Origin of the sequence: Xanthomonas arboricola pv. juglandis, from assembly GCF_905367715.1 — a bacterium.
In the GTDB taxonomy this organism is placed as follows: Bacteria; Pseudomonadota; Gammaproteobacteria; order Xanthomonadales; family Xanthomonadaceae; genus Xanthomonas; species Xanthomonas arboricola.
In genome coordinates this window covers 2,230,744-2,346,086 of sequence record NZ_HG999362.1, presented here as the reverse complement: position 1 = coordinate 2,346,086, position 115,343 = coordinate 2,230,744, and the positions used below count along the sequence as shown (strand labels likewise).

The following is a 115,343-nucleotide window of genomic DNA, read 5'->3' as shown; positions in this document are numbered from 1 at the left end:
ACGCCCCGATCCTGTCGGGGCGTTTTGCCATGCGGCAGCGACTCACACACGCACCAGACCACCCCTGCGATCGCCAGGCAATGCTGCCGTTGGTCGAAAGGTGATCAAGCACAAGCTTCGGCGGCCGATACCAGGAGCACTGAGGGCTGCCTGGCCCGCGCCACGTCCAAGGAAGTCCGCATGCCTACCGTCAACTCACCACGCTCTGCCCGCCACATGCTGGGCTCGGTGTTCGCCGTCGCGCTGCTGGTTGCCAGCGTCTCGTTGCCGCCGTCCTTCGCAGCACCGGCCGCGCCGGTCTCGGTCCTGCTGGACAACGTGCCGGTGAACGCGCTGCAGTCGCTTGCCATCGACCTGGTGCAGTTGCGCGACGACCAGCGGGCGCAGCTTGCCGCAGCGCACGACCCTGCCCGCATCGAGGCCTATGACGAGCGCCTGGGCAACCTGCGTCAACGCATTGCACGGCATGCGGGCTACTTCCAGGCCAGCGCGCCGCAGGGCGAACAGGCGCGCCAGTTCGCGCTGGTGCAGCAGCAGTTGGGCCAGTACCTGGCGCAACATCGGCAGGCCAATCGCGCCCTGCACGATGGCGACCTGCAGTCTGCGCAGGCCCTGTCGCTGGGCCATGCCGGCGACACGCGCCACCTGCTGTGGACCGAACTGCAGACCCTGCAGCAGTCGGTGGCCAGCGTGGGCAACACGCAACGCAACTGAGCACTGCCCGCCCTGCGAGCCCGGTAGCCGCAGCGGCGTTGCAGCATTCCCGGTTAGCCAGCCCGGCGCTGCGCCAAACCACGCGGCCTGCCGTGCAGGTGCGCGTGCATCCTGCCCTGCCCCGGCTGATCCCGGTGCCGCCTGCCCTGCCCGCGCGGGTGCGCGCAATCGCCGCACGGCCCCGGCAATCGGATGACATGCCCGGCGTACAGCTACCGCCACCTCAAAAACCGCTGAAAAGCCGCCGTCGGACCGGCTGTCGCGCAGTGCTCAACATTTTGGGGATCAGGTCGCTATTCGACTTATCCCGGTCACATTCCTTTGCTGGATACCTGCCATGACCTTCAAGACCACGATTGCAAACACGCTGGCCAACGTTCCGCTCAAGCGCAAGTTCCTGGCGCAGACCGCGCTGGTGGCGCTGGGCATCATCGCGCTGGCGGTGATCGCCGCCCGCATGCAATACGTGGATCTCACCGATACGCGCCGCGATGGGCTCAAGAGCCAGATCGAGATGGCGATTGCGGTGGTCAACGGCTACGCCGAGCGCGCCGAGAAGGGCGAGATGGACGTGGACAGTGCCAAGAAAGCCGCGCTGCATACCTTGTCCACCATGCGCGCACGCGGCGGCGTGGATTACATCTACGTCACCGACCAGACGCCGGTGATGCTGATGCACCCCATCCGCCCGGATCTCAACGGCAAGCCGCTCAACGACGTGCTGAGCCCGGACGGCAAGCGCATTTTCCCGGCCTTCGTCACTGCGGCGCAGGCCGGCGGCGGCTACGTCGATTACGCCTGGGCCAAACCCGGCGAAAAGGAGCCGGTGCAGAAGACCTCGTACGCCGCGCTGTACAAGCCGTGGGGCTGGGTGATCGGCACCGGCGTGTATCTGGACGACACCCAGTCGCAGGCGCTGGCCTTCACCGGCGTCGTCACCCTGGCCGGCGGCGTGCTGGTGCTGCTCAACCTGCTGGTGGGCTGGCTGATCGGCAATTCGATCCTGGAGCCGGTGTCGCGTGCGCTCGCCGCCATCAAGGGCGTGGCGCGTGGCGACCTGAGCGTGCGCACCGCACAGCACGGCAGCGATGAAATCGGCCAGATGCTCAAGGCCACCGACGACATGGTGCACACGCTGGAGCGCTTCTCCGCGCAGACCAAGGTGATGGTGCACATGCACGCCGGCGAAGACGTCGGCCACCGCATGCCCACCGATTTCCCCGGTGTCTACGGCGAGCTGGCCGGCGGCATCAATACGATGATCTTCGAACACCTGGACGCCATCATCGATGCGATCGGCATCCTCAACGAATACGCGCAAGGCGACCTGTCGCGCGACGCCGCGCGCCTGCCGGGCACGCGCGCGGTGCTGCACGAAGCGATGGATGCGGCCAAGGCCAGCCTGCTGGCGATCAACACCGAGATCAAGCGCCTGGCCCAGGCCGCAGCCAATGGCGACTTCAGCCAGCGCGGCGATGCCACGCGCTTCAAGCACGACTCGGCGCGCATGATCAACGACCTCAACGCGATGATGGAAGTCAGCGACCGCAACCTGGGCAAGCTGTCCGAGCTGCTGGCCGCGTTGGCCGAGGGCGACCTGACCGCGCGCATGGACGGTCAGTTCCACGGCGTGTTCGCACGCATGCGCGACGACGCCAACACCACGGCCACGCAACTGGCCGGCATCGTCGGGCGCATCCAGCAGGCCGCCGGTGCCATCACCGGGTCGGCCAGCGAGATCGCCGCCGGCAACAACGACCTGTCGCAGCGTACCGAGCAGCAGGCCGCCAACCTGGAAGAAACCGCCGCCTCGATGGAGGAGCTCACCGCCACCGTCAAGCAGAATGCCGAGCACGCACGCCAGGCCAACCAGCTGGCGATCGGTGCCGCTTCGGTGGCCTCGCAGGGCGGCCAGGTGGTCAGCCAGGTGGTGGACACCATGTCCGGCATCCAGACCTCGTCCAGAAAGATCGCCGAGATCATCTCGGTCATCGACGGCATCGCCTTCCAGACCAACATCCTGGCCTTGAACGCGGCGGTGGAAGCGGCGCGTGCCGGCGAACAGGGCCGTGGGTTTGCGGTGGTCGCCTCGGAGGTACGCACGCTGGCGCAGCGGTCGGCCGGCGCCGCCAAGGAGATCAAGCACCTGATCGACGACTCAGTCGGCAAGGTCGCGCAGGGTTCGGCGCTGGTGGATCAGGCCGGCAAGACCATGGCCGACATCGTGTCCTCGGTGCAGCGCGTGACCGACATCATGAGCGAGATCTCCGCCGCCTCGCAGGAACAGTCGGCCGGCATCGAGCAGGTCAACCTCACCGTCACCCAGATGGACGAGAGCACCCAGCAGAACGCCGCGCTGGTGGAAGAAGCCACCGCCGCCGCCAACGCCATGCAGCAGCAGGCGCAGCAGCTTGATGAAGCGGTGTCCAGCTTCCGCGTGAGCGTTGCCTCACCCGCACAGCGCGGCAGCCGCAGTGCCGCGCGCGCGGAGGCCTTGCGCGTCGCCAGCTGATGACCGCCAGATCGCTCCCGCACCACCTCCCTCACTTCGAAGCCACGCCCATGCCCTCGTCCCCCACGCAATCCCGCTCCGGCGGCAGTCTGGCGTACCGCCTGATGCTCGGCACCGCCGTTGCTGCATTGCTGTGCTTCGGCCTCACTGCGGCGATCAGCTACTGGCAAAGCAGCCGCGCACTGATCGCCTCGGCACAGACCACAATGCAGAACGCCGCGCGCTATCAGGCCGAGCAGATCGGCAGCGAGCTGGGGCAGGCGTTCACCACCGGCCAGTCGGTCGCCAGCGCCTTGCTGGCGCAGCGTGCGCACGGCGGGGTGAGCCGCGAGGCGGCGTCGGCGATCGTGCACGACCAGTTGCAGAACCATCCCGAATGGGTGGGCATGGGCACGTTGTGGGAGCCGCAGGCCTTCGACGGCAAGGATGGCGACTATGTCGATGCCGAGGGTCACGACAACACCGGCCGTTTCATGACCTACTGGGCCTACAACGGCCAGTCGCTGATCCGCGAACCCCTGGTCGGTTACGAAAAACCCGGCGACGGCGACTGGAACCTCAAACCGCGCGAGCTGGGCCGGCAGATCGTGGCCGGCCCCTACGATTACCAGATCGGCGGCAAGCCGGTGCTGATGACCACCTTGTCCACGCCCATCATGGATCAGGGCAAATACGTGGGCGTGGTGTCGGTGGATTTCGCTCTGGCCGCGTTGCAGAAGCGCCTGAGCGGCTTGCGTCCGATGGACGACGGCTACGTCGAGCTGATCTCGCCCGCCGGGGTCATTCTGGCCTCGCGCGACGCTGCGCGGATCGGCAAGCCGGCCGACGGCGCCGACTATCGCACGATGCTGGCGGCCACCAGGGCCGGCAAGGACTATCTGGACTTCACGCCGGATGCCGCCGGTACCGTCAGCGCCTATGTGCCGTTGCAGATCGGCCAGGCGCAGGAGCGTTTTGCGCTGGGCGTGGTGGTGCCGTATGCGGCAATCATGCAGCAGGCACATCGGCTGTTGTGGACCATTCTGGCGGTCGGCCTGGGCTCGGCGCTGGTGCTCAGCCTGGCGCTGTTCGTACTGTTGCGGCGTCAGGTGGTGGGTCCGCTGGATGCCGCTGCCAAAGTGGCCGATGCGATTGCCTCCGGCAAGCTGGACAACCAGATTGCCGCGCAGCGCCAGGACGAAGTGGGCCGCCTGATGGGCGCCATGCAGCGCATGCAGACCGACCTGCGCCAGCGCATCGAACGCGATGCGCAGATCGCCAACGAAAACCTGCGCATCCGCACAGCGCTGGAACATTCGGAAATGGAAGTGCTGCTGGCCGACGAGCAGCACACTGCCGTGTTTATCACCGAGGCACTGCACACCTCGTTCAAATGCGGCGAAGCGGCGTTTCATGCCAAGGGCCAGCAGGGCTTCAGCGCCGATGCGGTGGTCGGCAAACCGCTGGACTACGTGTTCGGCAGCGATGCCGACGGCAAGGCGCGGTTGCAGCGCTTGCAGCAACTGCAGTCCACCACGCTGGAGCGCTACACCTTCGGCCCGGTGACGCTGGACCTGACCATGACCCCGCTCTACGCCGCCGATGGCCATCGCAGCGGCAGCATGCTGCTGTGGCGCAATGTCAGCGCCGAAGTCAGCACCCAGGCAGAGGTCGCCGCGCTGGTGCAGTCGGCGCTGATGGGCGACTTTGGCCAGCGTCTGGCGCTGGACGACAAGCACGGCTTCTATCTGGAATTCGGCCGTCAGCTCAACGGCTTGCTGGAAACCACCTCGCAAGGCCTGGAGCGTATCTCCGGCCTGCTCAGCGCGCTGGCCGAGGGTGACCTCACCGTGCGCATGGACGGGCAGTTCCAGGGCGTGTTCGCGCGCATGCGCGACGATGCCAACGCCACCGTGGCGCAACTCACCGGCATCGTCTCGGGCATCCAGACTTCGGCCACGCAGATCAACGCGGCCGCCAGCGAGATTGCCGCCGGCAACAGCGACCTGTCGCAACGCACCGAACAACAGGCCGCCAACCTGGAAGAAACCGCCGCCTCGATGGAAGAACTCACCTCCACCGTCAAGCAGAACGCCGAGCACGCACGCCAGGCCAACCAGCTGGCGATCGGCGCGGCCGATGTCGCCTCGCATGGCGGCGCGGTGGTGGCGCAGGTGGTCACCACCATGTCCGGCATCGAGGTCTCGTCCAAGAAGATCGCCGAGATCATCTCGGTCATCGACGGCATCGCCTTCCAGACCAATATCCTGGCCCTGAACGCGGCAGTGGAAGCGGCGCGTGCCGGCGAACAGGGCCGCGGTTTCGCCGTGGTCGCCAGCGAAGTGCGCACCCTGGCGCAGCGCTCGGCCGGCGCGGCCAAGGAGATCAAGCACCTGATCGACGATTCGGTTGGCAAGGTGGCGCAGGGCTCGTCGCTGGTACAGCAGGCTGGCACCACCATGGCCGAGATCGTCGCCAGCGTGCAGCGCGTCACCGACATCATGGGCGAGATCTCCGCCGCCTCGCAGGAGCAGTCCAGCGGCATCGAGCAGGTCAACCTGACCGTGACCCAGATGGACGAGGCCACCCAGCAGAACGCGGCATTGGTGGAAGAAGCCACTGCCGCTGCACGCGCGATGGAAGAACAGGCCGGCCAGCTGACCGATGCGGTGGCGGTGTTCAAGCTCAGCCACGCCGGCAGGCCGGCGGCGATTGCGCCTGCCGCCAGACCCATGGTCAGCGCGGTTGCGCCATCCACCCGGGCGCCGACCGACAAGAAGCGTGCGGCAGTACCGCCGCGTTCCCCCACCCGCAAGTCGCCCGGCAGTGTCGCCGGCAACGACAGCCAGTGGCAGGATTTCTGAGTGCAGCGTCTGCAGCTGCGCACGCGCGCAGCTGCGACGCAGGATGAAGCACATCCACTAGCGGCATTTCGCTGACCTGACACCCGACCCCGCTGCCCTGCCCGGCTCCGGCCATCGGCCACGCTTAAAGATTCAGCCGCCGTTGCCGCTAGCGAGGAGGACATCGGCGGCCTGCGTCCCAGCGCAGCAGCCGGTCCAGCAGCGCATCTGCCTGGTCGCCAGACCTGCACATGCGCCCGGAGATTCGCGCGTTCCAGGGGTCGCCATGAAGCCATGCCTTGTTGCCAGCTGTGTTGTGCTGTGTTGCGTCGTCGGCCATGCCCGCGCCGAAGATCCGATCGCCACCGACCGTCCTGATTTCGTCGAGTCCAGCCTCACCGTCGGCGACCGCCGGTTGCAGGTGGAAACCAGCGTCGCCTGGGAGCGCGATGCCTCGGTCGACGGATATTCCACGCCCACGCTGTTTCGCTACGGCCTCGGCCAAAGCTGGGAACTGCGGCTGGAAACCGACGGTTGGCAGCGCATCGACGCACCCGGCGAGGCCAAGGTGAGCGGCATGTCCGATGTGGCGCTCGGGGTCAAGCACCATCTTGTCGGGTCCGACGACGGCAAGGCCTCGCTGGCCTGGCTGCTGCATGTGGACCTGCCCAGCGGCGCCCGCGCCCTGCGTGGGCACGGTGCACGGCCATCGTTGCGGCTGGTGGCCGAATGGGAGCTCAGCGACAGCCTCTCGGCCGGGCTGATGCCCGGCGTGGTGTGGGACGACGATGGGCAAGGCAACCGCTACACCGCCGGTATCTTCGGCGCGGTACTGGGCAAGGCCTGGAACGAGCGCGTGCGCTCCTTCTTGGAAGTGGCATTGCCGCAGGTCGCCAACAGCGAGGACGGCGGCACCGTGGCATTGCTCGATGTCGGCTCGGCCTGGCTGCTGAGCAACGATGTGCAACTGGATGCGGTGTACAGCCGCGGCCTCAACGATCGCTCACCGGATCACGCGCTCGGCGTGGGTCTGTCTTTCCGCTTCTGAAACAGGCCACACAATGAAGATCATGCACATGCTGGGGATCCTGGTGCTGGTGGCAGCGTTGGCGCTGCTCGCGCTGGGCGGTGTCGGCTACAACGGTCAGCGCGGCCTGCTCGACGCGATCGCCGCACAGGTCATCTCCTCCGATGCGCTGCGCAACCACATGCAGGCCGACATGATGCACGACGCCCTGCGTGGCGACGTCACTGCCGCCCTGCTGGCCGCCTCGCGGCAGGACGCCGCCGCGATCGCGGAAGCACGCAGCGCGCTCGGCGAACACGCCACGGAATTTCGTCAGGCGCTGCAGGCCAACCGCAAACTGCCGCTGGACCCGGCATTGCGCAGCGATCTGGACGCGGCGGCACCGGCAGTGCAGGCCTATATCGGCGCGGCCGACCAGGTCATGACCCTGGCCGAGACGCAGGCCGACAGCGGCGCGGCCTACGCCGACTTCACCGCCAAGTTCGCCCAGCTGGAAACCCGCATGGGCGCGATCAGCGAGCGCATCCTGGCCTTGAACAAGGCAAATCGGCTCAAGGCCGAGCAGGACAGCCACCGGGTGATGTGGCAGCAAGGCGGCGCGGTGGTGCTCGCCTTCGTCTGCCTGGCACTGGCCGCCGGCTGGATCCTGCGCTCGGTGTTCGGCCTGCTCGGCGGCGAGCCGCAGCTGGCCATGAGCGCTGCGCAGCACATCGCCGAAGGTCGCCTGGACCAGCCCATTCCGGTGGCCGCACACCACACGCGCAGCCTGATGGCCGCATTGGCGCGCATGCAGCGCGACCTGCGCGAACGCCTGGAGCGCGAGCGCAGCATCGCTGCGGAAAACCTGCGCATCCGCACCGCGCTCGACAACGCCTCCACCGGCATGTACATCGCCGACCCGGACCTGACCATCATCTACGCCAACACCGCGCTGCGGACCTTGCTGCAGACCTATGCCGACGACATCCACGCCTGCGCGCCGGCGTTCGACCGCTCCAGCAGCCTGATCGGCCAATCGGTGTCCATGCTGGAAGTGGGCAATGCGCAGGATGCGGAGATCTATCAACGTCTGGATCGCCAGGATTCGGCGCAACGCCAGGTGCAGTACCGCGCGGCATGCATCACCCAGGATGTCTCGGCGATCCGCGACCCGGCCGGTGCGCATCTGGGCTTTGTCTGCGAATGGCGCGACCGCACCGCCGAGGCACGCGTGGAAATCGACGTCGCCGATGTGGTGCGCAGCGCCGCGGCCGGCGACCTGTCCAGGCGCATCGACAGCGCCGGCAAGCAAGGCTTCTTCCTGCAGTTGGCGCAGCAGCTCAATGCGCTGCTCGATGCCAACGCGGTCAGCATCGCCGAGGTCTCGCGCCTGCTCAGCGCACTGGCCGACGGCGACCTGAGCGCGCGCATGCAGGGCGATTTCCACGGCGTGTTTGCCCGCATGCGCGACGATGCCAACACCACCGCCGAGCAACTGGCGCTGGTGATCGGGCGCATCCAGCAGGCCGCCGGCAGCATCCACACCGCTTCCAGCGAGATCGCCGCCGGCAACAGCGACCTGTCGCAACGCACCGAACAACAGGCGGCCAATCTAGAAGAAACCGCCGCCTCGATGGAGGAGCTGACCTCCACCGTCAAGCAGAATGCCGAAAGCGCGCGCCAGGCCAACCAGCTGGTGATCGGTGCGGCCGGCGTCGCCTCGCAAGGCGGTGCGGTGGTGGCCAAGGTGGTCACCACCATGTCCGGCATCGAGGTCTCGTCGAAGAAGATCGCCGAGATCATCAGCGTCATCGACGGCATCGCCTTCCAGACCAATATCCTGGCCTTGAACGCGGCGGTGGAAGCGGCGCGTGCCGGCGAACAGGGGCGCGGGTTCGCCGTGGTCGCCTCGGAAGTACGCACGCTGGCGCAACGCTCGGCCGGCGCGGCCAAGGAGATCAAGCACCTGATCGACGACTCGGTGAGCAAGGTCGCCGAAGGCTCGGTACTGGTGCAGCAGGCCGGCACCACCATGGCCGAAATCGTCGCCAGCGTGCAGCGTGTCACCGACATCATGGGCGAGATCGCGGCAGCCTCGCAGGAGCAGTCGGCCGGCATCGAGCAGGTCAACCTCACCATCACCCAGATGGACGAGGCCACCCAGCAGAATGCTGCGCTGGTGGAAGAAGCCACCGCCGCCGCGCGCACCATGGAAGACCAGGCCGGCCAGCTGGCGCAGGCGGTGTCGCGCTTCACCCTCGCCGATGCGCCGGCGCCGATGGCGTCAGCGCCAGCGCCCGCAGCGGCAGTGGCTACGCTCAAGCGTGGCCCCGGCGCAGCGGCTGCACGCAAGCCGGCAACCACGCCGGTGGTCGCCACTAGCAACGACGGGCAGTGGCAGGACTTCTGAGCTGCGTGTGCAGGCGGCCCAAGCCTGGGCCGCACCCGCGTAGCGGCCGCGCCACCGGCGTGCCCGCCCTGCCCGCCGCGGCGGCACCGTTCATCCTTCAAAGATAAAGAATCATGCCGGGCAGCCGCTAGCGTGCTGGAGAGCGTTCCTGCGCAATGCCCCGGAGTTACTGATGAACAAGTTCAACGATTGGCCGATCCGCCGCAAACTGATGTTTGCCTTTTGCCTGAGTGCCGTGCTGACCGCCCTGCTCGGCGGGCTCGGTTTTTCGCGCATGCAGCAGATGCAGCAGCAGACCACCCTGATCAACCAGGACGTGGTGCCGGTGCTGAGCCGTCTGTCCGAGCTGCGTGGCTTTGCCGGCGAATTCCGTGTCTATGAAGTGGGCCAGTTCGTCAATCTGGACGATCCGGAACGCTATGCGATGTTCTTCAAGCGCATGGACGAGATCCAGGCCAAGTACGTCGAAACGCAAAAGCTGCTGGACGCCAAGATCGGCGCCGGCTCGCCGCTGCAGGCCGAATACGCCAAGCTGAGCGATGCCAGCACGCGCTACTTCGCCGCCAACCAGCAGCTGCGCAAGCTCTATGCAGAACCCGACCGCGCTGCGGCGATGGAATTTTCGCGCAAGCAGTCCGGCGAGATCCGCAAGGAACTGTTCGCCTCGGTCGACAAGCTGTATGCCCAGCAATCCAAGGCCCTGAGCGACATGGTCGCGGCCAGCGACGCCTCGTTCAAGCTGACCAGCGCGGTGCTGCTGATCGGCACGCTGCTGATGGCCGCGCTGTCGGTGACCTTTGGCTGGCTGATCGCACGCAGCATCACCAATCCGCTGTCCAAGGCGCTGGGCGCCATCAAGGCGGTCTCGCGCGGCGATCTGAGTGTGCAGGTCAACAAGACCAGCAACGATGAAATCGGCCAGATGCTCGACGCCACCGGCGGCATGACGCAGATGCTGCGCCGCTTCAGCGACGAAACCGCGCGCATGTCGCACCTGCATGCGGCCGAAGACATCACCCACCGCATGCCGGAGGATTTCCCCGGCGTGTATGGCACCCTGGCCGGCGGCATCAACACGATGATCTTCGAGCATCTGGATGCCATCACCGACGCGGTGCGCATCCTCAACCAGTACGCACAGGGCGACCTGACCCAGGACGCACGCCGTCTGCCGGCCAGCCGCGCCATCCTGCATGAGGCGATGGATGCGGCCAAGGCCAGCCTGTTGTCGATCAACACCGAGATCAAGCAGCTGGCGCAAGCCGCAGCGGCCGGCGACTTCAGCGCACGCGGCGACGCGGCGCGCTTCAAGTACGACTTCGCGGTGATGGTGGCGGACCTGAACTCGATGATGGAGGTCAGCGACCGAAATCTGGGCAAGCTGTCGCAGCTGCTCGGCGCCGTGGCCGAAGGTGATCTGACCGCACGCATGGATGGCGACTTCCACGGCGTGTTCGCGCGCCTGCGCGACGATGCCAATGCCACCACCCAGCGCCTGACCGACATCGTCGGGCGCATCAAGCACTCCACCCTGGCCATCAACACCGCCGCTGGCGAAATCGCCGCCGGCAACCAGGACCTGTCGCAGCGCACCGAACAGCAGGCCGCCAACCTGGAAGAAACCGCCGCCTCGATGGAAGAGCTCACCTCCACCGTCAAGCAGAACGCCGAACACGCACGCCAGGCCAACCAGCTGGCGATCGGTGCCGCCGATGTCGCCTCGCACGGCGGAAGCGTGGTCGGCCAGGTGGTCACCACCATGTCCGGTATCCAGACCTCGTCCAAGAAGATCGCCGAGATCATCTCGGTGATCGACGGTATCGCCTTCCAGACCAACATCCTGGCCCTGAACGCGGCGGTGGAAGCGGCGCGTGCCGGTGAACAGGGCCGCGGCTTTGCGGTGGTCGCCTCGGAAGTGCGCACGCTGGCGCAGCGCTCGGCCGGCGCCGCCAAGGAAATCAAGAGCCTGATCGACGACTCGGTCAGCAAGGTGGCCGAAGGCTCGGCGCTGGTGAACCAGGCCGGCACCACCATGAGCGAGATCGTCTCCTCGGTGCAGCGCGTCACCGACATCATGAGCGAGATCTCCGCCGCCTCGCAGGAACAGTCGGCCGGCATCGAGCAGGTCAACCAGACCGTCACCCACATGGACGAAGCTACCCAGCAGAACGCCGCGCTGGTGGAAGAAGCCACCGCCGCCGCGCGTTCGATGGAAGAACAGGCGCAGCAGCTCACCGAAGCGGTGGCCTTGTTCCGCTTGTCGGCCGAACTGGAAGCGGTGACGCGTGCCACGCCGGTGGTGCGCCAGATCGCTGCCAAGCGGCCTGCCCCCGCCAGCGCAACGGCGACCAAGCCGCCGGTCGCCAGGCCCGCTGCACGCGCCGCAGTGGCGCTGGCACCGTCCAACGAGTCGGATTGGGCCGAGTTCTAGGAAACGCCGCAGCGGCCGCGCACTGGCCGCTGTGAAACACAAGCCGCGCTCCCGGGAGCGCGGCTTTTTTATTGCCGCATCGTTTTTTAAAAGACATATCAACCCGATAGGCAATAAAACAACTTTAAAATAACCTTTTACTTATGTAGCAATATGCCTATTGTCGAGTTCGGCATTATCTCCGCCGGTAGCGATTACAAAACCCGATTAACTCCACCCCTTGCGACTTATATTTTTCACAAGCCTGACCGAGTTATATATTTTTTTGATATCGAGGTATTCAGCGATGCGGTCGCGCGCCGTTACTGCGCATAGCGACATGTCACGCAGACACTGGTTGGCGTTGCCTGGTCGCTCCCATCCATCGCCTAAAGCCTTCCAGGATCTGTCATGACTGCACTTCTCCAACGCTACAACGTCGGCCCTCGACTAGCGGCGGCTTTTGCTGTCCTGATCGTACTATCCGGCATCATTGCGTTTATCGGTTATCGCGGCCTCACCTCTGCACGTGCGCTGGTGGACCATCTGGTGCACCAGAACATGGAGAAGATCCGCCTCTCCCACGACATGATGAATGCCAATTACATCATTGCGATGCAGATCCGCAACGTGGTCCTGCCGACGTCCAATGAAGATAATCTCAAGTTCATCGAGATCATCAAGACCGCGCGCGCCGATTACCTCAAGGCACGCGAAACCCTGTATGCAATTCCGCCTTCCGAAGAAGGCAAGGCCATCCGGGCGGAAATCGATCGCCGCCGTGCGGTCGCCAAGGTCCTGAACGACAAGGTCATCGACCTGGTCATGACCGGCCGCAGCGACGAGGCGCTGCCCTTGCTGCTGACCCAGGCCGCGCCGGCGATGCAGCAATGGCAGGACAAGATCGCCGAGAACATCGCCCTGCAGGACAAGCTGGCTGGTGAGGCCTCTGCGGTCGCACTGCAATCCATGGACGACTCGCGCAAGCTGCTGGTCGGCGGCTCGCTGCTAGTGGTGCTGCTGAGCGGCGTGCTGGGCCTGCTGATCACCCGCAGCCTCACCCAGCCGCTGAGCCGCGCCACCCGCGCAGCCGAATCGATTGCCGGCGGCAAACTGGATAACGACGTCGACACCCAATTCAACGACGAAAGCGGCCGCCTGCTCAAGGCGATGAGCAAGATGCAGCTGCAGCTGCGCAACCTGCTTGCCGCGCAGACCGACATGGCCAAGCGCCACGACGACGGCCAGATCAGCTTCCGCATCGATGCCGCTGCCTTCCCCGGCGAGTACGGCCGCATGGCGCACGACACCAACATGTTGGTGGGCTCGCATATCGCGGTGAAGATGCGCCTGGCGCAGATCATGGGCCGCTACGCGATCGGCGACCTGTCCGAGGACATGGAAAAACTGCCCGGCGAAAAGGCCGTGCTCAGCGAGACCATGGCGCAGGTCAAGGTCAATCTCGGTGCGATGAATACCGAGATCAAGCACCTGGCCGTGTCGGCGGCCAACGGCGACTTCAGTGCCCGCGGCGATGCCGAGCGCTTCCAGTACGACTTCCGCCTGATGGTGGAAAGCCTCAACAACCTGATGTCCACCGCCGACGGCAACCTGCAGTCGCTCTCCACGCTGCTGCAGTCCATCGCCGCCGGCGACCTCACCGCACGCATGAGCGGCGACTTCCGCGGCGTGTTCGCGCAGATGCGTGACGACGCCAATGCCACCGCCACGCAGCTGGCCGAGATCGTCAGCGGCATCAAGGCCTCGGCGGTGTCGATCAAGGGCGCTGCCAGCGAGATCGCCGCCGGCAACCAGGATCTGTCGCAGCGCACCGAGCAGCAGGCCGCCAACCTGGAAGAAACCGCCGCCTCGATGGAGGAGCTCACCTCCACCGTCAAGCAGAACGCCGAGAGCGCACGGCAGGCCAACCAGCTCGCCATCGGCGCGGCGGGCGTGGCCTCGCAGGGCGGCGAGATCGTCAGCAAGGTGGTCGAGACCATGAGCGGCATCGAAGCCTCGTCCAAGAAGATCGCCGACATCATCTCGGTCATCGACGGCATCTCGTTCCAGACCAACATCCTGGCCTTGAACGCGGCGGTGGAAGCCGCCCGCGCCGGCGAGCAGGGCCGCGGCTTTGCCGTGGTCGCCTCGGAAGTGCGCACGCTGGCGCAGCGCTCGTCCGCGGCCGCCAGGGAGATCAAGGGGCTGATCGACGACTCGGTGCAGCGTGTCTCCGAAGGGTCGGTGCTGGTGCACAGCGCCGGCAAGACCATGGGCGAGATCGTGTCCAGCGTGCAGCGGGTCACCGACATCATGGGCGAGATCTCCGCTGCCTCGCAGGAGCAATCCTCCGGCATCGAGCAGGTCAACCAGACCGTCACCCAGATGGACGAGACCACCCAGCAGAACGCCGCGCTGGTGGAAGAAGCCACCGCCGCCGCACGTGCGCTGGAAGACCAGGCCACCCAGCTCACCGACGCGGTGGCGGTGTTCAAGACCGATGCCGGCTATGCCCTGGCGCCGGTGCGCACCGCCGCGCCGCGGCCGGTGGTGACTCCCGCGCTGAAGGCCAAGGTGGTCGCGGCCGGACGCACCGCCGCGTCCAAGCCGCGCCCCGTGGTCACCGCGCCGATCAACGACGCCAGCTGGCAGGAGTTCTGAGCCAAGCGAGCACAACAGTCTGAATGGAGCCGGTCGGCATCGATGCCGACCGGCTCAAGGCATAACTGTTATCGGCCGATAGGCTGCGTACGCCTATGAGAACCCTCCATGACCACGTCGCCCGCGCTGTCGCCGCAGACCGCCCCACCCTCTCCGCAGCGCTGGAGCAGCCGCTGGGATGATCTGGCGATCGCCAAGAAGCTCGGCATGATCGGCATCCTGGCGCTGGCTGGCCTGGTCATTCCGGTACTGCTGTACAGCGGCAAGCTCAACGAAAGTGTGGCCATCAGCAGCAACGAGTTGCGCAGCTACGCGCCGCTCGGACAGATGCTGGGCCTGATCACCGATCTGCATGCCGCCCACGTCGACAGCGGCAACGCCGCCCGCGCCGCGGCCACGCGCGCCGATCGCGATCTGCAACAACTGCTGGCCACCACCGCCACGATGCCGGGCTTCGAACGCAGCCAGAAGGCCTTGCTTGGCCTGCAGCAGCGTCACGTTGCCAGTGCCGCTGCAGACGGCTACGCCGCGGTCAGCGAGCAGGCGTTTGCTGCGCTCGACGCCTTGCGCGACGACAGCCAGCTGGTCTACACCCCCTATATCGAGAGCTACCACCTGGTGGTGGCCACGCTGATCTATAGCCCCGATGCCACCGAGTCGCTGACCCGCCTGGATGCGGCCAGCGACCCGTCGCAAGCCGCCGACAGCCGCGCCATGCTGCGCGAACAACTCGGCCAGCTGGCCCGCAGCCATGCGCGCTTCCGGCATGAGCTGGACAAGGCGATGGGCCTGCTGGAACAACCCGACCCCGCCCTGGCCAATGCCGCCAGGACCGAAACCACGCGTGCAACCGCGGCGCTGGCCGCGCTCGGCACCGCGCTGGACGGCAGCGACGCCAACGCCGACACCCAGTGGAACGCTGCGCTCGACGATCTCGGCCAAGCCATGCAGGCGCTCAGCAGCGTCTCGCTGCAGGCCCTGCAGCGCCAGTCCGAACGCCACCTGGCCGATGCCCGCAACGCGATGTGGCAGGCCATCGCCGGGCTGTCGCTGCTGGCGGTGCTGATCACGGCGCTGGGCTGGTACACCTTGTCCCGGCTGACCCGCAACGTGCGCCGCGCCGCTGCGGTGGCGGCCAATATCGCCCAAGGCCAGCTCGGCGAGCGCATCGTCGCGCCCAGCCGCGATGAAACCGGCCAGCTGCTCGACAACATGCGCCGGATGCAGGAGCAGCTGCAGCGCGTGCTGGCCGCCCAGAGCGAGATGGCCCAGCGCCACGACGCCGGCCAGATCAGTTATCGCATGGACGCGGAGACCTTCCCGGGTGCGTACGCCACCATGGTGCGCGACACCAATGCCCTGGTCGGCACGCATATCGCAGTGAAGATGAAACTCGCCCAGATCATGTCGCGCTATGCCATCGGCGACCTGAGCCAGGACATGGACCGCCTGCCCGGCGAAAAAGCCGTGTTCAGCGACACCATGGACGCGGTCAAGCGCAACCTGTTTGCGATGAACAGCGAGATCAAGTTGCTGGCCCAGGCTGCGGCCAACGGCGATTTCAGCGTGCGGGGCGATACGCAGCGCTTCCAGCACGACTTCCTGGCCATGGTGGAAAGCCTCAACCAGCTGATGGCCACCGCCGATGGCAATCTGGGCGCGCTATCCAGCGTGCTGCGCGCCATTGCCGCCGGCGACCTCACCACCCGCATGCACGGCGACTTCCACGGCGTGTTCGCGCAGATGCGCGACGATGCCAATGCCACCGTGGCGCAGCTGGCCGATATCGTCGGACGCATCCAGCAGTCCACCGACGCCATCAACGATGCCGCCAGCGAGATTGCCGCCGGCAACCAGGACCTGTCGCAACGCACCGAGCAGCAGGCCGCCAACCTGGAAGAAACCGCCTCCTCGATGGAAGAACTCACTTCCACCGTGCGCAACAACGCCGAGCATGCGCGGCGCGCCAACCAGCTGGTGGTCGGCACCGCCGCGGTGGCCTCGCAAGGTGGCACGGTGGTCGGCGAAGTGGTCGGCACCATGGTCGGCATCCAGGCCGCCTCGCGCAAGATCGCCGACATCATCTCGGTCATCGATGGCATCGCGTTCCAGACCAATATCCTGGCCCTGAATGCGGCCGTGGAAGCGGCACGCGCCGGCGAACAGGGGCGCGGTTTTGCGGTGGTCGCCTCCGAGGTGCGTACCCTGGCGCAGCGCTCGGCCGGCGCGGCCAAGGAGATCAAGCAGCTGATCGACGATTCGGTGAGCCGGGTCGAGCAAGGCAATGTGCTGGTCAGCCAGGCCGGCCGCACCATGCAGGACATCGTCGATTCGGTGCACAGCGTCACCGAGATCATGCACGAGATCAGCGAAGCCTCGCAGCAGCAGTCGCAGGGTATCGAACAGGTCGGCCAGACCATCGCGCAGATGGACCAGGCCACCCAGCAGAACGCCGCGCTGGTGGAAGAAGCCACCGCCGCCGCACGTTCGATGGAAGCACAGGCGCAGCAGCTGCGCGATGCGGTGTCGGTGTTCCAGCTGCAGGCCGCTGCCAGGCCGGCCAGGCTGGTGCGTGCCGCGTAAGGCGGTTACGCGCGCAGCTGCATGCGCGCCAAGTCGCACACATGTGGGCCAGCGCACAGAGCCATCGTGCAACAGGGTCGCCGGCGCCGGTGTGCTGACCGATCGTGGCCGCGCAACACCGCCTGGGCCGCGCAATCAAGCGCTGCCGCCAGACTGGAACCAACGCAGCGGCATGACGTCTCCGCTGCGGACCCCACGTCAATCTGCCCGGCAGCCGTTTGATGTCTGGCGCAGGCAATGCCCTGCTCTCGCACGCCGCTGCGACAACGTCGCATAGCCGGCCCCATCACTGCATCGGCCAGGGATTTCCACCCGGCCATCTCGCAACGGCAACGTCGTACCACGCCCAAAAGGGTGAGACAGATGTGAATCCGCCGATGGATGCATCGGTGTTGATAGCGCTCCCATCGACGTTTCCGGTCCATTTGTGCACATGCGCGTCACTTCAGTGACGGCCACCCATACGCAGCGGTGGGCACGCGTTCAGTCGTCCAGGCACCGGCCGTTACCTACCACGCACGCATACCTGCCTTGCAATTGCCGGGGTCACCACGCGGTGGCCCGGGTGATGGATCGGTTGGATGCCTGCCCCGCTGCACCCGTGTACCGCCCACGCGTTCTCCCCGACGCGTCTTGTTCTTCCTTGCCAACTGCCTCGAGACCCCCAAAATGATCGCTCTTCTTCAACGGTACAACGTCGGCAAGCGCCTGAGCTTCGCCTTTGGCACGCTGATCCTGTTGTCGTGCGCGCTGGTCGCCGCCGGCCTCTACACGCTGGCGCAGGCCCGCGAACGCATGGACACGGTGGTCAACCGCAACATCACGATCATGCAGTACGCACAGGACATGACCAACGCCACCTCGGTCATCGCCGTGCAGCTGCGCAACATCGTGTTGCCGACCTCGCAAGAAGACAATCTGCGCTTCTACGCCATCATCAAGGACCAGCTGAAGCGCTACGAAGACACCCACCGCAAGTTGTACGAATTTTCTGCATCGCCCCAGGCTACCCAGATCCGCGAACGGATCGACCTTGCCAGCGACCAGGCCCGCAAGACCAACGAAGCGGTCGCGCAGCTGGGCCTGACCGGCAAGGCTGATGAGGCACTCAAGCTACTGCTGGAAAAGGCCGCACCGGGCACGCAGCAATGGCAGGATGCGTTGACGGAGTATTCCGATCTGCAGCGTCAGCGCACCCGGGAAGCCTATGTGGCCACGACGGCAGAAATGGCCCGCGGCCGCGCGATGTTGATCGGCGGCGGCCTGGCGGTGGTGCTGTTCAGTACCCTGCTCGGCTTCCTGATCACCCGCAGCCTGGTGCGCCCGTTGACCCAGGCCACCCGCGCTGCCGAAGCGATCGCCAACGGCAATCTCGACAACGACGTGCGCACGCAGTCCAACGACGAAACCGGCCGCCTGTTGCAGGCCATGGATCGCATGCAGGGCCAGGTGCGCAACCTCATCACCGCACAGCTGGACATGGCCAAGCGCCACGATGACGGCCAGATCAGCTTCCGCATGGATGCCGGCGCCTTCCCGGGCGACTTCGGCCGCATGGCCAAGGACACCAACGAGCTGGTCGCCGCGCACATCAAGGTCAAGATGCAGACCATCCATCTGGTGGAGCGCTATGCGATCGGTGACCTGAGCGAAGACATGCCGCAGCTGCCGGGCGAAAAAGCCGCCATCACCACGGCAATGAATCAGGTCAAATTGAACCTGTCGACGATGAACGCCGAGATCAAGCAGCTGGCACAGGCCGCCGCCAACGGCGACTTCACCGCGCGTGGCAATGCCGAGCAGTTCCAGTTCGACTTCCGCATTATGGTGGAAAGCCTCAACACCTTGATGGCCACCGCCGACGGCAACCTGCAGTCGCTGTCCGGCCTGCTGCAGTCGATCGCCGCCGGCGATCTCACCGCACGCATGAGTGGCCAGTACCAGGGCGTGTTTGCACAGATGCGCGACGACGCCAACGCCACCGCCGAACAGCTGGCTGGCATCGTGGGCCGCATCCAAACCGCTGCCGACGCGATCGGCCTGGCCTCGGGCGAAATCGCCTCGGGCAACCAGGATCTGTCGCAGCGCACCGAGCAGCAGGCCGCCAACCTGGAAGAAACCGCTGCCTCGATGGAAGAGCTCACCTCCACCGTCAAGCAGAATGCCGAACACGCCAGCCAGGCCAACCAGCTCGCCATCGGCGCGGCAGCAGTGGCCTCGCAAGGCGGCGATGTGGTGGCCAAGGTGGTCACCACCATGTCCGACATCCAGAGCTCGTCGAAGAAGATCGCCGAGATCATCAGCGTCATCGATGGCATCGCCTTCCAGACCAACATCCTCGCCCTGAATGCAGCAGTGGAAGCAGCGCGTGCCGGCGAACAGGGTCGCGGCTTTGCAGTGGTCGCCAGCGAAGTACGCACACTGGCGCAGCGCTCGGCCGGTGCGGCCAAGGAGATCAAGCACCTGATCGACGACTCGGTCGACAAGGTCACCCAGGGTGCCACCCTGGTCGACCAGGCCGGCACCACCATGGCCGAAATCGTCGCCAGCGTGCAGCGCGTCACCAACATCATGGGCGAGATTTCCTCTGCGTCGCAGGAGCAGTATTCCGGCATCGAGCAGGTCAACCAGACCGTGACCCAGATGGACGAAACCACCCAGCAGAATGCCGCGCTGGTGGAAGAAGCCACCGCCGCCGCACGGGCGATGGAAGAACAGGCCCAGCAGCTCACCGAAGCGGTGGCCGTGTTCAAGGTTGCCGAACACGCACCGGTGGCGCGCCAGTTGTCGGCCATTGCCAACGCGCCCGCCAATGCCCGCAGCACACCGCGTCCGATCGCCCGCACCAGCACTCCCGCGCGCCGCAGCACCGCTGCTGCGTCGGCAACGGCAAACGACGTGGGCGACTGGCAGGAGTTCTAAACCGCCAGCAAGCACTGTCAGCACATCGACAGCAGTGCACGCCAGTTGCTGCAACCGGCGTGCACGGTGCGCGGGATACACATGCTCGGCACCACGCTCAAGCACCCGGCCGTGCACTCCGCATCCGCAACAAGTTCACCACGGCACCGCACACGCGGTGCCGTTTTGCGTTGTGCGCACCGTGCCAACTGTCCGCAAGCCCGCATGCACCGCGGACAGCGTGAAATCGCACTTCACATCGTTCAAGCCGGACTCTATCGCGTTGCCTCCAAAACCACGTTCAACGCGTGTTTTCTAGGGGAATTCCCGACACACCCCCACCAATTCCCTACCCCTTGTACACATGGCAGTCACGTGCCTGAGACCCGGCTTTACCGGCCAGCCCGGCTTGCCTCAATACAGCAGTTCTAACGCCGTTATCTGACCGACGCATCACACAAGGCATGACGTGCGACGCACTGCTCCAGCACTGCATCGCATGCCAGTCCACCTAACGGCACATTCGCTCAGGTCACTCCATGAATTCCTTTCTGCACCGCTTCAACGTCGGCAAGCGCCTCTCCCTGGCCTTCGGCGTCTTGATCCTTCTGTCCTGCGCGCTGGTGGCCGCCGGCCTGTACACGCTCAGCCAGGCGCGTGAGCGCCTGGATACCATCGTCAACCGCAACATGGCGATGATCCAGTACGCCACCGACATGCTGGACGCCAATGCCACCATCTCGTTGAATCTGCGCAACATCGTGCTGCCGACCACTGCCGAGCAGAATCGCCAGTTCGGCGAAGTGATCGACGCCCAGCGCATCCGCTACAAGGAACTGCGCGAGAAGCTCTACGCGTTTCCCGCCGACGCGCACGACCAGCAATTGCGCAACGCGCTGGATCTGACCCGCGAGCAGGCGCTGGCGCATAACCAGCAGGTGCGCGAACTGGGCACGGCCGGCAAGGTCGACCAGGCCATGCCGATCCTGCTCGAACGCGCCGCACCGGCCACCCAGCGCTGGCAGGATGCGATCCGCACCTACTCGGACGCGCAGCGCAAGAGCAGCCAGCTGGCCTACGACCAGGCCAATGCCTCGATGGCGCGTGGCCGCGCCATGCTGATCGGCGGCGGCCTGGCCGTGGTGCTGCTGAGCGCCCTGCTGGCCTGGACGATCACCCACAGCCTCACCGGCCCGTTGAACCGCGCCACGCGCGCCGCCGAGGCGATCGCCGACGGCCGGCTCGACAACCAAGTGCACAGCGAGGCCAGCGACGAAACCGGCCGCCTGCTGCAGGCAATGGACAAGATGCAGTCGCAGGTGCGCAACCTGATCACCGCGCAGCTGGACATGGCCAAGCGCCACGACAACGGCCAGATCAGCTTCCGCATGGATGCCGACGCGTTCCCGGGCGACTACGGCCGCATGGCCGGCGATACCAACGCCCTGGTCGACAGCCACGTCCAGGTCACGCTGCGTCTTGCGCAGATCATGGGCCGCTACGCCATCGGCGACCTCAGCGAGGACATGGACGCGCTGCCCGGCGAAAAGGCCAGGCTGACCGACACCATGGCGCAGGTGAAAACCAACCTGGCCTCGATGAATCAGCAGATCAAGCAGCTGGCCCAGTCCGCTGCCGACGGCGACTTCGGCGCACGCGGCGATGCGGCGCAGTTCCAGTTCGATTTCCGCGTCATGGTCGAGAGCCTCAACCAGTTGATGGCCACCGCCGATGGCAGCCTGCAGTCGTTGTCGGGCATCCTGCGTGCGATTGCGGCGGGCGACCTGACTGCGCGCATGGACGGCGAGTTCAAGGGTGTGTTCGCACAGATGCGCGACGACGCCAACGCAACGGCGACCCAGTTGTCCGGCATCGTCGGGCATATCCAGCACTCGGCCACCTCGATCAATGCCGCCGCCAGCGAGATCGCTGCCGGCAATCAGGACCTGTCGCAGCGCACCGAGCAGCAGGCCGCCAACCTCGAGGAAACCGCTGCCTCGATGGAAGAACTCACCTCCACCGTGCGCCAGAATGCCGAAAGCGCACGCCAGGCCAACCAACTCGCCATCGGCGCCGCCAGTGTGGCCTCGCAGGGTGGCGAGGTGGTCAGCAAGGTGGTCGACACCATGAGCGGCATCGAGGCCTCGTCCAAGCGCATTGCCGACATCATCAGCGTCATCGACGGCATCTCGTTCCAGACCAACATCCTGGCCCTGAATGCCGCCGTGGAAGCGGCGCGTGCCGGCGACCAGGGCCGCGGCTTTGCGGTGGTCGCCTCCGAGGTGCGTACCCTGGCACAGCGTTCGTCGGCAGCGGCCAAGGAGATCAAGAGCCTGATCGACGACTCCGTGCAGCGGGTGGCCGACGGTTCGCAGCTGGTGGACCAAGCCGGCAAGACCATGGCCGAGATCGTCGCCAGCGTGCAGCGTGTCACCAACATCATGGGCGAGATCTCCGCCGCCTCGCAGGAACAGTCGGCCGGCATCGAACAGGTCAACCAGACCGTCACCCACATGGACGAAGCCACCCAGCAGAACGCCGCGCTGGTGGAAGAAGCCACCGCCGCTGCCCGCGCGATGGAAGAACAGGCCCAGCAGCTCACCGAGGCGGTGGCCGTGTTCAAGATCGTCGAGCAGGGCCCGGCCGCACGTCAGCCCGCGTCGATGGTCGCTGCGCCGGTCAATGCACGCTTTGCCGCCCGCCCGGCCGCACGTGCCGGCAGCAACGCAGCGCCACGCCGCAGCACCGCGGGCACGGCCACAGCGGCAGCCACGGCAGGTCCCAGCGACTGGCAGGAGTTCTGAGCCCCACCGCAACGCGTCACACCCGCAATCTCCAGAAACACCATTCGAGCGTAGTTTGATTCGGTTACGAATCTTGAGGGCCGCTTCCTAGCGAGGGAAGCGGCCCTTTTTTTGTTTTGGGCATCGGTCGACATCCGCCGGCGGGAGTCAGACGGAGCGTCATATTTCATCAAAAACTAACAATCACCACAGTGCGGCAACCGCCCAATCCGGCAAGCGAACTGGAAAATTGTGCGGATTTCGACACAAACCATCAATTAATTGCATAAACGGCCGCTATCGACTTCACGCATCCGTAACGCCCTCCCCCGGGCAAGGTCGATCCCTCATGCACTCCTTCAACCGCCTGTCCGTCGGCACCCGGCTGTCCGCGCTGCTGACGTTGGTGATTGCGCTCTCCCTCGGCCTGCTGGCCCTGACCATCTACCGCCAGTCCGCCGACGACATCGAATCCCAGGTCAAGGCCGAGCTGCGCTCCAGCACCCGGTTGATGCAGCAGTCGGTGGCGATGTACGACGTCACCCTGACCGAGGGCACCCAGCGCCTGGGCAGCGTATTCGAGACCATGCTCCCCAGCGGCGAGCGCACTCTCGACACCGCCAGCACCGTCGCCATCGGCGCGCAGCAGACGCCGTCGCTGCGGGCCGGCAAGCAGGCATTGAATCTCAACTTCGACGCGGTGGATCGCTTTGCGCAGACCGCCGGCGGGGTCGCCACGATCTTCGCGCGCACCGGTGACGACTTCGTGCGCATCACCACCTCGCTGCGCAACAAGCAGAATGAGCGCGTGATAGGCACCCTGCTCGACCGCAAGGGCAAGGCCTACGCTGCGCTGTCGCAAGGCAAGGCCTTCACCGGCCAGGCGCAGCTGTTCGGCGAGCAGTACATGACCCATTACCAGCCGCTGCGCAATGCCGCCGGCGAGGTGATCGGCGCACTGTTCGTCGGGCGCAACTACACCCAGGGCCTAGCCGCGCTGAAGGCGCAGGTCAGCACCACCAAGCTGGGCCAGGACGGTTATTTCCTCATCGTCGACATGGCGCCGGGCGAGCACCAGGGCCAGGTCATCGCCGCACCGCCGGGCACACCGGCCACGCTGGCGGCGCTGGTGCCGGGCAAGCAGCAATCGCTGCTGCAGTCGGTGCTGGACGGCAAGCAGCCCAGCGCCAACCTGCAGTTGCGCGATGCCCAGGGCAACGCCCAGGCCTTCGAAGTCACCGCCCAGCGCTACGCGCCGTGGCAGTGGGCGGTGATCGGCACCCAGCCGCGCAGCGCCATCGACGGCCCGCTGGACGAGCTGATGGGCAGCATGCTGCTGTTCTCGCTGGTGGTGCTGGGCCTGTGCATTGCAGTGGTCTTCATCGCCGCGCGCAAGATGGTCACCCGCCCGCTGCTGGCGGTGGAACGCGTACTCGGCGATGTGGCTGCCGGGCGCCTGGACAACCCGATCGAGATCGACCGCCACGACGAACTCGGTCGCCTGCTGCTCAATGCACGCGCCATGCGCGACGACCTGCGCGCGCGGCTGCAACGCGATCAGCTGATCGCCAGCGAAGCGCTGCGCGTGCGCACCGCGCTGGACGATGTCAGCACCAACGTGATGATCGCCGATGCCGATCGCCGCATCATCTACGTCAACCGCCCGCTGCAACGCATGCTCAAGAGCGTGCAGGACGAACTGCGCCGCGACCTGCCCAACTTCGATGCCGATGCGCTGATCGATGCCAGCATCGACCAGTTCCATCGCAAGCCCGAACACCAGGCACGCATGCTCGACCAGCTCACCGGCACGCACACCGCGCAGATCCATGTCGGTGGCCGCACCATGCGGCTGGTGGTCAACCCGGTGCTGGGCGCGGCCGGCGAGCGCATGGGCTTTGTGGTCGAGTGGGCCGACCGCACCCAGGAAGTCCAGGTGGAACAGGAGGTCGCACGCATCGTGCAGGCCGCCGCTGCCGGCGACCTGAGCGAGCGCGTCGGCCTGGAAGGCAAGCAAGGCTTCCTGCTGCTGCTCGCCCAGCAACTCAACGCGCTGCTGGACAACAATGCGGACGGGCTGTCGCGCGTGTCCGCCCTGCTCTCTGCGTTGTCGCAGGGCGATCTGACCGCGCGCATGGACGGCGACCTGCAAGGCGTGTTCGCCACCATCCGCGATGATGCCAATGCCACTGCCGACCAGCTGGCCGGCATCGTGCGCCGGATCAAGGACTCCTCGCTGGCGATCAACTCGGCCGCCACCGAGATCGCCACCGGCAATGGCGACCTGTCGCGTCGCACCGAACAGCAGGCCGCGGCCCTGGAAGAAACCGCCGCCTCGATGGAGGAGCTCACCGCCACCGTCAAGCAGAATGCCGACAACGCCGACCAGGCCAATCGGCTGGTGCTGGACGCCGCCGGCGTGGCGGCCCAGGGCGGCGATGTGGTCGGCCGCGTGGTCACCACCATGGCCGACATCGATACCTCGTCCAAGAAGATCGCCGAGATCATCGGCGTCATCGACGGCATCGCCTTCCAGACCAATATCCTGGCCTTGAACGCGGCAGTGGAAGCCGCGCGCGCCGGCGAACAGGGACGCGGCTTCGCCGTGGTCGCCTCGGAAGTACGTACGCTCGCACAGCGTTCCGCCGGCGCAGCCAAGGAGATCAAGCACCTGATCCAGGACTCGGTCACCCGCATCGGCAACGGCGCCGCACTGGCGTCCGAAGCCGGCAGCACCATGCAGCAGGTGGTCAGCTCGGTGCAGCGCGTCACCGACATCATGAGCGAGATCACCAGCGCCTCGCGCGAGCAGGCCGCCGGCATCACCCAGGTCAACCAGACCGTCACCCAGATGGACGAAACCACCCAGCAGAACGCCGCGCTGGTGGAAGAAGCCACCGCGGCTGCACGCGCGATGGAAGACCAGGCTGCGCAACTGGTGGATGCAGTGGCTGTGTTCCGCCTGGAACAGCAGGACCAACTGAACACCTTGCTGGCCAACGCACGCCACGCCTACACCTGATGCGACAGACGACGACGCGCCCATCGAATATGTAAGTCGAGGGCGCGATGCCCTCGCCGCTTGAGGGACAGGCCGTTAATCCGTCAGTCGAGACTGCGTCGCGTCGTTTAGACGCGATCCGCTGATTGAATCAAAAGCTCAGTGAGTCGAGTGCGCGGTGCCCTCACCGTTCGCGGGACACGCCGTGGATCCGTCCATGGAGGCTCCTTGGCGGCATCCATGCCGCCAAGGGTCCCGCAACCGGCAAGTACACCGCACCAGACAGTTGGTCGGCTGCTTTCTTGAAAGCTTATTGCTCGGCTTGCGATGGGAAGATTTTCGGACGCACGAGGATCCGAACAACGCGCATCAAGCACAGCTCTTGCCGTGCACAGCGACCATCTCCACTGGTCCTTGCCCGCCCACCGTCGCGGGACCTTACGCGGCAGGGATGCCGCGTAAGAGCCTACAAGGACGTACTTGCGGCGTGTCCTGCGATGGTGGGCGGGCAAGGGCCCTGCAGCAAAGTCGCAGATCACCCGCTCTGCGACTTATATATCTGCACTACCCAAGTCCATCGAAACAAAGCAACTAAAAAAGAGGCCTGGAACCGCGCAAACCGACCATTTCCACTGGTCCTTGCCCGCCCACCGTCGCGGGACCTTACGCGGCATGGATGCCGCGTAAGAGCCTACACGGACGTACTTGCGGCGTGTCCCGCGATGGTGGGCGGGCAAGGACCCTGCAGCCAAGCGGCAGGACCACGCGCTCTACACTTGATCCATGTGCACTATCCAGCCACTGGGAACAGAACACCCAAAGCAACCAACGCTTCATGCAATAGTTTTTGTCAGCTGCTCTTAAAGATTTCGTTTTGCCGCCGATATCAAGGCGACGCCGGGACAACCGTTCCGGCGCCTTCCCGCATCCACAGTGCCTGTGCCCATGTCCCAAGGCGATACCTCAGAGCTGGACCACGATGCCGACCACCTTGCCGAAGGTGACGAGCGCTATCTGCTGCGCAACAAACGGCAGATCCGTGGCCTGCTGCGCCAGTTGCTCGACCAGCGCGCCATCGTGACCATGCATGTGGCCGGGCGCGACATGGCCGTGCCCACCGCCGTGCTCGAGGTGGACGAAGACGACGACTGCGTGATTCTGGACGGCAGCCACAACGAAGCCTCCAACCGCGCCATCCAGGACGCCAAGTACCTGCTGTGCTATGCGCAGCTGGAACGGGTCAATATCCGCTTCCGCCTGGAAACGCCCGAGCGGCTGGAGCGCGACATCCACGTTGCCTTCCGCGCCGAGCTGCCCGAGGCGATGTATCACCTGCAGCGTCGCGAGTCATACCGGCTGGAAACGCCGATCACCGACTCGCCCGTCTGCATCATTCGCCAGGATGAAGCACAGGGCGGCAATCTCAACCTGCAGCTGCGCGTGATCGATATCAGCAGCGGTGGCCTGGCGGTCTCGCTCACCGATGGCATGCCCCTGCTCGAACCGCAGCGCACCTACCGCAACTGCACGCTGCAGTTGCCCGACACCGCGCCGATCACCCTGCCGCTAACGGTGTGCAGCCAATACAAGCAAACCCTGCCCAACGGCAGCGAAGGTTTCCGCGTCGGCATGCAGTTCAGCGACCTGCCACGCGGCGCCGACGAGACCATCCAGCGCTATATCTTCCGGGTCGACCGCCAGCGCAATGCGCGCAAGAGCGGCGTGTTCTGAACCCACCCGCACCAGCCACGGCGCGCGGCTAAAGTTGCCCTGCGCTGCGCCGATGTTGCTAGGGCAATCCTCATCCGCATGCTTTTCCTATAGCTGCAATCCGACACTCAGCCGCAACGCCCGGAGTTTCCATGAACGACAAAAGCACGACCACCGGCACCGGTGGTGAATTCCTCAGCTTCGCCTTGGGCGAAGAACACTACGGCGTGGACATCCTGAAGGTGCAGGAAATCCGTGGCTACGATTCGGTCACCCGCCTGCCCGACGCACCGGACTACATCAAGGGTGTGATCAACCTGCGCGGCACCATCGTGCCGGTGATCGACCTGCGCCTGAAGCTGCGCCTGAAAGAAGCGCGCTACGACGCCTTCACCGTGATGATCGTGCTCAACGTCGAAGACCGCGTGGTCGGCATCGTGGTGGACAGCGTCTCGGACGTGATTCCGCTCAACGACGACCAGATCCGCCCCACCCCCGAATTTGGCGCCTCGGTCGACACCCGCTTCATCTCGGGCATCGGCACCCAGGACGATCGCATGCTGATCCTGCTGGATATCGAGACCCTGCTGGACAGCACCGAGCTCGGTCAGCAGCAGCTGGCCGAAGAAGCGGCCTGATTCAGACCATCTGGTGTCGGGAGCTTCCCGACACGAGACGCACAACGAAGTTGAAGTGAGATAGAAATCACGTTTTTCGGATTCAAGTTGAACGGCGGCTAGCCGATAGCTGAATAGAAGCCCGCGTACACAAACGGGTCACCGTTCGACTTTTGATTCTGGAGAATCCCAATGAAGTTCCTGCTCTCGCTCCTCCCCGTCGCTGCTCTCGTGATCGTTGCTCCCACGCTGTCGGCTCAGTCGCAGGAAATGATTCCGCCGGAAATGGCGACCCGTTTCGTCGGCAAGGACGGCATGGTGTGCGGCAAGGTCGAAAAGGCCAAGTACGCCCAGAGCTCGGAAGGTGAACCCACCTTCCTGTACATGGGCGGCATGTTCCCGCGTCACACCTTCTCGGCCCGCATCGACGGCGCCAACCGCGGCAAGTTCAGCTTTGCCCCGGAAAGCCTGGAAGGCAAGGACGTCTGTGTGCTCGGCAAGATCCAGCGCGACAGCTCGCGTGCCGAAATCGAAGTCAGCTCGCCGGCCAGCCTGAAGCTGGCCACCATCAAGTAATCGCCCACAGATCGCCACGCCCTCGCGCGTGGCGATCTGCTGTTTGCGGTTATGCGCACTGACTTCTATCGGGGAATCGTGTCAATGCAATGGATCAACAATCTGAAATTGATGCCCAAGCTGATGCTGGCGTTCGGCATCGTGCTGCTGATCATGCTGGTGCAGGGCATCATCGCCTATGCCGGCCTGGCGTCGCTCAATAACGTCACCCGCGATCTGGCCGGCAATACCATGTCCAGCGTGCGCGAAGCAGGCGACCTGCGCGGCATGCTCGGCGAATATCGAAATGCGTCTTATCAGAATCTGGTGCGCGCCAGCGACTCGGTCAAGCAGGAAGCCAAGGTCCGCGCCAAGCGGCTCCATGGCGAAATCGAAGCCACGATCAAGGGCTACCCCCGCCTGATCGAGAGCCCGCAGCAGAAGAAGTTGTTCGACGTGTTCGTGGCGGACTGGAAGAAGGCAGCGGCCTCCTACGCCAGCGTCGACGAAATGGTCGAGCTCAATCTGCCCGACGATGCCGTCGACACCTTTGTCGGCGAGACCCGCACCCTGCACAACAAGGCCAAGGATTCGCTGGCCGCGTTGATCGTCGAAGACAACAAGTTGGCGCAGGCTGCCAAGAGCAAGGCCGAAAAAGTCCATGCCACCTCGGTCTCGCTGACCGTGATGGTGCTGTTGATCGGCATCGCCGGCGGCCTGGGCCTGGCATTCCTGTTCGCACGTTCCATCGTCAAGAGCATGCGCGGCGCCGTTTCCACCGCCACCGAAATCGCCAGCGGCAAGCTGGATGGCCAGATCAATGTGCAGGGCCAGGACGAAGTGGGCGAACTGATGCGCTCCATGCACCGCATGCAGCGCGACCTGAAGGAACGCATCGAACGCGATCAGAAGATTGCCGACGAAAACCTGCGCATCCGTACCGCGCTGGACAAATCGTCCACCAGCACCTTCATCACCAACGCCGATCGGGTCATGATCTACGCCAACGAGGCGTTCATGAAGCTGGTCACGCATTACGAAGGCAGCATTCGTCTGTCCTCGCCCGATTTTGAAGCCGGCAAGATCATCGGCCAGCACATCAGCTACCTCGGCCTGCCCGAAACGACCGTGCGCAAGGCCATCGCAGCACTGGAACGCGACGGCATCACCAGCTTCGAAGAGCGCTACGGCGAGTTTGTGATGATGCAGACCGTCACCGTCATCAAGAACGAGCAGGGCGAAAGCACCGGCGATGTCTGCGAATGGCGCGACCGCACCATCGAAGTCCAGGTTGAAGAGGAAGTCGCCCGCATCGTGCGTGCCGCCGCCAGCGGCGACATGAGCGGCCGGGTGGAAACCGACGGCAAGCAGGGCTTCTTCCTGCAGCTGGCCCAGCAGCTCAACGGCCTGCTGGATGCCAACGCTGGCAGCCTGGAGCAGATCTCCGCACTGCTGTCGGCGCTATCGCGCGGCGACCTGACCGTGCGCATGCATGGCGAATTCAGCGGCGTGTTCGCCCAGATGCGCGACGATGCCAATGCCACCGCCGAGCAGCTGGCCGACATCGTCGGGCGCATCAAGGTCTCGTCCACCGCGATCAACTCGGCGGCCGGCGAGATTGCCTCCGGCAACAGCGACCTGTCGCATCGTACCGAGCAGCAGGCCGCCAACCTGGAAGAAACCGCTGCCTCGATGGAGGAGCTCACCTCCACCGTCCGGCAGAACGCCGAAAGCGCCCGTCAGGCCAACCAGCTGGCCATCGGCGCCACCGGCGTGGCCTCGCAGGGCGGCGACGTGGTCTCGCAGGTGGTCACCACCATGTCGGGCATCGAAGCCTCGTCCAAGAAGATTGCCGACATCATCTCGGTGATCGACGGCATCGCGTTCCAGACCAACATCCTGGCCTTGAACGCAGCGGTGGAAGCCGCCCGTGCCGGCGAACAGGGTCGCGGCTTTGCCGTGGTCGCCTCGGAAGTACGCACGCTGGCACAGCGTTCGGCCGGTGCGGCCAAGGAGATCAAGGGCTTGATCGACGACTCCGTGCACAAGGTGGCCGAGGGTTCGGCACTGGTGCGCAAGGCCGGTGCGACCATGGCCGAGATCGTGGCCAGCGTGCAGCGCGTGACCGACATCATGGGCGAGATCTCCGCCGCCTCGCAGGAACAGTCGGCCGGCATCGAGCAGGTCAACCAGACCATCACCCAGATGGACGAAACCACCCAGCAGAACGCCGCCCTGGTGGAAGAAGCCACTGCGGCCGCACGCTCGATGGAAGAGCAGGCCGGCCACCTGGCAGAAGCGGTGTCGGTGTTCAAGCTGGACGAGCCGGCCGCCCAGGCCTCCCCGGCCGCGCGCGTGCGCGCGGTCGCCTCGCGCCCGGTGGCGGTGAAGTCCGCAGCCAAGCCGGCGGCGCGCGCAGCGGCCACCTCGTCACGGCCGGCCAAGCCGCAGGCCGCGTTGGCCGACGGTAACTGGCAAGAGTTCTGATCCACCGTTGTCCCCCACAAAGCCCCGGCACTGCCGGGGCTTTGTGTATCTGCGCTCGGCGCAGCGCGCACTGCCCCGCCGCCGGGTGCGATCGCACCGCCCACACCGCGCCGGGCACCGTCAGCAGACCCGACTGTCTGCAATACGTGATTGGTGCTTCAGTTGCATGACCACGTGGCCGATATCCAGTCATAGCTAACGACGCGCATGGATATGACGACCACCTCGACTTCCGCTTCAGACACACGCGAATTTGATTTTGGCGACCGCGATTTCAAGCGCGTCTGCGACCTGATCTATCAGCGTGTCGGCATCGCCCTGGCTCCGGCCAAGCGCGACATGGTGTATGGCCGGTTGTCGCGTCGTCTTCGCGTGCTCGGCCTGCGCTCCTTCCGTGACTACCTGGACCAGCTGGAAGCAGGCAACGACGAAGAGGAATGGCAGGCGTTCACCAACGCGCTGACCACCAATCTGACCTCGTTCTTCCGCGAGCCGCACCACTTCGACAAGCTGCGCGAAGAACTGCAAAAGCGCGCCTCGCAGGCGCCGTTGAAGATCTGGTCGTGCGCGGCCTCGACCGGCGAGGAGCCCTACTCCATCGCCATCACCGCCTGCGAAGCCTTCGGCACCTTGACCCCGCCGGTCAGCATCGTCGCCACCGACGTCGACACCCAGGTGCTGGAAACCGCCTCGCGCGGCGTCTACGCCATCGACCGCGTCGCCTCGCTGGACGCATCGATCAAGCGCAAGTACTTCCAGCGCGGCAGCGGTCCCAACGAAGGCAAGTGCCGGGTCATCCCGGCGTTGCGCCAACTCATCGAATACCGCCAGCTGAACCTGCTGGCACCGCGTTACGATGTCGGCGGCCCGTACGCGGCGCTGTTCTGCCGCAACGTGATGATCTATTTCGACAAGCCGACCCAGCGCGGCATCCTGTCGCGGCTGGTCAGCCATATGGGCGACGATGGTCTGCTCTACACCGGGCATTCGGAGAACTACCTGCACGCGGCCGATCTGATCCAGCCGTGCGGGCGCACGCTGTATCGGCGCAGCCCGCGCGCGGGAGCGTCTGCATGAGTACCGCCGTGCAGGTCGACGATGTCATGCGCTACCGCGATTCGCGGTTCCAGACCATCACCGCCAAGCTGCTGCCCACCCAGTACCTGGTGGTCGACGACGACACCGCGTTGACGACCACCTTGGGATCGTGCGTTGCCGCCTGCCTGCGCGACCCGGTCCTGAAGATCGGCGGCATGAATCACTTCCTGTTGCCGGAGGGCCAGGTCGGCGATGGCGCACCCGCGCGTTACGGCAGTTATGCGATGGAGTTGCTGATCAACGACATGCTCAAGCGCGGCGCGCATCGCAAACGCATCGAAGCCAAGGTCTTCGGTGGCGCCAACGTGCTCAAGGGCTTCACCAGCAACCCGGTCGGCACCCGCAACGCCGAGTTCGTGCGCCAGTATCTGCAGGCCGAACACATTCCCATCATTGCCGAAGATCTGTGCGGCATCCATCCGCGCAAGGTGTGGTTCTTCCCGACGACCGGACGCGTGGTCGTGCAGCGTTTGCCGCATGCACACGAAGCCGAAGTCGCCGCCGCCGAATCGGCCGTGCGCGCCCGTCTGTCCAAAGCACCGGTTACCGGTGGAGTGGAGTTGTTCGAATGACGCTGGAAACTCCTGTGCGTGTATTGATCGTCGACGACTCGGCGGTCGTACGCCAGATGCTGACCGAAATCCTCTCGCGCGATGCCGGCATCGAGGTGATCGGCTCGGCCGCCGACCCGATCCTGGCGCGCGAAAAGATCAAACGCCTCAATCCGGACGTGATCACGCTGGATGTGGAAATGCCGCGCATGGACGGCCTGGTGTTTCTGGAAAACCTGATGCGCCTGCGCCCCACCCCGGTGGTGATGATTTCGTCGCTGACCGAGCGTGGCGCCGACACCACCTTGCAGGCCCTGTCGCTGGGTGCGGTGGATTTCGTCTCCAAGCCCAAGATCGACGTCGCACGCGGGCTGGAAGGCTACGCGGAAGAGATCGTCAGCAAGGTCAAGATGGCCTCCAAGGCCAAGGTCAGCGCGCTCAATCGTCCCAGCGCGCCCAAGGTCACCCTGGACATGCAGTCCGCCCCGGTACCCGGCAGCGCGCTGCGCTTCCGCACCACCGACCGCCTGATCGCCATCGGCGCCTCCGCCGGCGGCACCGAAGCCCTGCGCGTGGTGCTCGAACACATGCCTGCCGATGCCCCGGCGGTGGTGATGACCCAGCATCTGCCGGCTAGCTTCAGCACCGCCTTCGCCGAGCGCCTCAATCGCCACTCGGCGATGTCGGTGCGCGAGGCCAGCGATGGCGAGGCGATCCTGCCGGGCCACGCCTACCTGCCGCCGGGCGGCCAGCACTTGCGCATCATCCGCGACGGTGCGCGCTGGCGCTGCCGCATCGACGACGGCCCGCCGGTCAATCGCCACAAGCCGGCGGTGGACGTGCTGTTCCGCTCCGTCGCCGCCAACGCCGGCCCGAATGCGGTCGGCGCCATCCTCACCGGCATGGGTGACGACGGTGCACGCGGCCTGCTGGAAATGCTGCAGGCCGGCGCGCCCACGCTGGTGCAGGACGAAGCCAGCAGCGTGGTGTGGGGCATGCCCGGCGCCGCCTACAAGCTCGGTGCCGCGCAGGAAGTGGTGCCGCTGAACCGCGTTGCCGAGCGCCTGATCGCGCTGTCGGCACAGGCACGCTGATCCGGCATGATGGCCCGTCCCCCGCATCCGACCCAACAGGCGGCGGCTCCCGGCATTACGGGAACCGCCTCGCTGGCGACGGCGGATGCGCCGGCAGATCACGCGCCCGCCCCCGGGATGATCAAGCCCGGCCCGCTCACCGCGGGCATAACCAGGCCCGACGAACATCCCGACGTCACGCGCTCACGCCTGCTGGCCGAAGCGCTGGACGGCAGCAGCAGTGCGATCCTGATCTGCGATCTGCAATCGCGCCTGCTCTACGCAAATGAGGGCTTCCAGCGCATGTTCGGCTACACCGAAGCCGAACTGGTGGGCAAGCGTCCGTCGGACGTGCTCACCCGCGCGCAAAGCGGCCAGGAAGAAGTGGCGCGCATCCGCGACCGCGCCGACGCGTTGCAGCAGACCCAGGCCGACCTGCTGGTGTACCGCAAGGACGGCACGCCGCTGTGGATCTCGCTCAACTTCAATCCGATCTACGACGCCCGGCATCTGCCATCGCATTACGTGGCGGTGCTGACCGACATCACCGACACCAAGATGCATGAGGTGCTGCAGCACCGCGTGCTCGAGGCCCTGGTCCAGGAGCGGCCGCTGATCGAGGTGATGACGCTGATCTGCACCGAGGTCGAGCGCATCGCACCGGACGTGCTGGCCACGGTCATGAGCGCGGACAATCAGGGCTGCCTGCATTCGCTGGCCGCACCGAGCCTGCCGCCGGAATACGCCGATGCGGTCAACGGCTTGAAGATCGCGCCGGGTGCAGGCGCCTGCGGCACGGCCGCCTGGCGCGGCCGCCCGGTGATGGTGGAAGACATCGCCACCGACCCGCTGTTTGCGCAATTCCGCGAACTCTTGCTACCGATGGGCTTGCGCGCGTGCTGGAGCACGCCGATCCGCTCCAACAGCGCACGCGTGCTCGGTACCTTCGCGCTGTACTACCGCAAGGCGCAGCGTGCCGATGCCTGGCACGTGCGCCTCACCGATCTGTGCCAGCAGCTGTGCACGCTGGCGCTGGAACGCGAACAGATCCGCCAACGCGTGCATCAACTCGCGTTCTACGATGCGCTGACCGGCCTGCCCAACCGCATCATGTTCAGCGCACGCGCCGAGCAAGCCCTGACGCAAGCCGAATACGCCGGCGAACCGGCCACGTTGATGTTCATCAACATCGACCGCTTCAAGTTGATCAACGACAGCCAGGGCCATGCCGCCGGCGACGGCCTGTTGCGCGACATCGCCTTGCGCATCGGCGAACAGCTGACCGCCACCGCCATGCTGGCGCGCCTGGCTGGCGACGAATTCGCACTCGCGCTGCCGCAATGCAGCGCCGAGCAGGCCAGTGCCGCCGCAGAACGCGTGCTGGGCACCATTGCCAGGCCGCTGCCGGTTGGGCACATGACCGTGCATCCCTCGGCCAGTATCGGCGTGGCGATGTTTCCCGAGGATGGGCGCGACATCAACATCCTGCTGCGGCATGCCGATCTGGCCATGAATCGCGCCAAGCAGGAAGGCGGTGGGCGGTTCCGCTTCTTCAGTTCCGACATGAACCGCATGGCGCAGGAGCGCGTGGCGCTGGAAGCGGAGCTGCGCCAGGCGATCGGCCGCGATCAGCTGCAACTGCACTATCAACCGCAGTTGCACAGCGCTGCACCGCACGCGCTGTACGGCGTGGAAGCGCTGTTGCGCTGGAATCATCCGCAAATGGGCGCCATTTCGCCGGCGCGGTTTCTGCCCGTGGCCGAAGAACAAGGCATGATGCCGCAGCTCAACGACTGGGTGCTGCGCAGCGCCTGCCGGCAGATCGCCGATTGGCGCAAGCGTGGCGTGCCGGTGTCGCGCGTGTCGGTGAACCTGTCGGCGAGCAGCTTCGAAAGCCCGCGCATGCTCAGCGACCTGTTGCGCCTGATCGCCGACATGGGCGCGCAGCCCTCCGACCTCACGCTGGAAATGACCGAGAGCGTGATGCTCTCCGGGCAACCCGGCGTCCTGGAAAACCTGCACGCCATCCGCGAAGCCGGCATCTCGTTGTCGCTGGACGACTTCGGCACCGGCTACTCCAGCCTGAGCCACCTGCATCGCCTGCCGATCGACGAGCTCAAGCTGGACATGAGCTTCGTGCGCGACATCGAACACAGCGAAGACGCCCGCGCCCTCACCACCTCGGTGCTGCGCATCGGCGAGCATCTGCGCAAGCACGTGGTTGCCGAAGGCGTGGAAAACGAAGCCCAACGCCTGTTCCTCGCCGACCTCGGCTGCGAAGTGCTGCAGGGCTATCTATTTTCGCGGCCGTTGCCGGCAGCGGCACTGGAAGCCTGGCTGGGCGCGCAGCCTTAGAGCGGCTCACGACACTACGTCGTGGTTTGGCAGGCTATTCTCATAGCGTTTTTACGCACGCATCAGCAGGTCGAGGCAACCTGCCAGACGGCAAAGCACCTGATCTGGTGCTTCGGTGCAGGGTCCTTGCCCGCCCACCCTCGCGGGACACGCCGCAAGTACGTCCTTGTAGGCTCTTACGCGGCATCCATGCCGCGTAAGGTCCCGCGACGGTGAGCGGGCAAAGACCAAGTGAGGTGGTCGGTGCTCATGGTTGCAAGCAGCGCCAAGTGGGGTGGCCGGTGCTTATGGTTGCAAGCAACGCACGATGTCGTTCTGATCGCCAGATCAGCAGCACATCATGAGAGCGGTGCCTGTGCCTGAGCGCTGCCTTCAAGCGCGCGTCTTTCCATCCGCGTCGAATCCGATGCCACGGTGCGCTTCAACCAACCCAGCAACTGCGCGGTGACGAACGCCGGATTCTCCAGCGATGCGATATGTCCGGCATCGGGAATCAGCTCGTAGTCGCAACCGATCACCTCGGCCATCAACCACAATTCTTCCGGCGGCCGCGGAATATCGTCTGCGCCACCGAGCAGGAAGGTGCTGGCCGGATTCAGCGCGGACATTGCCTCCAGGCGATCCGCGCGCCCGAAGATCAGCCGGCCCAGCGGCACGATGGATGTACGCAACTGCTCGGCCGACATCGCCGCCAGACGCTGCGCAAACGCAGCCGGCAGCGCGGACTTCAGATCGATGCCGGGGCGGAAAAAGATCGGCACGATCGCCTCGATCAACGCAGGCGTCACCTGCCCGGCCGCTTCGATCGCATCGAGCAGACCGAAATAACGCGTTTGCGTGGCCTGCGGCTCGGCACCCAGGAAGGTATCCATCAGCACCAGGCTGCGCACGCGCTGCGGTGCCAGCAATGCCAGCTCGGCGCCCCACATGCCGCCGACCGACAGGCCGACCACCGCGCATTGCGGCAGTTCCAGCGCATCCAGCAACAGCAGCATCTGCTTGGCAAGATCGCCAACCGTCTGTGTGCCCGCTGGCAGTGCTGCTGATTGCCCGTGCCCCCACAACTCGGGAACGATGACCCGATAGTGCTGCGAAAGCGCCTGGATCTGCGGCTCCCACATGGCCGCGTCCCAGAGATAACTGTGGCCAAGCAACACCGGAAACCCTTGACCGTATTGTGCGTAGTGCAGCGTTTGACCAGCGATCGTGCAAGTGGGCATTGGAGATCAATCAGAGCGATGGGAGCGGCGCCACTCTAGACCCGCCGACTTCAGATTTTTGTTGCAATGCGATAGCCGAGTTAACTGCGATTGCCTTAACTCCCGACATCACGCAGCTAAAACGAAGTCATCGCCCGAATAACGAAAAACGCCCGGCATTGCCGGGCGTCTTCGAACAGGTGATCAAGCAGCTGGATCAGGCAGCGACGGTGTCGGCCACGTCCTGATATTCCTGGATCTGATCGAAGTTCATGTAGCGGTAGATCTGATCGCCACTGGTCTTGATCACGCCCACATCGGCCATGTACTCGTCCTTGGTCGGGATGCGGCCCAGACGCGAGCAGATCGCAGCCAGTTCCGCCGAACCCAGGTACACGTTGGTGTTGCGGCCCAGACGATTCGGGAAGTTACGCGTGGAGGTGGAGAACACCGTGGCGCCCTCGCGTGCCTGCGCCTGGTTGCCCATGCACAGCGAGCAGCCCGGCATTTCCATACGCGCGCCGGCAGCGCCGAAGGTGCCGTAATGGCCTTCCTTGGTCAGCTCGGAGGCGTCCATCTTGGTCGGCGGTGCAACCCACAGACGGGTCGGGATATCGCGCTTGCCTTCCAGCAACTTGGCAGCGGCACGGAAGTGACCGATGTTGGTCATGCACGAACCGATGAACACCTCGTCGATCGCCGCACCGGCCACGTCGGACAGCGTCTTGACGTCGTCCGGGTCGTTCGGGCACGCCACGATCGGCTCGTGGATGTCGGCCAGGTCGATCTCGATGACGGCGGCATATTCGGCGTCGGCATCGGGCTGCAGCAGCTGCGGATCGGCCAGCCACTCTTCCATCTTCTTGATGCGGCGGCCCAGCGTGCGCGCATCGGCATAGCCTTCGGCAATCATCCAGCGCAGCAGGGTGATGTTGCTGGTCAGGTATTCGATGATTGGCGCCTTGTCCAGGTGCACGGTGCAACCGGCCGCCGAACGCTCGGCCGAGGCATCGGACAGCTCGAACGCCTGTTCCACCTTCAGGTTCGGCAGGCCTTCGATTTCCAGGATGCGGCCGGAGAAGATGTTCTTCTTGCCCTGCTTGGCCACGGTCAGCAGACCGTCCTTGATCGCGTACAGCGGGATCGCGTTGACCAGGTCACGCAAGGTCACACCCGGCTGCATCTCACCCTTGAAGCGCACCAGCACGCTCTCGGGCATGTCCAGCGGCATCACGCCGGTGGCGGCGGCGAAGGCCACCAGGCCGGAGCCGGCCGGGAACGAAATGCCGATCGGGAAACGCGTGTGCGAGTCGCCACCGGTACCGACGGTGTCGGGCAGCAGCATGCGATTGAGCCAGCTGTGGATCACGCCGTCGCCCGGACGCAGCGACACGCCGCCTCGGGTGGAGATGAACTCCGGCAAGGTGTGGTGGGTCTTGACGTCGACCGGCTTCGGATAAGCGGCGGTGTGGCAGAACGACTGCATCACCAGGTCGGCCGAGAAGCCCAGGCAAGCCAGGTCCTTGAGCTCATCGCGGGTCATCGGGCCGGTGGTGTCCTGCGAGCCCACCGAGGTCATCTTCGGTTCGCAATAGGTGCCCGGGCGCATGCCCTGGCCTTCCGGCAAGCCGCAGGCGCGGCCGACCATCTTCTGCGCCAGCGAGAAGCCCTTGCCGGTGTCCGGCGGGTCCATCGGCAGGCGGAACAGGTCCGAGGCCGGCAGGCCCAGGAACTCGCGCGCCTTGGCGGTCAGGCCGCGGCCAACGATCAGAGGAATGCGGCCACCGGCGCGCACTTCGTCGAACAGCACATCCGACTTCATCGCGAACTCGGCGATCACCTGCCCGTTCTTCAGCGCCTTGCCGTCATACGGACGCAGCTCGACCACATCGCCGTGCTCCATCTGCGACACGTCCAGCTCGATCGGCAACGCGCCGGCGTCTTCCATCGTGTTGTAGAAGATCGGGGCGATCTTGCTGCCCAGGCACACGCCGCCGAAGCGCTTGTTCGGAATGAACGGGATGTCCTCGCCGGTCCACCACAGCACCGAGTTGGTCGCCGACTTGCGCGAGGAACCGGTACCGACCACATCGCCCACGTAGGCGACCAGATGACCCTTGTCCTTGAGATCGGCGATGGCCTGGATCGGGCCGCGCTTGCCGTCTTCTTCCGGCTCGAAGGCCGCGCCGTCGCGCTTGTTCTTCAGCATCGCCAGCGCGTGCAGCGGGATGTCCGGGCGCGTGGTGGCATCCGGGGCCGGCGACAGGTCGTCGGTGTTGGTCTCGCCCGGCACCTTGAACACGGTGACGGTCATGCTCTGCGGCACTTCCGGCTTGCTGGTGAACCACTCGGCATCGGCCCAGCTCTGCAGCACCGCCTTCGCATGCGCATTACCGGCTTCGGCCTTTTCCTGCACGTCGTGGAAGGCGTCGAACACCAGCAAGGTGTGCTTGAGCGCTTCGGCGGCGGTGGCGCCCAGCTCGGCGTTGTCGAGCAGGTCGATCAGCGGCTGGATGTTGTAGCCACCCAGCATGGTGCCGAGCAGCTCGGTTGCACACGTGGGGCTGATCAGCGCGGTTTTCTCGGTGCCGAAGGCCACCGCAGCCAGGTACGAAGCCTTGACCTTGGCGGCATCGTCGACGCCGGCCGGCACGCGCTGGCTGAGCAGCTCGACCAGGAATTCTTCTTCGCCCGCCGGCGGAGCCTTCAGCAGCTCGATGACCTCGGCGGTCTGCTGCGCGGTCAGCGGCAGCGGCGGGATACCGAGCGCGGCGCGCTCTGCAACGTGGTGGCGGTAGGCTTCCAACATGCGGATTCTCCGAAAGACAGCAGTGAATGTGTAGACGCGAAACGTGGATCAGCTTGCGGGTTTGGGAACAACGATCTTCAAACCCTTGAAGTAGTCGCGGAAAAAGCCCTCGTCGCGGGTGATCAACCCGTCGCACTGGAGCATCGCGTGGGCGCCGATCAGGAAATCGGCCACCACCCGCTCGCGCTTGCCGCCGCGCGCGCGGAAGCGCTTGTTCATATGGCCGGCGCGTACCGCCGCCGCTTCCTGGGTGGCTTCGTAACGCACCCCGATCGAGGCCAGGGTTTCCATCAGGTCGACCTGGGTATCGAGCATGGCCAGCACCTCGGCCACCACCGCATCGCAGACCACCACTTCGTCGCGCGCCAGCGCATCGCCGATGCAGATCTCCGACACCTCGCCGTAGACCGCATCGCCGACCAGGATGTCGAGCAGCACCGAGGAATCCAGGGCAATCATGGGTCGAACGGATCCCCGGGGGCGCGGCCGCGGATGGCGCGCATCGCCTCGTCGGTGCTGGTCAGCCCGTCGACCAGCTTGAACTTGCCGCGCACCTTGCGCAGCGCCTGGCTGACGTCCTTGCGCAGGATGATGCGCCCGCCGTCGAGCTCGATCTTGAGCGTGGTGCCCTTGGTCAGGCCCAGGGCATCGCGCACGGCCTTGGGCAGCGTGATCTGCCCGCGTTCGGCAACTGTGGCTTCCATGGAGGTGGCCCCGGCAGAAAGTATGCGCCGATTTTACATACTTGACTTGTCGTACTCAAGGCCACATACCCTGTCCTGCAACCGAACGTACACACTGAATTGGTCACACTGTTCCAAACAGACCTACAGCCTGCAGCCATAGGAGTGATGCATGAGCGATTCCTTTTCCACCCGCACCTCGCTTGAGGTCCACGGCAAGCGCTACGAGTACTACAGCCTGCCGAAGCTGGGCGAGCGCTTCGATATCGGCCACCTGCCCTATTCGATGAAGATCCTGCTGGAGAACCTGCTCCGGCACGAGGACGGCGGTGTCACCGTCGGCAAGGACCATATCGAAGCGGTCGCCAAGTGGGACCCCAAGGCCGAGCCCGATATCGAAATCGCCTTCATGCCCGCCCGCGTGGTGCTGCAGGACTTCACCGGCGTGCCATGCGTGGTCGACCTGGCCGCGATGCGCGATGCCGTGGTCAAGCTCGGCGGCAACGCCGACCAGATCAACCCGCAGATCCCCTCCGAGCTGGTCATCGACCACTCGGTGCAGGTGGACGTATTCGGCTCGGCCGATGCGCTCGACCTCAACGGCAAGATCGAGTTCCAGCGCAACCAGGAACGCTACGGCTTCCTGCGCTGGGGCCAGAAGGCGTTCGAAAACTTCAAGGTGGTGCCGCCCAACACCGGCATCGTCCACCAGGTGAACCTGGAAAATCTGGCGCGCGTGGTGATGAGCGAGGACAAGGACGGAACACAGATCGCCTACCCGGACACCGTGTTCGGCACCGACAGCCACACCACCATGATCAACGGCATCGGCGTGTTGGGCTGGGGCGTGGGCGGCATCGAGGCCGAAGCCGCAATGCTGGGGCAGCCCTCGTCCATGCTGATTCCGCAGGTGGTCGGCTTCAAGCTCAGCGGCAAGCTGCCCGAAGGCGCCACCGCCACCGATCTGGTGCTCACCGTCACCCAGATGCTGCGCAAGGCCGGTGTGGTCGGCAAGTTCGTCGAGTTCTACGGCGAAGGCCTGCAGCATCTGCCGCTGGCCGACCGCGCCACCATCGGCAACATGGCACCGGAATACGGCGCCACCTGTGGCATCTTCCCGGTCGACGACGAATCGCTGACCTATCTGCGCCTGTCCGGCCGCAGCGAGGAGCAGATCGCGCTGGTCGAGGCCTATGCCAAGGCGCAGGGCCTGTGGCACGACGCCAACACCCCGCCGGCGCAGTACAGCGCCACACTGGAGCTGGACATGGGCGAGGTCAAGCCGTCGCTGGCCGGCCCCAAGCGCCCGCAGGACCGCGTGCTGCTGGAAGACATGCAGTCCAACTTCCGCGAGAGCCTCAAGCCGTTCGTGGATGCGCGCAGCAAGCGCCTGACCGATATCAAGCAGGAAGACCGCCTGAAGAACGAAGGCGGCGGCGGCACCGCGGTCGGCGCCAAGGCAGCGCAAGCCGAGAGTTCCACCGACAGCGGTGCCGGCTGGCAGCTGCGCGACGGCTCGGTGGTGATCGCCGCGATCACCTCCTGCACCAACACCTCCAACCCGGCAGTGATGCTGGGCGCCGGCCTGCTCGCGCGTAACGCGGCTGCCAAGGGGCTGAAGGCGCAGCCGTGGGTGAAGACCTCGCTCGGGCCGGGCTCGCGCGTAGTCACCGATTACCTGAGCAAGGCCGGCGTGCTCGCCGATCTTGAAACGCTCGGTTTCTACGTGGTCGGCTATGGCTGCACCACCTGCATCGGCAACTCCGGCCCACTGCCGGACGATGTGTCTGCGGCGATCGCCAAGGACGACCTGGTGGTGTCTTCGGTGTTGTCGGGCAACCGCAACTTCGAAGGCCGCGTGCATCCCGAAGTGAAGATGAACTACCTCGCCTCGCCGCCGCTGGTGGTGGCGTACGCGATCGCCGGCACCACCGACATCAACCTCACCACCGATCCGCTGGGCACCGGTAGCGACGGGCAGCCGGTGTATCTGCGCGATATCTGGCCGAGCAACAAGGAAATCGGCGACACCATCGCCGCCACCGTCGGCCCGGAAATGTTCAAGCAGAACTACGCCGACGTGTTCAAGGGCGACAGCCGCTGGAACACCATCGCCTCCCCGGATGGTGCGCTGTACGAATGGGACGCAGCCTCGACCTACATCAAGAACCCGCCCTACTTCGACGGCATGACCATGCAGGTCGGCCACGTCGAGGACGTGCACGGTGCGCGCATCATGGGCCTGTTCGGCGACTCGATCACCACCGACCACATCTCGCCGGCCGGCAACATAAAGAAGGATTCGCCGGCGGGCCGCTTCCTGCAGGAACGCGGCGTGCAACCGGCCGACTTCAACAGCTACGGCAGCCGCCGCGGCAATGACGACGTGATGGTGCGCGGTACCTTCGCCAACATCCGCATCAAGAACCTGATGTTCGGTGGCGAAGAAGGCGGCAACACGCTGTACTACGGAAAGGACGGCGCGGCGCCGGAAAAACTGGCGATCTACGATGCGGCAGTGAAGTACAAGGCCGACGGCGTGCCGCTGGTGGTGTTGGCCGGCAAGGAATACGGCACCGGCTCCTCGCGCGACTGGGCGGCCAAGGGCACCAACCTGCTCGGCGTCAAGGCGGTGATCGCCGAGAGCTTCGAGCGTATCCACCGCTCCAACCTGGTCGGCATGGGCGTGCTGCCGCTGCAGTTCCTGGAGAACGAAAACGCGCAGACGCTGGGCCTGGATGGTTCGGAAGTGCTGGACATCACCGGCCTGCAGGACGGCGCCAGCCGCCGTGCCACCGTGGATGCCAGAAAGTCCGACGGCAGCGTCAAGCAGTTCCAGGTCAAGGTGCTACTGCTAACGCCCAAGGAAGTGGAGTACTTCAAGCACGGCGGCCTGCTGCAGTACGTGCTGCGCCAACTGGCCGCACGCAAGGCGGCCTGATCGCAAGGCGCGCTGCGCCATCAGCTCGACGACACTCCCGCCGCCTGGCGGGAGTGTCGTTTTGGGTGGCCAGAACTTGCCGACGCTGGACGAGCGAAGCATCGTCGGAGGCAGCAAGACGCTGCACACAAACGCAGCGCGATGGAGAGATACCTTGCCACCAGACACCGGCCGCGCTCGCCTGGCGAGACGCACACCGGAGTCGCCGTGCTCAGCGCCCCGCGGGCTCCCATTGCACGTGGGTCAGCTGCCAGTCGCCGTCCTGCAGGCGCCAGCCGGTGGTCACCTGATAGGTCTGTGCCTGCTCGGGCAACCAGCGTCCGCTGCCACCGGTCAGCAGCGCGGTGAAGCGCACGCGCGCGGTGTCGTCGCGCACTTGCACATCCACCGGCTCCAGGGTCACGCCGATGCGGCGGTTGCCCAGCATCTGCAGCTGCATCAATCGCCGCAGGCCGGCTGCGTCCAGCCCTTGTTCGCCGACAAAGTCATCGGCCACCGGCGCCATCGCCTCGCCAATCTCGCGCGCCTCGATCGCCTGATGCATCGCTTCGAGTGTGCGCGCAGCCGTTGCTCCGGTGCGGCACGCGTGCAACCGCTCAGGGCCACGACCAAAATCGCGACCAACCCGACCCGCCACCGCGCTTGAATGCTGCTCTGCATCACGCTTCGCCTTTTCCATCCATGACGGTATGCTGCCTGCTGTTGTAGTGCCGTGGAACACACCGCGTCACGTACCGAATACCCTGGAGGGGGGCAGATGAATCAGGCACGTCCTTGGTTGCAAAGTTATCCGGCCGGCGTTGCCGCCGAGATCGATCTGGAGCAGTTCCGTACCGTGGCCGAGGTGTTCGCCACCTCGGTCAAGCGGTTTGCCGACCGCCCCGCGTATCACAGCTTCGGCAAGACCATTACCTATCGCGAAGCTGATCAACTGGTCGAACAGTTCGCCGCCTATCTGCTTGGCGAACTGCAGTTGAAGAAAGGCGACCGCGTCGCCCTGATGATGCCCAACTGCCTGCAGTATCCGGTCGCCACCTTCGGCATCCTGCGTGCCGGCCTGACCGTGGTCAACGTCAATCCGCTCTACACCCCGCGTGAGCTGAAGCATCAGCTGATCGACTCCGGCGCCAGCGTGCTGGTGGTGATCGACAACTTCGGCACCACCGTGCAGCAGGTCATCGCCGACACCCCGGTCAAGCAGGTGATCACCACCGGGCTGGGCGATATGCTCGGCTTCCCGAAAGCGGCGCTGGTCAACTTCGTCGTCAAGTACGTCAAGAAGCTGGTGCCCGATTACCGCCTCAACGGCGCAATCCGTTTCCGCGACGCACTGGCGCTGGGCCGCAAGCACAGCATGCCGACCTTGCAGATCGAGCCCGACGACATCGCCTTCCTGCAGTACACCGGCGGCACCACCGGCGTGGCCAAGGGCGCGATGCTCACCCACCGCAATCTGGTGGCCAACATGCAGCAGGCCCATCAGTGGCTTGCCGGCACCGGCAAGCTGGAAGAAGGCGCCGAGGTGGTGATCACCGCGCTGCCGCTGTACCACATCTTTGCATTGACGGCCAACGGCCTGGTCTTCATGAAGATCGGCGGCTGCAATCACCTGATCAGCAATCCGCGCGACATGCCCGGCTTCGTCAAGGAACTGAAGAAGACCCGCTTCACCGCCTTCACCGGGGTCAACACGCTGTTCAACGGCCTGCTCAATACCCCCGGCTTCGATCAGGTGAATTTCTCGTCGCTCAAGATGACCCTGGGCGGTGGCATGGCGGTGCAACGTTCGGTCGCCGAACGCTGGAAAAAGGTCACCGGCCTGACCCTGGTCGAGGCCTACGGCCTGACCGAAACCTCGCCGGCCGCCTGCATCAACCCGATGGACCTGAAGGACTACAACGGCTCGATCGGCCTGCCGATTCCGTCCACCGATGCCTGCATCAAGGACGACGCCGGTGCGGCGCTGCCACTGGGCGAGATCGGCGAGCTGTGCATCAAGGGCCCGCAGGTGATGAAGGGCTACTGGAAGAAGCCCGAAGAAACCGCCAAGGTCATGGATGCCGACGGCTGGCTGCATACCGGCGATATCGCGCGGATGGACGAACAGGGCTTTGTCTACATCGTCGACCGCAAGAAGGATATGATCCTGGTGTCCGGCTTCAACGTATATCCGAACGAGATCGAGGACGTGATTGCCGAGATGCCCGGCGTACTGGAAGTGGCCGCCGTCGGCGTACCGGACGAAAAGTCCGGCGAGATCGTCAAGGCCGTCATCGTGAAGAAAGACCCTACCCTGACCGCCGACGCCGTCAAGGCGCACTGCCGCGCCAACCTGACCGGCTACAAGCAGCCGCGAGTGATCGAATTCCGCAAGGAATTGCCGAAAACCAATGTCGGCAAGATCCTGCGCCGCGAATTGCGGGACGCGCCCAAGGCGTAATCCACCGGCGTAAGCGCAGATCGACAGCCACCCGGCTGTCATCCAACGCCCGCACTGCCGCCAGGCTTGCGGGCGTTTTGTTTTTGAAGGCTTCGGACGGAACGTTCGTTTCGGACGGCCAGCGTGCGACGACGCGCGCGCCGGAATAAGGGCCGATTTGCACTTGGTTATCTGCGCCGTTCTGATGCGTGGAAATACCATCATGCTTTTTCAGAGTTCATGACGGCCACCCAGGGAGTACTTCGGCGGCCCCGGAACGCAGAATCACGGAACACATAATTTCAAGAATGTGCAATTCACAATAAACTACTTTTGCTTGCGGAAATTCACTGAAAGATTCAGGTCATAGGGCTCACCGGATAGAAAGGAAGCCCTCTGCGTTCATGGAGATAGTGCCGGTGTAGCATCGATTCGGAGTGGATCGCACGCGCCCGCCGGCGTTCACTCTCCCACTGCGGGCTTTTCCAGGATCACGCCCATGAACACGATTGAAAAGATTTCCCTCGGTCGTCCCCACTCCACCATTCGGGTCGATTCTTCGGCTGCTGACGGCACCCACTGGTTGTTCATGCATGCCGATGCGCCTTTCGGCATACGTCCCTGCTGCAGTCCTGAGTTACTGGACGACATCTGGGATGTCATGGGCTCCATCACCCGCGCTCCGCATGAGCGACGCAGCGGGGAACTGCGCCATTTCGTACTCGCCTCCGACGCGGACGCCTTCAATCTCGGTGGCGATCTGGACCTGTTCGCACGCTTGATCCGCGAACAGAATCGCGAGCAACTCATGCGGTATGCGATTCGCTGCGTGGAAGGCGTCCATCACCTGCATACCGGCTTCGGTGGGGACGTGCGCAGCATCGCGCTGCTGCAGGGCGATGCATTGGGAGGCGGGCTGGAGATGGCCCTGGCCTGCCACACCATCGTGGCCGAAGAAGGCATCGGCATGGGACTGCCCGAGGTCCTGTTCGGCCTGTTTCCGGGCATGGGCGCGTATTCCTTCCTGTGCCGTCGCGTTTCGCCCCATCTGGCGGAAAAAATCATTCTCGATGGACGCATTTACAGCAGCGAAGAAATGCATGCGATGGGGATCGTGGACGTACTCGTACCGAAGGGCCAAGGCGTGGTTGCCACCGAAACGCTGATTCGCCAGCAAAAGCGCATCTCCCACTCCTATCTGGCGATGAACGCCGCACGCAACCTCGCGCAGGCGGTGCCTTACGAGGAATTGCTGCGCATCACCGAAGTCTGGGTAGACACGGCCCTGGCACTCAGTGAGAAATCACTGCGCACGATGGACCGTTTGGTCAAAGCACAGAACCGCCGCGCAGGCGCGGGTGTCGCCTGATTTTGGTGGATCCAATACTGGGGGAATCAGGCCCGGCCTATTGCCGGGCTTCGCTTACCCACGGTCGCCATTCCCGCTGACGCCTCCGTCGGACTTATTTTGAGCACGCTGGGCGAGCGCTTCGCGCCCAAGCTTCAAACCAGTCTTCAGCTGCTCCAGTCTTTGACTCCATTCTGCTCGCAGCTGCGCTTCCGGCAGGCGCATTAACTCACCGCCCTGTTCGGCCAACATCACCAGCCCGAGATTGCTGGAAACACCTTTGACCGCGTGAGCATGCTCGCGTAGACGTGCCCAGTCTCCGTCCGCCGCCGCCTTACCGAGCTGGACAACACATGCCGCAGCATCGCTGAGACATTGTTGAATGAACTCGCGTTCGAACTCATTTCCCATTCCCAGTTCCGCCAGCTCGTCGAGCACGGCAGGATCGAGGACTGCGCCGCTTGGGGCCGCGCTACGGGTACCAATGCTCAGATCGGTCTGACGCAGCTTCTGGTTGACCGCGATTTCGGCCAGCGTATCCAGCAACTTGATCGCCGCCACCGGCTTGGCCAGGAATGCATAGGCGCCCGCTTGTTCGCAGCTGCGAATCGACTCGGGGGTGACATCAGCGCTCAATACCACGATCGGGGTTCCCGGCTTACCACCGGCCTGCATGACCCTCAGCTGCTTCAACATGTCCAGACCGCTGACTCCGGGCATGTGCAGGTCAACGATGGCCGCGTCGTAGTCGGCTTCGGCCAACGCATCCAGAACGGCTTCGCCGCCATCAACACAGGTGACGCGATGCCCTGCTTTTTGCAGCAGCCGCTGCAGCACGAGGCGATTTGCCAGATGGTCGTCTGCCACCAGGATCTGCATGCTACGCACGCGGGCACGGTGACGTAGGAACGGATCGGCAAACGCAATCACGTTGCCCGGTATGGTGGTGGACTCCGTCTCATGCAGCACAGGCGACGGAGTTGCTGCAGGCTTGGCGGTCGCCAGGCCGAACGGCAGTTCAAACCAGAACAAGCTGCCGCCTTCGGGATTTTCCTCAAACCCGATCGCGCCACCCATCGACTGCACCAGCCCCCTGGCGATCGTCGTTCCAAGGCCGCTGCCTTCGAAGCGGCGCGCCAGTCCGGTGTCCGCCTGTTCGAACGCCTCGAACAAACGCGGACGCATATCGACCGGCACACCGATCCCGGTATCGAGCACTTCAAAACGGAGCAGCACACCAGCGCGGCCGCTGGCGTCGGTGGCCGCCACCTTCAACTGTACACTGCCGTGGTCGGTGAACTTGACCGCATTGCCGACCAGGTTGAGCAGGATCTGCTGCAGATGTCCCGCATCCCCGTGCACGCGGGGAGGGACATCTGCGGCGATAGTTGCCTGATAACGCAAGCCCTTGGCCTTGGCCTGCGGCTCCAGGATCAGACCGATTGCCTGCAAGGTGTCATGCACTGCAAAGTCGGACGCGTTGATCCGCAGCTTGCCGGCTTCGATGGCCGAGATGTCCAACACCTCCTCCACCAGCGCCAGCAGACTGCGTGTGGAGGCTTGAATGGTTTTCAGACATTCGCGCTGCTCATCGTCCAGACGCGTCGTTGCCAATACCTCGGTCATGCCGGACAGACCGTTCAGCGGTGTCCGGAACTCGTGACTCATGTTGGCCAGAAAGCGGCTCTTGGCCTCGCTGGCGCGGCGCGCCTCTGCGGTTGCACGGGTCAACTGCCGCAGCAGACTGGAGAAATACAGCGGAACGGCGGCCAGACCAACCGCAAGCCCGACCCCAAGGCGCTGGTTGTGTTGCCAGTATTCGGTCATCGACAGCGTCGTGGAAAAACTCACCACCGCCATTGCCACCGCAAGATACAGATAGCGGTTGCCGTAGCGCAGGCCATTACCGACGGTGACCCACATCACCACGACATAGACCCAGGCCAGCGGCTCGCCCATCTGGATCATGCCGGCGGCCATCAACCCGTAGTCGGCCAGCATGCCCAGGATGCGACGCGCATCCGAGCGGTCGGGTCGCCACAGCAGCCATCCGAACAAGGCCAGGCCAAGCCCGAGGCCTGTCAGCACGATGACCAAGACACCGGTGTGCTGGTGCAGCGGCAAACTGTGCCGGACACTCGGCACGAGGACATACGACAGGATCAGGCTGATCAGAACGATGCGGACGATCGCCTGGCCATGTTCGCTGTCAGGTCGATTCATCAACCGCTGCCGGATCCTTCCGAACGGATTCATAGCCTTACACCCCGGGTCGTGCCGATGCGGTCGAGAATTCGCCGCAGATCTGGTCCAGCTGCGCGCGGCCGCGCAGCAGCGCATCCACACAGCGTGGGTCGAACAGGCGACCGCGTTGTGCGTAGAGATAAGCCAGCGCGGCGTCCATGGTCCAGGCCTCCTTGTACGGGCGCGGCGACAGCAGTGCGTCGAAGACGTCGGCCACCGCCACGATGCGCGCTTCCAGCGGAATCGCCTCGCCCACCAGTCCATCCGGATAGCCGGTGCCGTCGTAGCGCTCGTGGTGACGCAGCGCGATCAGGGCGCCGACCTGGATGAAGCGGTTCTGGCTGCCGCTGAGCAGCTCGTAGCCGATCCGCGGATGCCGCTTCATGATGCTCATCTCGTCGTCGGTGAGCTTGCCCGGCTTGAGCAGCACCGCATCGGGAATGGCGATCTTGCCCATGTCGTGCAGCGGTGCGGCCATCTCGATGATGCGCACTTCTTCTTCCGACAGGCCGAGCTGCTCGGCGATCAGGCCAGCCACGTGCGACATGCGCTCCAGGAAGGCGCTGGTGCCCGAGTCGCGGTACTCGATGGCGCGCGCCAGCCGCGACAACGTCTCGCGTTCGCGCTCCTCGACCTCGTTCATGCTGGCCAGCAGACGCTGCTCCAGCGACAGTGCGCGTTGCTTGACGCTTTCGCTCTGCTGACGCAGCTGCAGCAAATTGGCGCAGCGCGCACGCAGTTCGCGCGGGCGGATCGGCTTGACCAGGAAATCGATCACGCCCGCTTCCAGCGCCGCCTGGCGGATCGGCTCGTCACCGACGATGGTGATCAGGATGATCGGAATATCGCGATGGCTGGGCAGCCGGCGCAGACGCCGGGCGAACTCCAGCCCATCCATGCCGGGCATGCGGTAGTCGAGCAGCAACAGATCCACCCGTCCGGCCTCGCACCACGCCAGCGCGTCGAGCGGGTCACCGAAATCGTGGACTTTCAACTCCGGTGCGATGTCCTCGATGACGTGGCGCAGCATCGTCCGCGCAGACATCTGGTCATCGACAATGACGATGTTCAATCCCAGATCCGCCTTTTCCGACCAGCTTCCCGATGGATCCGCCGACGATACGCCGGCAAGATTACCCAAAACATCCTGCATAGCCGTTGCTCCTCTATCCCGAGAACGGAAAAGCGATGACGCCGGCCGCTGTGCCGACTCCCCCGACGATACGCCATTCGGGGCTCCGCTCTAGCATATGCAGTATCTGTGCCGTCGGCACGCCGACGGCACAAAAAAGATCAGGCTTCCGGACGCATGTACGGGAACAGCAGCACATCGCGGATCGAGGTGCTGCCGGTCAGCAGCATCACCAGCCGGTCGATGCCGATGCCCAGGCCGCCGGTCGGCGCCATGCCGTACTCCAACGCACGGATGTAATCGGCGTCGTAATGCATCGCTTCGTCGTCGCCACCGTCCTTGGCCTGCACCTGCGCCTGGAAGCGTGCGGCCTGGTCTTCCGGGTCGTTGAGCTCGGAGAAGCCGTTGGCGAGCTCCTTGCCGTTGATGAACAGCTCGAAGCGGTCGGTGTACCCCGGCTCGGTGTCGCTGGAACGCGCCAGCGGCGACACCTCGACCGGGTGGTCGGTGATGAAGGTCGGCTGCACCAGGGTGTGTTCCACGGTGGCCTCGAAGATTTCCAGCAGCAGCTTGCCCCAGCCGTAGGACGGCTTGACCTTGATCTTCAGCCGCTCGCAATGGCGCAGCAGCGCATCGCGATCGGTGCAATCGGCCGCGCTGATCTCCGGATTGTGGTGACGAACGGCCTCATCCATGCGCCAGCGCCGGAAAGCCGGCGCCAGATCGATGGCGGCGCCGTCCCAGTTCACCTGGGTGGTGCCCAGCACCGACTGCGCGGTGTCGCGGATCACCTGCTCGGTCAGGTCCATGATCTCGTGGTACGTGGCATAGGCCTCGTAGAGCTCGAGCATGGTGAACTCGGGGTTGTGCCGGGTCGACACGCCCTCGTTGCGGAAGTTGCGGTTGATCTCGTAGACCCGCTCCAGCCCACCGACCACCAGCCGCTTGAGGTACAGCTCCGGCGCCACGCGCAGGTACAGGTCCAGATCCAGCGCGTTGTGGTGGGTGGTGAACGGCTTGGCGGTGGCGCCACCGGGGATGTAATGCATCATCGGCGTTTCCACTTCCAGGAAGCGGCGCGTATCCAGCCAGGCGCGGATCGCGCGGATGATCCTGGAGCGCTTGATGAAGACCTCGCGCGCTTCCGGGGTGACGATCAGATCGACGTAGCGCTGGCGATAGCGCTGCTCCACGTCCGACAGGCCGTGCCACTTGTCCGGCAACGGACGCAGCGACTTGGTCAGCAGGCGCAGCGCGCTGGCCTTGACCGACAGCTCGCCGGTCTTGGTGCGGGTCAGCCCGCCCTCCACCGCCACGATGTCGCCAACATCCCAGCCCTTGAACGCGGCATAGGCATCGCCCAGCACATTGCCCTGCAGGAACAGCTGCACGCGCCCGGACTCATCCTGGATCTGCGCAAAGCTGGCCTTGCCCATCACCCGCTTGGCCATCAGGCGGCCGGCCATTCTGACCGTGCGCCCGCTCGCTTCCAGCGCCTCGGAGGTCCAGGTGTCGGCATCTGCGAACTCGGCCTGCAGATCGCCGGCGAAGTGTTCGCGCACGAAATCGTTGGGATAGGCGATGCCCTGGCCGCGCAACGCGCCCAGTTTCGCGCGACGCTCGGCGATGAGGCTGTTCTCGTCGGCGGGGATCTGCGGCGCGGGGGTCTGTTCGGTCATGGCGGGAATCGGTCTGCGATAGGTCGGGCGCGTGCCCGGTGGAGAATGCGGAACCGGGCTGGCCGGTTGCTGCGTTTTACGGTGTATCGGTGACAACTGCACGGCGCGACGGAATTGCGTGGCGATGTACAGGCAGCGCGGCGCTGCACATGTCGCAGCATCCGCGAAAAAAAGACGTCGCTGCGCGGCGGGCGCGGCGACGTCTTGCTGCGGTCAGGCATCCAGGCGTTTGGAGCCTGCCGCCAGACCGGCCTTGAGGCTGGCCTCGACGAATTCGTCCAGGTCGCCGTCCAGCACTTTCTGCGTGTCGCTGCGTTCGATGCCGGTGCGCAGATCCTTGATGCGGCTCTGGTCGAGCACGTAGTTGCGGATCTGGCTGCCCCAGCCGATGTCGGACTTGGTGGCTTCCAGCGCATCGCGCTCAACGTTGCGCTTCTGCACTTCCAGCTCGTACAACTTGGCGGCCAGCATCTTCATCGCGTTGTCGCGGTTCTGGTGCTGGCTGCGGCCGGTCTGGCAGGCGACCACGGTATTGGTCGGAATATGCGTGATGCGCACCGCCGATTCGGTCTTGTTGACGTGCTGACCACCGGCGCCGGAGGAGCGATACACGTCGGTGCGCAGATCGGCCGGGTTGATGTCGATCTCAATGTTGTCGTCCACTTCCGGCGACACGAACACCGAGGTGAAGCTGGTATGCCGGCGGTTGTCCGAATCGAACGGCGACTTGCGCACCAGCCGGTGCACGCCGATCTCGGTCTTCAGCCAGCCATAGGCGTACTCGCCCTCGATGCGGATCGTGGCCGACTTGATGCCCGCCACTTCGCCGCCGGACACTTCCATCAACTCGGTCTTCCAGCCGCGCGACTCGGCCCAGCGCAGGTACATGCGCAACAGGATTTCGGCCCAGTCCTGCGCCTCGGTGCCGCCGGCGCCGGCCTGGATATCGACGAACGCGTTGGCGCCGTCCATCTGGCCGGAAAACATGCGTTGGAATTCCAGCTTTTCGACATGGGCCTGGTACTTGTCCAGATCGGCGATCACCGCCACCGCGGTGTCTTCGTCCTGCTCGCTTTCGGCCAGTTCCAGCAGATCGCCGGCATCGCTCAGGCCGGTCAGCACATCGGCGATGCCGATGACGGTCTTTTCCAGCATCGAGCGCTCGCGGCCCAGGGCCTGCGCGCGCTCGGCGTCGTTCCACACATCGGGGCTCTCAAGCTCCCGGCTGACTTCTTCTAGACGCTCTTTCTTGACGTCGTAGTCAAAGATACCCCCTGAGCGAGAGCACGCGATCATTGAGATCGGTGATGCGCTGGCGGATCGGATTGGTTTCGATCATGACGGACTTCCGGCAAACAAGCTGGCTAGTTTAGCAAGCGGGCGACGGTGGCGGAACGCGGTGGCGATCGTGACGGGCCGCAGTTTCGTGCCGGCCGTGGACGTCATGGCGAGCACTGCAAGCTCAGACCGGAACAAGGCAGCCAGGAGGCGGCTCAGACGACGAGCGCCTGGGCTCATCTGCCACCGCGAAGCCCTCGGCACGATCGTAGGGTTGACAGCCCGGACAACCGGTCAGCCCTGTGCGGCCTCGACACGCTGCGGTGTAGGCGCCTGCCCTGCCACCGCCCGTAACGCGGCCAGGTAACGGCGACTGCACGGCAGCACGGTGGCGTCGGCCAGGTGCACGCGGGCGTCGCCGGATTCCAGCGGCTCGATCGCCTGTATGCGTGCCAGCTGCACCAGGTAGCTGCGGTGGATGCGCACAAACACGGCCGGATCGAGCCTGGCCTCGATCGCGGCCATCGTGCTGCGCAGTGGGTAATCATGGCCGCGCACATGCAGGTTGACGTAGTTGCCCGACGCCTGGATCCATTCAATGTCGGCGGTGGCGACCAGGAAATCGCGCCCCAGCTTGCGCACCAGAAAGCGTTCCGGACGGTCCAGCGGTTCGACCGGCGGGCCTTCGTCCGGGGCGGCCAGCAGATGCGCCTCGCCCTGCCGACGCCGGCCATACCATGCCAGCGCATGTCGTAACGCCACCAGCAGGGCAAAGGTGCGCAGATCCTTGGAGAGTTCATACAGCCACTGCAACCGCAAGGCACCGAAATCGTAGTGCGCACCGACCGCCAGATAGACCAGCTTGCGCAGCAGCACCATGCCGCTCACGTGCAGCAGCCACCAGACAAGTGCGGCCGCAATATAAAGAGGAACGCGCCGCCGCCAGACATCGGCATGCAATGGCCAACGCGTGCAGAGCCAGATCAGCGGCGGCAAGAGCAGCAGCGAGACAGTCGCGCTGCTCAGCTCCCAGGTCAGCACCTGCCACAGCAGCAGCGGCTGACCGTCGCGCCGTGCCGCCAGCCATATGCTCGCGGTGTTGCCCAGCGCGCTGCCATAGAAAACCAGCAGCCAGATCAACGCTACCCAGCGCCTGCCCGCGCTGGCATCGCTGTCGGTCTCGTGTGCGATAGCCCCGGACACAGGTGAATTCATCCGCGCATTCTATGCAAACCGCCCGTTTGCCGTCCCCGGTTCGTCCCTGTGGGACCGCAACTGGTCACTCGGGGACGGCATTGCCGCCCTTGGCGCAGCTGTTTGGGGCCTGCGTTGCCGAGGATGCGGGCATGCCTCCTGCCGACACCACCATGACCGAACGCCGTCACGATATCGATGCCTTGCGCGTCTTCGCCTTCGCACTGCTGATCCTCTATCACGTGGGCATGGCCTATGTGGCCGACTGGGATTTCCACCTCAAGAGCGTGCACACCGCGCAGTGGCTGCAATGGCCGATGATCGTGCTCAACCGCTGGCGGATGCCCCTGCTGTTCATGATCTCCGGCATCGCGATCGGGCTGGCGCGGCCGCAGGCCAGGCCCTGGCGCTTTGCCTTGCAGCGCTGCGGGCGATTGCTGCCGCCGCTGTTGTTCGGCATGTTCGTGGTGGTCGCGGTGCAGGCCTATTGCCAGGGCGTGAGCAACGGCAAGGTCAGCCCGGGCTTCGGCAGCTTCCTGCTGCGCTACTGGCAGGTGCGGCCATGGCCGGCCGGCAGTTTCGATGGCTGGGAGCACGGCATCACCTGGAACCATCTGTGGTATCTGGCCTATTTGCTGCCCTACACCATTGCCTTGATGGCGCTGGTGTCGCTGGCCCGACCGCTGCGGTTGGCCGCGTGGCCGCGCTTGCCCGCTGCGCTGGTGGTGCCGGCACTGCTGCTGTTGCCGATCCTGTGGGAAGCGTTCTGCGTGCTGTGGGTAATGCCGCGGCATCCGCCCACCCACGCGCTGTTTGGCGACTGGTTCGTGCACGCCGAATCGTTTCCGCTGTTCGTCCTGGGGTATCTGTTGGCACGCCGCGAACGCTTCTGGCAGCTGGCCGTACAACTGCGCTGGCTCACCTTGGTCGCCGCGCTGGTGGCGATCGGCACCGAACTGGGCATTCGCTATGCCAGCATCCAGGGGCAGACTGCGCAACTGGGTGCACCGCTGGCCGCACTGCCGTGGGAGGCGATCGAACACAGCGCACGGGCCGCCTACACCTGGCTGGCGCTGCTGACGATTCTTGGCTGGGCCAGGCTTCGATTGAATCGCCCGTTCCGCTGGCTGCCGTACTGCACGGAGGCGGTGTTCCCGTGGTACATCCTGCACCAGAGCCTGATCATCGTGACGCTGTACTGGCTGATGCCCCTGCATCTGAATGCCTGGCTGGAGCCGGCGCTGGTGATCGCCGCCACCGTGATCGGCTGCCTGGCGTTGCATGAGTTTGCGATCCGCCGGATGCGCTGGCTGCGTCCCTTGTTCGGATTGCGTGCGCGCAGGCCGCGCATGGCGAGCAAGACCGACAGCGCGCCGGTGCCGTCATGAAATGTTGCGCAGGCGTGTCCCGCTTCGGCATGCGACGCACTGGACGGCCCGTCGGCAGCAACGCAAGATGCGCGCCGGATACGCTCTTTCGAAGACACCATGCGCCCTACCCTGCTTGCCGCCGCCTTGTTGCTCGCACCCGTCGCCGCCCTTGCCGATGCGCCGGTCGGCATCGCCTTCGATCACCAGGACTGGACCATCGCCTGCGACAACACCCGCACCTGCCGCGCCGCTGGCTATCAGCCGGATGACGACGGCAGCACGCCGGTATCGGTCTTGCTGACGCGCAAGGCCGGCGCCGGGCAAGCGGTCACCGCAGAGTTGGTGCTGGGCCAGTACGACGAGGTCAAGATGCCGGCATCGCTCACCTTGCGCATCGACCAGCGCGACCTGGGCAAGCTGGCACTTAATCGCGACAGCGGCACTGCACCGCTAACCAGTGCGCAGGTGACCGCGCTGCTGGCCGCACTGACCCGCAGCAGCAAGATCGTGGCGGTCGGCAACGATGGTCGCCGCTGGCAGCTGTCCGATCGCGGCGCCGCGGCGGTGCTGCTGAAGATGGACGAGTTCCAGGGCCGGCTGGGCACGCGCGGCGCACTGGTGCGCAAGGGCGATCGCGACGACGCTGCGGTGCTGCCGGCCGTGCCGGCACCGCAGGTGCGTGCGGTCAAACTCGCAGCAACGCAAGCAGCCGATGCGCGCCTGGGCACGCTGCCGGCGCTCTATCAAGCACTGCGCGCCAGCTTGCCGGCCGATGAGGAATGCAAGGGGCTGCAGGCCGGCGATGCAGCCGAGCCGCTGACGGTTACCCGGCTCAGCAGCGACAAACTGCTGATCTCGACCGATTGCTGGATGGGCGCCTACAACGTCGGCACCGGTTTCTGGGTCATCAATGCACGCGCGCCGTTCGCGCCGACGTTGGTGACCACGCACGCCAGCGATATCGACGGTTCCACCATCATTGAATCGCAGAAGGGCCGCGGCCTGGGCGACTGCTACAGCGAGGCCAGCTGGACCTGGGACGGCCGCCGTTTTGTGCCGACCTCCAAATCCACCTCCGGCCTGTGTCGGCTGGTGGCCGCTGGCGGGGCGTGGGAATTGCCGACCTTGGTGACCGAAGTCAAGAAGGCGCCCTGACCGGGGCGAGGACGGTGCGAGCGTGCGCTTGCACTGTCTTGCAAGACGCCTTGAGCGGCGAACGAAACCATCTTGCCGCCATCAGGCATGCGCTACTTGCGGCATGCACCACCAAGTGCATGCCGGCTGTGGGTGCGCCGTCCCGTGCAGAGCGGTTGATGTGAAGCCTGGCTGCAGGGACGCGCTGTCGCCCCTACCGAAGCCCGCGATTGACAGCCCCGCGCTCAGCCAGTGACTGTCGCCGGCTCGCAGTGCTCGACAATCAACTGCACCGCGGTGCCGCCGCGATAGTCGTCAATGACCAGGCGGTACGCCAGCCGCACCATGCGTGCCGGCTCGCTGCCGCGCCAGCCGTTGAAGTGGATGGCGTTGAGCGGTTCGGCGCGGCCGGCGCAGCGCAGCGTGAGCTTGAGATGGCGTTCCTTGAGCAAGCGCCATTGCAGCACTTCGAACTGACCATCGAACAGCGGCTCGGGAAAGCCCTGCCCCCACGGCCCGGCCACGCGCAGCGCCTCGGCATGCAGGTGATCAAGTTCGTGCGCGGCCAGTTCGCCATCGCTGTGCAACTCGGCATGCAGCAGCGAGGCGTCGACCATCGCCTGCACCTGGCGCTGGAATGCCTGTTCGAAGGTCGCCAGCGCGGCATGCTCCAGACTCAGCCCGGCGGCCATCGCATGCCCGCCGAACTTCTGGATCAGGCCCGGGTGGCGCGCATCCACTGCCGCCAACACATCGCGGATATGCAGGCCGGGGATCGAGCGCGCCGAACCACGCAGCTGACTGCTGCCCGGCTCGGCCGGCGCCAATGCAATCACCGGGCGATGCAGGCGGTCCTTGAGCTTGGAGGCGACCAGGCCGATCACGCCCGGGTGCCAGTCGGCATCGAACAGGCACGCGGCGATCGGCAACGCGCCATCGGCATCCAGCACCACCTTGGTGACGGCCTGCTCGGCATCGTCGGTCATCAACTGCTGCACCGCGCGGCGCTCGGCGTTGATCTCTTCCAGGGTGCCGGCGATCTCGCGCGCCCGGTTCCAGTCCTCGCTGAGCAGCAGTTCGATGCCCAGCGCCATGTCTTCCAGCCGGCCGGCTGCGTTGAGACGCGGGCCCAATGCAAATCCGATATCGCTGGCGCTCAAGCGCGCCACGTCGCGGCCGCTGGCATCGATCAAGGCGCGCAGGCCGATGCAACCCTTGCCCTCGCGCAGGCGGCGCAGGCCGGCCGACACCAGCGCGCGGTTGTTGGTGTCCAGCGGCACCAGATCGGCAACGGTGCCGACTGCCACCAGGTCCAGCAATACCGACAGATCCGGCTCGGCGCGTTCTGCGAAGGCGCCACGCGCGCGCAGCACGCCGCGCAAGGCCATCAGCACGTAGAAGATCACCCCGACCCCGGCCAGGGATTTGCTCGGGAAGCGATCGTTGGCCAGATTTGGATCGACGATCGCATCGGCCGGCGGCAACACCTCGCCAGGCAGGTGATGGTCGGTGACCAGCACCGTCCAGCCACGCGCCTTGGCCGCGGCCACGCCGGCGTGGCAGGCGATGCCGTGATCGACCGTGACCAGCAGATCCGGCTGCAATGCGGCCAGTTCCTCCACCAGTGCCGGCGACAGGCCGTAGCCATGCACCATGCGATTGGGTACCGCGTGATGCACATCCAGCGCGCCGAGCATGCGCAAGCCACGCACGCCGACCGCGCAGGCGGTGGCGCCATCGCAGTCGAAATCGCCCACCACCAGGATGCGCCGTTGCCGGGCGATCGCATCGGCCAGCAACTCGGCCGCCACGTCACTGTTGTGCAATAACTGCGGCGACAGCAACTGACCCAGACGCGGCTGCGCGCCGTGGGTATCGGTAACGCCGCGCGCGGCATAGATGCGGCGCAGCAACGGCAACATGGCATCGGGCCAGCTGCCGGCCTGCCCGGGCGGGCGCCGGACGATCCGCGGGGTGGAGGTCATTGCGCCAGCTGTATGCGCGGCTTGCGCCAGAAACGCCAGCGTTGCGCATGCGTCAGCGACACGGTTTCGCCGTCCTGGAAATCCAGCACCAGCCGATCCAGTTCGCCACGCGCCATCGCCGCCAGCAACGGCGCCACCGCGTCGTCGCTGAACTGCTGCAGCGAGCGCAGATGGCGCAGGTCCACCAACGCATCCACGCGTTGTTCGCCCTGCGCATCGGCACCGGCCGCCAGCGCCAGCGCACGCAGCAGCGATTCGCGGCTGCGTACCTGACGGTGCGGCGAGCTCACCGCATGCGGCAGTACGCCGCCGCCCCAGAACCACAGCGAATTGATCGCCGGCTTGCCGCTGGCCACGCGGCCCTCGTTCCAGGGATGCTGATGCAGCAGCACCTGCGCCTCGGTCAGCAAGGCACGCCAGCGCCGGCCGATCTCGCCGGCCGGCAGATGCTCGAACAGGTCATCGCCGATCGCCAGATCCGGTGGCGCAAATTCCGGCAATTTGGCATCCGGCGACAGCCGCAGATACCAGCGCGCAGGCGTGGGCGCATCCAGCAGGAAGCCGGCATCGCCGAACATCGGCTTAAGGATGGGCAGCAACACCGCCAGGTCCTCGGCCGTGGGACCGAGCGCCTCGCCGTAGCCCATCAAGCGCGCGCCCTGCATATCCGGCACCACATAGGCCGGATCGGCACGCACCCAGGTCGCACCGGCCGCATCGCCGGCATCGAGCTGGCGGGTCAACGCGGCCACCGGCCAGTGCGCAGGCGTCAGCGTGAAGTGGCGCTGCAGCTGCGCCACTTCGCCGGGCTCGGCACCTTGCTGGTCGGCACGCGCCAGCGCACGCGCCACCGGCGTGTCGCCCAGTTCACCGGGCAGACGACGTTTTTCCGGCAGCAGCAGCGTGGCGGTGGTCATCGGGCGGTGGCGTCGTTCAATCCCGGCCCGTCAGTCCAGATAGGCAACGCTGACCACTTCGTACTCGCGCTGGCCGGCCGGCGCATCAATGGTGACCGAGTCGCCTTCCAGCTTGCCGATCAACGCACGCGCCAGCGGCGAGGAGATCGCGATCATGCCCAGCTTGATGTCCGCTTCCAGATCGCCAACGATCTGGTAGCGCTTCTCTTCGTCGGTCTCGGTGTCGGCCAGCGTCACGGTGGCGCCGAACACGATCTTGTTGCCGGCCGACAGCTTGGTGATGTCGATGATCTCGGCATGCGAGAGCTCGCCTTCCAGCTGCTTGATGCGGCCTTCGATGAAGCTCTGCTGCTCGCGCGCGGCGTGGTACTCGGCGTTTTCCTTCAGATCGCCGTGCGCGCGCGCTTCGGCGATCGCGTTGATCACCGCCGGACGCTTGACCGACTTCAGCTGGTCCAGCTCTTCGCGCAGACGCTGCGCGCCCTTTGCCGTCATGGGTGCTCTCATGCTTCCAGCTCCTTGTGCAGTTCCTGCAGCGACCAGACAGGGCCGGTGCCGCGGAATTCCAGCGAATGCACCAGCGCCTTGGCGCCGGCAACAGTGGTCGAATAGGTCACGCGATGCTGCAACGCTTCACGCCGGATCGAGAACGAGTCGGAGATGGCGGCGCGACCTTCAGTGGTGTTGACGATATACACGATCTCGCCGTTCTTGATCGAATCGACGATATGCGGGCGCCCTTCGGCGACCTTGTTGACGATCTCGCAGCTCAGCCCGTTCTGCTGCAGCCAGGCTCCGGTGCCGCGTGTGGCGACCAGCGTATAGCCACGCTCCACCAGCGCCTGCGCCACCGGCAACACGCGCTGCTTGTCCGGATCACGCACCGACACGAACGCCTTGCCCACCGGCGGTGCCTTGATGCCACCGGCCTCCTGCGCGCGTGCAAACGCGGCGCTGAAGCTGCGGCCCACGCCCATCACCTCCCCTGTGGAGCGCATCTCCGGCCCGAGGATCGGGTCCACGCCCTGGAACTTGGCGAACGGGAAGATCGCCTCCTTCACCGAGTAATAGCCCGGCACGATTTCCTTGGTGGCGCCCTGCTCGGCCAGCGTCTTGCCGGCCATGCAGCGCGCGGCGATCTTGGCCAGCGGCATGCCGATCGCCTTGGACACGAACGGCACGGTGCGCGAGGCACGCGGGTTCACTTCCAGCAGGAACACCACATCGTCGCCGGCCTCGTTCACCTGCACCGCAAACTGGGTATTCATCAGGCCGACCACGTTCAGGCCTTCGGCCAGCATTACCACCTGACGGCGCAGCTCGGCCTGGGTCTTGGGCGAGAGCGAATACGGCGGCAACGAGCAGGACGAATCGCCCGAATGCACGCCGGCCTCTTCGATGTGCTCCATCAGCCCGCCGATCAGCACGTTGCCGTCCTTGTCGGCAATGATGTCCACGTCCACTTCCACCGCATTGTCGAGGAAGCGGTCCAGCAGCACCGGCGAATCGTTGGAGACCTTGACCGCGTCACGCACATAGCGCGCCAGGTCGGATTCGCCGTAGACGATTTCCATCGCGCGGCCGCCCAGCACGTAGCTCGGGCGCACCACCAGCGGATAGCCGATTTCGCGCGCCAGCACCAGCGCTTCCTCGGCATTGCGGGCAATGCGGTTCGGCGGCTGCTTCAGGCCCAGCTTGTCGACCAGCTGCTGGAAACGCTCGCGGTCTTCGGCCAGATCGATCGAATCGGGCGAGGTGCCGATCACCGGCACGCCGTTGGCTTCCAGCGCGCGCGCCAGCTTCAGCGGGGTCTGGCCGCCGTACTGCACGATCACGCCCTTGGGTTTTTCCAGCTCGACGATTTCCAGCACGTCTTCCAGCGTCAGCGGCTCGAAGTACAGACGGTCGGAGGTGTCGTAGTCGGTGGACACGGTCTCCGGGTTGCAGTTGACCATGATGGTCTCGTAGCCGTCATCGCGCAGCGCCAGCGCCGCATGCACGCAGCAGTAGTCGAACTCGATGCCCTGGCCGATGCGGTTGGGGCCACCGCCCAGGATCATGATCTTGTCGCGGTCGGTCGGCAGCGCCTCGCACTCGTCCTCGTAGGTCGAATACAGATACGCGGTGCTGGTGGCGAACTCGGCGGCGCAGGAATCCACGCGCTTGTAGACCGGACGCACCTTGAGCGCGCGCCGCAGCGTGCGCACCGATTCTTCATTGGTGCCGGTCAACTCGGCCAGCCGCGCGTCGGAGAAACCGGCGCGCTTGAGCGTGCGCAGACGCGCCGCATCCAGTGCCGGCATCCCGTCGTCGGCCAGTTGCTGTTCGTGGCTGATCAGTTCTTCGATCTGATCCAGGAACCAGGGGTCGATGAACGACAGCGCGTAGACATCGGCCACGCTCATGCCGGCGCGGAACGCATCGGCGACATAGAACAGACGCTCCGGGCCCGGTGCCTTGAGCTCGCGCTTGAGCGCGGCGATATCGTCTTCGCTGCTCAGGTCCAGGCCGGTCGGGTCCAGCCCGATCTTGCCGGTCTCCAGGCCACGCAGCGCCTTCTGCAGCGATTCCTGGAAGGTGCGGCCCATCGCCATCACCTCGCCCACCGACTTCATCTGGGTGGTCAGGCGCGCGTCGGCCTGCGGGAATTTTTCGAACGCAAAGCGCGGGATCTTGGTGACCACGTAGTCGATCGATGGCTCGAACGAGGCCGGGGTCAGCCCACCGGTGATCTCGTTCTTCAATTCGTCCAGCGTGTAGCCCACCGCCAGCTTGGCGGCGACCTTGGCGATCGGGAAACCGGTGGCCTTGGACGCCAGCGCCGAGGAGCGCGACACGCGCGGGTTCATCTCGATGACCACCACGCGGCCGGTGGTCGGGCTGATGCCGAATTGCACGTTGGAGCCGCCGGTATCCACACCGATCTTGCGCAGCACCGCGATCGAGGCATCGCGCAGGCGCTGGTATTCCTTGTCGGTCAGCGTCTGCGCCGGCGCCACGGTGATCGAGTCGCCGGTATGCACGCCCATCGGATCGAGGTTTTCGATCGCGCAAACGATGATGCAGTTGTCCGCGGTGTCGCGAACCACTTCCATCTCGAATTCCTTCCAGCCCAGCACCGATTCTTCCACCAGCACCTCGGTGGTCGGCGACAGTTCCAGGCCACGGCCGACGATCTCGATCAGCTCTTCGCGGTTGTAGGCGATGCCGCCGCCGCTGCCGCCCAGGGTGAAGCTGGGACGGATGATGGTCGGGTAGCCGACCCGGGTCTGGATATCCAGCGCCTCTTCCAGCGTGTGCGCCACTTCGGCGCGGGGGCAATCCAGGCCGATCTCACCCATCGCCACGCGGAACAGCTCGCGGTCTTCGGCCATGCGGATGGCTTCGCGCTTGGCACCGATCAGCTCGACGTTGTACTTCTCCAGCACGCCGTGGTCAGCCAGGTCCAGCGCGCAGTTCAGCGCGGTCTGCCCGCCCATGGTCGGCAGCAGGGCGTCGGGCTTTTCCTTGGCGATGATCTTCTCGACCGTCTGCCAGTTGATCGGCTCGATGTACACCGCATCGGCCATGTCCGGGTCGGTCATGATCGTGGCCGGATTGCTGTTGACCAGTACCACGCGATAGCCCTCGTCGCGCAGCGCCTTGCACGCCTGCGCGCCGGAGTAATCGAACTCGCAGGCCTGGCCGATGACGATCGGGCCGGCGCCGATGATCAGGATGGTTTTTAGGTCGGTGCGCTTTGGCATTTCTTTACTCGATTAGGAACATGCGGCAAGCCGCAGGTGCGGAAGAGTGGCCGCGGCGATCGCATCGCGACGCGGCGTGATAGTGCATCGACTCGGCAGAGTCGAACGCCGGGTTCATCCGGCAGATCCATAGCCGAGGGCGCGCAGGGTGTGCTGAAGCCATTGATACAGCCCGAAGGACGCGGCAAAGCTGCCCAGGATCAGCAGCCAACCGATCCCGGAGGTCTTGCCCCAACGGCGCACCTTGTCCGGGTCGGTGTTCTGCATGCGGTGGTGAAAGGATTCCCCTCCAGCCACATAGCCGACGCCGAAAACGAAGCACATCGGTACCAGCAAGGCCAGCTTCATGCCGCCGTGCAGCGTGATCGACTGTGCACCAGCGCGTGCCTGCTCCAGCGGCATCCACACGCCCCAATACGTCAGCGCAACGCCCATCAGCACAATCAGCACACCCATCAAACGAGCGCTCATGCGCGCTTGGCATCCTTGGCCATCAACTCCACGAACCGGTCGAACAACGGCCCCACATCGCGCGGGCCCGGCGAGGCTTCCGGGTGACCCTGGAACGAGAACGCCGGTGCGTCGGTCAGCGCGATGCCCTGATTGGTGCCATCGAACAGCGACCGATGGGTCACCCGCACATTGGCCGGCAGCGTGCTTTCGTCGACCGCAAAGCCATGGTTCTGCGAGGTGATCATCACCCGCCCGCCGTCCAGATCCTGCACCGGATGGTTGGCGCCGTGATGGCCGGTGGTCATCTTGACCGTGCTGGCGCCGGCGGCCAGCGCCAGCAGCTGATGGCCCAGACAGATGCCGAAGGTGGGCACCTGCCTGGCGATCAGTTCCTGGATGGCGCTGATGGCGTAATCGCAGGGCTCCGGGTCGCCCGGGCCGTTGGACAGGAACACACCGTCGGGCTGCATTGCCAGCACCTCGGCCACCGGCGTGCATGCCGGCACCACGGTGACGTCGCAGCCACGGTCGGCCAGCATGCGCAGGATGTTGAGCTTGACGCCGTAATCGTAAGCAACAACCTTGTGCTTCAGCTCGGCGCGCACGAAGGTGTCGGAATTCAGATCCAGCGAGCCTTCCTGCCAGCTGTAGCTGGTCTCGGTGGAAACCACCTTGGCCAGGTCCATGCCCTTCAGGCCGGGGAAGCTGCGCGCGGCTTCCAGTGCCTTGTCGACGTCGATCTCGCCGGCCATCAGTGCGCCGTTCTGGGCGCCCTTCTGCCGCAGCAGGCGGGTCAGCTTGCGGGTGTCGATGCCGGAAATGGCCACCACACCGCGGGCCTGCAGCCACTCCGGCAGTGCGACTTCGCTGCGCCAGCTGCTGGGGCGACGCGGCACGTCGCGCACGATCAGGCCGGCGGCCCAGATCTTGCTGGCCTCGTCATCCTGATCGGTAAAGCCGGTGTTGCCGATATGCGGATAGGTCAGCGTGACCATCTGGCGGGCGTAGGAGGGATCGGTCAGGACTTCCTGGTAACCGGTCATGGCGGTGTTGAACACCACTTCGCCGACGGAAAGCCCGTTGGCGCCTACGGATTCGCCCTCGAACACGGTGCCGTCTTCGAGGACAAGGATTGCGGGTTGGGTCACGTGGGGGTCTCGCTCTGGCTGCCTGGGACTCCGATGCGCTTCCGGCCAAATTCCGGTTGCAGCAAAGCGCGGACGCGGTGCTGAGGACCGGTCCGACGCTGGTTCGGGCAAGCGAGAATTGTAAAGGCAAGTGCCCCGGCATGCCAGCCTGGAGAACACCGGTCGCCGCGCTGGCATCGCAATGGCGGGTTGAATGCGCCACCGCGATCACTCGCCATTCATGCGCGGCGACGCGCCGGCTTACAGCACCAGATCGCGCACGCGATAGCTGCCGGCCGGCTTGCCGAGCAGCCGCTTGGCCGCATGCAGGGCGCCGCGCGCGAAGATGTCGCGGTTGGTGGCGCGGTGCACCAGCTCCACCCGCTCGCCCAGCCCGGTGAACTGCACCGTGTGCTCGCCGACGATGTCGCCGGCGCGCAGGCTGGCAAAGCGCGGCTGCGCGCCGCTGCCGGTGGCCGCCTCCCCCAGCGTCAATGCGGTTCCGGAGGGTGCGTCCTGCTTGTGCACGTGATGCGCCTCGACGATGTCGCAATCCCAGCCCGGCAAGCTGCCGGCGGCACGCTCCACCAGTTCGGTCAGCACCGCAACGCCCAGGCTGAAGTTGGACGCCCACACCAACGGGATCTGTTGCGCGGCCTCCAGCAACGCGGCGCGCTGCGCCTCATCCAGGCCGGTGGTGCCGGACACCAGCGGTTTGCCGCGCTGCGCGCACAGCACCAGGATCGGTGCGAAGCCCTGCGGCAGGCTGAAGTCGATTGCCACATCGAAGGCCGGTGCACCGCCGAGTTCGCTGGCGGCAAAGTACGGCACGCCGTCCACCACGCGCTGCGAAGGCGAGCGCCCCACCACCGCACCGACGACGTGCAGCGCCTCGTCTTCGGCAGCCAGGCGCAGCAACGCCTTGCCCATCCGCCCGGAGGCGCCGTGGATCAGAACTTTCACAGGAGACGGTGTCATGGCGGCAGGCCTAGCTGGGCGGTGGGGTTGTACAAGATAGCTGGGAATCGGGAATCGGGAATCGGGAATCGTAAAAGCTGGGATTGGGGAGTCGGGATTGGGGAGTCGTTAAAGCCGGGAATCGGGATGGGGGATCAGGGAATCGTGAGAGCGGGTGCGGGTGTGCGCGTTTTATGTGCTGTGGCGCTTTGGCTTGGTGGCGTCGGTGGGGTGTGCGTGGTGGTTGGCATACAACGTCGCGAGCGGCCATGGGTTGGTAAGAGCGGCGCCACTGTACGTTGGTAAGGACGATGAGGACGCATGGCATACGGCCATCATGGCGGCGCCTGGAAGGTGGCGTTTGCCGACTTCGTGACCGCGATTCCCCAATCCCGACTCCCTAATCCCAAATCTCAGCCCTGCAGCTAGCGCGGCTGCGGCCTTTGATCGCGCGCAATGGTGTTGACCGCTCTCAGTCGGCTGCGCCGTGCAGGCGCTTGCTCCAGCTCTCTATTTCGCGGCGTTGCAGGCGGCGTTCGAACAGCGCCTGCCATGACGGCACCAGCGGCAGCTGCAGCACCTCGGTAATGGCGGCGACGTCGACATCGCGCGCATACAGCAGCTGTTGCAGGCGCGACAGCGTCCATTGCGGATGCGGTCGCTGCTGCAGTGTCAGCGTGTCGCCGGCTGCAACGTCGCCGGGCTGCAGCACTCGGTAGTACCAGCCGGTGCGGCCGGTGTCCTGCACGCGGCGCGCCATGTCGCGCAGGCCGAAACGGTCGGACAGCTTCCAGCATGGCTGACGCAGCTGCGACACCTCCACCACCGCCGTACCCAATGCAAAGCGATCGCCCAGGCAGACGTCGGCTTCGGTAAGGCCGAGGCTGCTCAGGTTCTCGCCGAATGCGCCGGCCGTCTCCAGCAACGCATGCGCACCGAGCTCGGCCTGCCAGGCGGCGTAGTGCTCACGGGGATAGTGATGGATCGCCTTGTCCGGCCCGCCATGCACACGCCGGTCGCCCTGCTCGTCGCCGTACAGACCGTCGGGACCGACGTGCACCATGCCGTCCACCACCCGCTTGTCGATCGCGCTGCGGCTACCGGGCCGGGTGAAGTCGCGTGCGATGCCGATCGCAATGCTGTCGATGGTGGTCGCAAGCACAGGCGCCTGCACGCCAGCGGTCTGCGTACTCACGCGCCCTGCCCGGGCAATTCGGCCAGCGCCTCGCGTAGCACTTCACCCAGGACCTGGATGCCGGCGTCGATCCTGTCGCCAGGCACGGTGACGAAAGACAGCCGCAAGGTATTGACCTGCGGCAAGGTGGCGTAGAACGGCGCGCCCGGCACGAATGCCACATTGCGCGCGATCGCACGCGCCAGCAGCGCGGTGCCATCCAGCCCGGGCGGCAGGGTCACCCACAGGAACATGCCGCCTTCGGGGCGATTCCATTGCACCTGGGGCGGGAAATGCCGATCCAGTGCCTCCAGCATCAGGCTGCATTGACGCGCATACAGCGCGCGGATCTGCGGGATGTGCGTGTCTAGGAAATCGTCCTGCAACGTCTGGTGGACCACGCGCTGGGTGAACGAGGGCGTATGCAGATCGGCTGCCTGCTTGGCCTGGATCAGCTTGCCCAGCACCGCTTCGGGCGCGACCACATAGCCCAGCCGCAACCCGGGTGCGAGCACCTTGGAGAACGAGCCCATGTAGATCACGCCCTCCGGGTTGAGCGACAGCAGGCTCGGCAGCGGCTGGCCGCTGTAATACAGCTCGCCATACGGATCGTCTTCGACGATCGGCACGCCCGCCTCCGCCGCCCGCGCCACCAGGGCCTGACGGCGCGCCAGCGGCAGCCGGCGACCGGTGGGGTTCTGGAAATTCGGCAGGCAATACAGAAAGCGCGCATCGGCCAGCACTGCAGGATCCAGCGCGTCCACCACCACCCCGTCCTCGTCCGAGGGCATGCCGATAAAGCTCGGCTGGAACAGCGAGAACGCCTGCAGCGCGCCCAGGTAGCTCGGCGTTTCCACCAGCACCTTGCTGCCTTCGTCGATGAAGACCTTGCCGAGCAGGTCCAGACCCTGCTGCGAACCGGTGGTGATCAACACCTGGCTGGGCCGGATGCTGGCGCCGTCACGGCTCAGGCGTGCGGCCACCCATTCGCGCAGCGGCGCATAGCCTTCGGTGGGGCCGTATTGCAGCGCGGCCTGCGGCGCATCGCGCAGCACCTGATCGCTGGCCGCGCGCATGCGCTCCACCGGAAAGGTGGCCGGCGACGGCAGCCCGCCGGCGAAGGAAATCACCTCCGGCCGCTCGGTCACCTTGAGGATTTCGCGAATCGCCGAACTGGTCAGCGCCTGCGCACGTCGGGAGATCTGGAAGGAGGTCGTCATCGCGCAAGCATAGCGAAGGCCCGTGGCCGACGCGCTGTGCACTGCAGCGTCGACGACGCAACCCGGTCAATGACGGTATCGCTGCTGCACCGACCATCGCCACGCGTCACGACGCTCGCCTGGGTTGCGGCGGCGCTAACGAACACGCGCTGCAGTGATGCCGATGCACTGGCGCCGATGCCAGCCGGCAAGGCAATCGCTACACGCGTATCCCACTGCACAGGATGTCACCTGTTTCTGTCGACGCGGGTTACCTGCGCAAATCGGCTGGGCCGCGAGCCAGGGCAGCGCGTACCGATCACAGGCCGCCCTTCTGCGCATCGATGGTGCCGGCACGACAATGCGGCAGCAATCGTGCCGACGGCGTTCAGTCGTACGCCGGGCCGACCCAGGCAGTGCCTTCGCTGCGTTCGATCAAGGTCTTCCAGCGCTTGCGGACCAGCTTGTCGCGCGAGCGGAAGGTCATGCGCAAGCCCGGCAAGCCGAGCGTGGCACGCGTCTCGACCATGGCTGAGGCCTCATCGGCAGCAATCTCGATCCTGGTGATCGACTGTTTGTAGTCGATCACCTCTTCCGGGTTGGCCACATGACGCATCTGACGCAGCACCTGCGCCCATTCGCCATTGGATTTGCAGTACTGCTCGCGCGTGGTGGTCTGCCGCTTCTGGTGCGAATCCATGCGGTACAGCACCACCATTTCGAACGCCGGCGCGGTCATCGCGCACAGCGCTTCGCCGTCCTGACCGAGCATGGCCTTGTCGTGCGCGGCGTAGAAATCGCGCACCTGCGCTTCGTCCAGCGCGTTGCCACCGTAGTTATAAATGCCGGCAACCGCCGCCAGGACTGCCAATAACACCAACAACCGCATCTGCGCCCCCTGCATCACCGCGTCCTGCGGCCGCGCAAGTGTAAGGGATGCGATGGATCAGTGACGACGTGGCGGCGCCGGCCCGCAGCTGTCGCAACCACCGCAGGCCGCGGCGTTCTGCGCGGCCGGCGGTGCCACGCGGCGGCCCAGCGCCCGCATCCACGCAGGCCGCCCATCGCGCAGCAGGCCGATCGCCACTGCGCCGCGCAGACGCCGCAGCGTGCCAGGGAACTGCTTCTTCATCACCACCCACAGGCTGAGCAACACCGCCAGCGCGATGACCAGGTATTGCAGCGTAAGTGACAGATCCACTTCAGCCGGCTCCCAGCAGCACGGCCAGCTGGTAGGTCACCAGCGAGGCCAGGTAGGCCAGCGCGAACAGGTACACCGCGCTGATCGTCATCTGCTTCCACGAGTTGGTTTCGCGCTTGATCGTGGCCAGCGTGGAGATGCACATCGGCGCGTAGATGTACCAGACCAGCAGCGACAGCGCGGTGGCCAGCGACCAGCCATCACTGATCAGCGGCGACAAGGCCTGCGCGGCGGCATCGTCGTCGGCAGCCGACAGCGCGTACACGGTTGCCAGCGAGGCCACCGCCACTTCGCGCGCGGCCAGGCCGGGGATCAGCGCGATGCAGATCTGCCAGTTGAAGCCCAGCGGCGCGAAGAAGATCGCCATCGCATGGCCGATGCGCCCGGCGAAACTGTAATCGATCGCCGGCAAGGTGGCGTCGGCCGGCGCAGCCGGAAACGACAGCAGGAACCACAGCAGGATGGTCAGCGCCAGAATGATGCCGCCGACGCGCTTGAGGAAGATCAGCGCACGCTCCCACAGTCCCAGCGCCAGGTCGGGCAGATGCGGCAGGCGATACGACGGCAGCTCCAGCATCAGCGGGTGCTCGCTCTTGTCGCGGCGCCACTTCTTCATTGTCCACGACACCAGCAGCGCACTGACGATGGCCGCGGCATACAGCCCGAACAGGATCAGGCCCTGCTGATTGAAGATGCCCCACACGGTCTTCTGCGGGATGAAGGCACCGATCAGCAAGGCATATACCGGCAGGCGCGCCGAACACGTCATCAATGGCGCGACCATGATGGTGGCGAGCCGATCGCGTGGGTCCTGGATGCTGCGGGTGGACATGATGCCCGGCACTGCACAGGCAAAGCTCGACAGCAACGGAATGAATGAGCGCCCGGACAAGCCGGCGGCAGACATCATGCGGTCGAGCAGGAAGGCCGCGCGAGGCAGGTAGCCGGACTCCTCCAGCGCCAGGATGAAGGCGAACAGGATCAGGATCTGCGGCAGGAATTTGATCACCCCTCCCAGGCCGGTGATGATGCCGTCCTTGAGCAGGCTGTTGAGCGGGCCCTCCGGCAGCGTGGTGCCCGCCCACTCGCCCAGCATCGCGGTGCCGGCATCGATCAGGTCCATCACTGGATTGGCCCAGGCATACACCGCCTGGAAGATCAGGAACATCACCACCGCCAGCGTGACCAGGCCCCAGAGCGGGTGCAGCAGCCAGCGGTCCAGCGCATCGTCCACGCGCGAGGTCCGCGTCGGCATGGTCACCGCCGCACTCAGGATCTGTCGCACCTGCGCATGGTAGTTGCCATCGGCAGGCGACGTGGCGCTCGGTGCCGCCAGGCGCGCGGCCTGCGCGTCGATGCGCTCGACCAGCGCCTTGGCACCGCCGCGGCGTACCGCCACGGTTTCCACCACCGGCACCCCGAGCGCCTGTTCCAGCGCCGGCAGGTCGATGACGATGCCGCGCCGCTGCGCCGCATCGACCATGTTCAAGGCCACGATCATCGGCCGGCCCAGCTCGCGCAGCTCCAGCGCAAAGCGCAGATGCAGGCGCAGGTTGGTCGCATCCATCACGCAGACCAGCACGTCCGGTGCCGGTTCGCCGGGGTAGAAGCCACGGCACAGGTCGCGGGTGATCGCCTCGTCCAGGCTGGCCGGCTGCAGGCTGTAGGCGCCGGGCAGATCCAGCACCGCGAAGTCGCGCCCGGACGGCGCGCGGAACTGCCCTTCCTTGCGTTCGACGGTGACGCCGGTGTAGTTGGCGACCTTCTGCCGGCTACCGGTCAGCTGATTGAACAGCGCGGTCTTGCCGCTGTTGGGATTGCCCACCAGCGCCAGCCGCAACGGAACGCTTGCCACGCTCATGCCTGTGCTCCATCGACGCGTACCTGCACGCGTGCGGCCTCGCTACGGCGCAGAGCGAACCGGGTGTAACCGACCTGTACCAGCAGCGGTTCGCGCCCGACCGGCCCGGTCGCCAGCACCGTGACTTCTTCGCCGGCGACAAAGCCCAGTTCGCGCAGACGCCGGGCGATCGTGTCGTTGGGGAGGCGATCCTCCACGGAATCCACGATGGCGGCGCGATGCAAGGGCATGTCGGACAGCGTCACAAAGACGGCCTGATTGTTAGGAATGGTTCTCAATTCTAGCATCGACGCACCGCGTCATGGCTCAGCCGACCCGTGCCGCTATCATGGTTCGCATCCCATTCATGGACGTTGACGCAATGCAGGACACCGGCTTGATCGTGGAGGACCAGGGAGCGGTCCGCACGTTGCGACTGAACCGCCCAACGGTGCACAACGCCTTCGATGCGACCTTGATCGGCGCGCTCACCGACGCCTTGCAGCAGGCCGGCCGGGCGGCGCAGATCCGCGTCGTCGTGATCACCGGTGCCGGCGCTGCGTTCTCCGCGGGCGCCGACCTTAACTGGATGCGCGGCATGGCCGGTGCCAGCGAGGCCGACAACGCGGCCGATGCGCTCGCCCTGGCGCGTTTGATGCGCACGCTGGACGAGTTGCCCAAGCCGACCATCGCGCGCGTCAACGGCGCGGCGTTCGGCGGCGGCGTGGGCCTGGTGGCGTGCTGCGATATCGCCATCGGCTGCACCGAGGCGCGCTTCGGGCTGACCGAGAGCAAGCTCGGCCTGCTGCCGGCGGTGATTTCGCCGTATGTGATCGCAGCGATCGGCGCGCGCCAGGCACGGCGCTGGTTCGCCACTGCCGAGATCTTCGACGCGGCCACCGCGCAGCTGCTGGGCCTGTTGCATCAACTGGTGGCCGCCGACCAACTGGATATCGCGGTGGAGCGCCAGGTCCGCCTGTTGCTGGCGGCCGCGCCATTGGCCGCAGCCAGCGCCAAGGCGCTGGTGCGCGCGGTGCTGCCACCGATCGACCGTGACGCCATCGACGCTGCCAATGCCGCGTGGATCGCGCGCCTGCGCGTTTCCCCAGAAGGCCAGGAAGGCCTGGGCGCCTTCCTCGACAAGCGCAGCCCGGCCTGGGTGCCGGAGGGCGCGGCGTGAGCGACTTCGTCCGCATTGTCGAGGTCGGACCGCGCGATGGCCTGCAGAACGAAGCGACGCCGATCGCCACCGCCGACAAGATCGCCTTGATCGATCAACTCTCCGCGACCGGGCTGCGCAGCATCGAGGCGACCAGCTTCGTCAGCCCGCGCTGGGTGCCGCAACTGGCCGATGCGGCCGAGGTGTTCGCCGGCATCACCCAGGCGCCGGGCATCGCCTATCCGGTGCTGGTGCCGAACCTGCAGGGCTATGCGCGCGCACGCGCCGCCGGTGCGCAGGAGGTGGCGGTGTTCACCGCGGCGTCGGAGGCCTTCAATCGCACCAATACCAACGCCGGCATCGACGAATCGATCGCGCGCTTTCGGCCGATCCTGGAACAGGCCGCGCTCGACGGCGTGCGCGTGCGCGGTTACGTCTCCACCGTGCTGGGCTGCCCGTATCAGGGCGCGGTGCCGGTGGCGGATGTGGTCGATGTCGCGCAACGGCTGTACGCACTGGGCTGCTACGAGATTTCGCTGGGCGACACCATCGGCGTCGGCACCCCGGCCAAGGCACGCCAGATGCTGGCTGCGGTGGCGCAGGCGGTCCCGATGCCGGCATTGGCCGTGCACTTCCACGACACCTACGGCCAGGCACTGGCCAACATCGCCGCCTGCCTGGAGCAAGGCGTGCGCGTGGTCGATGCGGCGGTGTCCGGTGCCGGCGGCTGCCCCTACGCCAAGGGCGCCAGCGGCAATGTCGCCAGCGAAGATGTGGTGTATCTGCTGCATGGGCTGGGCATGCCGACCGGCATCGACCTGCCCACCCTCGCCCGCACCGGCCGCTGGCTGGCGCAGCTGCTGGGTCGCGAGACCGGCAGCAAGGTCGGCAAGGCCTTGGCGGCCGCCGGCTGAGATTTTAGTCCCGCACGCCGCCTCCACGCCCGCGCATCTTCCAGGGCGGGCGCACAGACGCTTCGGCTAGAATCGCCGGCTGCGTCGTCACCCGTTCGCCTGCCGGCATCCACCGGCTTCCAGGATTTCCAAGGAACCACCGCATGCAGCCTTCTTCTGTTCTTGCCATCGTCACCGGCGGCGTTTCCGGCCTGGGCCTGGCCGTGGCGCAGCGCATCGTGGCCGACGGCGGCAAGGTCGCCCTGTTCGACGTCAACGCCGACAAGGCCGAGGCGGCGCTGGCGCTGCTCGGTGACGGCAAGGCGCAGTATTTCGCCACCGACGTCACTGACGAGGCGCAGGTCGCCGCCAACGTGGCGCAGGCCGCGCAGGCGCTGGGCGGGCTCAACCTGGCGGTGAACTGCGCCGGCATCCTCGGCTCGGGCCGCGTGCTCGGCAAGGAAGCGCCGATGCCGCTGGCGACCTTCCGCACCACCGTGCTGGTCAACCTGGTCGGCAGCTTCAACGTGGCCAAGGCCGCGGCCGATGTGATGCAGCACAACAGTGCCGGCGACGATGGCGAGCGCGGCGTGATCATCAACACCGCCTCGGTGGCCGCCTACGAAGGCCAGATCGGCCAGGCCGCCTATGCCGCCAGCAAGGGGGGCGTGGTCGGCATGACCTTGCCGATGGCGCGCGAGCTGGCGCGCTTTGGCATCCGCGTGATGACGATCGCACCGGGCGTGTTCTGGACCCCGATGGTGGACGGCATGCTCGAGGCGGTGCAGCAATCGCTGGCCGCGGCGATCCCGTTCCCCTCGCGTCTGGGCCAACCCGACGAATACGCCGACACCGTCGCCTTCATCCTGCGCAATCGCTATCTCAATGGCGATGTGATTCGCCTGGACGGCGGCGTGCGGTTGGCGCCGAAGTAGCGGGGATTGGTGCGTCGGGATTGGGGATTCGTAACAGCACTACTGCCCTGCCCGCCCGCTCCAGCTCTGCTTTGCCAATCCCTAATCCCAAATCACCAATCCCTGACTCATTCCATGAAAGCTAACGACATCAAGAAAGGCAACGTCGTCGAATACAACGGCGGCATCTACCAGATCCGCGACATCGAGCGCAGTTCGCCGCAGGGCCGCGGTGGCAACGTGCGCTTCCGCTTCATCATGTACAGCGTGCCCGGTGGCGCCAAGCTGGACGCCAGCTTCGACGCCGACGACAACCTGCCGGAAGTGGAGTTGCTGCGTCGCCTGTCGACATTTTCGTACAAGGATGGCGAGGCGTTCGTGTTCATGGACGACGAGGACTTCACCCCGTATACGCTGGATGCGGACGTGATCGGCACCGATGCCGGTTACATCATCGACGGGCTGACCGGCATCTACGTGCAGGTGATCGACGACCAGCCGGTGGCCGTGCAACTGCCGCAGACGGTGACGCTGGAAGTGGTCGAAACCCCGCCCGAACTCAAGGGCGGCACCGCCACCAAGCGGCCCAAGCCGGCCAAGCTCAATACCGGCCTGGAAATCATGGTGCCCGAGTACATCACCAACGGTGAGCGCGTGCTGGTCAACACCACCACCGGCGAATTCGCAGGCCGCGCCGACTGATGCGCAAGCTGGTCGTTGTGGTGACGCTGGGGCTGCTGGGCGCCTGCACGGCGCAACCAGCCCCGGCGCCGACATCCACGCCCGCACCTGCGCCGGTGGCCTGCACCGATGCCAAGGTGGACGAGGAGTGGCTGCAACATCCGCCCGGCCTGTGCGGCATGCCGGAGGATGTGCGCACGCTGGTGGAGGACTACGACACCTGCGAGCACTTCGCGGGTGAGGAGCCGTACGACGCTGATCGTCGCCACGAGATCGAAGTGGCCATCGCGCAATTCTGCACGCCGGCACCGGCACGGCTTGCAAAGCTACTGAAGCAATACCGCAACAACGCGCGGGTCAGCGACTGGCTGCGCAAGTATTCGGTGCAGGCGGATCTGCAACCGGCTGGCTGAGGTGCGTCGGCTGGTGTGATAGGTGCCAGCTGTGCAATGCGTCGTCCCGGGCCGGAGCACTGGGGACTGGGACTTACAGCTGCAGGCCACAGCGCCTACCTTCTCCCATCGGGAGAAGGTGGCGCAAAGCGCCGGATAAGGGTACGGGCGAAGCCTCGTGCAGTTGGACCTATACGAGAGCTTCGGCCCGTACCCTCCCCCGCTCCGCGCCCCGGCCCGCGCTAGCAGCGCGGGCGCTCCAAGCCACACGCGCCAATGGCGCGCAAGCCGTGCCTTCTCGCCCCGTAGGGAGAGCGGCTGGTACCGCCCCCCGGCGTGGTCCGAATCGCTATTGCGCCTGCAGAGGTACACCCATCTCCGACTGCACTTTGTCGGCAGCCGCATCACCGCGCGCTAGCTCGCGCAGGCGTGCGCGCAGGCGCTGCACATTCGCCTCGCCCTGCTCCAATTCAGTGCGGACGTCGGCCGGCAGTTGCTGCCGCCCCAGCGCCTGCAGTTGTTTCCAGCCGTCGACCAGTACGCCGGTTTCCTGCGCCACGCGCACGCTCAGGTCCTGCCGCTCGTCTGCTTGCGGCAGTCCGTAGCCGGCGCTGCCCAACAGCGTGGCCGGGTGACTGAGCTGGGCCTGCCGCGCGAACAGCGACTGCAGCTGACCCTGCACCGAGTCACGCCCGGCCGCGCCGGGTGTCAGCAGGCGCTTGAGCGCATCGCGTGCCAGCAACTCCTGACGGCGCAACGCGGCCTGTTCCAGCAACAACGCTGCAGCGGTCTCGCGTAGACCGCCGCGGTCGAACCACTGCGCACGCGCGTCCGCGCGCGCGTCCAGCCATTGCTCCACGCTGGTCTGCGGCACCGGCAGGCCGCGGCGGATCACATCGAACATGGTCTGGTAATGCGCCGCCGCCGACTCGAAGTAATAGCCCTGGCGAATCGCCTGCGCAGGGTCGTCCAGCACCTGCATGTCGGCGACGCCGGCGCGCTGCAAGCGCTGCCTCACACCACGCGGGGTGATCGACGACAGCCCGGCCGCGGCAAGCCGCGGCACGCCGTCGTGCAGGAGCTTGAAGGTCTCCACCGCGCAGTTGTTGCCGATGAAGTAGTAGCGGCCGTCGTAACTCCAATGCACCTGCGCGGCGCGTGCGAGCAGCGCGGCGATCTCCCCGCGCGTCAGTGTCAGCGGCACCGACGACAGCGCGCGCAGCTCCACCTTGGTGTATTCGTCCACGACCTGATTCAACGGCAATACGAACAACCGCGAGGGATACGAGCCGGTCAGCCCGCGCCAGCTGGAAATCTGCACATCGCCGACGAAGGCGCGGAACGACAGCACGCGGTGATACTGCAGATCCAGACGGCAATCGGGGCCAGGCGCGCGGCCCGGGGCACAGATCACCAGACGCAGCATGCTGTGGCCCCAGCGGCTCATCGGCTGCTCATTGCCCTCGGCCAGCAAGTAGTCCACCGCGTACACACGCGCTGGATCCAGTGCCAGCAGCGACATCGCGCCGGCATCGTTGTCGGCCTGCAGGTACGGCAACGTCGTCTCGCAATGCGTTGCATCGGGCATGCCACCGACCTGCTCGGCGAACCAGGCGGCCAGCGCCGGACGCCGGCAGTGATAGTCGGCATCGAGCACGTAGTGTTCGAGATTCACCGCGACAAATTCGGCTGGGCTGCGCCGCTCGTAATCGTCGGGGCTGCGATCGCTGAACCGGTTTGCGCCGCGCCCGATCCGCCAGGGACGCACCTGCCAGCCGGCCAGATCGCGCAGTCGCGGGTCGCGCGACAGGCCGCCGTGCGCACCGCGGTCCAGCACATGCGCCAGTTCATGCACCACGGCGGCCATTGCCGCGCGCATGGCCGGTGCCTCGGGGTCGGTCTGCGTGGCCGTCGCCTGCGCGCTCCAGGCATCCAGCAGCGCACGATCGAGCAGGATGCGCCGGCCGATCGCGCGGCCATGCACGTGTGCCGGTAAGTCCGTGCGCCACTGCAGCTGGATCGGTGCGTCGATACGCTGCATCCAGGCAGGCGGCAGACGCTGCGCCACCTGTTTCACCAATGCGTGCGTGGTGTCGATCTCCGCCGCAGACAGGCCCTGCGGATCGACATCGACGCGTAATTCGGCCTGCGCCGCCGGTGCGATCGCTGCGGCCAACCACAGCCACCAGCACCGGCGAGGAGAACTCACTGGGCCAGAATGGACTGCGCCAGTTCCAGGTCGCTGGACAGCCGCGCCGCATCGCTACGGCTACGCAATTGCAGCAGCGCCGCTTCCAGCCGCGCGCCGCGGATCGCGCCATCGCTGGCGACGAAGCCGGCGGCATCTTCGCGTGCGTCGGCCACCACCTTGTCGTCGCCGGAACTGCTGCCGGAGGAATTGGACGAACCGGCCGACGATGCACCCGCCGAGGTTCCGGCCAGGCTGGATGCGAAGGCCGCCAGCGGCAGCAGCGTCAAAGCGCAAAACACGAGGGAGCGCATCATTGGCGTATCGATTCCATGTGAAGGTGGTGAAAGACTAACCGGCACGCATGGCGGCAGGCGCGTCGTCCATCTCGAACAGCTTGCCGGGATTCAGCAAAAGATGAGGATCGAGCACATGTTTGATCCCGCGCATCAAGGCGATCTCCTCGGCCGAGCGCGTGCTCCACAGGTAGGCTTTCTTGACCAGGCCGATGCCGTGTTCGGCAGAGATGCTGCCGCCAAAACGCTGCAAGGCCTGCGCCAGCAACTTGGTCACCTGATCGCAGGCCGCCACGAAATCGGCCTGGCTGGTGCCATCGGGCTTGAGCACATTGATATGCAGGTTGCCATCGCCGATATGGCCGAACCACACCACATCGAAATGCGGATACGCATCGTGCAGCAACGCCTGGGTTTCGGCCAGGAACTCCGGCATCGCCGAGATGCGCACCGACACGTCGTTCTTGTACGGCGTGTAGCGCGCCAGCGCTTCGGTGATGCCTTCGCGCAGTCGCCACAGTTGCGCGGCCTGCGCATCGCTCTGGCTGATCACCCCGTCGCTGACCCAGCCCTGCTCCATGCAGGTCTCGAATGCCGCCATCGCTGCGGCTTCCTGCGCCTCGTCGCCGGCAGCGAATTCGGTGACCACGTAATACGGATGCACCTCGGCAAACGGTGCCTGCGCGCCGTGCGCCAGCACGTGTTCGAGCGCGCGGTCGGTGAAAAATTCGAATGCCTCCAGCCGCAGCTGCGCGCGGAACGCGGCAAACACCTGCATCAGCACCTCGAATGAAGGCAGCGCCAGCAACATCACGTTGCTGGGCGGCGGCGGGTCGGTCAGTCGCAATGTCGCTTCGACCACGACGCCGAGCGTGCCTTCGGAGCCGATCATCAAATGGCGGAAATCGTAGCCGCTGGAATTCTTCACCAGCGCGTTGTTGAGCTCCAGCAGTTCGCCGGCACCGGTGACCACCTTCAGGCCGGCGACCCAGTCGCGGGTATTGCCGTAGCGGATCACGCGGATGCCGCCGGCATTGGTGGCGATGTTGCCGCCGATCGAACACGAACCGCGCGCGGCGAAATCCACCGGATACACCAGACCATGCTCGCGCGCGGCATTGTGCACCGCTTCCAGCGGCATGCCGGCCTGGACGGTGAGCGTGCGATCCACTGCATTGAACTCCAGCGGCTTGTTCAGGCGCTCCAGGCTCAGCACCAGCTCGCCGTTGGCAGCCACCGCACCGCCGGACAAGCCGGTGCGCCCACCCGAGGGCACTACTGCAACCGCGTTCGCATTGGCCCAGCGCAGCACCGCCTGCACCTCGTCCACCGCACCAGGCAAGGCGATCGCCAGCGGGTTCGGCGTCCAGCGCCGCGTCCAGTCGCGGCCGTAGTGTTCCAGGTCGGCCGGCTCGGTCTTCAAACGCAACGCGGGCACGGCCTGTTGCAACGAAAGGATGCGGGGATCGGTCATGGCACACGGCGCTGCAGTAGGAACCGCACAGCGTGCCAGTGCGCGCCAGCCTCGTCCAGTTGCACCTCGCGGCGCCGCCACCGCGTTGGATTCAGCTGAAACCGTTGCACCGCAAGGACTTAGCCTGCGCAAACACTGCGTTGCGGGCGCCCCATCGCACGGCCCATCTGGCATAGTTGCCGACCCGATTGCTGCAATGCGCTCCCCCATGTCGCCGAAGAGAACCTCGTTTCCCAAGCAGGACATCCGCGTCCTGTTGCTGGAAGGCATCAGCCAGACTGCCGTGGATGTGTTCCGCGCCGCCGGTTATTCGCAGATCGAACTGCACGCCAAGTCGTTGCCGGAAGACGAGCTCATCGCGCGCATCGCCGAGGCACATATCGTCGGCATCCGCTCGCGCACGCAGTTGAGCGCCGAGGTGCTGGCGCATGCCAAGCGGCTGATCGCAGTGGGCTGCTTCTGCATCGGCACCAACCAGGTCGATCTGGACGCAGCCGAGCTGGCCGGCATCCCGGTGTTCAACGCGCCCTACTCCAATACCCGCAGCGTGGCCGAGCTGGTCATCGCCGAGGCGATCCTGCTGTTGCGCGGCATCCCGCAGAAGAACGCCGAATGCCATCGCGGCGGGTGGTCGAAGTCGGCCGCCGGCAGCCACGAAACGCGCGGCAAGGTGCTGGGCATCGTCGGTTACGGGCATATCGGCACCCAGGTCGGCGTGCTGGCCGAGTCCCTGGGCATGCAGGTGATCTTCCACGACATCGAAACCAAGCTGTCGCTGGGCAACGCGCGTGCGGCGATCGATCTGGACGACCTGCTGGCACGCTCGGATGTGGTGACCCTGCATGTGCCGGAGACGCCGTCGACTAAGGACATGATCGGCGCGGCGGAGATCGCGCGCATGAAGCACGGCGCGCACCTGATCAACGCCTCGCGCGGCACGGTGATCGACATCGACGCACTGGACGCGGCACTGAGCTCGGGCCAGATCGGCGGCGCGGCGGTGGATGTGTTCCCGATCGAGCCCAAGGGCAATGGCGATGCGTTCGAATCAAAGTTGACCGCACACGACAACGTGATCCTGACCCCGCACGTCGGCGGCAGCACGCTGGAAGCGCAGGACAATATCGGCGTCGAAGTGGCCGCCAAGCTGGTGCGCTACAGCGACAACGGCAGCACCCTGTCGGCGGTGAACTTCCCCGAGGTCACCCTGCCCGAGCACCCCGACAGCCTGCGTCTGCTACATATCCACCGCAACGTCCCGGGCGTGCTGTCAAAGATCAACGAACTGTTCTCGCGCCACAACGTCAACATCGACGGCCAGTTCCTGCGCACCGATCCCAAGGTCGGCTACGTGGTGATCGACGTCAGCGCCAGCGAGGCGCAGGCCACCGCACTGAAGGAAGGCCTGGCCTTGATCGAAGGGACCTTGCGGACGCGCATTTTGTACTGAGCGGACGTTGTACTGAGGTGATCCCTTCTCCCAACGGGAGAAGGTGACCCGAAGGGCCGGATGAGGGGCGCTGCGGCCAACTTCGGCGCGTCTGCCGTGGCAAACGCGTCGCCCCGCGCCAGTAAGGGTGACTCGTAAACTGGCAGCCGATGCCTGGCTGTACTTCCCCCCGCGCCCCGGCCCGCGCTTGCGGCGCGGGCGCTCCCAGGCACGCGCTCCCATGGCGCGCAAGCTGTGCCTGCTCGCCCCCACAGGAGCGGGGCTTTGATTCGCAGACGTAAGCGTTTAGGCAACGTCTCATCACGCACTCAATGCTTCCAAGGCGCCATGACAGCGAATGGCCGAGGCAGCAGCGTGGCCGGGGATTGGCGGAAAGCGGCACAAGGATGTGCCGCGGCGGCGAGTCAGACCGGATGTCTGACCGAGCCGAGCAGCCGATCGCCGGCCGCGCTGCTGCCGCCCACCGAAGCCGCTAGGCGACAGGCCGGGCCGCGCTCGTGGCGCGCAAGCTGCGCCTGCTCGCCCCCACGGGAGCGGGGCTTTGATTCGCAGACCTGAGCATGAAAAAACGTCTCATCACTCACCCACTACTTCCAAGGTCATGACAGCGAATGGCCGAGGCAGCAGCGTGACCGGGGATTGGCGGAAAGCGGCACAAGGACGTGCCGCGGCGGCGAGTCAGACAGGATGTCTGACCGAGCCGAGCAGCCGATCGCCGGCCGCGCTGCTGCCGCCCACCGAAGCCGGCAAGTACCAGGCGTAGTGCCCGCGCTTGCGGCGAGCGCGCCAGTGGCGCGCAAGCAGTGTCTTATCGCCCCGACGAAAGGGGCTTTGACAAGCTGCTCAACGCGCGCGCGCCACCCACTTCTCGGCCATGCGCCGCATCGACGGATCCAGTTGCGGATCGGCAAGCAGTTCGGCGACCGGGCGCCACGCCAGGGCCAGCGATTCTTCGCTGACTTCGAATGCCTCGTCCGCCCCAGCCATCACCACATAGCGCGCGTCGTAATGCCAGTGCCCGGCCACCTCGCCACGCGCGGGAATCCAGTGCCGGTCCAGGTCAAAAATGGCCGCGTCAGTAAGGCGCAAGCCGGTCAATCCGGATTCCTCCTGCGCCTCGCGCAAGGCCACCTGCGCCAGGTCGCGGTCGCCGTCGGCGTGCCCGCCCAGCTGCAGCCAGCGTTGCAGCTTGCGGTGATGGGTCAGCAACGTGCACGTGCCATCGGCGCTGACCACCCACGCCGAGCCGGTGAAATGACCTTCGACACGCTCACGCAGGAACGGGTTGGTGGCATCGTCCAGCAGTTGCGCGAACTGCTCGGCCAGCTCCGCCTCGTCAGGCCAGCGTGCGCGGTAGTCGGCCAATCGCTGTTGCAGGGTTGCATCCACCATCTGTCGTTCCCGGTCGCCCGTCGCGGGCCAGGCGGCCATTATCGCCATTCATGCTGCGTACGTGCTTGTCGTGAGCGTGTAGCTTTGGCAAGGTAGGCCGCTTGCCTGTCCCACCGGGATGCGGCGCACCACCTTCGCCCAGGCGCGCGCGCCTTAGTTGCCACTTAGGGATGTACCGAATGCTGAAGTCTCTGTTGAGGGTCAAACCGATCGAGCCCGCTGGACATGTCGATGGGGGCGAACCGGTCGAAGGCAGCCTGCAAGGCGAAGCCACCCTGCAACGCACCCTCACCGCCAAGCACCTGATCATGCTCGGCATCGGTGCGGTGATCGGCGCCGGCATCTTCGTGTTGACCGGCCAGGCCGCTGCCAACCACGCCGGCCCGGCGGTGATGCTGTCCTTCGTGTTCGCCGGCATCGCCTGTGCATTCGCCGGCCTGTGCTACGCGGAGTTCGCGGCGATGATGCCGGTCTCCGGCAGCGCCTACTCGTATTCATATGCCACCCTCGGCGAGGGCATCGCCTGGTTCATCGGCTGGTGCCTGGTGCTGGAATACCTGTTCGCCGGCTCCAGCGTTGCGGTCGGCTGGTCCGCCTACCTGATCAGTTTCCTGACCGGCACGCTTGGATTGCCGTTCCCGGCCGAGCTGGCCGGGGCGCCACTGGCCTGGGACGGCCACAACTTTGTCAGCTCCGGCAACCTCATCAACCTGCCGGCCGTGCTGATCGTGGCTGCGGTGAGCATGCTGTGCTATGTCGGCGTCACCCAGTCGGCGTTTGCCAACGCCATCGTGGTGGCGATCAAGGTGGTGGTGATCTGCCTGTTCGTCGGTTTCGGTATCGCCTACATCGACCCGGCCAACTGGCACCCCTTCATCCCCGAAAACACCGGGCCGGGCCAGTTCGGCTGGGACGGCGTGTTCCGCGCCGCATCCATCGTGTTCTTTTCCTACATCGGCTTCGACGCGGTCTCCACCTCCGCCGGCGAGACCAAGGATCCGCAGAAGAACATGCCGATCGGCATTCTGGTATCGCTGGCGGTCTGCACCGTCATCTACATCATTGTCTGCGCGGTGCTGACCGGCTTGCTGCCCTATACCCAGCTCGGCACCGCCAAGCCGGTGGCCACGGCGCTGGAAGCGCACCCGCAACTGACCTGGCTCAAGACCGCGGTGGAGATCGGTGCGATCGCCGGCCTGTCCTCGGTGGTGCTGGTGATGCTGATGGCGCAGCCGCGCATCTTCTACACCATGGCCAAGGATGGGTTGATGCCCCGACTGTTCGGCAAGGTGCATCCGAAGTTTCATACCCCCTATGTCGGGACAATCTTCGTCGGCGTGGTCGCGGCGCTGCTGGCCGGGTTGATCCCGCTCAGCGTGCTGGGCGAACTGGTGTCGATGGGCACCCTGCTCGCCTTTGCCACCGTGTGCGCCGGGGTCATGGTGCTGCGTTTCACCAAGCCGGATCTGCCGCGCCCGTTCCGGGTGCCGCTGGCGATGCTGATCTGCCCGCTGGGCGCGCTGGCCTGCCTGTTCCTGTTCTTCCAGGCCTTCCAGGAACACTGGAAGGTGTTCGTGGGCTGGACCATGATCGGCCTGGTCATCTATTTCGGTTATGGCATTCGCCATAGCCGGCTGGCCCGCAAGGCGTAACTGCGAGTCCCTCGCAAGAGCCCGCACATCCATGTGCGGGGATTTGACAACATGAGTCCCTCGCAAGAGCCCGCACATCCATGTGCGGGGATTTGACAACACGAGTACTTCGCAACAGCCCGCACATCCGTGTGCGGGGATTTGACGACACGAGTACCTCGCAACAGCCCGCACATCTCGCACACGCCCGCACCGCCACGTGCAGGGATTCAACAGGAACCGCTGCATGTTCAAGCAACTCTGGGCCACCAAGCACCCGCACGCCAGCCACGAGGCGGCCGACGGGCTAGGCCTGCAACGCGCACTCGGGCCCTGGGGGCTGACCGCCCTGGGCATCGGGGCGGTGATCGGCGGCGGCATTTTCGTCATCACCGGTCAGGCCGCTGCCGATCACGCCGGCCCGGCGATCATGCTGTCGTTCGTGCTGGCCGCGGTGTGCTGCGCGTTCTGCGCAATGGCCTACGCCGAGTTCGCGGCGATGGTGCCGGTATCCGGCAGCGCCTACACCTATACCTATGCCACCTTCGGCGAACTGGCGGCCTGGTTTATCGGCTGGATGCTGGTGCTGGAGTACGGCGTGTCCGCCTCGGCGGTGGCGGTCAGCTGGACCGGCTATTTCCTCAGCTTGCTGGAACATTTCAACATCCACCTGCCGGCCGCCCTGGTCAGCGCGCCGCTGGACGGCAAGCTGCAGCGCACCGGCGCAATCGCCAACCTGCCCGCCGCCGGTATCGTGCTGCTGCTGACCTGGCTGTGCTACGTGGGCATCCGCAAGTCGTCGGCGATGAACATGGCGATGGTGATCCTCAAGACCGGGCTGATCCTGCTGGTGATCGCGGTGGGCTGGAAGTACGTGGATACCGCCAATTGGCACCCGTTCATTCCGGCCAACGAGGGTCCGGGCAAGTACGGCATGGAAGGCGTGCTGCGCGGCGCGGCGATGGTGTTCTTTGCCTATATCGGCTTCGAGGCGGTGTCGGTGGCGGCGCAGGAGTCGCACCGCCCGCAACGCGACCTGCCGATCGGCATGATCCTGTCGCTGGTCATCTGCACCGTGCTCTACATCGCCATGGCGGCCGTGATGACCGGCCTGGTGCCCTACACCCTGCTCGGCACCGACGAGCCGGTGGTGACCGCGGTGGCGGCGCATCCGCAGCTGGCCTGGTTGCGCGTGGTGGTGGAAGTCGGCGCGCTGATCGGGCTGTCGTCGGTGGTGCTGGTGATGATCATCGGCCAGCCGCGCATCTTCATGATCATCGCGCGCGACGGGCTGCTGCCGTCGATCTTCACTCGCATCCATCCCAAGTACCGCACCCCGCACGTCAATACCGTGATCACCGGCGTGGGCATCGCCCTGCTGGCAGCGGTGTTCCCGCTGGATGTGCTGGGCGAGCTGACCTCGATGGGCACGCTGATCGCGTTCGCCGCGGTGTGCGCCGGCGTGCTGATCCTGCGCCGCACCCACCCGGAACTGCCGCGTCCGTTCCGCATGCCGGTGGCTTGGCTGATCTGCAGCGCTGGCGTGTTGAGCTGCCTGGCCCTGCTGTCGGCGATGACCCTGCACAACTGGATGTTGATGGGGGTGTGGACGCTGGTCGGGCTGGTGGTCTATTTCGGCTACGGCTATCGCCACAGCCGTCTGCGCGACGGTCGTTGATCACACGCGTGGGCTGAGAGCGGCCGATAGAACGCCTGCGCGCCGGTCTATCGCAGAGCGGCTGATCTGCGCGGGCTGATCTGTAGCTTGGTTGGTTGGTGGGTGCTGGTCTGCGGCTTGGCTGCAGGGTCCTTGCCCGCCCACCATCGCAGGACACGCCGCAAGTACGTCCGTGTAGGCTCTTACGCGGCATCCATGCCGCGTAAGGTCCCGCGACGGTGGGCGGGCAAGGACCTGTCGAGATAGTCGGTACGCAGGGTTGCGAGCAGAGCATGCAGTGTGTTGCTCGGATCGCATCGCTTCCGATCCGCCTCCCGATTCAACCCGAGCAACAAGCAGCTTTCACACGACCACCGATTCACTCTCTGGTGCGGTGGCCTCGCCGATTGCGGGACCGTGTGGCGGCATGGATGCCGCCACCGAGCCTACATGGATGTACTTGCGGCGTGTCCCGCGGGCGGTGAGGGCACCGCGCCCTCGACCAACCAGGCATCTGACCTGGGCTTCTGACTGCATCCAACAACAGACGACTGACAAAACCCTCGCGCTCACTGCCAGGCGCGCGCTCCTCACGTTTTGTCGGCCGCTCTGGGTACGGCCGTGGCGGGACAAAACCCTGCTGCGCTGCACCTGACCGTAATCCGGCGGGGCAGTAGAATAGGTCCATGAATGCGACCACTGCCCCCCTGCCCTATAGCGCCGCGCGTCTGCACGAGCTGGCGCAGCTGCTGATCGGCAACATCCGCGAGCTGGCCCAGGCCGGCTGGACGCCGGCCACCAGCAGCAATTTCTCCCATCGCCTGGACGAACAGCACGCGGCGATCACCGTGTCCGGCCGCGACAAGGGCCGCCTGGTCGAAGAAGACATCATGGTGGTGGACTTCGATGGCCTGGCGGTCGGCCGTCCGTTGCGCCCGTCTGCGGAAACGCTGCTGCACACCCAGCTGTATCGCCGCTTCCCCGAGATCGGCTGCGTGCTGCACACGCATTCGCCGGTGCAGACCATTGCCTCGCGGCTGTACGCCGGCAGCGGCATGATCCGGCTGGAGGGCTATGAGCTGTTGAAAGCCTTCGAAGGCAACACCACACATGAAACGGCAGTGGACGTGCCGGTGTTCGCCAATACGCAGGACATGCAGGTGCTGGCCGCGCAGGTCGAGGCCCTGCTGGACAAACAGAGCCTGTGGGGGTATCTCATCGAAGGACACGGTCTGTATGCCTGGGGCCGCAACATGGCCGAGGCGCGCCGTCACCTGGAGGCCTTCGAATTCCTGCTGCATTGCGAACTCGAGCTGCTGAAGCTGCGCGGCCCGCGCCGAGTCCTCGCCACCTCCCCCCTTCCCTTGTGAGCCAGATCGCCATGAGCCGACTTCGCATCTACAACGATTCCGATCCCAACCTGCCGCAGCTCGATAGCCGCGACGGCGAGCAGATTGCTGCCGAGCTGAGCAAGATCGGCGTGACCTTCGAGCGCTGGAAGGCCAATCAGCCGATCGAGCCGGGCGCATCACCCGAGCAGGTGATGGCGGCCTACCGCGAGGATATCGAGCGGCTCAGCGCCGAGCGCGGGCTGAAGACCGTCGATGTGGTCAGCATCGCGCCGGACAATCCCAAGCGCGAGGAAATGCGCGCCAAGTTCCTGGACGAGCACTTCCACAAGGAAGACGAGGTGCGCTTCTTCGTCGCCGGCTCGGGCCAGTTCACGCTGCACGTGGACAACAAGGTCTACGAGATCGAATGCGTGAAGGGTGACCTGATCGCCGTGCCCGACAGCACCCTGCACTGGTTCGACATGGGGCCGGAGCCGCACTTCGTGGCGATCCGCTTCTTCACCGAGCCCGATGGATGGGTCGGCCACTTCACCGGCACCGAAATCGCTCAACAATTCCCCCGCTACGCCCCCGAGAAACCTCCAAAGGCCAGCTGACGATGACACGACCGCAAGCGATCCTCACCGATATCGAAGGCACCACCAGCAGCATCTCGTTCGTCAAGGACGTGTTGTTTCCGTATGCGCGCCGCGCCATGCCGGCCTACGTGCAGGAGCACGGCGGTCACCCGCAGGTGCGGCACTGGCTTAACCAGGTGGCCGACGAGATCGGCGAGGACGTGCCGGACGAAGTCCTGGTCAGCACCCTGCAGACCTGGATCGACGAGGATCGCAAGCACACAGCGCTCAAGGCGTTGCAGGGGATGATCTGGAGCGACGGCTACAAGACCGCCGACTTCACCGCGCACATCTATGCCGATGCGGCGATCCAGCTGCAGGCCTGGCATGCGGCCGGCATTCCGCTGTACGTGTATTCGTCCGGCTCGGTGCCGGCGCAGAAGCTGTTCTTCGCCCATAGCGATGCCGGCGACCTGAGCGGGCTGATCAGCGACTGGTTCGATACCGAGGTCGGCCCCAAGCGCGAGAGCGCCAGCTACCGCCGCATCGCCGAACGCATCGGCGTGCCGCCGGGCGAAATCCTGTTCCTGTCGGACGTGATCGAAGAGCTGGACGCCGCCAAGCGTGCCGGCATGCGTACCGCGCTGCTGGACCGCCTTGAGGACTACCCCACCCCACGCTCGGCCGACGAGATCGGCAGCCACCAGCGCGTGGAAAGTTTCACCGAGCTGGCGCTGTAAGCGCGATCGGCAAGCCCGCTGCGCTCATCCTTGGGTGAGCGCAGTCGTTACTCGGCGTTGCATGCGCTACTGATGTATTGCGGTTCAAGCGCGCCGTCCGCACCTGCCTGACGGCGCGCTCGCGGCGCCGTTGCAGGCGTGGGTCAGCCGACATCGACGATGCGCAGTGGCGAGACTTGGCAGGCAAGGCCTGCTGCACGCAACGTGTTCTGCAAGATGTGCTTGAAGCGGATCGATGGACGTTGTGCAACGTCGTGGCCTGCGTTGCGATCACTGCGCCCAGGCGCTCCACCCGTCCTCCCAGACCTCGGCGTTTGTCATGTCGCTGCATTCCCCCTTCGGACCGAACGCCCTGCTGCGGCGACTCTCGTTGTTGATCGTCATCGTGGCCTTGATGGCCGGCTGTCATCCCGACGCCGGTGCCGCACTGCCGAACCAGGCGGCGGCAGGCAAGGATGAGGTGGACCCGGTCGACCAGGCGGCGCTTGCGCAGGCATTGAACGCGCTGCAGCCACAGCGTCCTGGGGTGACCGACCTGTATGTGGTCGGCTTCGCCGGCGATGCCAGCGACGATGTGTTTCGCAACGAGACGCTCTACCTCAGGCGGCTGTTCGAACAACGCTTCGCTGCGCGCGGCCGCGTGGTGACGCTGGTCAACAACCCGGACAATCTGGGCGAGCAACCATACGCACCGCTGGCGACCTACGACAACCTGTACGACACGCTTGCCGCAATCGGCAAGCGCATGGATCGCAAGGAAGACGCGCTGCTGCTGTTCGTCACCACCCATGGCACCGAAGACCACACGCTGTACGTGCAGGTGGACCAGGACGAGGAAGACTTCATCAGCCCGCAGGATCTGCGCCAGGCCCTGGACGATGCCGGCATCGGCAATCGCATCATCGTGCTGTCGGCGTGCTACTCGGGCGGCTTCATTCCGGCGCTGCGTTCGCCGGACACGCTGATCCTCACCGCCGCGCGCGCTGACCGGCCCTCGTTCGGCTGCGGCAACACCTCCAATGCAACCTACTTCGGCCAGGCCTGGCTGATCGATGCGATGAATCGCAGCGACGACCCGCTGGCCGCGTTCGATATGGCCAGGACGGCGATCACCGCGCGCGAGAAGCAGGAAGGTGAACTGCCGTCGTTGCCGCAGCAATCGCTCGGCAAGCGCATCGCGCCGGTGCTGGCACGCTGGCGTGCAGGGCTACATGCAGGCGCGGCCGTAGCCTACCCGTATCCGCCGCTGGAGACCGCTCCGGATGCCGGGCAGGACCAGGATCCGGAAGCCGATCCCGATAGCAGGTCGCTGGACAACCCGACCAAGGTCAAGGTGCCGGCCGCACCGGCCAGCCCGCGCAAACCGTCGCCCGTGCCGGCACTCGCAACGCCATGAAGATTGCCACGCGCTGAGACTAATTCTCATTTCGCCAGTGCTGGCGCAGCCTCGCTACACTCGCCCGGCCAGCCAGCTCACGCCAGCCAGCATCGATCCCCGCCAGCGCGCCATCGCCTGCCAGCCCGGATCCCAAAACGCCTCCCTTGTGGAGGCGTTTGTGTTTCCGGCGATAGGGTTCAAGCGTCAACGAACCAACAACCAACCACCGTAGGAGCGCATTGATGCGCGACGCGCTCCACACCAGAACCCGCAGCACTACGCACGCCTCCCCGTCAGGGATCGGCGCGCTGCAAGCGATACACCGTGCGTGCGCTGTACTGCCCGGTCGGCAGCGATGCGCGTACGTCCACCGCGTGTTCGCCCACTTCCAGCGTGGTCGGCAATGCACCACGCCATAGATGGGTGGACGGCGTGGCCTCGGGCGAGCGGTCGTAGCCGCGCAATTGCTCGGCCGCATCGTCGCGCACGTTCTCGGCCAGCAGGCGCGGATCGGCACGCTCCACCCGCTTCATCGGCTGCCATGCGCCATTGTCGATGCGCATCTCGACGAGGGTGTCGTCCTGGCCCATGAAGACATTAGCGTAGATGCCCCAGGCCGCATACGCACCCTGGCGCAGCACCTTGGGCGCGTGCAGCAGCAGTTGCGCATCATCGACCGAACGCGCCACGTGATAGGCCAGCGTGTAGTCGCCGTCGGGCGCGACCTGCAGCACCGCGTACCCGTTCGGCGTTCCGTCGCTCATCGTCGCGTCGGGAATGCCGTCGGCATCCTTGGCGCCGGACCAGAACGCACCGCAGGCCGCGCCGACGTTGTATTCGTGCAGCGGGCGGGCACCCTGCCAACCTTCGTCGGCGCCGTGATCGACCTGTCGCTGGGTATGGCTGTGTGCGCTGAGCACCAGCACATGCGGAAAATCCTTCAACAAGGCGAACAGGCGGCGACGATCGGCATGCCGAAAGGTCTCCTGCCCCGGCGCCGCGTCGAACAACGGAATATGCATGCCCAGCACCAGCAGCCGCTCGCGCGGCAGCTGCGCCAGATAGGCCTGCAGGAACGCGAACTGGTCCTCGCGCAGGCCGCCCACATAGGCCGGTTTGCCGCCTGGCGTATAGATCACATCGTCCAGGAACACGAAGCTGGCGTTGGCCTCTTCCACCGCATAGGTGTCCGGGCCGTAGACGGCACGCCAGCTGTCCAGCGAATGCGCATCGTCGCCGGCGTCGACGTTGAGATCGTGATTGCCCGGCACATGAAACCACGGCACGCCGAGCTGGGTGGTCACCTTGTTCAGGGCCGGGTACAGGCTCAGATCGTCGCTGACGATATCGCCCAGCGTGGTGCCCAGCCTGGCCGAGGTCTTGCCGACGATCGGTGCCACGATATCGCGCTGGTAGTAGCCCACGTCGGTCAGGCTGGCGGTCTGGCTGTCGGCAAACACCAGCATCTGGAAGCCCTCCTTGCCGACACTGGCGCGCGGGGTCAGCGCAAAATCCCAATGCTGCGTGCTGCGCCCGGTTGCGGCGATGCCTGGGTATTTGCGCTTGGCCGAGCCCTTGGGCGCGTAGTGACGCCAGAAACCCGGCAGTCCGTCGGCGGCTGGCACGAAACTGCGCTCGCCCGGTTTGATCACGAACACCGTCTGCCCGTCGCGCACCGGCAGGCGGTAGTGGCCTTGCGCGTCGGTACGTACCAGCTGCTCGCCGTTGGAGACCGCTACATCGGCAATGCCCGGTTCATCGGCGCTGCGCCCGGCAAGTCCGTCGCGTTCTTCGTAGACGGTGCCATCGACCACGGCATCGCGCGCGTAGGCGCTTCCCGCGAGCACACCCAGGGCCAACAGAGCAAAGCGAAGCTGCATGCGTTTTCCCGCGCGAAGATCAGCAGAAATTGTACCCGCCCTCGCCAGGCGCACGGCGCGAAAGACACGCCGACACATTCCGTAGGAGCGCACCTGGGCGCGACGGGCATTACCGATAACGCCCGTCGCGCCCGGGTGCGCTCCTACATGACTACGTTACTTGTGCCGCGACTCCAATAGCGCCACCGCATCGCCCAGGCCCAGGCCGCGCGCACGCAGCAGCACGATCAGGTGATACAGCAGATCGGCAGACTCGCCGAGCAACTCGGCATCGCCCTGCACCACGCCGGCCAAGGCGGTTTCCACGCCCTCCTCGCCCACCTTCTGCGCGATGCGGCGGATGCCCTGTTCGAACAGCTTGGTGGTGTAGCTGCCGTGCGGGCGCTCCTGCTCGCGCGTGGCGATCAAGGCATCCAGGCTGCCGAGGAACTGGCCGGGGGCGCCCGGGAAACAGCTGGTGCGGCCCAGATGGCAGGTCGGCCCGTGCGGGCGCGCCTGCACCAGCAGTGTGTCGGCGTCGCAATCGGTCTCGATCGACACCACCCGCAACACGTTGCCCGAGCTCTCGCCCTTGGTCCACAGGCGCTGCTTGCTGCGGCTGAAGAAGGTCACTTCGCCACGCTGCTGCGTCACCGCCAGTGCTTCGGCATTCATGTAGCCCAGCATCAGCACGCGCAGGTTGTCGGCGTCCTGCACGACCACCGGCAACAGGCCCTCGCCCTTGCTCCAGTCCAGCGCGGCGAGCGCGTCGCCCGCTGTCATCTCGTTACTGCCCATCACGTACCTCGATCTGTTGCGCGCGCAGGAATTGCTTGAGTGCCGGGATCGGAATCGCGCCGCTGTGAAACACGCTTGCCGCCAGCGCGCCATCGACATCGGCCTGGTCGAACACGTCGGCAAAATGCTGCATCTCGCCAGCACCGCCGGAGGCGATCAACGGCACGTGGCAGAGCGCGCGCACCTGACGCAGTTGTGCAATGTCGTAACCACGCCGCACGCCGTCGTTGTCCATGCAGTTGAGCACGATCTCGCCCGCACCCAGGCGCTGCGCTTCGGCCACCCAGTCCAGCGTGCGCATCGGCAAGGCCTGGGTCTTGCTCGGGTCGCCGGTATAGCGACGCACGCGCCACTGCCCGTCGTCCTCACGAATCGAGTCGACACCGACCACCACGCACTGCACGCCGAAAGCATCGGCCAGCTCGGAGATCAACTGCGGCCTGCCAAGCGCCGGCGAGTTGATCGAAATCTTGTCGGCACCGGCATGCAGCACCGCGCGCGCGGTCTCCACATTACCGATGCCGCCGGCCACGCAGAACGGGATATCGATCAGCCGCGCCACCCGCTCGACCCAGGTGTAGTCGACCGAGCGCCCTTCCGGGCTGGCACCGATGTCGTAGAACACCAGCTCGTCTGCGCCCTGGTCGCGGTAGCGCAGTGCCAGTTCGACGATGTCGCCCATGTCGATGTGGTCGCGGAACTTGACGCCCTTGACCACGCGCCCGTCGCGCACGTCCAGGCACGGAATGATGCGGCGGCTCAGCATGCCAGTGCCTCCTTCAATGCCAGATGCCCTTCCAGCAAGGCCTTGCCGAGCACGATGCCGGCACAGCCGGCAGCCTTGGCGGCCGCGACATCGGCTAGGTTGCGCGCACCGCCGGACACCTGCACCCGCAACTGCGGCGCCAGCGTGCGCAGGTGCGCGTACAAATCCATGTTCGGGCCGGACAGCATGCCGTCGCGCGCGATGTCGGTGCACAGCAGATGCTGCAGGCCGGCCTGCGCGTAACGCACGGCCAACTGATCCAGCGTGGCCTCGGCGGCCTCGGTCCAGCCGTGCACCGGCAACTGCCATACGCCGTCGGCGTCCTGGCGCGTGTCCAGCGCGATGGTCAACCGATCGGCGCCAAATTCCTGCAGCCATTCGATGACGCTGTCGGCCTGGCGCACCGCCAACGAGCCGATCACCACGCGTGCGGCGCCGGCATCGAGGATGCGCGCCACATCGGCGCGCGAGCGGACGCCACCACCGGTCTGCACCCGCAAGCCGGTGGCACGTGCGATCTCGCCCAGTGTGGTGGCCAGCGTGTAACCACCGGCCTTTGCCGCATCCAGATCGACCAGATGCATCCACCGCGCGCCGGCATCGGCAAACGCCTGCGCGCGCGGCAGCACATCGTCGCCGTACTGCGTCTCGCGTGCGTAGTCGCCTTGCAGCAGGCGCACCACGCGGCCGTTGCGGATATCTAGGGCCGGGTAAACGGTGAAACTCATGGGAAACTCATCTCAAGAAAATTGCGCAGGATGCGTGCACCGGTCTCGGCCGAACGCTCGGGGTGGAACTGCGCGCCGCAGCGCAGGCCTTGCTGCACCACCGCCGTGAACAGGCCGCCGTGATCGCAGGCGGCCACGGTGTCGGCCGTCACCGGCGCGGCATAACCATGCACGAAATACGCACTGGCACGCTCCGGCAGGCCGTCCAGCAGCGCGGACGCGCGCATCGGCACCAGCTGATTCCAGCCCATATGCGGTACGCGAATGCCGAGCGCCGGCGTCATGTGACGCACGATGCCCGGCAGCAGACCCAGGCAATCGACATCGCCTTCTTCGGAATGTTCGAACAGCAACTGCATCCCTAAGCAAATGCCGATCAGCGGCACCTGCAGTTGTCGCAACGGCTCGACCAGGCCCTGTGCGCGCAGGCGCGACATTGCTTCGGGCGCAGCGCCGACGCCAGGCAGGATCACCCGCTGCGCGCCCTGCAACCCGGCTGCATCGCGTACCAGGCGCGCTTCCACGCCCAGCCGCTCCAACGCGTAGCGCACCGAGCCCAGATTGGCGCCGCCGGCATCGATCAACGCGACATCGGTCATAGCGCACCCTTGGTGGTGGGCAACGCGGTGCCTTCGCGACGGATCGCCTGGCGCAACGCACGTGCCAGGGCCTTGAAGCAGGCTTCGACCTTGTGGTGATCGTTCTCACCGCGCACGCTCAGGTGCAGGTTCAAACCGGAGGCGTCGCAGATCGAGCGGAAGAAATGCGGCACCAGTTCGGTCGGCATGTCGCCCACGCGCTCGCGTTTGAACTCGCCTTCGAACACGAAGTACGGCCGGCCACTGAAATCCAGCGCGGCACTGGCGATGGTTTCGTCCATCGGCAGCGTGAAGCCATGCTGCGCGGTGGCGCCGGCCACGCGCCACGGGCTGTCGTCGGGATCGAAGCCGTAACGGCCGATGCCGCGCTTGTCGCCCAGCGCTTCGCGCAATGCTTGGCCCAGCGCCAGACCGGTGTCTTCGATGGTGTGGTGCTCGTCGATGTGCAGGTCGCCTTCGGCACGGATGTCCAGCGCAAAACCGCCGTGTTTGCCGATCTGTTCCAGCATGTGATCGAAGAACGGCAGGCCGGTGGCGGTCTTCGGCTCGGCCACACGGTCCAGATCCAGTTCGACGCGGATCTTGGTTTCCTTGGTGTTGCGTTGAACCACCGCACGCCTTGGCGCATCGGCCAGCTCGTGCGCGATGCCGGGCCAGTCCCACTCGCCGCCGAACTCGTCGGTGCGCAGCTGGAAGCCACGGATATTGAGGTTCTGCGCGAACTGGATGTCGGTGATGCGGTCGCCCACCATTGCCGAGCGTGCCCAGTCGATCGTGCGGTCCTGCAGGTAAGGCACCATCAGGCCGACACCGGGTTTGCGTGTGGGCGCGTTGTCAGCCGGCCAGCTGCAATCGATCAACACCTCGCGGAACACGATGCCCTGGCTGGCGAAGATCTGCAGCATCAGGTTGTTGGGGCCATCGAATGACGCGCGCGGATAGCTGTCGCTGCCCAGCCCGTCCTGGTTGCTGACGATGACGAACTGATAGCCGGCATCGCGCAACTTGAGCATCGCCGGAATCACGTTGTCGACCAGGCGCAGTTTTTCATAGGCGTCGATCTGGTAATCGGCCGGCTCGGTGATCAGCGTGCCGTCGCGGTCGACGAAAAGAATCGGGGTCATGCGGCGGCCTCCTGCTTGCGTTGCAGCGCGCTCAGCACGCGCTCGTTCTGTTCGGGCGTGCCCAGGGTGATGCGCAGCGCGTCGGACAGCTGCGCAACCGCGCGTTGGTCGCGTACCACCACACCGGCCTCCAGCAATGCCTGGAATGCCGCTTCGGCATCGTCGAAGCGCACCAGCAAGAAGTTGCCCTGAGAGGGATACACCTGACGCACCCCGGCCAGCTGCTCCAGCGCCTGGTGCACACGCGTGCGCTCGCTGCGCACCTCGGCGATGCGCCGACGCGTGACCTCCAGCGCAGGCGCCGACAAGGCCTGCTCGGCCATTGCCGCGCACGGCGTCGGCACCGGGTACGGTGCCTGGCAGCGCCGCAGCAGGGCGATCAGCTCGGCGTTGGCGATCAGGCTGCCGATGCGCGCCGCTGCCAGCGCATGCGCCTTGGACAACGTGCGCAACACCGCCAGATTGTCGTAGCGCGCAAGCAGGCTCACAGCCGATGGCACATCGGAGAATTCGCCGTAGGCCTCGTCGACCACCACCAGCGCCTTACCCTGCAGGGCCCGCACGGCGGTTTCGATCGCGTCCAGGTCAATCGCCGAGCCGGCCGGGTTGGACGGCGAACACAGGAACACCAGCTTGGCCTGCGAGGCCAGCGCTGCCGCGACGATCGCCGGAATATCCGCGTGGAAACCCGCAGGCCCGTCCACCAGCGGCACCTCGACCAGGGGTGCGCTCTGAAGGCGTGCGCACACTGCGTACATGCCGAACACCGGCGGCGTCACCACCACCGCATCGCGCCCGGGGGCGCACAGGCCGCGCACCAGCAGATCGATCGCCTCGTCGCTGCCGCGGCCGATCAACAGCTGCTCGGGCGCGCAGCCGTACAGCGCCGCCAGGGCGCTGCGCAAGCCCTTGGGTTGCGGATCCGGATACCGCCGCGTGCTCGCGCCGGGGTCGGCCGGATTGCCCCAGGCCGACTCGTTGGCGTTGAGCCACACATCGCCCTGCACGGCGCTGGTGCGTGCCGACGAATAGCCGGCGAACGCACGCAAATCCTCGCGCACCAGATCAAGAATCGATGACGTGCTCATGCTGCCACTCCCATGCGCAATGCCACTGCATTGGCGTGCGCATCCAGGCCTTCGGCGCGCGCCAGAATCAGCGCGCATGCGCCGATGCCGTCGATGCCGGCCTTGCTGGCCGCCTGCACGCTGACCATGTTCTGGAAGCTGGCCACGCTCACGCCGCTGTAGGCGCGCGCCGCGCCGCTGGTCGGCAACACGTGGTTGGTGCCGCTGCAGTAGTCGCCCAGCGCTTCGGGCGTGTAGTCGCCGAGAAATACCGAGCCGGCCGCTTCGACCTGGCTCAGCCACGCACGCGGCTCGCGCAGCGCAAGAATCAAATGCTCAGGTGCATAGCGGTTGCTGATCGCAAACGCCTCGTCCAGGGTCTGCACCTTGATCAAGCGCGATTGCGCCAATGCCTGGCGTGCGATCCCGGCGCGCGACAGTTGCGCCAGCTGGGTGTCCAGTTCCACCTGCACCGCTGCGATCAGCGCATCGCTGTCGGACAACAACAGCACCTGCGAATCCGGGCCGTGTTCGGCCTGCGACAGCAGATCGGCGGCAACGAAGGCTGGCTGCGCACCGGCATCGGCGATCACCAGCACTTCGGACGGACCGGCCGGCATGTCGATCGCCGCGGCGCCGGACTGCGCCACCTGCTGCTTGGCCTCGGTGACGAAGCTGTTGCCCGGGCCGAACAGCTTGTCGCAACTCGGAACCGATTCGCTGCCATACGCCATTGCCGCAATCGCCTGCGCACCGCCGAGCTTGAACACCCGGCGCACGCCGGTCAGCTGCGCGGCGACCAGCACTGCCGGATCCACGCTGCCGTCCTTGCGCGGCGGCGTGCACAACACCACCTCGCGGCATCCGGCCAGACGGGCCGGCACACCCAGCATCAACGCAGTCGATGGCAACGGCGCGCTGCCGGCCGGCACGTACAGGCCGACCCGGCCGATCGGCCGCACGATCTTTTCGCACACCACGCCCGGCGCGGTTTCCACCGCATAGCCGTCGCTCATGCCGGCGCGGTGGAAGGTGTCGATGCGCGCCACCGCATCCTGCATGGCCTGACGCAGTTCCGGCGCCACCGCCGCTTCGGCGGCGGCGAATTCGGCCTCGCTCACGGCGAAGCTGTCCAGCGCCACGCCATCGAAACGCGCGGTGATCTCGCGCAAGGCGGCATCGCCGCGTGCGCGCACATCGGCAATCAATGCAGCCACCGCGTCGCGCGTCTGCGTGGCCACGGTCTGCACCGGGCGGGTCAATGCCTGCGTCCGTGCAGCGGCGTCCAGTTGCGACCAATCGAGAATATTCATGCCAGCGAGCGCTCCACCGTCAACACCATCAAACCTTGCGCACCTGCGCGTTCGAGTTCTTCCAAGCGTTGCCAGGTCACCGCGCCATGACACATGGTCTGCAGGCGCAATGCGCCGTTGCCATCGTCGGGCAGTTGCACCAGCGGCTCTGCATCGGGCAGCAGACGGCGCAGCGCATCCACATTGTCCTGCTCGGCGCGGAACATCAGCAGCTTGCTGTCGCGCAGCTTGAGCACGCCATCCATGCGCCGCAGCAGCATCGCCAGCAGCGCGGCGCGTGCGTCGGCCGGCTCGCGCACCGCACCGGCCAGCACCGCTTCGCTCTCCATCACCAGCTCGACCGGCTTGAGCTGGTTGGCGGCCAGGGTGGCGCCGCTGGAAACCAGATCGCAGATCAGATCGGCGGTGCCCAGGCGCGGGGCGATCTCCACCGAGCCGGACAATTCCACCACCGCCGCGTCGATGCCCTGGCGCTCCAGCCAGTCGGCCAGGATTGACGGGTAGCTGGTGGCGATGCGCTTGCCGGCCAGTTGCGCCACGCCCTGCCAGTCCCACTCTTCCGGCACCGCGAGCATCAACCGGCACTGGCCGAAACCGACCCCGCGCACCGCGTGATACGCGGCCGGCAGGCCGTTGCGGCGGCGCTCGGATGCCTGCTCTTCGAGTTCGTTCTGGCCGACGATGCCCAGATCGCAGACGCCATCGGCGATCAGGCCGGGGATGTCGTCGTCGCGCACCAGCAGCAGGTCCACCGGCAGCGATTCGCCGTAGCAGAACAGCTTGTCGCGGCTCTGCCGCCAGCTCAGCCCGCAGGCGGCCAGCAGGCTGCGCGCCGGTTCGGCCAGGCGGCCGCTCTTCTGGATGGCGATACGCAACCGGTCACGTGCCGGTGCTGCCGTGGAAGCACTCATCTTGTTCTCTCAGTGGGATTCGACAGGGCGCGACGATTGCTCGCGCAGGGCCTCGGCGTAGCCGCCGGCGCCATGTTCCAGGGTGCGCGCAACGCGCCCGATGGTGGTCACGCTGACCTGGGTCAGCTCGTGGATTTCGCGATACGGCACGCCCTTGATCAACAAGGGCACCACCCGCCAGCGGTCGGACATGGCCTCCAGCTCGGCGGGCGTGCACAGGTCGCGCAGAAAAGCCTCGACCGCGCCGGGTTCCTTCAGGCACGCCAGCGCATCGGCCAGCATCTTGAGGGAGGCGGCGGCATCGGCACTTTCACGGGGGGCAGGTCGTTGTTTCATTGCGTTAATGTAATAGCGTGCTAGTACATTAACGCAAAGCAGCCGGGTTGTCACCGCCATCCAGACTTAAAGTTCAGGAAACGAGACAGGCGCCCTGCGCTGACGCAGCGCAGAACCGGACATTTTTCTAGTGGTGCCGGACGAAGCGCGCTCCAGACGCACCCGTGCCGGGCGAGACCAAGCTGTACAGAATCGGCTCTGAACTACGCGGCAGGGCCTACGACTTCTTTAATCAGCGCGCCACAAGATGTGATCGGCAACGGCACCGAGTTTTAGCGGTGCGAGCGGGGCGTTGTCGATCTTCCAGCGATGGCAAATGACCAGCAACTGCTCAACCGTATCAACATCTACCGGGGCAGTCAGGCGAAGGTGCAGGACACGCCCACTGCCCTCAACATCACGAAAAGCAGGCAAGTCATAAAGCCAATTGAAGAAACGCTCCTCGTCCTCCCTCGCAAAGAAGAGCGGTCCTTCAAGCTGAACTTCGACGATTTCTCGCGTCACTTAAGATGAACGCCCCCGGCCACCAGCATCGCCCTGGCCTGCTCCAGCTCCACCAGCAAGGTGCTGGCCAGCTCGTCGCGGGCCACATCGAACTGCTGCTCGCGCACCAGGTCCTTGACCGCCACCACCCCGCGCGCCAGCTCGTCGTCGCCGGCCAGCACCACGAAGCGGATGCCCGCGCGTGCGGCGTACTGGAACTGCTTGCCGATCTTCTTCGGCTCCATCTGCACTTCGGTATTGATGCCGCCGATGCGCAGCCGGCGCGCGATATCCAGCGCGTCGTCCAGGCGCGACTCGTCCATCAGCGCGACCATCGCGTGCACGCTGCTCTCGGCGATGCCCTGGATCAGGCCGGCCTCGCGCAGCTGCCAGAACAGCCGGGTCAGGCCGATCGAAATGCCAACGCCGGGCAACTTGGACTTGGTGTAGTGGCTAGCCAGGCTTTCGTAACGGCCGCCCGAGCAGATCGAGCCGATCTGCGGGTGGTCGGTCAGCGTGGTCTCGTAGACGGTGCCGGTGTAGTAGTCCAGCCCGCGCGCGATCGAGAAGTTCAGGCAGTACGCGCTCTCGGGCACGCCCAGCGCCTTGACCAGTTCCAGCACCTCGCGCAGCTCGGCGATGCCCTCTCCCAGCGTCGCGCTCGCAGCGACCGAGGCCTCCAGCGCCTGCAGCTGCGCCAGCGCATCGGCATGCCCGTTCGAGCGCACCGCCACGAAGGCAAGGATCTTGTCGACCTGCGCGGCGGCAATGCCGAAGCCTTCGCCCACCAGCGTGTCGCGCACGTAGTCGGCGCCGCGCTTGTCGATCTTGTCGACCTCGCGCAACACCGCCAGCTGCAGCTCGCCCTCGGCCACGCCCAGGCTTTCGAAGAAGCCGCGCAGCAGCTTGCGGTTGTTCAACTGCACCTTGAACGCGCCGATGCCCAGCTCGGCGAACACCGCGTGGATCACCGCCAGCACTTCGGCGTCGTAGCGGATGCTCAACGCATCCTTGCCGATCACGTCGATGTCGCACTGGTAGAACTCGCGGAACCGCCCGCGCTGGGCACGCTCGCCGCGATACACGCGCTGCATCTGGTAGCGGCGGAACGGGAAGCTCAAGTCGTGCTCGTGCTCGGCCACGTAGCGGGCCAGTGGCACGGTCAGGTCGAAACGCAGCGCCAGCTCCGGCAGGCCGCCCTCGCCGCCCTCGTCTGCCGCCGCGGCGGCATTGGCCAGCGCGCCGGTGGACTGCACGAAATACACCTGGCGCTCGGTCTCGCCGCCGGACTTGGTCAGCAACACGTCGGACAGCTCGAACACCGGGGTTTCGACCGGCAGGAACCCGAACCGCTCGTAGTTGCGGCGGATGACGTCCAGCATGCGCTGGAACGCGATCTGCTCGCGCGGCAGCAATTCCATGATGCCGGGCGGCGTACGGGGCTTGATCACGAGCGAAACTCCTGCAGGGCAATGTGGCGAACGCACAATTCTACCGGCTGCCGGCCGCGCTGACCGCATGGCGTATCATTCACACGCATTCCAGCAGTGCGTGACTCATGTACCGGCAGCTTCCAGACCCCAGCACGACCTGCCCGGCGCCCGGCGCGGCCACGCGCACCGATGCGCGCGGTTCCGACTGCGCACAGTGTGCAGTCCGCGGCCGGGCCATCTGCGCGGCGCTGTCGCCGCAGGAAATGGACGCACTTGACCAGGCCACCAGCGCCCAGGCCTACGCGCCCGGCAGCACCCTGGTGCGCGCCGGCGATACCCGCCACCACGTCTATACGCTGACCTCCGGTGCGCTGCGCATGGTGCGCACGCTGGCCGACGGCCGCCGCCAAGTCACCGGCTTCGTGCTGCCGGGCGATTACGTGGGGCTGACCGAAACCCCGCAGCACCGCCACGATATCGAAGCCATCATCGACAGCCGGGTCTGCCGCACGCCGCTGGCGCAGATGCGCCAGTTGCGCGAGCGCTACCCGCAGCTGGAACGCAAGCTGCTGCAGCGTGCCAGCATGGAGCTAGCTGCCGCGCAGGACACCGGCCTGCTGCTGGCGCGCCTGCAACCGGGCGAACGGCTGGCGCATTTCCTACTGCGACTGGCCGCCCGCTCCACCCAGCCCGGCGCCAGCGGCGACACCGTCGCTCTGCCGATGAGCCGCAGCGATATCGCCGACCACCTGGGGCTGACTGTGGAAACGGTGAGCCGCACCTTCACCAAGCTGCGGCAACAGCAGCTGATCGCGCTGCCGCAGCTGCATCTGGTGCAGATCCTGGATTACGCGGCGCTGCGCAGCCTGGCGGGCGATACCGTCTGAGACGCGACGGCCAGCAGGACCGATGCGACCAGCGAGCGCACGCACCCAGCGGCGCAAAAGCGGCGCACGTTGGCATCACCAAACGCTGGATTCCTTGCGCGCCCGTCCGCACCAGACTACCGACCATGCTTCGCGCGTCGCGTAGACAGCAAGCATTACCGCGTGACTGACCGGCAGACTCGAACGCGATGTCAGCACTTCAGGCCGCTCGCGCGATCATCACCGCCCGCACCGCCTACAACGACTCAGCGACCGCCCAGATTCGCGCTCGCCACCGACGCGCCGCAGCCGCCGCCCAGCAACCGCGATTGCCGCAGCCAGGCCCGATCCGGGTAGTAGGCAAACACGAAGGCGCCTTCACGCAAGGTATCGATCAGCTGTTTGGCCACCGCCGGACGCACCGCCGGGCAGCCCAGGCTGCGGCCAAGCCGGCCCTGTGTGCGGATCACCGCCTCGCTGACATAGGGCGCGCCGTGGATCACGATCGCGCGGTCGCGCGCATGGTCGTTGAAGCCGGGCTCCAGTCCCTTCAGCCGTAACGAATAGCCGTTGTGGCCGGTGTATGACTCCTGCGCGGTGAACGCGCCCAGGCTGGACTGGAAGCTGCCGTCGTCGTTGGAAAACTTGGCCGCCAAATTGTTGCCGGTATTGCGCCCGTGCGCCACCCATTCCTGGAACAGCAGCCGCTGCCGCTCCAGATCGAACACCCACAGCCGGCGCTCGGTCGACGGCCGGCTGTAGTCGATGACGCTGAGCACGCGCTCGGCGCCCACCTGCTGGCGTTGCCGCGCGCATTGCAGCGCCTCGGCCGCCAGGGCCAGCACCTGGCGATCCAGCGACGGCGCCTGCCGCGCCAATGCATCGACCAGACCGATACGCGGTGCGCCCAGCCCCGGCAACGGTGCGGCGGAGATGGCATCGGCCGCACTGGCCGTTCCAGCCGCTGCCCACCCGCACAACGCGGCGGCAACGGCGATCACTCGATAAGACATGCAACGACCCACATCGGACGCGGCGCCATGGCGGAACCGCACCCCCTACAAATAGCCGCATGTGCGGCACTTTCCAACCCCGGCAGGCTGAACGCGTTCGGTCAGGCCGCATCCGCAAGCAGGCGCTGCCGGAACGCCGCGTAGTCCGGCGCCAGCGTTTCGGCATGCGCAGGACGCTGCAGCAGCGAGGCCAGTGCCGGCGGCACCTCCACCTCACGCCCGATCAGCGGCTCGACCACGCCCTCGAACTTGGCCGGATGTGCGGTGGCCGCCACCGCCCAGTCGCCGGTGCCGCCCTCGGCCCCTTCTGCGCGCAGCTGCTCGAGCACATGCACGGCGGTGGCGGTATGCGGGCAATGCACTTCGCCATAGCGCGCAAAGCGCTGCTGCACGGTGTGGCGGATCGCGGCATCGTCCACCGAGAGCGCACGGAAGGCCTCGCGCAGCGCCGCATCGTCGCCCTGGTATAGCCAGCGCAGCCGTTCGAAGTTGCTCGGCGCACCCACGTCCATCGCATTGGCCAGCGTGGCGATACTGGGCTGCGGCGCGTAATCGTCGCCGGCAAAATAATCCGGCAATACATGATTGGCATTGGACGCCAACGCGATATGGCCCAGCGGTACACCGAGCGCGCGCGCCAGGATCGCCGCCAGCCCGTTGCCCAGGTTGCCGGTGGGCACCACCAGATTCAGCGCCGCCCCCGCGCCGGCATGGTGCTGCAGGGCGGCGTGCGCGTAATAGCTCATCTGCGGCAGCAAGCGGCCCAGGCTGATGCTGTTGGCCGAACTCAGCGGCAGCTGCGCCTGTAGGTCGGCATCGTTCAAGGCCTGCTTGACCATCGCCTGGCAATCGTCGAACGAGCCGGCCACGCGCAGGGCGTGGATGTTGTCGCCGAAGCAGCCCAGCTGATGCGCCTGGCGCGGCGACACGCGCCCGTCCGGATACAGCACCACCACGCGCAGACCCGGCTGGCGGTGGAATGCCGCGGCCACGGCAGCGCCGGTGTCGCCGGAGGTGGCAACCAGGATGGTGAGCGGGCGGTCTTCGGCACGGCGCAGGCGGGTCAGGCAGGCGGCAAGAAAGCGTGCGCCGAAATCCTTGAACGCGGCGGTCGGGCCATGGAACAGCTCCAGCGCGTAATCGCCAGGCGTGCCCAGGGCCACCAGCGGCGCCGGGAAGTCGAACGCTTCGGCACAGATGGCCGGCAGCTCGGCCGCCAGCGCATCGCCGTCGAAGAACGGCTGCAGCAACGTGGCGGCGGTGTCGGCCAACGTGGTGCCGGCCGTCAGCGTGCGTGCCGGTGGCAGGGTCTGCGGCACGTACAGGCCGCCATCGGGCGCCAGGCCGGCGGCAATCGCCTGGCTCAGGCTGGCGGCGGGCGCGCCGCCACGGGTGGAGAGAAAGTTCATGGTGACGACTCCAGACAAGACGAAGACGGGGCGTTGCCCGTGAATGAGAAGGCCGGACACTGCGGCATGGCCGCGCCGCGTTGCGGCGGCGCCCGGCAAGGGCGGCGCAGCGCTATGCTGCGCGCACCTTCCAGTGGAGCCGGCAGATGATCAAGGTCAGCGTGATGTACCCGTACCGCGAAGGCGCCCGCTTCGACCATGCCTACTACCGCGACTCGCACATGCCACTGGTGAGCGCGCGGATGGGCGCGGCCTGCCTGCGCTATACGGTGGACAAGGGCATCAGCGGCGGCGAGCCGGGCAGCCCCCCGGCCTTCATCGGCATGTGCCATATCTTCTGCGAGTCGGCGGAGGCCTTCGGCGCCGGCTTCGGGCCGCATGCCGAGGAGATCCTGGCCGATATCGCCAACTACACCGATCTTGCGCCGGTGATGCAGATCAGCGAGGTGGTGGTCGGTTAAACGTTGCGTTGCACGCTGCACGGCATGGATGCCGTGGGCGGGCGATCGATCGACGACGACATGCGCGCGATGGCTCATGCGAGCAACCGCGCGGCCGGGCTGGCGATCGGAGACACCCAGTGCTGGCTATCCAGGCCAACGCCTGCGAAGGCGGCCTTGACCGATGCGGCGGCAGCGTCGGCGGCCGCGCGCGATGCGAACCAGGCGAACACACTGGGGCCGGCGCCGGAGATGCTGGCACCCAAGGCATTGTGATCCAGCGCGGCCTGCTTGGCAGCGGCAAAGCCGGCGATCAAGGGCGCGCGGCGTGGTTCGACCAGCACATCGCGCAGGCCCGCCCGCACCAGCCCTGCATCGCCGGCATGGCAGCCGGCCAGTACCAAGGCCAGGTTGGTACTCTGCGCGACGAACTCGCGCAGCTGATAGTCGCCGGCCAGGGCTTCGCGCGCGCGGCGCGTTTCCAGCACCGCATCCGGATGCACCAGCAGGCTGTGCCACGCAGCCGGCACGTTGATCGGTACCAGACGCTCCAGCGTGCACAGCACCAGGCCGCCCAAAAACAACGGGCCAAGATTGTCGCCGTGGCGGCTACCGCTGGCCACCGCCTCGCCATCGAGTGCGTGCTGATACAGCTGCTCGTTACTCAGCGGGGCATCCAGCAGCGCGTTGGCGGCAACCAACGCCGCCACGCATGACGCTGCAGATCCGCCCATGCCCGAACTCAAGGCGATGCCTTTGTCGATCTCGATTTCAAAGCCGAACGGCAACGCCAGCGCCGCGCGTAACGACATCAAGGCCGCGCCCGCCGTGTTGCGTTCGGCATCCAGCGGCAAGGCCACGGTGGTGCCGCGGATGGCGGCGATACGCACCAGTGGCGCATCGATGCGCCGCACCGTGACGTTGTCGCCGACGCCGTCGATGGGATAACCGAGCAGATCGAATCCTACTGCCACATTCGCCACCGAGGCCGGTGCGAAGGCGCGCGCCTGGCCAAGCTCGCGCGCAGCAATCGCCACCTGTTGCATCTCCGCGGACTGGTCTGCAACCGCCTGATTCACAAGCGTGCCCCCTCGCCCGCCGCCACCCGCAGCAGATCGGCAAACACGCCGGCTGCGGTGACTTCCGGGCCAGCGCCCGGGCCTTGCACCACCAACGGGTTTTCGCAGTAGCGACGCGTGGTGAATTGCACCACGTTGTCGGTCAGGCGCAAGTTGGCGAACGCGTGATCGGCCGGCAGTTCGACCAGACCCACGCTGGAAGCACGATCCGGTGGCAGCTGCGCGACATAGCGCAGCACATTGCCGCGTGCACGTGCGTCGGCCAGGCGCTGCGCAAACGTCGCATCCACCTCATGCAGGCGCGCCATGAAATCGTCCACGCTGGCCTGACGCAGTGCTTCAGGCACCAGGCTCTCGACCTGCACATCTTCCAGGCTGATCTCGCGCCCGGCTTCGCGCGCCAGGATCACCAGCTTGCGCGCCACATCCACACCCGACAGATCGTCGCGCGGATCCGGCTCGGTATAGCCCATGCCGCGCGCCTGCGTCACCAGTTCGGCGAACGGCACGCTGCCGTCGTATTTGTTGAACAACCACGCCAGGGTGCCGGAGAAGATGCCTTCGATCGAGGTCACCGCATCGCCGGTATCGACCAGATCGCGCAACGTGGTGATCACCGGCAAGCCGGCGCCCACGGTGGCTTCGTAACGGAAGCGTGCGCCGCTGGCATCGGCCGCCGCACGGATCGCCTGATAGCGCTGCAACGGGCCGGAGCCGGCCTGTTTGTTCGGCGTCACCACATGGATGCCGGCAGCCAACCATTCCGCATAGCGATCGGCCACTTCTGCGCTACCGCTGCAATCGATGATCACCGTATGCGGCAGATGCGCGGATAATAGGTGCGTGGTGAAACGCTCCAGATCGGTCGCGGTGGCTGCAGAGGCGAAAGCATCGCGCCAGTTGCCGACCAGGCCGCGCTCGTCCAGCAGCATGCGGCCACGCGAGACCACCGCGCGCAGGCGCAGATCCAGGTTGGCCTTGCCCAGCAACTGCGGCTGCGCAATGCGCAACTGATCCAGCAACGCCGCGCCCACGTTACCCGGGCCAATCACGCCCACCGAGAACGTCTGCGGCGACAGCCAGAAGCCGGCATGCGCCGCGCGCAAGGCCTTGGTCGCATGCGCCGCGTCGATGGCTACCGAGATGTTGCGCTCCGACGAACCCTGTGCGATCGCCAGGATATTGACCTGCGCACGCCCCAGCGACTCGAACAGCCGCGCCGCCACACCCGGCTGCCCGGCCATGCCATCGCCCACTGCGGCGAGCACACTGATGCCGGTGGTCAGCTGCACACGCTGCACCTGACCGACTGTGAGTTCATGCGCAAAGGCCTGCAGCAAGGCATTGCGCGCGCGCTCGGACTCATGCTGTTTGACCACGCAACAGATCGAATGCTCGGACGAGCCCTGCGAGATCATCACCACCGACACCTGCGCCGTCCGCAGCGCCGCGAACACGCGCTCGGCGGTGCCCGGCACGCCGATCAGGCCAGTGCCTTCCAGGTTGAGCACGGCCAGATCCGGGCTCAGCGTCAGCCCCTTGATCGGCCCGCTCACCGCGCTGCTGGCGGTGATGCGCGTACCCGGATGTTCGGGCTGGAACGTGTTGCGGATGATGATCGGCAAGCCGCGCTCGATCGCCGGCGACATGGTCTGCGGGTGCACCACCTTGGCGCCGAAATAGGCCAGCTCGCAGGCCTCGTCGTAGCTCAGCGTTTCCAGCTGCACCGCTTCGGGCACCACGCGCGGGTCGGCCGACAGTACGCCATCCACGTCGGTCCAGATATGCAGCTCATCGGCATCGAACAAGGCCGCAAAGATCGCGCCGGAATAATCGCTGCCATTGCGGCCCAACGTGGTGATGCGATCGGCGCGGTCGCGCGCCACAAACCCGGTGACCACCACGCGCGTCTGCGGATGCGCCTGGCGCCAGGTGGCAAGGCGCTGCGCGCTGGTGTCCCAGTCCACATCGACACCGAGTTCGCCGCGGTTGACCACCAGCACATCGCGCGCATCCAGCACCGCGCAATCCTCGCCAAGCGCACGGAAATGGTCGCCCAGCAATTGCGCCGAATACACCTCGCCCAGGCCTTGCACGCGGTCGAGCACCTCGCGCGGCAACTCACCGATCACCGACAGCGCGCCAAGGATTTGCGACAGATGCTCGAAGCGCTCGTCCAGCCATTCGACGGTCGGCCCGGAATGCTCGCCCAGCAGGGCCACCGCCGCACCGCGATGGCGCGCCCGGGTCTCATGCCAGCGCTCGCGCCATTCGGGGCGGTTCTGCGCGGCCAGTTCGGCCAGCGCGATCAACGCATCGGTCACCCCCTTCATCGCCGACACCACGGTGACCTGCACCGACTCGTCGCGTGCCAGCAACAGCTGCGCCACATGCCGGTAGCGCTCGGCATCGGCCACCGACGTGCCGCCGAATTTGTGCACGACGATGCGTGCGGAAGATGCGGCAACAGCGGCGGGTTCGAGCAAAACAACAGGCGATGACATCGACAGACCTCGTTAGGGAGGCCCCGTCCGCATCAGATGAGGGAGGAAAGCCCCCGCATCCTGATCCGGGTGCGGGGCCGTTGTTTTCGGAAGTTACGCGAAGACGACGGGCCGCACCGGGCGAATGGTGACGGTGGTAATGGTGGTGCTAATGCCGGCCACGCCCGCACCCGGCCGCAGGTGCGGCTGGCAGGTAAGCGAGGAGATGGCGGAGGCGTTAGGCATGCGTGCAAAAGACATCACAGGGCCGAGGCCTGTCAAGCATTGCGTGAATGGGTAGGCGCACGCGCTCGGGGCGCGAAACAGAAAACCTTGCTGCTCAGGGATTTAAGCATCGCGCGCGCAATCAATTGATTGCTATGGAAACTTTTGAAACGACTTTGGAGAGCCGCCCTGCGCAGGCTTCAAACCTCGATTGGTAGTGTCATGCGCTCAGATCACGCGATACAACTGACTAGATCGCCTGCGGGCGAGGCGTCGCTTCGCTGCCGGCATCAGTTCGCATCAAGCAACAGGCCACTTCGCACCAAGCAACAGATCGTCGCTAGTGCAGCGCCGGTGAGTACGAGCCTCCAGGATCAGCAGCGGAGATCAGCCGAGTACCTGGGGATTGAGTTGCCAGACCGAAAAGTTGAGCGCCGCTGCGAAGCTCACCCACGCCAGATACGGCACCAACAGCCACGCCGCCAGCGCCTGCCGCTTCGCGAACACGGCAATCATTCCTACCAGCACCAGCCACAGCGCCACGATGTCCGCGAATGCCCACGCCCCCAACTGCCACGCGAAGAACAGCCAGCTCCACAAACCATTGAGCATCAGCTGCAGCACGAACAGGCCCAGCGCCGGACGCGTCCCCGCCCAGCTGCCGCGCCGCCACATCAACCAGACCGACACCGCCATCATTCCGTACAACACTGTCCACACCGGTCCGAACAACCAGCCCGGCGGCGCCCACGCCGGCCGCTGCAGAAGCGCATAAAGGCTGGCCGCCTGGATCGATGCCATTGCGCCCAGCCCAGCGACGGCATAGCAAAGCACCATCCAACCCAGAAGGCCGAACCATTGCGATTTTTTTGAACGTCCTTGGGTCATGACTGCTTTGGCCTGTGATCCGCGCTCGTCAGCGTGGCAGAGCTTCTGTGCAAGCCGTGACTACGCGCATAAGCGAGTCCGCGCTCAGCTAACGCCGTACGGATTCGTGCCGTCATGTCCAATCTCCTCGGGATAGGTAATTGGACTCCAAAGCAATGCGCCACTCAAAATCGGGGGGATGTCGCGAGCGCGATGGCATCGTATTGGATTTCGTTGAGCCGGGACGGCCGATGCAAACCGGTTTCATCGAACGCCTCAACGGCAGCTAAAGGCGCGGCGCGCTGGACATGCATCTCTTCCGCACGCTGAGCGAGGTCCGTGAGCAGACCGAGCAGTGGCTGGCCGACTACAACCAACAGATACCGCACGACAGCGTGGGCGGGCTAACTCCCGCCGAGTTTGGCGATTAACATCAACCACAGACCTCTAATTTTCGCTGGAATTGAATTACGGGGATTCGACAATGGCACTCCAACGCCGGCGGCCAGTGAAGGGCGCAATCCACCATAGCGACCAGGGCACGCAATACACCAGCGGTGCGTATCAGCGGCAATTGCAGGAAGCTGGGTTAGTCGCGAGCATGAGTTGCAAGGGCATGCCTTACGACAATGCATTGATGGAAAGCTTCTTCAACTCGCTCAAGCAGGAACTGACGCACCACGAGCGCTTCGCCAGTCTCGACGAAGCGCGCGGGAAGGTGTTCGAGTACATCGAAGTGTTCTACAACCGGCAGCGGTTGCACAGTGCGCTGGGCTACCGCTCGCCGGCCGAGTTCGAAAAGATGGTTATTGCCCCCTAATTAATCTGTCCGAGAAATCGGGGGTAGCTCAACCTGACCCCGTTATTCGTGGACCCCGTCATTTGTGATTTTATACGACTCAAAGCCGGAGCCAAGTCAACCGTTCCTTCGAACAACTGACCTGTTTTTCTCAACGACTTTAGTACCATTAATAAAGCGGGTCGGATCTTGCAAGGCATTCTCGGCGCGCTTTTTACTGCCCCCGATAATCCATCGCTGCTTTTTATAATACCGATCGCACCGGCTTTGGTACCCATTACACCAAGCGACGACAGCAATGTATCCACAAGCATCGAGCTAGTCGCATGGCTCGCAGGCTGCATTGCTTGCTGATCGCGATCGGTCAAAGCACCAATTGCGTTGGTGCCGATGAACGGTGTCAGCAGATTGACCAGATACTGCTCTTTCTTTTCCGAAAAATACCCCGCTATCGGCGTCGCCGCCCACAGTGTACTGCCCAAAATCTTCACCGGGCCACCTACCGCAGCCATCAAGACCAGCGCGGCAGTCTCTGCATTGTCTTCGCCCAGCCAGTTATTGAACTGCTTTACCTTCTTCCAAAGCGTGTTGACGCTGGCGCCGTTGTTGCCAACCAGGCAGTACTTTCGCTATTTCCTTCTCCTGATAAATTCCATCATTGCTCGGGCATCATGTTCAACCAAATCTTCTAATAGATCATGTGCTGCCCAATGTATGATTTCGTCCGTACCATCATCGCCCTTACAAATAATCATATCACTAGAAAGAAATGAATCGGTTACTACGCAATTATCTTCACTTACGGCCAAAAATCCTTGATACCCTTCATGCGGAATAATCCAATAGTATTTCTTTCCATTAACCCAATAAATTCCAAGAACTTCTATTGAATTGTCGCTATCATTAAACTTTATATGCATGTGACTATTTATCTCCCGGAGGATTTAAATCATACTGAGGCGTAAGAACTTTCATGTCATATGCCTTTCCAGTGCGCTCATTGTATTGATAATGAATAGTTATATTATTTCCATTTGGAAGCCGATGCGTTACTTGCATTTTTTGCCAGCCGTCCTCACGGGGGAAATTTGGATCATTATTAAGCTTTAAGGGTTCACCCTTCGACGGATCATCTTTTACTCTATTCCAGAGCACTTGTTCATTCAGATCCCGCGGAACTTTAGATTGCTCAAGCCTGGCTGTCGAGTGGCTTTCATAATTTACTGTTCCCGCTGGAAATTCATTAGAGGCATTTGCTTCACCATAGTAATCTCTATTAGATTTCGAACGTTCCACTACAGATGAAGGATGGTAGCTGTCACCAGCTACTGCTGGTTTTCCTCCAGAGAAGGTAAATGCATTATCTGCACCTTCAACTTTCGCCAAAAATCCGTCGCTACTTTTGATAATGCCGATCGCACCAGCTTTGGTGCCCACCACACCAAGTGACGACAGCAATGTATCTACAAGCATCGAGCTAGTCGCATGACTCGCAGGCTGCACCGCTTGCTGATCGCGATCGGTCAAAGCACCAAATGCGTTGGTGCCGATGAACGGTGTCAACGGATTGACCAGATACTCCTCTTTCTTTTCCGAAAAATACCCCGCTATCGGCGTTGCCGCCCACAGTGTACTGCCCAACGTCTTCACCGGGCCACCTGCCGCCGCCATCAAGACCAGCGCAGCAGTCTCTGCATTGTCTTCGCCCAGCCAGTTCTTGAACTGCTCTACCTTCTTCCCACCTGCGATGGCGAGATTGGAGACAACCGTTGCCCCCTTCAGTCTTAAATTTTCATCTTGCGATTGCTGCGAGCCCGCGATTCCCTGTGAATTGTCAGCTCCCTCACTGCTAGAAGAAGCTGTGCCACCTGCATGAGTACTTCCCACAGCCCCAACGGTGACGGTCCCAATCGGAGTTTTTTCAATAGCACCAACGCTGACCTCACCCGTCGGAATGTGATTAATGACATCTCTGCGCTGCTGTTCGTCCAGCTCATTGAAACCCTTGCCATAGCGCTGGAAGGCAACGCTCTCAGGTTGCGCGAGCTCTCGCAGCGTTGACGCTGCATCCGGAGATTTGAGCAACAGCACCAGCTTGTCCGGATCGCAGCCGAGCTTCACGCAGTTATCGAGAAGTGCATTGACACCGGCAACGTCGTTGGGATCGGTGATCCCGACATTCTTCAATGCCTCAGCAGCCATCGCCTGCCGTTGCGCACGCCCTTCGCGATAGTCGTAGTAGCCATAGGTCTGGACCGCATTGCCCGACGCTGCGCCAGCCTGTACATCGCCACCCAGGAGACCGCCCGCAGCGCCAAGCAGGGCTCCAAGGCCCCCCATAAGCGTGGCCTCGGCACCACTTCCCGGCTGTATGCCACCCTTTTGCAATGCGTCAGCGAACTTCGGCAACAACGTTTCGTTCATCAACACGCCACCGGCTGCGCTCAGGACATTGCCGCCCGAGACAGCAGCAGCCAGTGCGCCCGCAGTCACTTGGGTGATCTGCTTTGCGGCTCCCGCGTCGTTCCATTTTGCGAGTTGTTCATTGGCTGCTAGCAGGCGTGCCTTCGCCGTTGCCGTCGCTTCCGGATCGCCCTTGGCCGCTTCCAGATCGGCCATGGCCTGCTCTGCGTCTGCAGCCGCTTGCTCCCTCTTGTAGGAAATAAGTTCCTTGGCCGACCTAAACGCGACCTCGCCAGCGACTTGCGCCAGTTCCTGCTGCTCCGCAACCTTCTTCTCATCGAAGATCTGCTTCAGCCCGCTCTGCTGCAGTTCCGTAGCGCTGCGATCCAGACCAGCCAAAGCAGTCGAGTCCCCGTTGCGCACCTCGACACTGCCCGCCGCGATGTCGCTCTTGGTCGTGCTGCCGCTGCTTCCGGTCTGATTACCTGCCAGACTCAAGGCCGCACCGGCCGCCACGGATTTCCAATCGCCTGTGCCGACCCCAAATCCGCCAGCCTTGTACTCGGCCTTGTTCTGCAAGTCCTCCACCGTCAGGCTGCCGGTGGACAGGTGGTTCAGGGTTGCATCGGCCGTGCTGGCAATGGCGCCGCCGATCAGGTGCGTATTGCCGCCCACCGTGATGTCGAAGCCGCCATTGCCGGCTTGGATGCCGCTCTGCTCCTTGACGCTGGTGTAGCTGCTGTTGAACTTCTGCTGGCTGTAGTTGGCGCTGCTGCCGCTGACGCCATAGACCAGCTTGACGCCCGCCTGTTGCTGCTTGCTCTTGTAGTCTTCGGTGTCCTGTTCGCTCTGGAGCAGCAAGTCGCCGCCGATCTTGGCCAGCACGGTGTCGCCGATCGCCTGTGCGCCCTTGATCGTGGTGTCGTTGCCGCTGACCAGGGTCAGCGTGTCCTTGGCCGTTACCACGCTTTCGGTGTGTAGCTCGCTGTTGCCCTTGGCACTGCCCTTGCCAGCGTAGGCACTCACGTAGAAACCGGTGGTGGTGCCGACGCTCACACCGATCTCGCCGCCGCCGTTCTTGTTCTCCGACTTGCTGGTATTGGTTTCCTTGTTGCTGAGCAGGTTGAGATTGTTGGCCGCCGCCAACGTCACGTTCTGGCCGTTGATCTCACTACCCATCACGTTTAGGTCGCCGCCCGTGGCGGCGATGGTCACGTTGCCGTCGCTGAGGATGCGGCTGCCGCCAGTCGTTTCGTCGTGCGTGGTCGTCTTGCTCGACGCGCTGCTGGCACCAAGGGCGATCTTCAAGCTGACGGCGTCCTGGCCGCCGCTGGTCGGCGGTGCCTGGTAAGCACTTACCGCATCGCTGACGGCGTATGCCGTCTTGGCCGCATAGAGCGCCTTGAGGCGGTCGTCCTCTACTTCCGACCCGCGCTTGGTCGCCATATACGCCGCTTGGGCTGCCTCGACCGCTGCACCGGTCAGCCCCAACGTCAGACCCGCACTCTGCTGCTTGGAGGTCTGCACCGTATCCACGGTGTTTTCCGCTGCAGCGATCGTGACTTCCTTGCCGACGATGGTGGTACTCGTCGCGCTCAGCACATCGCTGCCAGTGATGGCTACCTTGTTCCCGGCAGTCATCGTCACCGAGCCGTCGGTGCTGCCGACCAGACTGCCGCTGTTGGTGACTTCTGTGACATCCAGGCCGTCGGTCTTCTTGGTGACGCCCAAAGCGACGCTGAATCCGCCGCCGCCGTAGAGACCGGACTTCTTGACTGTCTTTTCGTGTTCCTCGCTGTGCGTATTCTGCACCGTATCCAGCGTCAGGTTGTTGCCTGCTGCCAGCACCACATCGCCCGTGCTGGCGACCTGCGCGCCTTGCGACAGCAAATCGTTACCCGCCGCAATTT

At 65.5% G+C, this 115,343-nt stretch carries 85 protein-coding genes and 3 pseudogenes (1 of these 88 running past the window's edge); 41 read left to right on the top strand and 47 right to left on the bottom strand.

Annotated features, from left to right (window positions below; translation table 11 throughout):
- Window positions 1-180 precede the first annotated feature (180 nt).
- The 19 genes from KHN93_RS10250 to KHN93_RS10160 all read left to right on the top strand — a co-directional run bounded on the left by KHN93_RS10250 (window position 181) and on the right by KHN93_RS10160 (window position 36,249).
- A complete protein-coding gene (locus tag KHN93_RS10250; RefSeq protein WP_104559314.1) occupies window positions 181-714 on the top strand; it encodes a hypothetical protein in 534 nt (177 codons plus the stop codon).
- 337 nt (window positions 715-1,051) lie between these two features.
- On the top strand, window positions 1,052-3,226 hold the full coding sequence (locus KHN93_RS21840; RefSeq protein ID WP_212579533.1) for a methyl-accepting chemotaxis protein: 2,175 nt from the start codon (window positions 1,052-1,054) through the stop codon (window positions 3,224-3,226).
- Between the two features lie 50 nt (window positions 3,227-3,276).
- Entirely contained in the window at window positions 3,277-6,069 is a 2,793-nt protein-coding gene (locus KHN93_RS10240; protein WP_212579532.1) for a methyl-accepting chemotaxis protein, read from the top strand.
- A gap of 265 nt (window positions 6,070-6,334) precedes the next feature.
- Entirely contained in the window at window positions 6,335-7,096 is a 762-nt protein-coding gene (locus KHN93_RS10235) for a transporter (RefSeq protein WP_212579531.1), read from the top strand.
- 13 nt (window positions 7,097-7,109) lie between these two features.
- Window positions 7,110-9,464: a methyl-accepting chemotaxis protein gene (locus tag KHN93_RS10230; protein WP_212579530.1), complete on the top strand. Its 2,355-nt coding sequence runs from the start codon at window positions 7,110-7,112 to the stop codon at window positions 9,462-9,464.
- Window positions 9,465-9,636: 172 nt separating this feature from the next.
- A complete protein-coding gene (locus KHN93_RS10225) occupies window positions 9,637-11,895 on the top strand; it encodes a methyl-accepting chemotaxis protein (protein ID WP_212579529.1) in 2,259 nt (752 codons plus the stop codon).
- Between the two features lie 390 nt (window positions 11,896-12,285).
- Window positions 12,286-14,535, top strand: coding sequence for a methyl-accepting chemotaxis protein (locus tag KHN93_RS10220; protein ID WP_212579528.1), 2,250 nt, complete (start codon window positions 12,286-12,288; stop codon window positions 14,533-14,535).
- 108 nt (window positions 14,536-14,643) lie between these two features.
- Window positions 14,644-17,118, top strand: coding sequence for a methyl-accepting chemotaxis protein (locus tag KHN93_RS10215; protein ID WP_212579527.1), 2,475 nt, complete (start codon window positions 14,644-14,646; stop codon window positions 17,116-17,118).
- A gap of 669 nt (window positions 17,119-17,787) precedes the next feature.
- Window positions 17,788-20,040 carry a methyl-accepting chemotaxis protein gene (locus KHN93_RS10210; RefSeq protein WP_212579526.1) on the top strand — a complete coding sequence of 751 codons (2,253 nt, stop codon included), beginning with the start codon at window positions 17,788-17,790 and terminating at the stop codon, window positions 20,038-20,040.
- Between the two features lie 518 nt (window positions 20,041-20,558).
- The gene (locus KHN93_RS10205; RefSeq protein ID WP_212579525.1) at window positions 20,559-22,823 is read left to right on the top strand and encodes a methyl-accepting chemotaxis protein; all 2,265 of its coding nucleotides are present in this window, start codon (window positions 20,559-20,561) and stop codon (window positions 22,821-22,823) included.
- 328 nt (window positions 22,824-23,151) lie between these two features.
- The gene (locus tag KHN93_RS10200) at window positions 23,152-25,824 is read left to right on the top strand and encodes a methyl-accepting chemotaxis protein (RefSeq protein WP_212579524.1); all 2,673 of its coding nucleotides are present in this window, start codon (window positions 23,152-23,154) and stop codon (window positions 25,822-25,824) included.
- 924 nt (window positions 25,825-26,748) lie between these two features.
- Complete coding sequence (locus KHN93_RS10195) at window positions 26,749-27,534, top strand: flagellar brake protein (protein WP_016904901.1); 786 nt, start codon at window positions 26,749-26,751, stop codon at window positions 27,532-27,534.
- A 131-nt stretch (window positions 27,535-27,665) separates the two neighbouring features.
- On the top strand, window positions 27,666-28,151 hold the full coding sequence (locus KHN93_RS10190; RefSeq protein WP_016904902.1) for a chemotaxis protein CheW: 486 nt from the start codon (window positions 27,666-27,668) through the stop codon (window positions 28,149-28,151).
- Between the two features lie 171 nt (window positions 28,152-28,322).
- Window positions 28,323-28,706, top strand: coding sequence for a hypothetical protein (locus KHN93_RS10185; protein WP_005993867.1), 384 nt, complete (start codon window positions 28,323-28,325; stop codon window positions 28,704-28,706).
- Between the two features lie 84 nt (window positions 28,707-28,790).
- Complete coding sequence (locus tag KHN93_RS10180) at window positions 28,791-31,172, top strand: methyl-accepting chemotaxis protein (RefSeq protein WP_212579523.1); 2,382 nt, start codon at window positions 28,791-28,793, stop codon at window positions 31,170-31,172.
- Window positions 31,173-31,379: 207 nt separating this feature from the next.
- The gene (locus tag KHN93_RS10175) at window positions 31,380-32,249 is read left to right on the top strand and encodes a CheR family methyltransferase (protein WP_024937700.1); all 870 of its coding nucleotides are present in this window, start codon (window positions 31,380-31,382) and stop codon (window positions 32,247-32,249) included.
- Entirely contained in the window at window positions 32,246-32,842 is a 597-nt protein-coding gene (gene cheD, locus KHN93_RS10170) for a chemoreceptor glutamine deamidase CheD (RefSeq protein WP_024937701.1), read from the top strand. Before KHN93_RS10175 ends, cheD begins: the two co-directional genes overlap by 4 nt.
- Window positions 32,839-33,915 carry a protein-glutamate methylesterase/protein-glutamine glutaminase gene (locus tag KHN93_RS10165; protein WP_024937702.1) on the top strand — a complete coding sequence of 359 codons (1,077 nt, stop codon included), beginning with the start codon at window positions 32,839-32,841 and terminating at the stop codon, window positions 33,913-33,915. Before cheD ends, KHN93_RS10165 begins: the two co-directional genes overlap by 4 nt.
- Window positions 33,916-33,921: 6 nt before the next feature.
- Entirely contained in the window at window positions 33,922-36,249 is a 2,328-nt protein-coding gene (locus KHN93_RS10160) for a sensor domain-containing protein (protein ID WP_212579522.1), read from the top strand.
- A 338-nt stretch (window positions 36,250-36,587) separates the two neighbouring features.
- On the opposite strand, the gene KHN93_RS10155 is transcribed toward KHN93_RS10160, so the two are convergent.
- From KHN93_RS10155 to KHN93_RS10140, 4 genes are all read right to left on the bottom strand, one after another.
- Window positions 36,588-37,469: an alpha/beta fold hydrolase gene (locus tag KHN93_RS10155; protein ID WP_230582105.1), complete on the bottom strand. Its 882-nt coding sequence runs from the start codon at window positions 37,467-37,469 to the stop codon at window positions 36,588-36,590.
- Between the two features lie 196 nt (window positions 37,470-37,665).
- A complete protein-coding gene (gene acnB / locus KHN93_RS10150) occupies window positions 37,666-40,257 on the bottom strand; it encodes a bifunctional aconitate hydratase 2/2-methylisocitrate dehydratase (RefSeq protein WP_212579521.1) in 2,592 nt (863 codons plus the stop codon).
- A 48-nt stretch (window positions 40,258-40,305) separates the two neighbouring features.
- On the bottom strand, window positions 40,306-40,716 hold the full coding sequence (locus KHN93_RS10145) for a type II toxin-antitoxin system VapC family toxin (protein ID WP_039515076.1): 411 nt from the start codon (window positions 40,714-40,716) through the stop codon (window positions 40,306-40,308).
- A complete protein-coding gene (locus KHN93_RS10140; protein WP_212579520.1) occupies window positions 40,713-40,961 on the bottom strand; it encodes an AbrB/MazE/SpoVT family DNA-binding domain-containing protein in 249 nt (82 codons plus the stop codon). The genes KHN93_RS10145 and KHN93_RS10140 overlap by 4 nt, the downstream gene beginning before the upstream one ends.
- A 151-nt stretch (window positions 40,962-41,112) precedes the next feature.
- Between KHN93_RS10140 and acnA the strand changes: the two genes are divergently transcribed.
- On the top strand, window positions 41,113-43,881 hold the full coding sequence (acnA, locus tag KHN93_RS10135) for an aconitate hydratase AcnA (protein ID WP_104559299.1): 2,769 nt from the start codon (window positions 41,113-41,115) through the stop codon (window positions 43,879-43,881).
- A gap of 211 nt (window positions 43,882-44,092) precedes the next feature.
- Here the strand turns inward: acnA and KHN93_RS10130 are convergent.
- A pseudogene (locus KHN93_RS10130) lies at window positions 44,093-44,541 on the bottom strand (Cif family virulence factor).
- Window positions 44,542-44,638: 97 nt separating this feature from the next.
- On the opposite strand from KHN93_RS10130, the gene rpfB reads away from it, so the two are divergent.
- Both rpfB and KHN93_RS10120 read left to right on the top strand, forming a co-directional pair.
- Window positions 44,639-46,321, top strand: coding sequence for a fatty acyl-CoA ligase RpfB (gene rpfB, locus KHN93_RS10125; protein ID WP_104559298.1), 1,683 nt, complete (start codon window positions 44,639-44,641; stop codon window positions 46,319-46,321).
- 478 nt (window positions 46,322-46,799) lie between these two features.
- Window positions 46,800-47,669, top strand: coding sequence for a crotonase/enoyl-CoA hydratase family protein (locus tag KHN93_RS10120; RefSeq protein ID WP_047128634.1), 870 nt, complete (start codon window positions 46,800-46,802; stop codon window positions 47,667-47,669).
- Between the two features lie 54 nt (window positions 47,670-47,723).
- Here KHN93_RS10120 and KHN93_RS10115 read toward each other — a convergent pair whose 3' ends face one another.
- The 5 genes from KHN93_RS10115 to KHN93_RS10095 all read right to left on the bottom strand — a co-directional run bounded on the left by KHN93_RS10115 (window position 47,724) and on the right by KHN93_RS10095 (window position 55,196).
- Window positions 47,724-49,871, bottom strand: a complete 2,148-nt coding sequence (locus tag KHN93_RS10115) for an ATP-binding protein (RefSeq protein WP_243850064.1) — start codon at window positions 49,869-49,871, stop codon at window positions 47,724-47,726.
- Between the two features lie 37 nt (window positions 49,872-49,908).
- Window positions 49,909-51,045 carry a cyclic di-GMP phosphodiesterase response regulator RpfG gene (gene rpfG, locus KHN93_RS10110; protein WP_024937712.1) on the bottom strand — a complete coding sequence of 379 codons (1,137 nt, stop codon included), beginning with the start codon at window positions 51,043-51,045 and terminating at the stop codon, window positions 49,909-49,911.
- A gap of 140 nt (window positions 51,046-51,185) precedes the next feature.
- Window positions 51,186-52,703 (bottom strand): lysine--tRNA ligase, encoded by a 1,518-nt coding sequence (gene lysS, locus KHN93_RS10105; RefSeq protein WP_065046421.1) that lies wholly within the window; start codon window positions 52,701-52,703, stop codon window positions 51,186-51,188.
- 213 nt (window positions 52,704-52,916) lie between these two features.
- A protein-coding gene (prfB, locus tag KHN93_RS10100; RefSeq protein WP_102254087.1) for a peptide chain release factor 2 occupies window positions 52,917-54,042 on the bottom strand; the annotation gives its coding sequence in 2 pieces (ribosomal slippage) (window positions 52,917-53,966 and window positions 53,968-54,042; 1,125 coding nt in all).
- A 233-nt stretch (window positions 54,043-54,275) separates the two neighbouring features.
- Window positions 54,276-55,196: a LytTR family DNA-binding domain-containing protein gene (locus KHN93_RS10095; protein ID WP_228608932.1), complete on the bottom strand. Its 921-nt coding sequence runs from the start codon at window positions 55,194-55,196 to the stop codon at window positions 54,276-54,278.
- Window positions 55,197-55,348: 152 nt separating this feature from the next.
- Here KHN93_RS10095 and KHN93_RS10090 point away from each other — a divergent pair, with 152 nt between their 5' ends.
- Both KHN93_RS10090 and KHN93_RS10085 read left to right on the top strand, forming a co-directional pair.
- Window positions 55,349-56,563, top strand: coding sequence for an acyltransferase family protein (locus tag KHN93_RS10090; RefSeq protein ID WP_212579632.1), 1,215 nt, complete (start codon window positions 55,349-55,351; stop codon window positions 56,561-56,563).
- 99 nt (window positions 56,564-56,662) lie between these two features.
- Window positions 56,663-57,700, top strand: coding sequence for a DUF1176 domain-containing protein (locus KHN93_RS10085; protein ID WP_212579519.1), 1,038 nt, complete (start codon window positions 56,663-56,665; stop codon window positions 57,698-57,700).
- Between the two features lie 224 nt (window positions 57,701-57,924).
- Here KHN93_RS10085 and recJ read toward each other — a convergent pair whose 3' ends face one another.
- The 7 genes from recJ to dapB all read right to left on the bottom strand — a co-directional run bounded on the left by recJ (window position 57,925) and on the right by dapB (window position 66,885).
- On the bottom strand, window positions 57,925-59,664 hold the full coding sequence (gene recJ / locus KHN93_RS10080; protein ID WP_212579518.1) for a single-stranded-DNA-specific exonuclease RecJ: 1,740 nt from the start codon (window positions 59,662-59,664) through the stop codon (window positions 57,925-57,927).
- Entirely contained in the window at window positions 59,661-60,581 is a 921-nt protein-coding gene (locus KHN93_RS10075; protein ID WP_212579517.1) for a phosphoglycerate mutase, read from the bottom strand. Before KHN93_RS10075 ends, recJ begins: the two co-directional genes overlap by 4 nt.
- A gap of 30 nt (window positions 60,582-60,611) precedes the next feature.
- Window positions 60,612-61,076: a transcription elongation factor GreA gene (gene greA, locus KHN93_RS10070; protein WP_016903166.1), complete on the bottom strand. Its 465-nt coding sequence runs from the start codon at window positions 61,074-61,076 to the stop codon at window positions 60,612-60,614.
- An 8-nt stretch (window positions 61,077-61,084) separates the two neighbouring features.
- On the bottom strand, window positions 61,085-64,327 hold the full coding sequence (carB, locus tag KHN93_RS10065) for a carbamoyl-phosphate synthase large subunit (RefSeq protein ID WP_024937721.1): 3,243 nt from the start codon (window positions 64,325-64,327) through the stop codon (window positions 61,085-61,087).
- Window positions 64,328-64,441: 114 nt separating this feature from the next.
- Window positions 64,442-64,783, bottom strand: a complete 342-nt coding sequence (locus tag KHN93_RS10060; protein WP_230584004.1) for a type II secretion system protein M — start codon at window positions 64,781-64,783, stop codon at window positions 64,442-64,444.
- Between the two features lie 11 nt (window positions 64,784-64,794).
- Window positions 64,795-65,928 (bottom strand): glutamine-hydrolyzing carbamoyl-phosphate synthase small subunit, encoded by a 1,134-nt coding sequence (gene carA, locus KHN93_RS10055; protein WP_212579516.1) that lies wholly within the window; start codon window positions 65,926-65,928, stop codon window positions 64,795-64,797.
- A gap of 240 nt (window positions 65,929-66,168) precedes the next feature.
- Window positions 66,169-66,885 carry a 4-hydroxy-tetrahydrodipicolinate reductase gene (gene dapB / locus KHN93_RS10050; RefSeq protein ID WP_212579515.1) on the bottom strand — a complete coding sequence of 239 codons (717 nt, stop codon included), beginning with the start codon at window positions 66,883-66,885 and terminating at the stop codon, window positions 66,169-66,171.
- Window positions 66,886-67,185: 300 nt separating this feature from the next.
- Between dapB and KHN93_RS21770 the strand changes: the two genes are divergently transcribed.
- Window positions 67,186-67,293, top strand: a complete 108-nt coding sequence (locus KHN93_RS21770; RefSeq protein ID WP_386141927.1) for a flagellar motor protein MotB — start codon at window positions 67,186-67,188, stop codon at window positions 67,291-67,293.
- A gap of 43 nt (window positions 67,294-67,336) precedes the next feature.
- On the opposite strand, the gene KHN93_RS10045 is transcribed toward KHN93_RS21770, so the two are convergent.
- The 6 genes from KHN93_RS10045 to KHN93_RS10020 form a co-directional block, all read right to left on the bottom strand.
- Window positions 67,337-68,059: an MOSC domain-containing protein gene (locus KHN93_RS10045; RefSeq protein ID WP_212579514.1), complete on the bottom strand. Its 723-nt coding sequence runs from the start codon at window positions 68,057-68,059 to the stop codon at window positions 67,337-67,339.
- On the bottom strand, window positions 68,056-69,258 hold the full coding sequence (locus tag KHN93_RS10040) for an aminotransferase-like domain-containing protein (RefSeq protein WP_104559291.1): 1,203 nt from the start codon (window positions 69,256-69,258) through the stop codon (window positions 68,056-68,058). Before KHN93_RS10040 ends, KHN93_RS10045 begins: the two co-directional genes overlap by 4 nt.
- 367 nt (window positions 69,259-69,625) lie before the next feature.
- Complete coding sequence (locus tag KHN93_RS10035; RefSeq protein ID WP_102596978.1) at window positions 69,626-70,126, bottom strand: hypothetical protein; 501 nt, start codon at window positions 70,124-70,126, stop codon at window positions 69,626-69,628.
- Window positions 70,127-70,183: 57 nt separating this feature from the next.
- On the bottom strand, window positions 70,184-70,438 hold the full coding sequence (locus tag KHN93_RS10030) for a DUF6587 family protein (RefSeq protein ID WP_039521380.1): 255 nt from the start codon (window positions 70,436-70,438) through the stop codon (window positions 70,184-70,186).
- 1 nt (window position 70,439) lies between these two features.
- Window positions 70,440-72,299, bottom strand: a complete 1,860-nt coding sequence (gene feoB / locus KHN93_RS10025; RefSeq protein ID WP_212579513.1) for a ferrous iron transporter B — start codon at window positions 72,297-72,299, stop codon at window positions 70,440-70,442.
- A complete protein-coding gene (locus KHN93_RS10020; protein WP_016904358.1) occupies window positions 72,296-72,544 on the bottom strand; it encodes a FeoA family protein in 249 nt (82 codons plus the stop codon). Before KHN93_RS10020 ends, feoB begins: the two co-directional genes overlap by 4 nt.
- 116 nt (window positions 72,545-72,660) lie before the next feature.
- Between KHN93_RS10020 and KHN93_RS10015 the strand changes: the two genes are divergently transcribed.
- The 5 genes from KHN93_RS10015 (at window position 72,661) to KHN93_RS09995 (ending at window position 76,338) form a co-directional block, all read left to right on the top strand.
- Window positions 72,661-73,458, top strand: a complete 798-nt coding sequence (locus KHN93_RS10015; protein ID WP_212579631.1) for an enoyl-CoA hydratase-related protein — start codon at window positions 72,661-72,663, stop codon at window positions 73,456-73,458.
- Window positions 73,455-74,351: a hydroxymethylglutaryl-CoA lyase gene (locus tag KHN93_RS10010; protein WP_212579512.1), complete on the top strand. Its 897-nt coding sequence runs from the start codon at window positions 73,455-73,457 to the stop codon at window positions 74,349-74,351. Before KHN93_RS10015 ends, KHN93_RS10010 begins: the two co-directional genes overlap by 4 nt.
- Window positions 74,352-74,494: 143 nt before the next feature.
- Window positions 74,495-75,265, top strand: a complete 771-nt coding sequence (locus KHN93_RS10005) for an SDR family NAD(P)-dependent oxidoreductase (protein WP_104595553.1) — start codon at window positions 74,495-74,497, stop codon at window positions 75,263-75,265.
- A gap of 114 nt (window positions 75,266-75,379) precedes the next feature.
- Entirely contained in the window at window positions 75,380-75,946 is a 567-nt protein-coding gene (gene yeiP, locus KHN93_RS10000; RefSeq protein WP_016904354.1) for an elongation factor P-like protein YeiP, read from the top strand.
- Complete coding sequence (locus KHN93_RS09995) at window positions 75,946-76,338, top strand: hypothetical protein (protein ID WP_104559287.1); 393 nt, start codon at window positions 75,946-75,948, stop codon at window positions 76,336-76,338. The genes yeiP and KHN93_RS09995 overlap by 1 nt, the downstream gene beginning before the upstream one ends.
- A gap of 328 nt (window positions 76,339-76,666) precedes the next feature.
- Here KHN93_RS09995 and KHN93_RS09990 read toward each other — a convergent pair whose 3' ends face one another.
- The 3 genes from KHN93_RS09990 to KHN93_RS09980 are packed head-to-tail and all read right to left on the bottom strand — an operon-like array spanning window position 76,667 to window position 80,275.
- Entirely contained in the window at window positions 76,667-78,526 is a 1,860-nt protein-coding gene (locus KHN93_RS09990) for a DUF7844 domain-containing protein (protein WP_104595552.1), read from the bottom strand.
- Entirely contained in the window at window positions 78,523-78,822 is a 300-nt protein-coding gene (locus KHN93_RS09985; protein WP_024937732.1) for a DUF2388 domain-containing protein, read from the bottom strand. Before KHN93_RS09985 ends, KHN93_RS09990 begins: the two co-directional genes overlap by 4 nt.
- A gap of 34 nt (window positions 78,823-78,856) precedes the next feature.
- A complete protein-coding gene (locus KHN93_RS09980; RefSeq protein WP_212579511.1) occupies window positions 78,857-80,275 on the bottom strand; it encodes an FAD-binding oxidoreductase in 1,419 nt (472 codons plus the stop codon).
- A gap of 208 nt (window positions 80,276-80,483) precedes the next feature.
- Between KHN93_RS09980 and serA the strand changes: the two genes are divergently transcribed.
- On the top strand, window positions 80,484-81,725 hold the full coding sequence (serA, locus tag KHN93_RS09975) for a phosphoglycerate dehydrogenase (protein WP_047125460.1): 1,242 nt from the start codon (window positions 80,484-80,486) through the stop codon (window positions 81,723-81,725).
- 843 nt (window positions 81,726-82,568) lie between these two features.
- Here serA and KHN93_RS09970 read toward each other — a convergent pair.
- Window positions 82,569-83,156 (bottom strand): NUDIX hydrolase, encoded by a 588-nt coding sequence (locus KHN93_RS09970; protein ID WP_212579510.1) that lies wholly within the window; start codon window positions 83,154-83,156, stop codon window positions 82,569-82,571.
- A 140-nt stretch (window positions 83,157-83,296) separates the two neighbouring features.
- On the opposite strand from KHN93_RS09970, the gene KHN93_RS09965 reads away from it, so the two are divergent.
- From KHN93_RS09965 to KHN93_RS09940, 6 genes are all read left to right on the top strand, one after another.
- Complete coding sequence (locus KHN93_RS09965; RefSeq protein WP_026064795.1) at window positions 83,297-84,769, top strand: amino acid permease; 1,473 nt, start codon at window positions 83,297-83,299, stop codon at window positions 84,767-84,769.
- Between the two features lie 226 nt (window positions 84,770-84,995).
- Window positions 84,996-86,426 (top strand): amino acid permease, encoded by a 1,431-nt coding sequence (locus KHN93_RS09960; RefSeq protein WP_016904398.1) that lies wholly within the window; start codon window positions 84,996-84,998, stop codon window positions 86,424-86,426.
- A gap of 665 nt (window positions 86,427-87,091) precedes the next feature.
- A complete protein-coding gene (locus KHN93_RS09955; RefSeq protein ID WP_212579509.1) occupies window positions 87,092-87,775 on the top strand; it encodes a methylthioribulose 1-phosphate dehydratase in 684 nt (227 codons plus the stop codon).
- A gap of 11 nt (window positions 87,776-87,786) precedes the next feature.
- Window positions 87,787-88,353 (top strand): 1,2-dihydroxy-3-keto-5-methylthiopentene dioxygenase, encoded by a 567-nt coding sequence (locus tag KHN93_RS09950; RefSeq protein WP_212579508.1) that lies wholly within the window; start codon window positions 87,787-87,789, stop codon window positions 88,351-88,353.
- A 2-nt stretch (window positions 88,354-88,355) separates the two neighbouring features.
- On the top strand, window positions 88,356-89,054 hold the full coding sequence (mtnC, locus tag KHN93_RS09945) for an acireductone synthase (protein WP_016904401.1): 699 nt from the start codon (window positions 88,356-88,358) through the stop codon (window positions 89,052-89,054).
- 319 nt (window positions 89,055-89,373) lie between these two features.
- Window positions 89,374-90,450: a C13 family peptidase gene (locus KHN93_RS09940; RefSeq protein WP_212579507.1), complete on the top strand. Its 1,077-nt coding sequence runs from the start codon at window positions 89,374-89,376 to the stop codon at window positions 90,448-90,450.
- Window positions 90,451-90,725: 275 nt separating this feature from the next.
- Here the strand turns inward: KHN93_RS09940 and KHN93_RS09935 are convergent, their stop codons facing one another.
- From KHN93_RS09935 to hisS, 12 genes are all read right to left on the bottom strand, one after another.
- Window positions 90,726-92,312: a calcineurin-like phosphoesterase C-terminal domain-containing protein gene (locus tag KHN93_RS09935; protein ID WP_212579506.1), complete on the bottom strand. Its 1,587-nt coding sequence runs from the start codon at window positions 92,310-92,312 to the stop codon at window positions 90,726-90,728.
- Window positions 92,313-92,468: 156 nt separating this feature from the next.
- The gene (gene hisIE / locus KHN93_RS09930; RefSeq protein WP_024937741.1) at window positions 92,469-93,089 is read right to left on the bottom strand and encodes a bifunctional phosphoribosyl-AMP cyclohydrolase/phosphoribosyl-ATP diphosphatase HisIE; all 621 of its coding nucleotides are present in this window, start codon (window positions 93,087-93,089) and stop codon (window positions 92,469-92,471) included.
- Entirely contained in the window at window positions 93,079-93,855 is a 777-nt protein-coding gene (gene hisF, locus KHN93_RS09925) for an imidazole glycerol phosphate synthase subunit HisF (protein WP_024937742.1), read from the bottom strand. Before hisF ends, hisIE begins: the two co-directional genes overlap by 11 nt.
- Window positions 93,849-94,583, bottom strand: a complete 735-nt coding sequence (hisA, locus tag KHN93_RS09920; RefSeq protein ID WP_212579505.1) for a 1-(5-phosphoribosyl)-5-[(5-phosphoribosylamino)methylideneamino]imidazole-4-carboxamide isomerase — start codon at window positions 94,581-94,583, stop codon at window positions 93,849-93,851. Before hisA ends, hisF begins: the two co-directional genes overlap by 7 nt.
- On the bottom strand, window positions 94,580-95,182 hold the full coding sequence (hisH, locus tag KHN93_RS09915; RefSeq protein ID WP_039521347.1) for an imidazole glycerol phosphate synthase subunit HisH: 603 nt from the start codon (window positions 95,180-95,182) through the stop codon (window positions 94,580-94,582). The genes hisA and hisH overlap by 4 nt, the downstream gene beginning before the upstream one ends.
- Window positions 95,179-96,306, bottom strand: a complete 1,128-nt coding sequence (gene hisB / locus KHN93_RS09910; RefSeq protein ID WP_046342437.1) for a bifunctional histidinol-phosphatase/imidazoleglycerol-phosphate dehydratase HisB — start codon at window positions 96,304-96,306, stop codon at window positions 95,179-95,181. The genes hisH and hisB overlap by 4 nt, the downstream gene beginning before the upstream one ends.
- Entirely contained in the window at window positions 96,303-97,394 is a 1,092-nt protein-coding gene (hisC, locus tag KHN93_RS09905) for a histidinol-phosphate transaminase (RefSeq protein ID WP_212579504.1), read from the bottom strand. Before hisC ends, hisB begins: the two co-directional genes overlap by 4 nt.
- Window positions 97,391-98,686: a histidinol dehydrogenase gene (gene hisD / locus KHN93_RS09900; protein ID WP_104559276.1), complete on the bottom strand. Its 1,296-nt coding sequence runs from the start codon at window positions 98,684-98,686 to the stop codon at window positions 97,391-97,393. Before hisD ends, hisC begins: the two co-directional genes overlap by 4 nt.
- Window positions 98,683-99,597 carry an ATP phosphoribosyltransferase gene (hisG, locus tag KHN93_RS09895; protein WP_039521341.1) on the bottom strand — a complete coding sequence of 305 codons (915 nt, stop codon included), beginning with the start codon at window positions 99,595-99,597 and terminating at the stop codon, window positions 98,683-98,685. Before hisG ends, hisD begins: the two co-directional genes overlap by 4 nt.
- A gap of 9 nt (window positions 99,598-99,606) precedes the next feature.
- Window positions 99,607-99,933, bottom strand: a complete 327-nt coding sequence (locus KHN93_RS09890) for a YerC/YecD family TrpR-related protein (RefSeq protein ID WP_039521339.1) — start codon at window positions 99,931-99,933, stop codon at window positions 99,607-99,609.
- Window positions 99,934-100,161: 228 nt separating this feature from the next.
- The gene (locus tag KHN93_RS09885; protein ID WP_052726698.1) at window positions 100,162-100,437 is read right to left on the bottom strand and encodes a hypothetical protein; all 276 of its coding nucleotides are present in this window, start codon (window positions 100,435-100,437) and stop codon (window positions 100,162-100,164) included.
- The gene (gene hisS / locus KHN93_RS09880) at window positions 100,434-101,867 is read right to left on the bottom strand and encodes a histidine--tRNA ligase (protein WP_039527572.1); all 1,434 of its coding nucleotides are present in this window, start codon (window positions 101,865-101,867) and stop codon (window positions 100,434-100,436) included. The genes KHN93_RS09885 and hisS overlap by 4 nt, the downstream gene beginning before the upstream one ends.
- A 245-nt stretch (window positions 101,868-102,112) precedes the next feature.
- Between hisS and KHN93_RS09875 the strand changes: the two genes are divergently transcribed.
- Window positions 102,113-102,736, top strand: a complete 624-nt coding sequence (locus KHN93_RS09875; RefSeq protein ID WP_212579503.1) for a Crp/Fnr family transcriptional regulator — start codon at window positions 102,113-102,115, stop codon at window positions 102,734-102,736.
- Between the two features lie 245 nt (window positions 102,737-102,981).
- Here KHN93_RS09875 and KHN93_RS09870 read toward each other — a convergent pair whose 3' ends face one another.
- Together KHN93_RS09870 and thrC are read right to left on the bottom strand one after the other, a co-directional pair.
- Window positions 102,982-103,728: a murein L,D-transpeptidase catalytic domain family protein gene (locus KHN93_RS09870; RefSeq protein WP_212579502.1), complete on the bottom strand. Its 747-nt coding sequence runs from the start codon at window positions 103,726-103,728 to the stop codon at window positions 102,982-102,984.
- A 101-nt stretch (window positions 103,729-103,829) separates the two neighbouring features.
- Window positions 103,830-105,137, bottom strand: a complete 1,308-nt coding sequence (thrC, locus tag KHN93_RS09865) for a threonine synthase (protein ID WP_212579501.1) — start codon at window positions 105,135-105,137, stop codon at window positions 103,830-103,832.
- A gap of 146 nt (window positions 105,138-105,283) precedes the next feature.
- Between thrC and KHN93_RS09860 the strand changes: the two genes are divergently transcribed.
- Window positions 105,284-105,598, top strand: a complete 315-nt coding sequence (locus tag KHN93_RS09860; RefSeq protein WP_104559272.1) for an EthD family reductase — start codon at window positions 105,284-105,286, stop codon at window positions 105,596-105,598.
- A 74-nt stretch (window positions 105,599-105,672) separates the two neighbouring features.
- Here KHN93_RS09860 and KHN93_RS09855 read toward each other — a convergent pair whose 3' ends face one another.
- From KHN93_RS09855 to KHN93_RS09845, 3 genes are all read right to left on the bottom strand, one after another.
- A complete protein-coding gene (locus KHN93_RS09855; RefSeq protein ID WP_104559714.1) occupies window positions 105,673-106,623 on the bottom strand; it encodes a homoserine kinase in 951 nt (316 codons plus the stop codon).
- A 29-nt stretch (window positions 106,624-106,652) separates the two neighbouring features.
- Entirely contained in the window at window positions 106,653-109,160 is a 2,508-nt protein-coding gene (gene thrA / locus KHN93_RS09850; RefSeq protein WP_104559271.1) for a bifunctional aspartate kinase/homoserine dehydrogenase I, read from the bottom strand.
- Between the two features lie 591 nt (window positions 109,161-109,751).
- A complete protein-coding gene (locus tag KHN93_RS09845; protein ID WP_104559270.1) occupies window positions 109,752-110,252 on the bottom strand; it encodes a TspO/MBR family protein in 501 nt (166 codons plus the stop codon).
- 185 nt (window positions 110,253-110,437) lie between these two features.
- Between KHN93_RS09845 and KHN93_RS09840 the strand changes: the two are divergent.
- Together KHN93_RS09840 and KHN93_RS09835 are read left to right on the top strand one after the other, a co-directional pair.
- A pseudogene (locus KHN93_RS09840) lies at window positions 110,438-110,662 on the top strand (integrase core domain-containing protein); the annotation flags it as partial.
- Between the two features lie 56 nt (window positions 110,663-110,718).
- Window positions 110,719-111,051 (top strand): annotated as a pseudogene (locus tag KHN93_RS09835) (IS3 family transposase); the annotation flags it as partial.
- On the opposite strand, the gene KHN93_RS09830 reads toward KHN93_RS09835, so the two are convergent.
- The 3 genes from KHN93_RS09830 to KHN93_RS09820 all read right to left on the bottom strand — a co-directional run.
- The gene (locus tag KHN93_RS09830) at window positions 111,048-111,542 is read right to left on the bottom strand and encodes a hypothetical protein (RefSeq protein WP_146092496.1); all 495 of its coding nucleotides are present in this window, start codon (window positions 111,540-111,542) and stop codon (window positions 111,048-111,050) included. The pseudogene KHN93_RS09835 and the gene KHN93_RS09830 sit on opposite strands and share 4 nt — an antisense overlap.
- 117 nt (window positions 111,543-111,659) lie before the next feature.
- Window positions 111,660-111,950, bottom strand: a complete 291-nt coding sequence (locus KHN93_RS09825; protein ID WP_104559269.1) for a hypothetical protein — start codon at window positions 111,948-111,950, stop codon at window positions 111,660-111,662.
- 4 nt (window positions 111,951-111,954) lie between these two features.
- Window positions 111,955-115,343 carry the 3' end of a two-partner secretion domain-containing protein gene (locus tag KHN93_RS09820; RefSeq protein WP_244812233.1) on the bottom strand. Its footprint extends 10,921 nt past the window's final position, so 3,389 of the gene's 14,310 nt are visible here — the last part of the coding sequence; the start codon falls outside the window, past its right edge; its stop codon occupies window positions 111,955-111,957.

Bases quoted from the DNA above. Each gene is read 5' to 3' on its own strand.
- KHN93_RS10250 (WP_104559314.1), top strand. From the start codon at position 181: ATGCCTACCGTCAACTCACCACGCTCTGCCCGCCACATGCTGGGCTCG.
- KHN93_RS21840 (WP_212579533.1), top strand. From the start codon at position 1,052: ATGACCTTCAAGACCACGATTGCAAACACGCTGGCCAACGTTCCGCTC.
- KHN93_RS10240 (WP_212579532.1), top strand. From the start codon at position 3,277: ATGCCCTCGTCCCCCACGCAATCCCGCTCCGGCGGCAGTCTGGCGTAC.
- KHN93_RS10235 (WP_212579531.1), top strand. From the start codon at position 6,335: ATGAAGCCATGCCTTGTTGCCAGCTGTGTTGTGCTGTGTTGCGTCGTC.
- KHN93_RS10230 (WP_212579530.1), top strand. From the start codon at position 7,110: ATGAAGATCATGCACATGCTGGGGATCCTGGTGCTGGTGGCAGCGTTG.
- KHN93_RS10225 (WP_212579529.1), top strand. From the start codon at position 9,637: ATGAACAAGTTCAACGATTGGCCGATCCGCCGCAAACTGATGTTTGCC.
- KHN93_RS10220 (WP_212579528.1), top strand. From the start codon at position 12,286: ATGACTGCACTTCTCCAACGCTACAACGTCGGCCCTCGACTAGCGGCG.
- KHN93_RS10215 (WP_212579527.1), top strand. From the start codon at position 14,644: ATGACCACGTCGCCCGCGCTGTCGCCGCAGACCGCCCCACCCTCTCCG.
- KHN93_RS10210 (WP_212579526.1), top strand. From the start codon at position 17,788: ATGATCGCTCTTCTTCAACGGTACAACGTCGGCAAGCGCCTGAGCTTC.
- KHN93_RS10205 (WP_212579525.1), top strand. From the start codon at position 20,559: ATGAATTCCTTTCTGCACCGCTTCAACGTCGGCAAGCGCCTCTCCCTG.
- KHN93_RS10200 (WP_212579524.1), top strand. From the start codon at position 23,152: ATGCACTCCTTCAACCGCCTGTCCGTCGGCACCCGGCTGTCCGCGCTG.
- KHN93_RS10195 (WP_016904901.1), top strand. From the start codon at position 26,749: ATGTCCCAAGGCGATACCTCAGAGCTGGACCACGATGCCGACCACCTT.
- KHN93_RS10190 (WP_016904902.1), top strand. From the start codon at position 27,666: ATGAACGACAAAAGCACGACCACCGGCACCGGTGGTGAATTCCTCAGC.
- KHN93_RS10185 (WP_005993867.1), top strand. From the start codon at position 28,323: ATGAAGTTCCTGCTCTCGCTCCTCCCCGTCGCTGCTCTCGTGATCGTT.
- KHN93_RS10180 (WP_212579523.1), top strand. From the start codon at position 28,791: ATGCAATGGATCAACAATCTGAAATTGATGCCCAAGCTGATGCTGGCG.
- KHN93_RS10175 (WP_024937700.1), top strand. From the start codon at position 31,380: ATGGATATGACGACCACCTCGACTTCCGCTTCAGACACACGCGAATTT.
- cheD (WP_024937701.1), top strand. From the start codon at position 32,246: ATGAGTACCGCCGTGCAGGTCGACGATGTCATGCGCTACCGCGATTCG.
- KHN93_RS10165 (WP_024937702.1), top strand. From the start codon at position 32,839: ATGACGCTGGAAACTCCTGTGCGTGTATTGATCGTCGACGACTCGGCG.
- KHN93_RS10160 (WP_212579522.1), top strand. From the start codon at position 33,922: ATGATGGCCCGTCCCCCGCATCCGACCCAACAGGCGGCGGCTCCCGGC.
- KHN93_RS10155 (WP_230582105.1), bottom strand. From the start codon at position 37,469: ATGCCCACTTGCACGATCGCTGGTCAAACGCTGCACTACGCACAATAC.
- acnB (WP_212579521.1), bottom strand. From the start codon at position 40,257: ATGTTGGAAGCCTACCGCCACCACGTTGCAGAGCGCGCCGCGCTCGGT.
- KHN93_RS10145 (WP_039515076.1), bottom strand. From the start codon at position 40,716: ATGATTGCCCTGGATTCCTCGGTGCTGCTCGACATCCTGGTCGGCGAT.
- KHN93_RS10140 (WP_212579520.1), bottom strand. From the start codon at position 40,961: ATGGAAGCCACAGTTGCCGAACGCGGGCAGATCACGCTGCCCAAGGCC.
- acnA (WP_104559299.1), top strand. From the start codon at position 41,113: ATGAGCGATTCCTTTTCCACCCGCACCTCGCTTGAGGTCCACGGCAAG.
- rpfB (WP_104559298.1), top strand. From the start codon at position 44,639: ATGAATCAGGCACGTCCTTGGTTGCAAAGTTATCCGGCCGGCGTTGCC.
- KHN93_RS10120 (WP_047128634.1), top strand. From the start codon at position 46,800: ATGAACACGATTGAAAAGATTTCCCTCGGTCGTCCCCACTCCACCATT.
- KHN93_RS10115 (WP_243850064.1), bottom strand. From the start codon at position 49,871: ATGAATCGACCTGACAGCGAACATGGCCAGGCGATCGTCCGCATCGTT.
- rpfG (WP_024937712.1), bottom strand. From the start codon at position 51,045: ATGCAGGATGTTTTGGGTAATCTTGCCGGCGTATCGTCGGCGGATCCA.
- lysS (WP_065046421.1), bottom strand. From the start codon at position 52,703: ATGACCGAACAGACCCCCGCGCCGCAGATCCCCGCCGACGAGAACAGC.
- KHN93_RS10095 (WP_228608932.1), bottom strand. From the start codon at position 55,196: ATGAATTCACCTGTGTCCGGGGCTATCGCACACGAGACCGACAGCGAT.
- KHN93_RS10090 (WP_212579632.1), top strand. From the start codon at position 55,349: ATGACCGAACGCCGTCACGATATCGATGCCTTGCGCGTCTTCGCCTTC.
- KHN93_RS10085 (WP_212579519.1), top strand. From the start codon at position 56,663: ATGCGCCCTACCCTGCTTGCCGCCGCCTTGTTGCTCGCACCCGTCGCC.
- recJ (WP_212579518.1), bottom strand. From the start codon at position 59,664: ATGACCTCCACCCCGCGGATCGTCCGGCGCCCGCCCGGGCAGGCCGGC.
- KHN93_RS10075 (WP_212579517.1), bottom strand. From the start codon at position 60,581: ATGACCACCGCCACGCTGCTGCTGCCGGAAAAACGTCGTCTGCCCGGT.
- greA (WP_016903166.1), bottom strand. From the start codon at position 61,076: ATGACGGCAAAGGGCGCGCAGCGTCTGCGCGAAGAGCTGGACCAGCTG.
- carB (WP_024937721.1), bottom strand. From the start codon at position 64,327: ATGCCAAAGCGCACCGACCTAAAAACCATCCTGATCATCGGCGCCGGC.
- KHN93_RS10060 (WP_230584004.1), bottom strand. From the start codon at position 64,783: ATGGGTGTGCTGATTGTGCTGATGGGCGTTGCGCTGACGTATTGGGGC.
- dapB (WP_212579515.1), bottom strand. From the start codon at position 66,885: ATGACACCGTCTCCTGTGAAAGTTCTGATCCACGGCGCCTCCGGGCGG.
- KHN93_RS21770 (WP_386141927.1), top strand. From the start codon at position 67,186: ATGGCATACGGCCATCATGGCGGCGCCTGGAAGGTGGCGTTTGCCGAC.
- KHN93_RS10040 (WP_104559291.1), bottom strand. From the start codon at position 69,258: ATGACGACCTCCTTCCAGATCTCCCGACGTGCGCAGGCGCTGACCAGT.
- KHN93_RS10035 (WP_102596978.1), bottom strand. From the start codon at position 70,126: ATGCGGTTGTTGGTGTTATTGGCAGTCCTGGCGGCGGTTGCCGGCATT.
- feoB (WP_212579513.1), bottom strand. From the start codon at position 72,299: ATGAGCGTGGCAAGCGTTCCGTTGCGGCTGGCGCTGGTGGGCAATCCC.
- KHN93_RS10015 (WP_212579631.1), top strand. From the start codon at position 72,661: ATGCAGGACACCGGCTTGATCGTGGAGGACCAGGGAGCGGTCCGCACG.
- KHN93_RS10005 (WP_104595553.1), top strand. From the start codon at position 74,495: ATGCAGCCTTCTTCTGTTCTTGCCATCGTCACCGGCGGCGTTTCCGGC.
- yeiP (WP_016904354.1), top strand. From the start codon at position 75,380: ATGAAAGCTAACGACATCAAGAAAGGCAACGTCGTCGAATACAACGGC.
- KHN93_RS09995 (WP_104559287.1), top strand. From the start codon at position 75,946: ATGCGCAAGCTGGTCGTTGTGGTGACGCTGGGGCTGCTGGGCGCCTGC.
- KHN93_RS09985 (WP_024937732.1), bottom strand. From the start codon at position 78,822: ATGATGCGCTCCCTCGTGTTTTGCGCTTTGACGCTGCTGCCGCTGGCG.
- KHN93_RS09980 (WP_212579511.1), bottom strand. From the start codon at position 80,275: ATGACCGATCCCCGCATCCTTTCGTTGCAACAGGCCGTGCCCGCGTTG.
- serA (WP_047125460.1), top strand. From the start codon at position 80,484: ATGTCGCCGAAGAGAACCTCGTTTCCCAAGCAGGACATCCGCGTCCTG.
- KHN93_RS09970 (WP_212579510.1), bottom strand. From the start codon at position 83,156: ATGGCCGCCTGGCCCGCGACGGGCGACCGGGAACGACAGATGGTGGAT.
- KHN93_RS09965 (WP_026064795.1), top strand. From the start codon at position 83,297: ATGCTGAAGTCTCTGTTGAGGGTCAAACCGATCGAGCCCGCTGGACAT.
- KHN93_RS09960 (WP_016904398.1), top strand. From the start codon at position 84,996: ATGTTCAAGCAACTCTGGGCCACCAAGCACCCGCACGCCAGCCACGAG.
- KHN93_RS09955 (WP_212579509.1), top strand. From the start codon at position 87,092: ATGAATGCGACCACTGCCCCCCTGCCCTATAGCGCCGCGCGTCTGCAC.
- KHN93_RS09950 (WP_212579508.1), top strand. From the start codon at position 87,787: ATGAGCCGACTTCGCATCTACAACGATTCCGATCCCAACCTGCCGCAG.
- mtnC (WP_016904401.1), top strand. From the start codon at position 88,356: ATGACACGACCGCAAGCGATCCTCACCGATATCGAAGGCACCACCAGC.
- KHN93_RS09940 (WP_212579507.1), top strand. From the start codon at position 89,374: ATGTCGCTGCATTCCCCCTTCGGACCGAACGCCCTGCTGCGGCGACTC.
- KHN93_RS09935 (WP_212579506.1), bottom strand. From the start codon at position 92,312: ATGCAGCTTCGCTTTGCTCTGTTGGCCCTGGGTGTGCTCGCGGGAAGC.
- hisIE (WP_024937741.1), bottom strand. From the start codon at position 93,089: ATGGGCAGTAACGAGATGACAGCGGGCGACGCGCTCGCCGCGCTGGAC.
- hisF (WP_024937742.1), bottom strand. From the start codon at position 93,855: ATGCTGAGCCGCCGCATCATTCCGTGCCTGGACGTGCGCGACGGGCGC.
- hisA (WP_212579505.1), bottom strand. From the start codon at position 94,583: ATGAGTTTCACCGTTTACCCGGCCCTAGATATCCGCAACGGCCGCGTG.
- hisH (WP_039521347.1), bottom strand. From the start codon at position 95,182: ATGACCGATGTCGCGTTGATCGATGCCGGCGGCGCCAATCTGGGCTCG.
- hisB (WP_046342437.1), bottom strand. From the start codon at position 96,306: ATGACCCCGATTCTTTTCGTCGACCGCGACGGCACGCTGATCACCGAG.
- hisC (WP_212579504.1), bottom strand. From the start codon at position 97,394: ATGAGCACGTCATCGATTCTTGATCTGGTGCGCGAGGATTTGCGTGCG.
- hisD (WP_104559276.1), bottom strand. From the start codon at position 98,686: ATGAATATTCTCGATTGGTCGCAACTGGACGCCGCTGCACGGACGCAG.
- hisG (WP_039521341.1), bottom strand. From the start codon at position 99,597: ATGAGTGCTTCCACGGCAGCACCGGCACGTGACCGGTTGCGTATCGCC.
- KHN93_RS09890 (WP_039521339.1), bottom strand. From the start codon at position 99,933: ATGAAACAACGACCTGCCCCCCGTGAAAGTGCCGATGCCGCCGCCTCC.
- KHN93_RS09875 (WP_212579503.1), top strand. From the start codon at position 102,113: ATGGACGCACTTGACCAGGCCACCAGCGCCCAGGCCTACGCGCCCGGC.
- KHN93_RS09870 (WP_212579502.1), bottom strand. From the start codon at position 103,728: ATGTCTTATCGAGTGATCGCCGTTGCCGCCGCGTTGTGCGGGTGGGCA.
- thrC (WP_212579501.1), bottom strand. From the start codon at position 105,137: ATGAACTTTCTCTCCACCCGTGGCGGCGCGCCCGCCGCCAGCCTGAGC.
- KHN93_RS09860 (WP_104559272.1), top strand. From the start codon at position 105,284: ATGATCAAGGTCAGCGTGATGTACCCGTACCGCGAAGGCGCCCGCTTC.
- KHN93_RS09855 (WP_104559714.1), bottom strand. From the start codon at position 106,623: ATGCAACAGGTGGCGATTGCTGCGCGCGAGCTTGGCCAGGCGCGCGCC.
- thrA (WP_104559271.1), bottom strand. From the start codon at position 109,160: ATGTCATCGCCTGTTGTTTTGCTCGAACCCGCCGCTGTTGCCGCATCT.
- KHN93_RS09845 (WP_104559270.1), bottom strand. From the start codon at position 110,252: ATGACCCAAGGACGTTCAAAAAAATCGCAATGGTTCGGCCTTCTGGGT.
- KHN93_RS09830 (WP_146092496.1), bottom strand. From the start codon at position 111,542: ATGGCTGCGGTAGGTGGCCCGGTGAAGATTTTGGGCAGTACACTGTGG.
- KHN93_RS09825 (WP_104559269.1), bottom strand. From the start codon at position 111,950: ATGCATATAAAGTTTAATGATAGCGACAATTCAATAGAAGTTCTTGGA.